Below are 112,629 nucleotides of genomic sequence, written 5' to 3'. Positions count from 1 at the left end.
CTCCATTCTTCCAGCGGGAGGAAGATCTCCTTCCACGTATACCTTTCCTGTCTCATGATCATATACTACAACATTAATTGGCTCGAAGAACTCAGCGTATGGCCATCTCTCACTCTCTGGCAGGTTATCTGCCCTAGTTTTTTCCCAGAACTTAATTGCGTCGTAGCTAACGTAACCTATAAGCCCTCCCTTGAAGAGACCAGGTATATTCTTGAGTTTAGTACTTGGAAGGATATTTGAAATTTCCTTAGCTGGATCATCATACATTGAAAGCTCTCTACCCCCCCACGCAACAACGCTGTATCTTGCCTTATACTGGGGTCCGCTTACGCTCTCAAGGAGAGCGATTACTCTCTCTTCTTTTTCCAGCTTCGAAAAAAGTGATATTGGTGAGGGAAATTCGGATATTCTATACTCCACCTTTAATCACCTCCTTAATTTTCATTACCTTATCGCGTGATTTCTTACCTGGATATTCTTCCACCCCGCTGGATACGTCCAGCCAGCCAGGGTTAAGCGAGACGAAATCCACCACGTTTTCGGGGTTTATCCCTCCAGCTAGACCTGCATCCGGAAAGACATCTAATAGCTCCTTCGCTAGCTGCAAGGAAGTTCTTAGCCCTCTTCTAGGAGAATCAAAAAGAACCTTATCGAAGCCATGAGAAACTACCTTTCTGAGATAAATCCTTCCTTCCTCTGAAACTGGAACGTAAAGTATGAACCTTGACGTAGACATTGTTTCCAGCCTTTCCAATTCGTCGTCGTTAAGAATCCTATGAACTTGAATAAGATCTGCTTTCAAATCTAAGTTGTCATGATTTATTGCTACACTAACGACTGGCCTGGATACCTTAGTTCTAATCATTTTGTTAAATTCTTTCTTAGCAAATCTAGGACTTGAAGGCTCGTTTACTATACCTATCATGTCTATCCCGATTCTATCTAGAAACAAGGCATCATCAAGAGTTGCTACGCCACAGACCTTTAACTTCGTAGTGCTTACCCCCTTGCCTTATCTAAAAGCTCTTGCAATTTCCTCTCATTGCCATGGCTTGATATTATTTGCTTAGCTCTAGAAGGCAGCTCAGACAGCAGGGAATCTGCCATTTCATAACCGTCCCTTAGATTCTTAACTTTCTCTATAAGGAGAAGATCCATGGCAATGTTGGCTCTAATGAAGCTTGATACTTCCCTATCCTTGCCTAAGGAAGACCTTAGAATTCTAATTGCAGATTCTTCAGCTGAGGAAGTTCTAAGCTTATTAAGGTCTATGATCGATGCCCCGAAATCTTCTGGCACGAATTCCTCGCTTAGTACTTTGCCATGATCTAAGATCTTCACAAACGTCTTACCTGAAACGCTAACCTCATCTATGCCAGGTTCACCGTGAACTAAAATTATTTTCTCATAGTTCAAAATTTTTGCAGTCTCAATCAGGACGTTCATGTAATCTTTAGAAAAGACGCCTATAACTTGCCTTTTTACTGAGGCTGGGTTAGTAAAAGGGCCAAGGACATTAAACAAGGTTCTGACCCCCAAAGTCTTCCTTATTGGCGCTACGTTCCTCATTGCGGGATGATATAATTGAGCGAATAGGAAAACGAAGTTGGTCTTCCTTACAAGAGGGCTAACCTCCTCTGGTTTTACATTAATATCGTAGCCAAAAGCCTCAAGAACGTCAGCGCTGCCGCTACTACTGCTCACAGCCCTATTTCCATGTTTAAAAACTGGCACTACTGAGCTTACGGCTATAGCTGAAGCTGTGCTGACATTCACTGTGTTCATTCCATCTCCTCCAGTACCTGCTGTATCTATCGAATTAGGACTTCCTTCAGCCTTTATCATGAACGATCTCATTGACCTAACGAAGCTGGCTATCTCGTCTGGGGTTTCACCTTTCATTCTAAGTGCTATTAGAATTCCGGCCACCAGAGCATCGGGCAACTCTCCCTTCATTATACTACTAGCTATGTAAAATGCCTCGTCCGATGTAAGATCCCTCTTCTCCACGAGCTTCCTTAGCTCAGAACTCATCTAAGATCGACCTTAACTTAATTACTAAATCTACTGCATCCTTTACGCCTCCCTTCTCAATTGCCTGAATGAACGCGGTACCGACTGCTGCACCGTCTGCACCAGCCTTCAAAGCCTTTCTTAGATCGTTTTCGTCCGATAGACCGAAACCTACAACCAACTTGTTATCAACTAAGTTCCTAACCCTTGTAACTAGGGAAGAAACTGTGATTGGTAGGGGGATTCCCGTAGTAGGTCTAACTCCATAATACAGGAATAGATCTGACTGTTTTGAGACCTCCATTATCATTCTATCTGGAACTGAAGGGGCGGTAAAGATTACGTTGTTTAGACTCTTCTCTCTAACTTTTGAGGAGTACATCTGATAATCATCAACGAAATCTATAAGCAAATCAGGGAATAGCACACCGTCTAATCCTGCTACCTTCAACTTGGTCAGGAACGAGTCCAGCTCTGATACCCAATCTTCCAAGTACGTTAATGCTATAGCCTTAGTGTTTCCAATTACCTTTCTAGTTTCTGGAAGAAACGACCATAGATCGAATTTACCCGACACCTTTTCATAACTTTTCCTAATTACTGGTCCATCATACTTAGCGTACTTTGGCGGTATGCCTATCTCAAGAATATCGGCTCCGTTCTTTACTGACTCCCTCATGAATTCTAAATATCTTCCATTATCTGGGTAACCCAATGTCATATAAACTACTAATAATTTATCTCTGCTCATTTTTAACGATCCTCCTCATCATTGAATCGTAATTTGGTAGATCTAATAAACCGTGACCACTTAGGTTAAATACTATGGTCTCCTTTCTGCCGGTCTTCTTTGCCTCCAAAGCCTCCTCTATTACAGCCCTTATTGCATGAGAGGATTCTGGAGCTGGAACTATTCCCTGTGTTCTCATGAATATCTGTGCTGCCTCGAATATCTGGTTTTCATTATATTCCCTCCAGCCTACTATACCCTCCTTCATTAGGAGACTTAAAGAAGGTGCTGCACCATGATATCTAAGCCCTCCAGCATAAATTGGTGGAGGAACGTAATTGTTACCCATTGTTATCATTTTCACCAAAGGAAGAAGTCCAGCACTATCTGGAAAATCATACTTATACTCGCCAGTGCTAAATTTGGGAATCTCCGCTGAGGCAACTGCAACGTATTTCTTACCCCTACCGTTACCTATAAAGGGAAAAGCGAAACCACCAAAGTTGCTACCTCCTCCAACGCATCCTATTAGAACGTCTGGTTCTTCTCCTAGTTCGTCCAGTTGGGCCATAGTTTCCTGTCCTATTACGCTTTGATGTAATATTACGACATCTAGAACGCTGCCGACCAAGTACTTCAGGTGATTATTGAGGGCGTACTCAATAGCCTCACTCATGGCAATTCCCAACGATCCAGGATGGTCTGGTCTTTCATTTCTTATCTTTTTGCCGAACTCCGTTAGATCTGTAGGGCTCGGATATACTTCTCCGCCGTAAAGCTGCATTATGCTCTTTCGCATCGGCTTTTGTTCATAGCTAATCTTAACCATGAAGATAGTGGACTTCATGCCATACATTGTAGCTGCCAATGCGGTTGCCGTTCCCCACTGTCCAGCACCGGTCTCCGTAACTACATGTTCTACTCCTTCCTCCATAGCGAAGTAAGCCTGAGGCAATGCGGTGTTTATCTTGTGCGAGCCAGTTGGAGTAGCACCCTCAAACTTAAAGTATATCTTTGCTGGAGTTCCCAGATATTCCTCAAGCCTCTTTGCCCTAAGTAAAGGTGTAGGTCTACCTATAGCTAGATACCTTTCTCTTACCTCATCAGGTATCTTTATGTAGCGCTCTATTGTTAACTGTTGCCTTAGCACTTCCTTAGGTAAAATTGTTCTCAGGAGATCAATCCTAGAGAACTCCGCACCTAAAGGATCCCTGGGTGGGGGCAAAGGCTTAGGAAGATCTGGTATTATATTATACCAATACTTTGGAAGAATTTCTTCTGCGTTATTTACCATTGGTGTATCATATACACCTACCACTACCATTAAAAACATCTGCTTTTATAAAGTTTAATATACCTTGAAATCCTCAAACTCCCCCTTATATTCTACAAATGAGAAGTCCACTTTTTCAACCTTGGACATTAAAGGACCTATTTTTAAGAATTCTATTAGTTGCAATAGTAACTCTTCATGACCTTCTGCAACTACTTCCACAGAACCATCTGGTAAATTCTTGGCGTACCCTTTAACGCCAAGACGTCTAGCATTAACTTTAACGAAGTTCCTAAAGCCTACTTTTTGAACCTTTCCATAGACTCTGGCTTGAAGCCTCTTCAACATGTGAGTGCACCTCAGAGTCGCTCCACTTCTTCACTTATCCGAACTAAGGTCTCATCACTCAAATATATTTTACCGTGCCCACATTAAAGTGTGATGATAAGAGTAGCTATAGCTGGTTTAGGTAATTGCGCTTCTATGTTAGTACAAGGTATAGAGTTTTACAAGAAAATGGGAAATGAATACACAAAAGGGCTAATCACACCTGTCATAGGTGGATACAAGATAACTGACATCGAAGTAGTTACAGCCTTCGACGTCTCAAAGAATAAGGTAGGAAAGGATATATCGGAAGCGATCTTCGAAAGACCGAACATAACGCCCAGGATAACGGAGGTAGAAAGAAAAGGTGTTAAGGTATCATTAGGACCAGTAGAGGACGGCGTTGCTTCTCATATGAAGGACACATTTAATCCTGCTTCTGGAGGAAAACTGGATGACGTAGTGAAGGAATTGAAGAACAGTAATGCCGATGTTCTAGTTAACATGTTACCAGTAGGCAGTGAGAACGCATCTAAACTCTATGCTAGAGCTTCTTTAGAAGCTAACGTAGCTTTCATAAACGCTATACCAGTTTTCATAGCCAGTGATCCTTCAGGCGAATTCCCTAGACTTTTTGCAGAGAAGAAAATACCTATAGCAGGAGATGATGTAAAAAGTCAAGTAGGAGCTACAATATTCCATAGGGCCATAACTTCTCTCTTTATGATGAGGGGAGTTTCAGTAGATGAAACTTACCAACTCAACGTTGGAGGAAACACAGACTTCCTAAACATGAAGACCGAGGAAAGACTTCACTCAAAGAGAATAAGCAAGACTAAGGCTGTTACAAGTACCCTGCAGAACGAAGACATAGAGAAGGAAGGCAAAATAAGGATTGGGCCTAGCGATTATATACCGTTCCTAGGAAACACTAAGGTGGCCTACATTTACGTTAAAGGACAAGGATTTGCAGGAATGCCGATTAAGGTAGAAGCTTCGCTAGAGGTTGACGATAAATCTAACTGCGCTGCAGTAATAGTAGACGTAATCAGGGCAGTCAAGCTAGCCAAAGATAAGGGAATAGGAGGACCTTTAAATGACGTATCAGCTTTCTACTTTAAGCATCCTCCAGTTCAGGCTAAGAACGATGAAGAGGCATATTATAAGTTCAGAAAATTCATTGAAATGTGAAATTTGCTTAGAAAATAAACCTGAATATGTCTGTAAAATCTGTGATAGAAATGTATGTAAGGACGACTTCAACCAAGAGAAAGGAATATGTAAAGTCTGCGAAATGAGTATGTGCGAAATTTGCGGAAGGAACTTAGCTATTGGATATTGTGAATGCTGCGGTAGGCTTATCTGTATTGATTGTGTAGCATACCATGACAAGTCTAGGCGAATATGCAAGGAGTGTGCGGTGAAGCTTAAGAAGGAAGAAGCTAAGTAAGACTCTACATTATAATTACACATGTATATCACAGTTTTTTATTATATAATAAAGAGAATATATTTGCGTACCCAATTAAAAAAAGGAGTAAGTGATTCTAAATTTTAGATAGTCTCAGCTCATTAATATTTCACTTTTCTTTTAGCTCCAGTAGATTTCTCCAGTATAACCTTGTGCTCTACTGAGGCTACATATCTCCTTGTTCTGATCACAGTATCTGGGTTCACGCTTACGCTATCTATTCCTGCTCTAACAAGTTGTTCTGCTACCTCAGGATAGTTACTTGGTGCTTGACCGCATATGGAAACTGTAGCACCGTTTTTATGAGCTGTCCTTATCAATCTCCTTATTGAGGCCATAACCGCTGGGTCCCTCTCATCGTAGTAACCCATGCCTGCAAGCAAATCTGAATCCCTATCTACTCCTAAAGTTAGCTGAGTAAGATCATTACTCCCCACCGAGAATCCATCGACCATCTTGGAGAATTGATCCGAAAGAACTACAACCGAAGGAACTTCTGCCATTATCCATACCTTAAAGTCACCTCCCCTTCTCAGGCCTTCCTCCTCCATGACGGAGATTGCCCTCTTAAGCTCCCAAGTAGTCCTCACGAATGGGAACATAACCCATACGTTCTTAAGCCCCATTTCTTCCCTTGCTTTTAGAATGGCTCTTACCTCAAGTCTAAACGCCGGCTCGTAGATCTTACTTACGTATCTAGAAACTCCTCTCCAACCTAACATAGGGTTCCTTTCTTCTGGCTCAAACTCCTCTCCTCCTTGAAGTTTCCTGTATTCATTAGTCTTGAAATCGGAGAATCTAACTACAACTGGTCTGGGATATATCGTCTGAGCTACCTTAGCAACACCTTCAGCCAATTTATCTATAAATAAATTAGACTGCCCAGTTTTTATCAGGTAAAGTGGATGATATTTTACCCATTCGCTTACTATGAACTCTATCCTCATTAGTCCTATTCCGTCAAATGGAAGGTCTTGGTACTTATCTATTAATGTAGGTTCTCCTAAGTTCATATAAATCTTAGTCGCGGTAACTGGATAGAGGCTCATTAGCAGCTCTTTGCTTATTCCAGAAGTTACAGAAGATGAGGCTGGCTTACCTTCCTCTTCTTTGGGTAAAAGTCTGCCTTCGTAGACTATCCCGCGTATTGCGTCTACCGTGATCTCTTGTCCATCCTTTATTAATTTTGTAGCCTCTTTACTCCCCACTATTGCAGGAACTCCCAGCTCTCTGGAAACTATAGATGCATGGCTAGTCATTCCACCTTCGTCAGTTACTATAGCCCCTGCTATCTTCATTATTGGAACCCAATCAGGATCGGTCATCTTAGTAACTAGAATCTGCCCTTTCTGGAAATCCTTAGCTTCTGCTAGATCAAAAATGACCCTAGCTACTCCAGCAGCTATTCCTGGACTAGCTGGTAAACCCTTAACTATCACTTTTCCAGTTTGCAGGTTTTGTTCCTCACTCTTCTTTTCAGCCTTTTCTACTTTTCTAAGAGACCAGTAAGTTTCGGGTCTAGCTTGAACTATAAATACGTTATCAGGAAACTTGAAGTCCGCATCTATAGCCCACTCAATATCCATAGGCCTATTGTAATGCTGTTCTATTTTCAGACCTAACTTCGCTAGCTCTATGGCTTCTTCCTCTGAGAACGACATAGTCTCAGCTTCCTCTCCAGAAATCTCGATTTCCTTATTGCTGTTACTCGACTTATCGTAAACTATCTTAAGGGTCTTCCTTGATATCTTCTTTTCCTTCACAGAAAGAGTAGACTTGTCTATTATGTACTCGTCTGGAGTAACTTTACCTCCAACTATAGCTTCCCCTAAACCCCAACTTCCCTCTATTACTATTACGTTATTGTCTCCAGTAGCCGGATGAAGGGTAAACATGACGCCTGAAGTCCTAGAGTTGACCATCTTTTGAACTACTACAGCCATGGAAACGCTGAGGGTGTCAATATTCTTAGATTTCCTGTACTCTATTGCACGAGCTGTATAGAGGCTTGCCCATACCTTTTTTACATTCTCTAGCAAATGTACCCTATCCACGTTAAGATATGTATCTTGCTGTCCAGCAAAGCTGGCTTCGCCTATATCTTCAGCCGTAGCGGAAGATCTAACCGCTACTAGAACGTCTTTCCCTACTTTGTTCCTCAGTTCATCGTAAGAGGAAAGTATAGATTGCTCTAAATCTTCAGGCATCTTAGCATTAATTATCAATGATTTTATCTTTTCACTTCCCTCAAAGGAATCCTTTGATGAGGATAGAATTTCAGCAATTTCCCCTTTCAAATTGTTAGACTGAATGAAATAATCAAATGCCTTTGAAGTTACAACAAAACCTGGAGGAACTCTTATTCCAAAGCTCACAAGTTCTCCTAGATTAGCGCCCTTGCCCCCGACGATCTCAATCATCTCCTTCCTGATGTTAATAAGATCGAGAACAAGAGCCTCTTTAAGAGACTCGACCAATCAATTATCCCCATTATATTATCGGGGAGAACGTTATAAAAAACTTTTTACAGTTATATACTATCGTAAAAAGGATGGGGAAGAAATATTATTAAGTAGGAATTTAGTTAATTACTTTTGCTCCGTTGAGTTAGACGCTTTCTGAGTGGATGTAACGAAACCTGGAAGTTCTGGGAAGTTCTCCTTCATTCTCTGTTCCGCTACTACTGCGGCTTCGTTCAATATCTTCCTTGCCTCTGGAGAAGATGCCGCGAAGTCCACACTGCCTCCCGTGAAGTCTCCTGCTTCCAGTACTGCCTCCTGTAGTCCGTCCTCTAACTCGGAGAGCTCCATACTTATCTCTGGCATTACTCCTCTCATAGCATTCTTCAACTCATTTACCACCCCTATAACTGGAACTAAATTAGTGAAAACGTCTGCTACTTCAGTTATAGTTTCCAGCCTTAGCTGAACTTGTTCTAGAGCTATCTGCGTAGTGAGTAACTGTTTGCTAACCTTCCTTATTTCAGCTATTTCGTTGGCATACATGGCTGCCCTCATGTTATCCTTGCTCATTTGGGCGTCAACTACTTTCTCGAATAGGACTCTATCCCTTTCCTGCATTCTAGATATGTAAACGTCAAGTCTGCTTATCATCGTCTTAAGTCTGTAATTCGCCATCACTAGCCTGTATCTTAGTGGCTCTTTTGGTTTGAAGGCGCTCTTTATCTTTTCTGCTACGCTAGGTTCCTGTCTACTACCCCCACTCCAATTCTTTATGAAATCATTCACCTTTGTGCTTGCCATCTTAATATGTTACTTAAGGGGTTGACCATTAAAGGAGGAACCTTAATAATACATCGATAGCAGTTTTCATAATTATGAGACATTTTAATGTAGCCCATCAAGGAGAAACCCTTTTAATAAAAAACGTCTCCGAAAGAACTCTGAAGCTAATATCGGTAACTGTAAAGTACGGCATTACAGTTGACACTCTAGATGGTCAAGGAATTAGGAACATTGGAGACGAAATGAGATTAGATAAGGATTTAGGTAGCGGGGAGTCAATCGAAATTCCTATAAAGTTACCAGATCCTACCTCGGTGATTCTCGTTTTTAGAGATGGAGAAATTTTTAGACGTGAGGATATCTCGATTTAATTTGAGAAATTATTTCTTCAGCCTTTTTTGCTACGCTAGGATCCGAGGCTACTTCCTCTGGCCATTCTCTTCCTGTCTCCTCCTTAAATTTCCTCGTAGCGTCTATGCCTATTTTGCTTCCTAAAGGAGGAGACGGTGTACTAAAATCCAGTGAGTCCGTAAGCACGCTGTTAACTATCATTACATCTCTCTGCGGGTCCACCCTCGTAGATAATGCAAATACAACTTCGTTTAAATCATGAACGTTAACATCGGCATCTACTATTATAATGAACTTGAGCAAACTTAATTGACCCAAGCCCCAAATTGCCATCATAGCCCTTTTAGCCTGACCTGGATAATATTTCTTTATCGAGAATATTCCTACTCCGGTGAAAACTCCGTACTCTGGTAGGTTCATATCCACCAGCTCTGGAACTATCATTTTGGTAAAGGGAAGGAATATCCTTTCAACTCCCTTACCTATCCATGCGTCCTCCAATGGCGGTCTTCCTACTGAAGTTACGTGAAAGTAAGGGTTATCTCTAGAGAAACTTTTAGTTAAATGAAACGTGGGAAAATAGTCCTTTGGAGTGTAATAACCTAAATGATCTCCAAATGGACCTTCCTCCCTAACTTCGTTAACGTCAACGTAGCCTTCAAATACCGTCTCAGCGTTAGCTGGAACCATAATTCCGTTATCTAATTCAGTGACTTCAACACCTTCACCTCTCATTATGCCTGCGAAGAGGTACTTATCTAAACCCACAGGCACTGGAGATGCTGCAGTAAACGCTATTGCAGGATCTACGCCATTGATTATGACTATTGGTACCTTGGTTATACCCTTTTCTTTGTATCGCATAGCTGCTATGGAACCCCTCTTGAACGCCTGCCAATGAATTATAGCTCTTTCCTCGTCTAACACTTGAATCCTATATACACTTAGGTTATGGACGCCGCTTTCTGGATCCTTAGTGATTGTGATGGAAAATGTAAAGAACCTTCCGGCATCCTTAGGCCATGTCTTAAGTGAAGGAACATCAGTAAGCTTCAAGTTCGATTCCTTGAATGAAGGTTTCTTGGCACGAGGAGTAAACTTTCCCAACTTTAGTACGTCCCTTAACGACCTTACTTTATCGATAATGGTGACTGGCATTTCTGAGAATCCTTCCAAAAAGCGTTTAGAAATTCCTTCGAGATCATTAGTCTGTAACACGTCATAAATTCCTTTAATGGAATAGAATATATTAGAAACCACCTTCCAGTTAGGATACCCCTTGACGTTGGTGAAAAGCAGAGGATACAAACGATTATAAGTTGCCCTTCTTGTAATCTCCGCGATCTCCAAGTCAGTACTAACTTCGGAGTCTATTTCTATTAGTTTGTTGTTTTTGTTCATATAGCTTAAATACTCACGTAAATCTGCGAACGCCATCTTGCAATAAAAGTTTTTTATGCTTAAAAAATAGCTTTAAGAAAGCTGGTGAAACGCGGTTGGAAACAAATTAAGCGGATTAATGAAATGTTTAGAATGTGGTTATGAAAAAGAAATAGATCAAAATGCAATATTATGTCCTAAATGTGGAGGATTAATGGAAATATTGGTGGAACCCCCTAAAGATTTCTCCTTCGACAGTTTAAAGGGACGTGGAGTATGGCGTTATCAAAGGATGATAGCAGGAGAGTACAAGAAGATAGTTTCGATTAATGAAGGAGGAACACCACTGATAAGATCGTGTAATATTAATAAAAATATGTATATGAAATACGAAGGAGTAAATCCCACTGGCAGTTTCAAGGATAGAGGAATGACCGTTGCGGTAAGCTCTGCAGTTTCAAATAATTATAAGACGGTAATAGCTGCGTCCACGGGAAACACTGCAGCTGCAGCTGCTGCTTATGCTTCAAGGGCTGGAATAAAGAGTTTTATAGTGCTTCCTAAAGGTAAGGTAGCATTAGGTAAGTTAGCTCAATCCATACTATACGGTACTACAATAATGGAAGTGGAAGGTAGCTTCGATGTAGCCATGGGTGCAGTAATGAAGCTGTATAAGGACCTTAAGGTAGTTTATCCGTTAAACTCGTTTAATCCATGGAGATTAGAGGGACAAAAGACAATTGCATTTGAAATAACTGAAGAAATAGGAGTTCCAGATGCCGTGATTGTTCCCGTAGGAAACGCAGGGAACATATACGCAATCTGGAAGGGATTTACTGAGCTAGTAAAGGCTGGAGTCACGGAAAAAATTCCCCGAATGATAGGAGTTCAAGCAGAAGGTGCTTCTCCCATAGCTAAGGCTTTCATAGAGGGAAGTCAATCCCCTCTATTCACTGACAATCCTGAGACTGTAGCTACCGCAATAAGAATAGGCAAGCCAGTAAACTGGAGGAAAGCAATGAAAGCTGTAAGGGAATCTAGGGGAACCATGCTTGTAGTGTCAGATAACGAAATACTAAAGGCACAGCGTGACTTAGCTAGAAAGGAAGGGGTAGGAGCAGAGCCTGCCTCTTCTGCTTCATTAGCTGGATATTACAAGGCTCTGGACAGAAAAATAGTCTACCCAGATGAAAAGGTGGTTCTAATACTTACCGGACATTCCCTCAAGGATCCCGAATCAATGGGTAAAGCCGAGACAAAGAGAATATTAATAAATCCTTCATTTATTGAAAAAATAATACTAGAAGAGGTAAATGAAAATGATGGTAGTTAAAATAGGAGGATCAATTCAAAAAGACGAGAACGATTACCAACTTATCATCGAAAAGATAAGAAAATACGCAGAGCGAGACAAGCTAATTTTAGTCACGTCTGCAATAAAGGGAGTCACAAACGATCTGATACAAGTAGCTGCGTCTACTGAGAAGTCCGTTGAGATAGCTAGCAACATATATGATAAGCACATTAAACTACTGGGTAAAATAACGGATGGAATTGAATTCGAAAGGGCTTTTCGAGACATATCTAAGCTCGCCGATGAACTTTTCAGAGTGGCATGGTCCATTAGAGTCTTAGGTGAGGTGACTCCTAGAACTAGGGATTACATATTGTCCTTCGGAGAAAGAATGGCAGTAATCACTTTATCTTCTATATTAAGAAGCAAAGGAATTAAAGCTTGGGGAATCCCAGAGCCACCTTTCATAACGGATTCTAATTTTGGAGATTCAAATATATTAATACAAGAGTCTGAAGAAAGGCTAAAGAAATTGCTTAGCAATGTGGATTATAACGTGATAGTATTTCCAGGATTCATAGGTACCACTTGGGACGGAAAGATTACTACCTTAGGTAGAGGAGGTAGCGATTACTCCGCAACCTCCATAGCAAAGGTACTTGGAATAAACAAGGTTAAACTCATTACTGAAGTTCCAGGAATAATGACCGGAGATCCAAGGAAGTTCCAGAACGCTAAAAGTATTCAACGCCTATCCTTAGAGGAAGCCATAGAATTAGCACAGCTGGGAGCTAAGAGACTCCATCCTAGAACTTTCGACCCAATGTTTAACTCTGACATTACAGTAGAAGTTGAGTCACTGTACGAAGACGGATCTACGGTAATTAACGGGGAATGCACAAATGAGGATTCCGTCAAAGGAGTAGCCACATTAGATCAATTAAAAATGCTTTCTGTTGAAAGCACTAAGATTGTAGGAAAGATAGGATCTGCGTCTTCTATAATGGCTGAGGCAAGGGACGTGGGAGTAAACTTAATTGCTATCTCTCAGCCTGCCTCTGAAACAACGATAAACTTAGTTGTAGATGGTAACTCAATCAAGTTGCTCACAGAAAGGCTAAACGGATTGAAGGAAAGCTTAATTAAGAACATTCACGTGGAAGACGTGTCAGCTATAAGCGTAGTAGGCTGTGGAATGAGGAAGCGTGAAATATCTTCCAAACTAATGGGTATAGCTTCATCATATGACCCAATAATGATATCGAGAGGATTATCTAAAGTAAGTTCCACTTTTATAGTAGATAGTAGAAATGCTGAAGAACTAGGAAGAGAACTTCACAGCGAGGTGTTAAAATGGACAAGATAAGGGTTTCACTCCTTGGCTCTACGGGAATGGTAGGGCAAAAGATGGTTAAGATACTCTCCTCACATCCTTTCATAGAGCTGGTCAAGGTAAGTGCTTCTCCATCGAAGGTAGGGAAAAAGTACCAAGACTCGGTGAAATGGATAGAACAGGGAGAGATTCCAGACAGAGTCAGGGACATGAGAATGATTTCAACTGAACCAGATGATCACAAAGACGTAGACGTAGTACTTTCAGCTCTTCCTAACGAATTAGCTGAAGGAGTGGAGTTGAAGTTGGTGAAGGAAGGAATAACGGTTGTATCTAATGCCTCTCCTTTTAGGATGGATCCTGATGTTCCGCTAATAAATCCAGAGATCAATTGGGAACATTTAGAACTGCTGAAATATCAAAGAGAAAGGAAGGGATGGAAGGGGTTCATGGTAAAGAATCCAAACTGTACAGCCTCAATTATGACCATGCCATTGAAGCCAGTGTTTGGGTTGGTTTCAGCCAGTAGAACGTTTATAACTACGCTTCAGGCTGTAAGCGGGGCTGGATATTCAGGACTTCCCTTTATGGCAATTGAAAACAATGTTATACCTTATATTAAAGGAGAGGAGGATAAAATACCTAAGGAAATAAATAAAATGCTTGGCAAAATAGAGGAGGGAAAGATAAAGAACGCGAATAACGTTATCCACGTTACTTCTACTAGAGTTCCAGTAAAGGTTGGACATATGGGTGTAATAAATATGGAACTGAAAGATGAGATTGACGTAAATTTAGTTAAGAAATCAATTGAAGAATTCAAATCTTTACCACAGTTAAAGAACCTGCCTACTGCACCGCCTCGACCAATTATACTAAGGGACGAGGAGGATAGACCTCAACCGGCCAGGGACTTGAATGAGGGTATGGCTACATCAGTAGGAAGAGTCAAAATTGAGGACGGCATTCTCAGGTTCGTGGTTTTAGGAGATAACTTAGTCAGGGGAGCCGCAGGAATAACCGTACTTACGCTTGAAGTAATGAAAGAATTAGATTATATCTAGTTATAGAAAAAGAAATGAAAATATAAAAACGACAAGTTTTTACTATTTTTGATAGAGGTAAAAAATGAAGGTGAATTTATTCTCATGCTTAAGGTAGACTTTCACGTTCATACATACTTTAGCGACGGAAAGAAATCCCCTAAGGATATGGTAAATTTTGCAAGAAAGAAAGGTATATATATAGCGATAACTGATCATGACACCTCTCAGGGAATTAAGGGAGTATCTAATTTAGGGGTGATTCCAGGGCAGGAAGTTACAACAGAGTACGGCCACGTAGTCATATTATGTCAATTTCCTCCCTCACCTCCTAAAGGAATAGGACAGTTGGTAGATTACTCTAAGGAGAACAACTGCATTGTATTTCCATCTCATCCCTTTGACATATTAAGGGCTGGAATTGGAGATCATGTCTTTAATTATAAGTTCGATGCAATAGAGATATACAATTCCAAAGCCAATAGGATAGCAAACAAGAAAGCAAAGGAGGCTTCGGAGAAGTTATCCCTTCCTGGATTATCGAACAGTGACTCACATGTTCCAGAGGCTTTAGGATCTGCCTACAACAAATTGCCGATTGAGGAGCTTAACGTCGAGGAAATCTTAGAATCCATTAGAAAAGGAAAAGTTGAACCGATAGAGGTTGGCCTTTCAGGAAAGGCTAAATTCAGCATTGGAGTATGGTATATACAGAGGAAACTCAGAAAATGAGAAAGATACCTGCTGAGCTATGCGTTAAGTGTAAGGGTTCTAAGTATCTTTGTGGTCTACAGTACTGTCCGATTATAGAAAGATTCAGATCCTTCGTGGGAGTTCTTCAAAGAATTGATGTAACGGAAAAGAAGGTGGATGGATCTTCTCCTCCAAGCGTATTGGTTGGTGAAAGGGGGTATCCAAAGGTAAGGTTAATGTTTAACGTTCCTCCTAACGTATTTGGAGATGAGGCCAAAAATTATGAGAACCCATCTGGATGGTGGGGTAGACAAACATTATATGACATAATAAGGTATAGATCCGGTTTGCTTTCTGCAGTTAAGACTCACGAGATTACAGACCCGTGGAGCTTATATGAAAAAGAAATCTCAATTTCCGCAATCTCTGAAAAGCCCGTAAGGTATGACGTTTCACTTCTATCAACGCCAGATGTTAGACTGAAGTTTGATGGAATAGTTATGCCGAGAGGTCCTTCTGCACCAGCACAAGAAATTAAAATAAATGATAATTCGTCTCCGAGCAAAAAGTTAGAGAAATTAATATTCGATGATATGAGGGCTTCCGAGGCAACAATAAACGCCTACTTGAACGGAGAAGACGTTTACAAACTTACCTCAGCTATGTCACTCGGCTTGCTAGGATTAAAGAAAAACAGGAAACTTGTCCCAACAAGATGGGCGATAACTTCAGTAGATTCTATTATAGGAAGTTATCTGCTTTCAAAGGTGAAGGAAAACACAAGATGGGTAGACTCTGTGGAAGTTTATCATGCTTCTTATCTGGGGAACTACTTCCACGTATTGTTATATCCTTCAAACTATCATTCTTCATGGATAGAAATTTGGTATCCCTTCAGTCTATGGTCCTATGAGACAACTATTGTAGAATTAAATGAAAATTATTGGGGTAATTATGACTTCATGGACGGGGGGTACATGGCTGCTAGGTTAGCTGTATTAGAAAAAATGAACAGAGATAAAATTCAATCTGGATTCATAATTATAAGGGAAATAACTAAGGAGTACTATGCCCCTGTAGGAAACTGGCACATAAGGGAAACTGTAAGGAAAGCTATGGAGAATAGAATAGCTAAGTTTGACAACCTAAGCGACGCTATACGCTTCGTTCAGGGTAGACTCAAGGACCAAAAGGTTGACCTCTTCTCTACAAACGTGATATCAACTGCAATAAAACAAAGGAAAATAGAGGATTTCTTTAAATAAAAATAGAGAACGTGCTCATGGCGGTATAAAGCCTGTTTTCAGCTTGATCCCAAACTGAGCTCTTCTTGCCATCTATAACCTCGGGATCAACTTCCTCGCCTCTGTTGGCTGGCAAGCAATGCATAAAGATGGAATCTTCCGTAGAGTATCTCATTAGGTCTGTTGTGACCCTAAATTGGGATAGTTCCTTCTTTTTGCTTTCTGCAATGGCTTCTTCTCCCATGCTTATCCACACGTCCGTATATACTACCGATGTACCTCTAACTGCCTCATATGGATCGTTGAAGAAATCTATGATAGTATCATTCTCTTCACACCTTTCTTCCAACCTTTTCATAACCTCCGGGTCTGGTCTCATAGATTGAGGAGAAGCTACATTTAGATCGTAACCTAAGGAACAAGAGATGGAAGCTAAGCTTAACAACACGTTATCCCTTCCGTCGCCTACAAAGGAGATCTTAACCTTTCTATCGCCGAACCTTTCTTTTATTGTCATCATGTCCGTCAAACCTTGAAGTGGGTGTGAGAAGTTACTTAATAGATTTATTACTGGCAATCCCGAGCTCTTCGAAAGCGTCTCCAATGTCTGATGTTTAAGAACCCTAGCCCCAATGCCATTCACCATCCTTCCGAGAACCGTACCAGTATCCTCTAACGGTTCTCCCCTAGAAAGCTGGAGTGAGTTCTTGTCTAATATGAGGGGATATCCTCCGAGTTTGTGTATTGCCACTTCTGAACTTACTCTAGTTCTAGTGCTGGGTTTTTCAAATATCAAAGCTACGACTTTCCCTTCCAATGTCCTTTGAACCGAGTTGGAATATACCCATCTCTTCATCATAAATGAAGTTTCCAAAAGCATTTCTATGTCCTTTCTGTGGAAATCTAGGAGACAGAGGAAGTTTTTACCCTTTAGCATGTCTTATAAACTACACTTGATCTTTTTAAATATGGACATCCCCTCGATTATTTCAGAGATAACGTCAACAAAACAAGGTAATGCTCCTAAGTACGATGAGGGACACGTAATCTTGACCTTACTCGCCATAAAGAAAAGCCAACCTATTGGACGAATATCGTTGATGAGAGACGTGGGATTAAAGGAGGCTAGTATGAAGACTTTAATAAAGAGATTAAAGGAGGCTGGGTTAGTTGAAACCGATAAGATAGGAGGTACAACTTTAACGGAAAAGGGAGATATGATCCTTAGAGAAATGGAAACATTAGTCTCCTATAGACCTTCAATGCTATCAAGCATAAAATGGAACGCATACGGTATCTTAGTGAAGGGGGGAAATTCTCTATTGAACCAAAGAGGAATCCTAGAATTACGAGATCTAATAATAAGGCAAGGAGCTGAAAGGGTGCTAATAGCTACGTTCTTGAACGGGAGAATAGAGTTGCCCCCAAAAACAGATGAAATGGCTATGGGAAATTTAATACAGGAGATCCGAGAAGCATTCCCTGAGGCAAAAGACGGCGACTTAGCTCTTTTTATAACGCCTCCAGATTTAAGGCTTGCGTTAAAAATTTCTCTGAAGGTATTACCAAATGTCCAGCATGCCTCTTAAAGTAGGTTTCCTTATTAATCCTTATGCAGGGTCTGGAGGAAGAACAGGGGAGAAAGGTAGTGATAGAAAGAGAACTATAAACCCTGAGACGGAGGGTAGAATTACCAGATTCTTTAATACAGCACCTAAGTACCCCGTCTATTTTACCCCCCGGTTAAATATGGGTGAGATTTTCCTTAGGAAAAACGGAGTTAATTACAGAATTATAGACGCTGGAGGAAACGACACCACTTCTGAGGACACCAAAAAATCAGTGAGACTAATGATAAAGGAAAACGTATCAATAATAGTCTTCGCTGGAGGAGATGGCACGGCCAAGGATGTATGGAGTACCGTTGAAGAGATAGGTATCGATGTGCCTATTCTAGGGATACCCACTGGCGTTAAAATGCATAGTGGGGTCTTTGCAGAATCACCTGAAGCTGCAGGCTTACTTCTAGCTCACTTCTTAGAGGGAAAAACTTTGGAGGAATCAACCGATATAATGGACGTGGATGAGGTACTCTACAAGGAAGGAATTTACAAGGTGGTTTCCTTCTACAAGGCCTTGACAGTGAGGTTCGGTCAACTTTCAGTTCCACCTAAAAGTGAAGTGCCTTTAGATGACGTAGAAGGAGCAGTGGATTTCGTTGTGGATAACATTAAGGACAGTGCCTTCTATGTGATGGGCACTGGTAGAACGGTAAAGGAGATAGAAAGAAAATTAGGTTATAATGACATAAATTATCTTAGCGTTGACCTTTTTCTAGGAAGGAGATTGCTCAAAAAAGGAGTTTCGTATCTAGATTTGCTAGAAATGACTAAAAGAAGAGAGGTATTTATTGTACTGACTCCCATAGGAGGACAAGGCTTTATTTTCGGCAGAGGAAATCAAGAAATAGGTCCTGAGATAATAAAAAGGGCCTCATGGAGCAATGTTATAGTGTTATCTTCTTACTCCAAGATAAAGGGAATTCCTTGTCTGAGAGTCGATACCGGAGATCCAATGATCGATAGAACGTTAAACATCGTGAAGGTCATTGTAGGTTACAATGAGTATTTCAGCGTTGGTGTTTGTAATAAGTATAACCACCCTTGAATAGCATGGAAATACTAAGATTCTAAAGTGGCTATGTTATATAAAGAAAGAAGACCTATAGAAATGGATGACCGATAACGACAACGACATATCAGAGGTAGCCAAGCAAATACTAAATAACGAGGAATCTCTCAGGGGGGCTCCACGTTCAAAGATAGTGGAGGCAATTTCGGTTCTACTTCTAGCAAGGCCTTTAAGGGCATCCGAGATAGCAGCAAATTTAGGCTTTGAAGCAAAATATATTAGCAGTTACCTAAGTTATTGGCGAAAAAAAGGCTTAGTATATCAAGAAGGAGGAAAATGGCATTTAACTACTTCTGGAGAATTATTCGCCAAAGAAGTAATTACAAATTATAACAACTCTAGGTTCAAAGAAATGGTAGTCTTTGCTAAACAGATACTCTCAAACGATCAGGTTAAGCCATCAATAAACAACAAAGATGTCCAAAAAACAGACAAAAACGAAAAGGAAGTTTTGTCGTTTATTGAAGACAAAACCAATAAGGCAAACAAAAAACAACAAAAGTCGAATTTAGAGGAATGTCTAAGGGATTTGACGGAGAAATTGAATCAGGAAGAGAACGAGCTAATAAAATTCTTACTAGACAAATATAAACAATGGGGATCAACATATTTGTATATGGATCAAATACAGGAGGAATTGAAGGCTGACAACGTATGGCTTTTTAGGATACTTAAGGGGCTACAAACTAAGAGGCTTGTATATCTATATCAAGATCCAAAGTTGGGACTTAGAATAGGTTTTACACAATCTTTCAAGAAGAGAATAGAAGAGTGCTAGGAGACTTTTCGTCTTAATGCCTTTTTCCTTACATTTTCTCCATCTAGCTATTTAGCATCTAGCTATTTAGGATGAGTCCTCTTCCTTATGTCATGTACGTTTTGTTCTATGATATAATCTACTACAACTTTTGGTTTGCTTTATTGTTGATTCCGTGATTAGGCCTTTAATCTTAATAGTGATTGAATGATACATTATACAAATTAAAGTAGGAAAAATTCAGGTTAAACTTTAAGACAAACACAGTAGTAGTAGTAATGTATATAATGTATCCTTACTGATAATGAGTTAAAGGTGAATTATTTGTCTTCTAATAAACCTGTAAAAATGTCAGAAGAGGAAATAAACAATGCCCTAGCAAAGGCCGAGAGGGAAGCGGAAAAAAAGGATCATAAGAAACAATGGGTTGAAAGGATGATAAAGAGCGCTAAGACATATTACAAGTTATGCCCGTATTATGACAGAAAGGCCTCAGAATGTTTCATAAATTTGGGAACCAAATGTACAAGGGATGGAAGATATGAAGCATGCCCTGTTTTTATGGCGTTCCTAGACAACAAATATCAGGAAATAACGTCCAAAAAGAGACTTCTACCTATGGACTTCCTTGATTTAGCACAGAACGTGTGAAGGTAGAGGTTTTGCCGAGGCAAAAGAAGTCAGATAAAGAAAAAGTTAAAGAGGAACCTAAGGAGAAAGTACGAAAGAAGAAAGCATCAAAGAAAAAAGACGTCTATACTGATCCTATCCAACTTTTGGACGAATATCTTGATGAAGTAATTACAGCAATAGGAATATCTTATTTGAACTTTACTAGGGAAGATTTCAAGGAAATTATAAAGGATCCATTTGCAGCTGCCGTAGGCCAAGTGAAAAGCAAGCCGAAGTCTAGAACCATAATAAATAGATTAAATGCTTCTAGAGACTCATTAATGGAAGTTGTATCATATAACATAATAAGAATGAAGGACATCTCGAATCTAACTGACGATCAATTGGAGTTCGTAGTTTCCAATGTTAAAAGAGGAATTATATCCTTAGCTCCAAGGCTATACGAAGAATGTAAGAGGAGGAGAAAAGAAGACCTAATAGACATTCTAAGATCTAACTGGAACATGTATGGCATTCTTTCACCTTTCACTTGTCCTAGGTGTGGTTTTAATGCAGTCATGCCTGACTATTCGTGTAAGGTATGCGGTTCAGATGTGAGCATGAAAGAGGTAAAGAAGCAGTTGAATGTTATGCAACTACTGAAGGACTATGCATCCTTCGACGTGAACATGTTCAAGGATATAGTGAAAAGTGGGTTCTTTTATTATAAGGACGGAGTTATTTATCCTCCGTCGTCAACCTTTCAGCCTAATGATATGGTATTCGAAATAGTGCTCTCTAAGGACGAGAAATCGTCTCTCTTGAACACCTCAGACATAAGTCATCATGGGTGACGTAAGCCCCGCAAGTTTTACACCTTCTATCTCCCTTTAATATGTTTGCTGAGTTCCAATACGCGTGAAACAACTCATAGTTTTCAGATAGAGTTTCCCTTTCCCAGTTTAAGATTAAATCCATGAGATTATCTCCAGAAATTGTTTTGCTATTCATGAAGCCAGAAAGTTCCTTCCATGAGGTAGAAAAGAAGGGAACTATAAACTCTATTCCATTAAAATCATTCTTATAATCTAATAGCCATATATATTCTTTTTCTCCAGTAGAAACCGAATATATTAAATAAGCCATTAAAAAGTCTGCGGTGAAGGGAAGAACTATCTTTCTTATAGACCTTTGCGTTGCATTCATTAGGACTGATCTCATAATTTCCCAAAGTTTATCTGTTATGCTGTTTCCACTAGTTCTAATTTCTAAAGTATAAGGATCCAAATTACAAGAGTAGCACGACTTTAGTAAAATCGCCTTTAATAGTTCTGATTCTCCTTTTAAGAAATCTGGTTCTGCAAAAAGGATTTTATCCTTATAATCGAAGACCTTTCTCGACACAGCATCTCTTCTTATTCTCTTCAAAATTTCGTTTCTAGCACATACATCGCATACTTTCCTGCCTCCTACAGTAGTAATAGCTTCCCTTTTTTTGCAATGTTCACATTCCATGTTAGAGTCTTCTTAACTTACCAGATACAGCTATACATAAAAAGATCTTCTTTACACTTAGAGTAAAAGTTAACTTTATATATAACCGATACTAATGAAGTCAAGGATTAGGTGAGTAAGATGTCCGGTGCACCAGTAGTACTTCTAAAGGAAGGAACTAATAGACAATCTGGTAAAGATGCATTAAAGAGCAATATTTTAGCAGCGAGGACTCTAGCTGAGATGCTTAAGTCAAGCCTCGGTCCTAGAGGATTAGATAAGATGCTAATAGACAGCTTTGGTGACGTTACAATAACCAATGATGGAGCCACAATAGTTAAAGACATGGAGATTCAGCATCCAGCAGCAAAGCTCCTAGTGGAGGCAGCTAAGGCACAAGACTCAGAAGTAGGAGACGGAACTACCAGCGCAGTTGTAGTTTCTGGTCTACTCTTGGAGAAAGCAGAGAACTTATTGGATCAAAACATACATCCTACTATTATTATAGATGGTTACAAGAAAGCTATGGGTAAGGCAATAGAGCTAATGTCACAATTGGGAGTTAAGGTCGATGTAAAGGACTTGTCATCTAAAACCAGTAGGGAGACATTAAGGAAGATCGTTTACACCACAATGTCAAGCAAGTTCGTATCAGCTAGCCAGGCAGAGATGGACAAAGTAATGAACATGGTAATCGATGCAGTAACCACTGTAGCTGAGCCACTTCCAAGTGGAGGATTTAACGTATCTATAGACCTCATAAAGATAGATAAAAAGAAGGGAGGAGATGTCAATGATAGCATGCTAGTTAAAGGCTTAGTACTAGACAAGGAAGTAGTTCATCCAGGCATGCCTAAGAGAGTAGAAAAAGCTAAAATAGCAGTCCTAGACGCATCTTTAGAGGTAGAAAAGCCTGAGATTTCTGCTAAGATAAGCATAACTAGCCCAGATCAAATTAGATCTTTCCTCGACGAGGAAGCTAAATATTTGAAGAGCATGGTAGATAAGCTAGCATCCTTAGGAGCTAACGTAGTAATATGCCAGAAGGGAATAGATGACATAGCTCAGCACTTCCTAGCTAAGAAAGGTATCCTTGCGGTGAGAAGGGTAAAGAGAAGCGACATCGAGAAGCTAGAGAAAGCTTTAGGAGCTAAGATAATAAGCAGCATAAACGACGCGACTCCAGAGGATCTTGGATATGCAGAGCTTGTAGAAGAAAGGAGAGTAGGAAACGATAAGATGGTATTCATTGAAGGAGCAAAGAACCCGAGAGCAGTAAATATAGTTCTCAGAGGATCAAATGACATGGCTCTAGACGAAGCCGAGAGAAGTTTGAATGACGCACTTCACGCTTTAAGGAACATACTCATGGACCCTGTAATTCTTCCAGGAGGAGGAGCAATAGAGTTAGAGCTATCCATGAAGTTAAGAGACTATGCTAGGTCCGTTGGAGGAAAAGAACAGCTGGCAATCGAAGCCTTCGCTGACGCACTCGAAGAGGTTCCAACGATATTGGCTGAGACAGCAGGTATGGAGCCAATAAACACCCTAATGGAGTTAAGAGCTAAGCATGCTAAAGGTCTAGTCAACGCTGGAATAGACGTCATGAACGGTAAGATAGCCGACGATATGATAGCTATAAACGTAATAGAGCCATTCAGAGTAACCTCTCAAGTGATAAAGAGTGCTACCGAAGCAGCTACTGCTGTACTGAAGATAGACGATCTGATAGCCGCGTCTCCAATGAAGGGCGGACAAGGAGGACAAGGTGGACAAGGAGGAATGGGAGGACAAGGCGGAATGGGAGGGATGCCAGGCGGAATGGAATAAAATTAGACCTTTAAGTATACACGGTCTTTTTTAAAATATAATTTCTATTTTCATGTAATCTTTTTGGATGTGTAATTTGATATTTTATATTTCTCCTTTTAATCGTTTATTCTTAATAAAAATATTATTAGAGGAGAGAGAAGTCTTATTATAAGAAGGTCCTATTCTTCATCGCCTTACTTTCTTCGATATCTGAGTACCCATCTAGTTCCTCCATGATCTTGTTTGCTACTTGCTTCATTTCCTCATCCTGATAACTATCTCTTATTAGAGTAACTAACTTCTTCGATAGGTCTACGCCCAATATCATTACCAACTCTATGAACTCTGGGCTTTGTAAGTAATCTATTAACTTCTTGGGATTTCCTCCGTAAGAGGAAAACTTATACTTAGTCTCGGCTTCTGCAAGGAGCTTTCTAGCTTCATCTAGCCGTTTTGCATCTAGATTTGTCGGGGAAATTATCTTATTGGCCACATGCCTCAAGAAGTCAGGGTACTCCAAATTAATTTCGCCTATTAATTTAACATCGAGACGCTATATATAAGGATGTAATATGAAGTTTCACCTTCGGATGTCAATCTACTTTCCTGTTCCAAGTTCCAAACTCATGTTTAGGTAACGTTGAAGGTTAGCTAAACGAACTCTCTAATTTAAAATGAACAAATTTTTATATATATATTAATACTATAAAATTATATTTTAGCTACATTAAGAATCCTTAAGCTAAAACCTATAGTTTGGTTGGGTCTTAAGTTTAATTAAATATATTTGCTCGTAAAAATATGAAGGTTATTCTTTTCCAAAATATTTAAAAGGATGAAGAGAGAAGGTTCTATAACGTAGTGATTCTTATGAGTGAAACCAGAAAGAGAGGTAGAAAGGCTCCTCAGAACAATGACGTGGAGGACAAGCTTAAGGTAGTTTATTCAGACAAGGACGTAGTAGTTATGACTGCTCCTAACGAGGAAGAACTAAAACAAATACTTCTGGACTTGCTTAATGAGAAATCTATGAACCTTAAAGAGCTACATAGTAAGTTATCTGGAATAGCGAGCGAGGATAAGATAAGAAGAGCTTTAAATGATTTAGTGGAGAAAGGGAAATTAACCCTTCTAGATGACGGAAAGTATGCAAAAATGGGAACAGAATAATAATAAAATATAAAGCTTTGCAAATATATTAGGCAAATGGTTTCAATTTTGACCCATTATATGATGGTCCCTTTGCATTATTTTCTGAAGGGACATCTTTCCCAATAACTTCTACATAAAAATGCCTGAGATCTGGTTAGAGTTCTTCCCATATTTTTGCATGAGGCTATGAAACCATCCTCGAGCTTGTTTAAGACGTAATTTTCACATGCACTATCTATAGCTTCACTTAACAAGTTGGCTTCCTTATAGAACGTCACCTCCTGGGCAATTTCCTCCATTTCATATTCTTCTAGTCCTTTTTTCTCCTCGCTTTTCACATAATATCTGCACGACTCATATTTACCTAAACACCTAATAGAGTTGGTGACAGAATCCGTTGGATTTTCTAACATCGGAGAATTGCAGAACCCTGAGGAAAAGAAGGGACATTTACGTTTCTGCAACGTCTCTCACTATTACGTGAAGACCTAGTAGTCCCTCCTCCTTGTTATCCCATAGGGGCAAGTGAATTCTATTAACTATAACTTCAGAACCATCTTTCAGCTTCTCAACTAAGTCTTCTAAATCCTTTTGGCTAACCTTTCCATTTCCGGAGAAGTCCTCCACTATTAGGAGTTCAACTAATTTCTTCATGATTTACACCTTACCTTGATAAATATTAAAAGGCAAATCCCTATAGTTGCTCTATGAATCCAATCGGCGATGCCAAATTTGAACTAGCTAAATCGGTAGGCGTTATTCTCAAGGTGGATGAGGGCACTGTTTTAAAATATATTACCTATCCCCCTAGGAAGGAACAAGGAGATCTCTCAATTCCCTTGCCTCAAATTAGTAAATCGTATAAAGATAAGATAGAAGAGCTTAGGACCATAAAAGGTAACCTTATAGGTAGGGTAGAAATCAGCGGAATTTACCTTAATACCTTCTTAGATGAGAAAAACTTGTTCCATGAGGCTATAATGTCCATTGGTGACGATTATGGCATAGAAAAAGTAGAGACTCCTTTAAACATAGTTGTAGAGCACACTAGCGCTAACCCCATACATCCTCTCCATATAGGTCACTTAAGGAATTCGATTCTAGGAGACGTTGTAGCAAGGATGCTTAGAGCAAGGGGTCATAACGTTAATGTGAGGTTTTACGTTAATGACACGGGGAGACAAGTCGCAATTCTGATCTATGGATTAAAGAAGCTAGGGTATCCTGATCCACCTTCTGGAGTAAAGAAGGATTACTGGCTAGGACAGATTTACGCTATGACCAATGTTATAATGGAAATTTATCGTTTGAAACTGGAAGTAGATAACACCGAAGACGAAAAGGAACGTAGGGAAAAGTTATCTAAACTCGACGACATGGTCGGCTCAGCGAATTCGTTGAGGGAAAGAATGCCTGAAGTTTTTGACAACTTGGCTGAATCAATGAAGGGAGAAGATCACGAAAAGGAAGTTTCAAAGATAATAGAATTATATGAGGGAGGAAACAAGGAAATCAAGGAAGTTGTAAGAAAGTATGTGGGTTACGCATTAGAGGGATTCATAGAGAGTTTAAATAAACTTCATATTTCCTTTGACACCTTTGACTTTGAAAGCGATCTTATATGGTCTGGTGAAGTGAGCAAAGTTATAAAGTCACTTTCATCGTCTCCAGCTAGGATGGAGTATAAAGGAGCTTTGGCTTTAGACTTACAAAACTATGTAGACCAAGAGGTTAGGAAAGATCTATCTATTCCTGAAGGTCTAGAGATTCCTCCGCTAGTCCTAATGCGTTCGGACGGAACCACGCTTTATACTACAAGAGATATAGCATATACTTTGCTAAAGTTCAGGCAATTTAATGCAACAAAGGTAATTAACGTAATAGCAGAACAGCAGATGATACCTCAAATTCAACTTAGGGCTGCTCTATATCTTGCAGGTTTTAAAAAGGAAGCATCTAACCTGATTCATTATTCTTACGGAATGGTAAATCTCCAAGGTATGAGGATGAGCGGTAGATTGGGCAAATACATTTCTTTAGACGAAATCTACACCATGATAACTGAAATAGCTAAGGCTAAAGTTAAGGAAAAGAGGGGAGCTATGGAAAGCGTAGATGAAGTCGTCAACTCAGCAATTCGTTATCCTATACTTTCTGTAGCTCCGAACAAGCCCGTTTCGTTCAACGTAGATAATGTGGTAAGCTTTGAGCAGAATAGTGGTCCATACTTACAATATACGTATGCTAGAGCATTCAACGTTCTAGCCAAGAACCAAGAACAATTAGATGAAAGGTCCGTAAGTTATGAAGACATTGTAGACGAAAAACGTGAAATCCTTATGATGGCGTCTAAGTTCCCAGAGGTTTTCTCTAAGGCATGCGATGAACTTGCCCCAGAGGATCTGGTAGCATTCCTAAGGCATCTAGCAGACACGTTCAATAAGTGGTACGATAAAGAAAGAATACTTCAGGAGCCAGATAAAGGTAAGAGAATGACAAGGCTTTATATTGTAAAAGGGGTAGAGACTATATTGAGGAACGGTCTAGGGGTACTCGGAATTTCGCCCCTTAAGAGGATGTGAGGACCCATAGCTCAGCTTGGATAGAGCGTCGGCCTGCGGAGCCGAAGGTCAGGGGTTCAAATCCCCTTGGGTCCGCTTGATATTTTTGATTATTTCTTATCATATATTAGGGCATAATTAACCTTGAGTTATCCTCGAGTATTTTCGTTTTAGTAAAATCGAAGGTATTACCAATCCCATTAGCTTAATTATACATAAATGGAAAATGAGTAAACTATAAGGACTCGACTATGGAATCTGTGTCAATTTTAGCTTTGAAGAACCTGAAGGTATCAAAAAGGAATAAAAAAATTGAAGATTTTAATTCTGGGAAGGTCCTTTCTCATCTTCCTTCTCTTCCTCAGGACGTAAGTGATTCAATACTTCAAGACATTTCGAAAAACGCCAAAGATGGTCTGATAGACACTAGAACTATTTCTGATATAGTAGAGAGGAATTTAATAGAGAACTCTTTAAAGTTTCCATCCCTTTTAGATACTGCTAAGAAGTACGTGCTATCAAGGATATATAACCACGTGTATGGGAAGGGGAAGTGGAACGGTTTTGACGAGAGGGATATGCTCCTTTCGTATAACGCATTAAAGGTTCTAGAAGCTAGATACCTTTTGAAGAACCCAGACACCTTGAGATACGTTGAGACTCCCCAAATGATGTTCAGGAGGGTCGCTAACTTCCTGGCTAAGGTAGATACTAGTTACGGTAAGAGTGAGGAGGAAGTAAAGAAAATTGCAGATAAGTTCTACGAGATAATGAGCTCTCTAAAGTTCCTCCCCAACACTCCTACTTTGATGAATAGCGGAACTAGATTAGGTGTACTCTCAGCATGTTTCGTTCTCCCTGTCAGGGACTCCATGACAACCCCTGAAGGGGAGGGAATATATGATACGTTAAGGGCTATGGCATTAGTACATCAGCAAGGTGGAGGAACTGGTTTCGATTTCTCGGAGCTTAGACCTAAGGGGGACGTAGTAGCTTCAACTGCAGGTGTCGCGTCTGGTCCCATCTCTTTCATGAAGATTTTTGACGTCTCAACCGATGTTGTGAAACAGGGAGGAAAGAGGAGAGGGGCGAACATGGGCATTATGCATGTCTGGCACCCAGACGTGAATGACTTCATAAAAGCTAAGACTGGACAACTCAAGGATGCACAACTCCAGAACTTCAACATTTCCGTTGGTATATACGACTACTTCATGAAGGCTGTAGAGAGGGATGAGGAAGTACCCCTCGTTAACCCCAGGAAAACCAGAGTTCCTGGCTCTAACTGGGATTCCTATATGGTGAAGGCTAGAGGATATATGGACGAGGAGTACATCCAGGAATTAATACTCAAAGAGCTGGAGGAGAAAGACGCAGTATGGCTTGACGAAAGTTCCGTTATCACTTTGGATGAAGCTATGGTGATAGCCGAGAAGGAAGGTGCAGTGACCTCAAAAGTAAATGCACGCGTTATATTCGACGAGATAGTTAAGGGAGCTTGGGACAGCGGAGACCCAGGGATAGTCTTCATAGACGAGATAAATAGGAGACACCCAATCAACTACATCGGGAAGATACAAGCAACTAACCCATGTGCTGAGGAGCCTCTACTTCCGTGGGAATCATGCAACTTAGGGTCAGTTAACCTGGAGAAATTTGTGATAGAAAAGGAAGGTAAGGCTATAATAGATTGGGACTCCTTAGCGGATACTATTAGGTATGCGGTGAGAATGTTAGATAACGTCATAGATGCAAATAGATATCCTTTGAAACAGATAGAAGAAGCGACGAAAAAGACAAGGAAGGTTGGTCTCGGAGTTATGGGGTTCTCGCGTCTTCTGGTGAGGTTAGGCATACCTTATGACAGCGTAGATGCACTTTATGTCTCGTATAATTTAGCGAAGTTCGTATATTATCAAGCGTTCCACGCTTCAATAGAGTTGGCTAAGGAGAAAGGTTCCTTCCCTGCATACGACCCAGTCCTTTACCGCGATATATTTGATACCGCAAGATCCTTTAACGAACTCTTAGAAGTAGCTAAACTAAAGGGCGAAGTATCTCCTAGTGTTAAAAGGCTTATGGAGAGGGCTGAATCATTAGACTTCTCTCAGCTTAAGGGAGAGAGAATGATTAAAGGTTTGAGGAATTCCACGGTTATGTCAATAGCCCCGACGGGAACGATATCCATTATATCTGGTACATCATCTGGAATTGAGCCTCTCTTCGCTCTTGCTTTCATCAGAAACGTGGCGGTAGGCAAGTTCATGGAGGTGGATCCTCTCTTCCTGGAATACTTGAAGAGATATGAAATGGACGATCCAGAAGTAGTATCGAAGATAGCTGAAACTGGTAGCGTAGCTGAAAATGTATTCATACCTAGGACAATAAGGAACGTGTTTAGGACTGCACATGAGGTAGCTCCAGAATATCATTTATTACATCAAGCCTCTTGGCAACAATGGAATGACTCAGGTGTCTCCAAGACCATAAACCTCAAGTCTGAGGAAACACCAGAAACCGTATCAAAAATATACATGATGGCATGGAGGCTTGGCGTGAAAGGAATTACCGTCTACAGAGACAAGTCTAAGTCACAACAAGTAATATACTTTGGCATAAAAAAGGAAAAGGAAGAGCTAGAGAAGAAGAAATCCAGCGAGTTTAGAATAGACAAGAAATCTATGGTAGAAGCATCAGAAACCTACGCTGGAGGCTGTAAGACTTGTGAGTTATAAGTAGATAAAACACCCGACTATTCTAAAAATCTTTTTATCTGTCTATTCCTATTTATTAATGATTAGCAATGTCATTACGTTTACCATGTGAGTTCTCAGTGAAGGAAATACTTCCAGCCATAAGGTCCCTCATGGCCGAGAAGCTAATAAAGGACTGCAATGTCTCTGAATATAGAACTGCCTCACTTTTGGGCGTAACGCCAGCTGCCGTTTCAAATTACATGAAAAGTAAGAGGGGCAGTTCCATGAAGAAGATATTGCAGTCTGATCCAGAGTTTATGAGCTTAGTCACTAACTTAAGTGAGTCTCTTTCGACTTCTGGAAAAGGCAACCTTTCAGCCATATATTGTATTCTGTGTTCCAACAGCAAGAGGGTGCTTAGTCGTAATGGTTATACCTTAAGTTCATGTGCTTATGAAAACGCTGAAAAGAGTTAACGAGTAGCCTTCTTTTTGAGTAGAATCTCTGGTAATGCCTTAATCTTAATCTTGACTGCGATTATGCCCCACCTTCTGATTGGTATGTTTATTCTATCGTAATCAATGTTAAGTCTCTCAAGAGGGTCACCATTAACATTGGTTATGTAAGCTTCCATAATTCTGCCTGCAATGAAGAAAGTCGCTATAATGGGTTTATTGGAGAAATTTTCTAAAATCATCCATAATGATTCGTTATTGTATTCCATTTTAAGCGGGACAACACATGAAGGCTGTAGTCTATAAATCGATATGGGAAATCTATACTTGCAATCTATCTCCATTGTTTGATTTACTAAATCCCATGTTCTCATTACTGGTTTAGCTTGAAGCCAATCCTTGGTTTCAATTATATTAAGGTTATCACCGGTCACCTTCAGGTGCCCTTCATTAAAGGAAATCTCTGCCGGTTTAGAGCTAACTATAGTTGTGGACATAATCGAAGATAGAGATACGAAATGACTCGTAGCCTTGAAGTTCTGTCCTTGCACTTCCTCAACGAAGAAAGGGTTCATGAAATATATCCTAGGATTGAGCATGTTTACCTCTAGTTCGATTTCCCTTTTCTCCTGTTCCTTTGTCTTACCTTTATCTGATATTTCCCCTGGAGACATCCCTTCTCTCTCCCAAGGCGATGGATTAAATAGGGAGCACCCTTCATCACATTTTATTAAAAACCTTATCATTTCTGCAATTGAATTTAAATCAATTCTTGGTAACTGCCAAGGTATGCTTCTTTTGTGCAACGGGGTCATAACTATCAGTCTTCCGTTGCCAGATTTGACGTAGCTTCCATCAGGACCGTATATTGTGGCATCCTTATCCCACGATATTTCCCTTATTCCATTTAGGTTCAGGAGTTGAGGAAGCTGCTCCATGTCAAGATCTTCATCCCTTACGCTATCAGGGAGACTTTCTACCTTAAAGAAATCCATCATGAAAATCTACCAAAAGTCCGACAAATGCCTTCTCTTCATCACTCTGGACCGGGGGTAATTCTTCATCGAAGTAAATTATCTACTTCCTTTCTTATTAATTCTGCTACAAGCTTTCCTTCTGCCTTACCCCTCACTCTTCCCATCACTCTAGCCATTAAGATATTAAACGCCTTATCCCTCCTTTTAAGTAGCTCCTCTTTGTTCTTCTCTATTTCTTCTCTTATTATTGTAACTAATGTATCTTCGGAGATTGAGTGGAAATTAGAGATTATTTCTTCTAGGCTAATCCTCTTTTTACCGTTTTCCGTACTAAACTCTATCAGTATATCAGCCACAGAGTCTTTGTTAATCTTACCCTCTGATATTTCCTTTACTAAGGTCTCGATTACATTTTCATCTATCAAGTTTAAGTTACCGCCCTTGCTTTTGACGTATTTTAGAGTGTTTTCTAACAACGTAGCGATAAACACTGGACTTACATTTTTATATTTTTCAGTTAGATACTCGAACGTATCTATTCTAGGGCTTCTTAAGATTAAGTTAGCTAGCTCTTCGTTGAGCCCCATCTCTATGAAGTGTTTAAGTTTAACTTCGGGAGACTGCGGAACGTAAGCTTTAGCTTCCTCTATTAGTTCAAAGGAACTTATTGGCGGTATATCAGTTTCTGGATACATCCTGGCTGATCCTGGCTGAGGTCTAAGAAACCTCGTAGTACCATCGTCCTCAGCACCTCTGGTTTCTTTGGGAACTCCCGTAAGAGCTTGTATCAGTCTATCCTTTATGATCTGCGCTGCAATATTTAGCTTCTCTTGATCTCCAACCAAAATTATGAAGCCATCTCCCTGTTTCACTTCCAAGGTTTCCTTTACTTTGTTCACTTCATCTAAAGTTATACCGTAATTTGGCAACTCGTCCGAGTGGAACAGACCTCCCAATCCAGCCAGAACTCTAACGTAATCTGCAACCTCGGTCCCGAACCTTCTGCCCAGCATTACTTCCCTTCCCATTATTCCTGACATTTTAGGTAACTTGATTCCTATTACTTTTCCATTTGAAGATAAGCCAGCCTTAATTATCTTACTGCCCGTTTCAGTGAAGATGGAAGTTAGATCTATTACTTTTAAATTCCTTAAGACCTCCTCTGTTACTCCTCTAGACTTTAGCTCATCCCTTATCTCTAGAAGGGTTTTTTGTCTTCTTATCTCGTTTTCTATTATTGTGGAGATCAACTCAAGTCTTTGTACTCCCTTTATCTCAACTTTAGTTCCGCCACTAATTGATACGTTGAGGTCTTGCCTTATTGTTCCTAGACCTCTCTTTACCCTTCCAGTCATCCTCAAAAGTTGTCCAATTTCTAATGCAACCCTTTCTGCTTGTTCTGGACTCTTTATATCAGGTGCTGTAGATATTTCTATTAAAGGGAAACCTAGTCTATCTAAATTATATATTATTTCCTCTTTTTTGTCTTCAACTTTCCTTGCAGCATCCTCCTCTACAGCAATGGTTTGAATTCCCACTTTTCCTTCCTTATCCTCGATGAATCCTCCTAAGGAAACTATTGCAGTTCTTTGGAAGCCTGAAGTATTGGAACCGTCTATCACTATCTTTCTCATTACATATATTTCGTCTATGGGAGTAGAGTTGAGAGCTAATGCCATTCCTAGGGCTATTTTTATAGCCTCTCTATCCATTTCGTGGGGAGGCTCTTCGTCGCATTCAACCAGACAGGAGGATCTATCGGGAGCTAAGTAAAGGTAACTTTTCCCCTTCTTCCACTCGAAAAGTGCCGCTACGTCTACATCTCCCATTTCGCTAGTTACTGGTCTAAGTTTCCTGGTCAGTGTAACTTTATAGCTATCATCGAGGACAGAAGGACAATCGCAAAATAGTTTCTTGTGAGTTTCCAATTGTTGGTGTATCTCTAATCCTATCTTTACACCTAGATCACTCATGATACCACCTTGGGAATAGCTGTTCTGAATGTCTAAAGTTGAATTCTCCAGCTAGGTTCTTAAGCATCATTTTCCTCACCTCCTCAACGTCATTTGTGTGAGCTAGAATCCACATTAACTTAACTAACGCTGTCTCAGGAAGCAAGTCACCTAGGGGAACTACTCCAGCATTTTGCAACTTTCTGCCGGTTGTATATACGTTCATGTTAACCCTTCCAAAAAGGCACTGAGACGTCATTCCTATGAATATTCCATCTTTAGTCATAGATCTAAAGTAAGGTTCAAACTCCTCCGAAGTGTGCCCAAGACCAGTCCCAGCTATTATTATTCCTTTTACTTTGTCGCGTATTGTCTCCAGAAATGATGGATCCATCCCTGGATAATAATAGAGCAAGAAAACTCTAGTGTCGAATTTAGAGTCTAACGTATTGTGATTTCCTCTCGGTCTGAAGTCGTTTCTCATCATCACTATCTCGTTATTCTTCCATTTTACTTTGGCTAATGGGATGTCGTTTATAGATTGAAAAGCGTCCCTTCTGCTTGTGTGCATTTTTCTTGTTTTAACCGCCCTGTGAGCCAAGGTGTAAGTGTCTGAGCTTTCTCCGTGCATAAGTACTGATACTTCAGCGAAGGGCGATTTCTTAGCCAATAATACAGAAGAATAAAGGTTAATGGGAGAGTCACTGCTTGGTCTGTCGCTGCTTCTTTGTGAGCCTACCATAATCACTGGTCCGGTCATTTGTGAGAACGAGAATGCCAAGGCGCTTGCAGTGTAAGTCATGGTATCAGTTCCATGTGCTATCACAACTCCCTTAGATCCCTCATCTAGGGCTCTCTTAGTTTCCTCTGCAATTTTAGTCCAATATTCAGGTTTCATATTCTCGCTAAGAATGGAGAACAAAACCTCAGCGTCTATGTCCGCTATTTCCCTTATTTGAGGAAGGTATTCCAAAATGTCCTCTGTGGTAAGTGCAGGTTTAACTGCACCAGTCTCATACTCTATCTTGGAAACTATCGTACCTCCAGTGCTTATGATCTTTACTTCTCCTCGGCTTTTTTCTCCACCTTTCGTTTCCTTGTTTTCAGCAACAGATTTTTTACATACCAAATAAATTTCGTCTCCATCAATTTTAAGTCCTATATTGTATCCGTTATCCATTTTTATAACTAAAATATCATCATATTTGGAGAAACTGGGGAAAAGGATACCTTCAACTTCAAGATTTCCTTTCCTCACTCTTATTTTGTCTCCTATATCTATTCCTTTCGAGACTAGCAAAGAGGCTAGTTTCCCTCTGTAACCTTCTAACACGTTGATAAATAAATAAAAAGGGAGTTAAATCTTTGGTCTTTATGTTTCACGTTTTTCGAATGTTATCTTCTCCTCTTATTTGAATTGGAAGGCTGCTGCCCATTAGCCCTTTTGGAGAACTCCATCTTATTCCTCATCCTGGGCGGTTCCTTATGTTTCTCTTTTGCTTCAACCTTAGGAGTTTGGCTCCTTACCTTACCTGCTTTAGTTAGCGAACCATGAGATGGCATTTAACTTAACACCACTTTTATCTAATCAAAAATTTAAACTTAAAAGTTTTCTAGAGCATAGACCTTTATGAAAGTTTACTTAGTCGAACATGCTATAGGGTCCTTTGCCTTTGATGAAAATGGAGAGCTTAAGGATTTCGTCGTCAACGGTAAAGACGTAGGAAAGATAGTTTCTATATTGACGGAAAACGAAAAGGGAGTTCCATTTCCTTCAGCAGTGGAACTTTTAAAGAAACTTAACCCATCAGAAGTTGTAGTTGAAAACGAATCAGAAGTACCTCAACTTCAGGCTATGGGCTATAAAGCTACGTTTAAGCCACACCATTTAGGTGCAAGGACTTTCAGGGAATCCATGGTTAAATATGCTTTAGAATCCAAATTTGCTGAGAAAGAGGAAGAAGTTTACTCATTTCTGTACCAACTTTCAATGGAATATACTAGAAGCAAGCTTAGGGGGGCTTCGCAGAGAAGGGATCTTCTTGCAATACAAGCGATTAGGGCAATAGACGACATAGATAAAACGATCAATTTATTCTCAGAGAGGCTTAGGGAATGGTATAGTCTTCACTTCCCAGAATTAGATAGGCTAATAGAGGATCATTTACAGTATGCTAGAATTATCTCCTACTTTGGTTATAGAGACAATATAGCGTTAGAAGGATTAAAAGAAATAGGATTCACTGATAATAAGGCCTCCAAGATATATGATGCTGCAAAGAAGAGCATTGGTGCTGATATATCTGATGATGATTTGAAAGCAGTAAGGATGCTCTCCGATAATATTCTCGAGAAGTATAAGATAAGGGACAACCTTACCAATTATTTAGAAGAAGTTATGAGGGAAGTTGCACCTAACGTAACAGCGCTGGTGGGCGCTTCTCTAGGTGCACGTCTTCTTAGCATAGCTGGCAGTCTTCAAGATCTAGCAAAGATGCCCGCCAGTACTATACAAGTTTTAGGTGCTGAGAAGGCCCTATTTAGAGCTTTAAGGAGCGGCAGTAGGCCACCTAAACATGGAGTTATATTCCAATATCAAAGTATACATATGTCTCCTAGATGGCAGAGAGGAAAAATTGCGAGAGCCTTGGCTGCTAAATTGGCAATAGCGTCTAGGATAGATGCATTTAGCGGAAGATATGTAGGAGATCAGCTGGTAGAATCCTTGAACAAAAGGATAGAGGAAATAAAGACCAAGTACGCTCAACCTCCTGCTAGACCAGCAAAGGAAGATAGGGGTGAGCCCCGTGAAGAGAGAAGGGAAGAACGAAGAGGAGGTGGATCCAAAGGAAAGTGGAGAAATAAAAAGGGAAAGAACAAAGGAAAAGGTAATAGAGGAAACAGAAGAAATAGGTGAAATGAATGTCTGAAGTAATGGAAGTGAAAGAAACTAAAATGGAAAACGTCTTTGAGTGTCTATTTAGTGATGGAGCTGAAAGGCTATGCACTAAGAACATGGCAGTAGGTTCTAACGTTTACGGAGAAAGGTTAGTCAAGTATCAAGGAGTAGAATACAGAGAATGGAACGCTTATCGTAGTAAGCTAGCCGGAGCAATAATGAAAGGATTAAAGGAAAATCCAGTTAAACGCGGGGTTAAAGTTCTCTATCTGGGGGCAGCTTCAGGAACTACGCCAAGTCACATTTCAGATATTATTGAAGAAAAAGGTAAGGTATACAGTGTTGAATTTTCCGCTAGAGTAGTAAGGGAGTTAATACTTGTAGCTCAAAAAAGACCCAATATGTTCCCTATATTAGCGGATGCTAGATTCCCACAAAACTATAGGAGCCTAGTAGAGGACGCCGATGTATTATATGTAGATATAGCACAGCCTAATCAGACTGACATTGCAATATATAATGCAGAGTTCTTCCTAAAACATGGAGGCTATATGCTTCTTGCTATAAAGGCTAGAAGCATTGACGTTACTAAAGACCCTAAGGAAATTTATAAATCAGAACTGGAGAAGATCGAGAAGGCAGGTTTCGTCGCTGATCAAGTAATTAACCTAGATCCATACGATAAGGATCACTCCATGTTTATAGCAAAATATGAGAGATGAAATTTGATAGATAAGATATTTGATTTAGGTTTTAAAGATGTTTTTAGCTCTCTTCCGAAAGAATTTGTTACGATAAATGATGCATTAAAAGGGAAAAACACCATAAAGCTGGCTAACGGTATAACTCATCAGATGAAATCGGAAGAGATAGAAAAATTATCCTCTAATATACCAATTTACATGTGGTCTATGGTAAAAATACCTTTTATAATAATTAAAACAATGAATGTTGGCGAATATTTAATTTCAGGCTCCGAGTGGGAGAAACGTGGAATATCGACCCTCATTGGAAGGGAAAGCGACTCATTAACCACGGTAGATGTAGAAGAACTTATTAAGAAGTATAGATCTATAATATTTATAAGTTTAACTAGCTCATTTATGCAACTAGACGAGTAAAAGCGTGATAGCCTTGGCGTTTGAGCTGGATGAAATATTAAGACTGTTATCATTAAGGGACTATAAATTCAGCGTTATAACCTATCCCGATACGAACAGAAGGTCAATAGACATTATAGTGGAAGGATATAAACAGAGAAGATTTCTCATAAGGGTTCCCACAGAAAGGGTAGGTAAAGATGAGATAAAAGATCTAAAAAAGATCGCATCCGCGACCGAGTCTGCTGCGTTAGTTGTAACAGAAGACGCCGAGGAGGACATAGTTAACAGGATTGACAAAGTCTACGGGGTATCCCCCTATGCTCTAGAGAGGGCTTTAGATGGAGATAAACTTTATATTTACAAAACAAGGGGAGGTATTTTTATTAAAATAAAACATGAAATATTAAAAGAGAAAAGGGAGGAAATGGGACTTAGTATAGGAGAGTTAGCTAAATCGTTAGGAGTTTCCAGGCAGGCAATTTATGACTATGAGAAAGGTGATTCAGACGTAACTGTAGAGGTTGCAGAGAAGTTACTTGAGATTTTCGGCGAAGATATAATAGGTAATGTATTTGATGACACGTGTAGCCAAGATGTTATCGAAGAAGATATAGGTTCCCATGATAATACTAAGGCTAAAATTTCCGCTTCCCTCAAGAAAAAGGGTTTTAATGTTGTAAATCTAAAGCTAGCTCCTGCAGATATTATTGCTACAACCGAGAAAAGGAGATTAGTGATATCTATTGAGCCTAAGGACAGTAACAAGGCGTTTAAGAAATTTTACGATGCTAAGAAACTTACGTTACATATGAACGGTGATTTAGTGATTGTAGCTAGAACCAACAAGGTATCAAATGAGAGCAAAACAGAAGGATTCAAAACCACGTCTAACCTAGAGTTAGCCGATGTCTTGAATGATGAAGAAGGCTAAGGTAGTTGAGGGTAAAGCTACATTTTACATACCAGATCCTCAAGACTACATCAAAGACGGTAAGTTTGACCCGGCATGGTTACCAGTATTTTATAATCCTAGAATGAAAATTAATAGAGATATAAGCGTAGAGCTGGCCAAAGTTATATCACCTAAAATTGTAATAGATGCCTTCTCAGCCTCTGGAGTTAGGGGGATAAGGTATGCTCTAGAGGCCGGTGTATCCCATGTTATATTTAATGATGTTGATAAAAATGCAATATCATTAATTGAGGAAAACATTAAGCTAAATTCTATTCAGTCTTTCGAAATATATAATATGGACGCCAACGCTCTTTTAAATAGTAAGAGAGGCTTCTTTGTAGATATAGATCCTTTCGGTTCTCCTTCCCCATTTATCCTTTCAGCTGTAAGGTCTGTTGGAAGAAGGGGAGTAATTGGATTTACCGCAACTGACTTGTCCCCGCTGGAGGGAAGCTCACCTAGATCATGCAGAAGAAAGTACGGAGCAATTAATAATAGGAAGCTTTCTTTTTCAAAGGAAGTTGGAGTAAGAATATTATTGGGAAGAATAGCTAGCGAAGCGTCAGTGGAAGAGAAGGGAATATTTCCTATCATGAGTTTCTATTACGGTCATTTTTTCAGAGTCTTTATAAGGGTCGAGGAAGGGGCAACTAAGGCAGACTCCTCACTTGAGAACTTAGGTTTAGTCGCAGAATGCCCAAAATGCGGTTTTCATAAGTTCTCCAATGATTCATGTGATCTACGTAAGTGTGAAATTTGCGGTTCAGAAATGACAGTTGCCGGTCCACTTTGGCTGGGCAGTTTATATGAAAGCGAAGTCTTAACCTCAATGAACTCAGAAGGGGAAGCGGGTAAATTATTGAATAAGATAAAACAAGAAATCTCAGCTCCGGCTTTCTATTACTCATTGGATAAATTCTCCTCTATGCTGAATCTTCCTGCAGTTCCTTCAACCAAGGATATAGTAGAATGCACTTCAGGTTTTTATACGCATTTCGATCCTAAAGGAGTAAAAACAAATATGGACTATTCAGAGGTCATAAAATGTATGAAGAATTCAATAAAAAATTGAGCTAAAAGAAGAGGACCTTTATGAGGCTCCTCCTACTCCGTCTAATATCCAAAAAGATAGCTTGTTACAAGTGGACGGAGAAATATGAGTACCATCTCCACATTTAGAGAGAATATTACACGTCATACACGGTATTTGGTTTACCGCTTTAAGCTCGACGTAAAGAGCCACATCGGAAGACTTCAAGGGAAAGAGCTTTATTACGTTTTTGCCGTTCTCCTTTATTGCCTTCTTTGCTACGATCTTTCTCTCTATTAACTTCTTGACTATTACTGCCACATCCCTTACTGGTATCCCGACAGCTCTAGCAAGCTCTTGCTGAGAAATTCCTTTCTCTCCAGTTTCTCTTATCTTTGTTTTTACAAGCTCTTCATAATCTGAGAAATCTGATCCCATGTTAAACTCACTCATGCCCAAAACTATTATTTGTCAATTCTAGCTTATTTACTTTTGCTCGATATGAGAATCTTTTTAACGGTTTTTTATATCTTGACTTCAATGTCGAAAGCGCCTACGATATCTTTATATCTGTTCCTAATAGTTACTTCAGTTATCTTTAAGGCATCTGCTATTTCTTTTTGAGTCTTTTTCTTGTCCATTAATGTACTTATGAGGTAAACTGCTGCAGCACTTAAAGCTAAATAACCTTTTCCACTACTCATTCCATCCTCGTACATTCTTTCCACCAACTGTGACGCCTTTGTGGCTACGGTTTGTGGAAGGTTAAGAGAAGTGTTTACCATTGGAATATACTCGTTAGGTTTAATCTTAGACTTAAGATCTGGCGAGATTTGTTTTATTGACTGAACTTTTTTAATCGCTTTCCAGAACTCATTTCTTTCAAGTGAAAACTTATCTTTGAACTCTTGATGGTGTCTGGGGATTTGATTTATTTTACATGCTTGATATAACGAAGCTGCAACCAACGTATTCTTGTCTACTCTGTTAGCTGCCTTAGTAGCAACCAATTTTCTCAGTATAGTAGAGGCAGTATTTTTAACGTAGTCAGGAAGTCCCATCTTGGCGCTCTGATCATTTAGTATGGACAGTAGCGTAACTAACTTTTTATCGTTATTAGAGACTCTGGTCTTTTCATGTATTCTTTTAAGTTTCATTGAAATGTATCTATTTTTTGATGATACGTCTAAACGAGTTGTAAGCCCACGGTCATGTATACTGTCGGACAAAGGAGCTCCTATTCTTTCCTTGTTTAAACGGTCTCTTTGCGTGTATGCTCTCCATTCCGGTCCGGTATCAATTAGTTGTTCTTCATCAACATAACCACAGCTAGTACAGACTCGTTGATTAGTTGTAGGATCGTTTATCAAAGTATCTTCTCCGCATTCTGGGCACTTCATTTACCTCTCACCATAAAAGGTAATTCAACGTATATCTTCTTTCCATTCAAGTCTATATTATTGGTAAGCATTACCAAAGCGTAAGGGTCGCTAACGTTTCCTAAGACGTCCAGAACTTTACCTATTCTATCTCCCTTCTCTGTAACAATTACTTTTCCAATCATATTTAGTCTAGTATAATCGTAATTATTTTTGAGCCTTATTAGTATTTTATTTTTGTCCAATGCCTTATGAATTCCGTTAGTTTCTATAAGCTTTTGGCGTGTCATATTATATCTTAAGCCATTATGACGTTTATATATATACAAAATAATACTCCCAATAACCTAGGACGGCATTCAATCGTAAATGAGGAAATAGCTCTAGAAACTTTAGACAAGGAAGAAAAGAATTATTAGCTATTGCCATTTTTAAACGTTCTAACCTCATCACTTTTTTAGTTCAATTAAAGATTAAACCCTCTATATAAGGCAGAAGAATCACATTTTAGAGAAATAGCTATTTATACAAAGAAGTATAATTATGTCGCATAACATGTCTTCACTTCCGAGGGCTGAAGAGGACGAGATTTCCCTCAAAAGGTCGCAGCTTAGAGAGGAAATAGCAAAGCTAAAGGAGGAAAGGATAAAACTGATAAATAAGTTCGATTCGTTAAGGAGCAGAAGAGCAGAATTAATAGAGAAAGTTAAGCAGCTGCGTACCCAGATAGATACAGTAAGGGGGGAATTCAAGGTAAAACTTGATCAGCTAAATAAATTAAAAGAAAGAAAAGATTCTCTTTTTAAGGAAATACAGGAAATGAGAAAGCAATTAGATGAGGCTAGGAAATCAACTGCACAACAGCAGCCTGGTCTAAGGCCAGATGTTCTTAGAAGAAGAATAAAGGAATTGGAATGGAGAGTAGAGACATCTTCTCTACCTTTAGAGGAAGAGAAAAAGATCATTCAAAAGATTGCAGAACTGGAGAAGAAGCTTGCAGAGGTAAAGAAAACGGTGAAAGTTAAGGAGAGAGGAAACGTTAGCAGGGCAGAATATTTGGCTAAGAAGGTTGAGCTATCATCTATAAAGGAAGAAGTATCTAAAGTTGTAGCAGAGCTAGACGAAAAGAAGAAAATTTTAACCTCATTAAAAGAGGAACGTGATAAATTATCAAAGGAAATAGATAACATAAACAAGGAAATGGACGAACTTTCTAAGTCGATAGATCAAATAAAGCAACAATTAAATGAAAAGTATAACGAGCTGAGCTCTTATGATGACAAAACTAGACGTATTGCAGAGCAGTCAAGGCAGGAATCAATGCAGAGAATAGGTGAGAATGAAAAGGAGATCCTAGAGAAGAAGAGAAAGGATGTAGAAGAGAAACTGAAACAAAAGAAGAGGCTTACATTCGAGGAACTTTATATACTTTATGGTGATGTAGATAGGAACAATGGCAAGAACAATAGTAATCTACATTGACATTGACGATGATCTTGGAGAAATAGGTATAGAGACCCCTGTAATAGGGGAAGAGGCTGTCAGAAAAGCTATAGATACAGCCTCTGAATATATGGTTTATGATTCAGATTTCAACTCTATGGTCGCCGCTTTTAACACTTACAAGCGTCTAAAGAGAGAAGGAGAGGATGTCGAGATAGTTTTCATAGCCGGTTCAAATAAGAGCGAATTAGAGGCACAGCTGGCTTTTTCTTCAAAGATAGACGATGTTATAGAGAAGTTGCATCCAGACCAGGCCATTGTTGTATACGACAGTCCAGAAGATGCTAAGGCTATTCCAATTGTTCAATCTAGAATAAAGATCTCTGCAATAGAGCAAGTGATAGTAGAGCAACACAGAGGAGTGGAGGAGACTTACATGCTAATAGGACGTTACCTGAAGAGGGCGTTTTCTGAGGAGAAATTCTCAAGGATATTTTTAGGTGTTCCTGGGCTAATATTCGTTTTAGTAGGAATTTTCTCATTGCTGGACCTTTCTTACTATATTGGTCCAGTTATATTGGCCACAATAGGCGTGGCTATGATAATAAGAGGGCTAAGGATAGATGAGCAATTAGAGAAATGGTGGGAGAACTCAGTTATAATGGTTATTACGTCCGTGATCTCTATTATATCAGTCATAATAGGGATAGTGAGCTTAGATCTAGAGCTCCAATCCATTAGAATAATGACTTTGAGTCAAGGGATTTACATAGTTTTAGGTACATTGCTTCCTTACTTTACGTTTTCTATAGTTGTCTTATTTAGCGGCAAGGCAATATCCAAGGCCGTATACAGAGATATTAGAATATGGCATGACTTAATTAAGGTAGTTTCTACAATATTTTTATATTATGTAATTTTTGATTTTCTTAATGAGATAATAAGAAATCAATTCCTAGGTGGAGAAGCCCTATTTACGTTAGCACTATCGTCAGCAGTAATAATATCCTCTTATATAGCATTAAGTTTCGTAGAGAAATCCAAATTTACTAAAACAGGCTAAATGAAATGAATTATTTGTATTTTATAGATGGCAATTTTTAAATTTTGTTTAAATTATGTGACACATGTTATGTATCTTATGATTTGAAAAGAAATAACAATAAAAAGAACGAAAGGAAGAAATAGTTTTGAGGAAAAATAATAACTAGTTATTTCTTTACATAAGAGATTATTTATTGCCGAGTAATTTCTCCTTTATCTCTAAAGGAACGTCGTCAACTTTTATAACACTAGCTCCTCTAGGCGGCTTCTCCTTCTTTATGCCTGCTATAACATATCTGTCAGGGGAGTTATAATCTTTAGCCTTGAAAGATCTAGCTTTTACGTAGAACTTCTCTTCTTTCTTTTCATTTAGAGATCTTTTAACCTCTATGTAAACGTATTTGTCGTGCTTTAGCATAATGACCAATTTTATCATGGAAAGCCCATTTTAATTTTTATGTATCTCCTAATAGATGCAGGTGGAACGTCAACTAAGGGATTCCTCTATGATGGTAAGAAGGTCGTATCTACTTACAGAGGTCCCCCGGGTAGCGTTGCAACCGTAGGTTTTGAACGTTCTGTGAAGGCAATAGAGCAAGTTGTACATTTTTATAAAGCTAGATTTGACGGTATTTCTATAGCCTTAGCTGGTACCGATGTTCACGATAATTTGGAAACTGCAAGAAATCTTATATATAATAGAATAGGAAAGTTCGCCCCTAAGGTGAAGATAGAGCATGATGCCCACGTTGTCCTCCTTTCGAACGCTGAAGAGGGCTGTTCAATGATAGCCGGTACTGGAAGCATTATTTATTGTTTTGATGGGAAGAGGAGAATAATTAAAGGTGATAGAGGCTGGTTAGTAGGTGATCCCTGCTCTGGCTTTTGGTTCGGCAGGGAATATTTGAAGGCGGTTTTAGAGGAGTTTCAGGGGCTAAAAAGAATCAGTTGCATGTTAAAGTCTTCCGGCTTTAAGGAAGAGGACGAGTTGGTAAAATTTCTTTATCAAAATTCATGTAACCAAGAGAAAATTGCTTCGTTTTCATCTAAACTATTTTCCTGTGTAACTATGGATCCAGACGCTAGATCAATTTTACAGAAAGGTCTTAGAGACATATGGAGGATAATTATATTAGCTACAAGGACTTCAAATCAAAATTCATTATATTATTTTGGAGGCCTATTTAACTCTGATATCTTTGAGAATTCATTCTTAAATTTTGTTTTTCATATGAAAGAAAGATATAAAATAGATTTAAACGTTAAGAAAAGCAATGATATAATTAATGGTCTTATGAGACTTTTAGAGTTCTAGTTCCTCCTCTTCTTCAACTGCGCTTATGCATTCAAGCTCATTTAATTTCTCAAAGATTTTCCTTACTGCCTTGTACACTTCATCTTCCCTTTTTGCCCCAGTAATTACCATCTTTCCACTGCTAAATATTAATAGAACTACCTTAGGTTCATCCATCCTGAATATCAAACCAGGGAACTGCTCTGGTTCGTACATGTTGTTTTCAAGTAAGAACGCAGCCTTGTCCAAGTTGACGTGGACATGTAAGTTAGCTGAAGCCACAATATTCTGAATTTGTATCTTAGGCTTCCCTAATATCCTTATGCTATATCTCCTTAGGGTTTTAATTATCCTTTTAACTGCCTTAATTAGCTCGTCTGTGCTTTTAGCTCCAGTGACGACCATTTTTCCAGATTTGAATATAAGCGATGTTACTTTGGGTTGTTCTAGTCTAAATATTAAACCAGGAAATTGATCAGGGTCATATTCTATGTTGGGTATGCTTCTCTCCATAGCATAAAGATCCAAGTTCTGATCCAAGGTAACGGTAGCAACTATATTTTCTATGTTTATTACAGCTTTGTACTGGATGTTTGAGTCTGCTATTATAACCACCTTTTTATATATTGTGCATAGACCTTTATAAACCCCTATTTAAATAATGATCTTCCTTAAAAGCTTCAATTCAGGGAACTCCATGATCCCTTCACCTTCCACTATTACGTATGGCTTTGCGTTTTCTAGAGATCCATAGTTTCTTATTAGTGGGCTCATATAGTTTGAGTGAAACATCGTAACGTCATTTCCAGCTTGATATGTTCCTACCGGAGGTAAAACTATTATCTTTGATGAGGAATCTCTTACGGGAATACTTAAAAAGACTTGGAATCTCTTTACATATCCTATTCTGTCCCTTATGGAAAGCCTCGGGTGTTCATGACCTAAAATGAAAGTTTTATCATCCTTTTTCTCAATGGTTTTATGACCATGCGTTATCATGAAGTTGTCCACTTCCATAGAATCCATAAGTTCCACGTTATCGAACTTCTCAACGACTAGGGAAATGTAGTTATCATGATTACCCTTTATTACCTTCACCTCTATTCCATCTTCCCTAGTTCGTGAAAGTATTTCCGACAGTTCGTCCTTTTCTTGTTTTGTGAGCTTTTCAAATGTGTGTTTAAAGTCGCCGTTAATTATTAACTTTTTAAAATTGAAGGTAGATAGTGATTTCTCATAGACCGAGAGGAATCGCTTCTTCTGTACATTAGGTATATATATACCCCTCTTAGCCATGTCTTGTTCATAACCTATGTGAATGTCTGACATTACTATTCCATCTAATCTCTTTAGGTAAAGTACAGGAAGATCTCCATCTATGAAAACGGAGTCAGATATGGCTATCATATAAAACAACCTTTAGAGAGGCTGGTTGTATTACACATATGGGAGAACTTTACTTTATAGGTATGGGTCTCTCAAGGTCTCTAATGACTGAGGGAGCAAAGCATATACTAGCGAACAGCGACATAATAATATACGACACTTATACTTCAGTCTCCTGCGATATCACACCTGATTACATAAAATCAATAACCAGGGGAGAAGTCATTGAAGCTGATAGAAATCTATTGGAGAATAGATCTAATGAAATAATAGCAATGGCAAAGGAAAAAATAGTATCGATAGCCACAATAGGCGATCCTATGATTGCAACTACTCATGTTTCCTTGGCAATTGAAGCTAGAAAGTCAGGTATAAAAGTAAACGTAATTCCAGGGATATCGGTTCACTGCTACCTAATTTCTAAGTCCATGTTATCATCATATAAATTCGGCAAGTCAGTAACATTAGTGTATCCAAGCTATGGGATATTGGACACCGCCCCCTATTATGTTCTGAAGAGCAATAAAGCACAAGGTCTACATACTTTAATCTATCTGGATATTAGGGACGGGAAATTCATGTCTCCAAAGGATGCTGTTTCTTTACTTTTAAAGATGGAAGAAATGAAAAACGAAGGTGTTATAAACGAAAACGACCTAATAATAGTTGGTTCTAGGCTTGGATGTCCAGACGAATCAATTATGTGCATCCAAGTAAAAGACGTAGCTGACCACAATTTCGGAAATCCTCCACACATACTCATATTTCCCTCTAATCTCCATTATATGGAGGCTGATGCTTTGAAATGGATGACGCAGAAGTAAAGTTTAGAGCATCAAAATATATTCAAGGAATGGAAGAAAGATTACAGAAGATAGGTGATCTAGGAAATTTCAACAAGTTGGTAGAGTTAGCTAGGCAGTACACAGAGGACGCGGAATACTATCTAGAGAAGGGCGACCTTGTTACCTCTTTAGTTGATGTAGTTTACGCAGAGGGCTTGTTGGATTCTATAAATTTCCTTACTGCGAAGGAAGAGTCTCAAGTATCGAAAAAAGTTTTTGTTGGTGGAACCTTTGATTTGATCCATCCAGGTCATATAGAATTTCTAAAGGAGGCATCTAGGTATGGCAGGGTTTTCGTATCGGTTGCTAGAGACGAAAATTCGGAGAAGGCAAAGGGCAGAAGACCTATAAACGATGAAAATATCAGACTTGAAGTTGTAAAAGGCATAAGATACGTTCACGATGCCTTTTTAGGCGATAGTAAGGATTTCCTCAAGAGCGTTGAGAAAATTAAGCCTGACATAGTTTTCTTGGGTCCAGATCAGAAGGTCAATGAGGAGGACTTGAAGAGAGCCCTAAAGGAAAGGGGACTTGATGTAGAAGTGATCAGAATGAAGGAGAGAATAAATAAATGGAATCATTCTAGCTCCAGTCAGATAATAAGGGAAATAATTTCCCGTTATTGTGATAATCAAGGCAATCAAAAGGAGACTAATAAGGAAGGAAAATCTTGAGAAACTATTCGCTATTTTTATGTCATTACTATTACTTCTACTTCGTCTCCGTCTTTTAGCATCAACTTATCCCTAATGAAGTAAGGAGAAATTACCTCAATCACGCTCTTCGGATGTACCGTTCTAAGCGGTATGACAATTGCGGCAGGGCTTATGCCGTTTACAGTTGCTGGAAACATCTTAACAGCCCCAAGTACACGATCCTCGAATTTGTGTTCCGGTATCAATATCCCAGGTATTGAATCCAGCATTATCCTGTTTTCTATTGAGGTTCTATCGTAGAGCGTCAAGTTTAACGTACCAGGATACGGAAGGAAACCCATTTTTTGTGAGATCTGTTCCTCATAATACTTTATAGAGAGAAATATCTTTCCTTCACCGAGTCCAGACACCACTTTACCTTTAAACTTAAGTTCCCTCCTAGTCTCTATAGACTCCTTTATCATTTCCATGCAATTTAGTAGAAGTTCTTCTCCTTTGTTGGTTAGCCTTACTGTAGTTCCGTTCTTAGTTTCACTCTTAGTTATCAGTCCAATCTCTTCAAGCTCGTTTAGTTTCCTTGACACTGATTGTTGTGAAATTTCTAATAACTTTGATAATTCCAGTTGTGTTATACATCCTTTGTCTTTTGAAAACGAAATTATCTTAGCTAGGATACAAGCAGCTTCTATTTCCTTGGAGTTCATTCCTCAGTACAACCTTTCTCTGCTTCTTTATATTCACCATTAATATCGTCTTCCATGTCCCTTGTGGACCAGTCCCATTTATTGTTCCACGCGTTTCCTATTTGAATAGGTTTGTCCAACTCACTAAGCATTACAATTCTGCTTGGAACGTGCTCAGAAAGTATGTGGTATCCAGTTATTTTCTCTAGCTTCTTTGAAAATTCCCTTACTTCGCTGTGCCTTGGCATGGCATCACGTGAGAGCCTATACGTAGAAGGTCCTACATGCATATAAGCCTTTGCTTCTATGTAGGTAGGTTTAGATATTTTAATTAACTTGGCAAATTCCTCAATGTCCTTGTCTGACATATTCATGCCTCTTATTAAGGTAAGCCTAAGGACCGTAGGACTGCTAAAGCTAGGTAACATCTTGAGTGTTCTCATTACCAAGTTCCACGAGTTAGGCACAACAGCTCTGTTTATTATTTTATGTTTAGTTTCATTCGGAGCTTGCAGTGACATGAAAAGTTGAGTGGGTTCTTCCTCTAAAGAGGCTAGAACATCTGGTCTAACTCCGCTGGTAACTAGAAACGTAGTCATTCCTCTCCTATGGTATTCCTTAATTAGCTCGCCTAATTTCTCGTAGAGTGTAGGTTCTCCAGTTAGGCTTATTGCTACGTGCTTAGGTTGAGATGCCTCTTTCACTCTATCTGGCTTCACACCTTCCCTTCCAAAGTAACCTGAAACTGCCCTCTTATGTTCCTCTATGCTTCCATTAACTATGTATTCTGGATCGTCAAAAGAATCCATTTTAGTGTCATCCCAGTCTATTCCTATGTCTTCTGGCTCTAATCTCCAACAATGGACACATCTAAACCAGCACCAAGCCGCAACGGGAGTCATCTGGACGCATCTATGGCTTTCTATTCCGTAAAATTTGCCCTTGTAGCACGATCTACCTGTTACAAGATACTCATGAGTCCAATGACACTTCTTGTATGCACTATGACCTCCTATGATATGATATCTTTCTTTTTCTAACTCTTTAAAGATCCTACTCATCGTGTCGATTCTTAGCTGACCGTTCTCCAAGTGTATCATTTAAACTTCTTCTTTTGTACTAAAAAACCTGATTATGCTACCAGATCACGAAGTCCGGTTAACTTCTCAATGAAACTTGAAATGCCTATGAGGAACGTGTCGCTCAAATATCTTCCCATGATTTGCATTCCCACTGGCAAGCCATTAGAGAAACCTGCGGGCAATGAAATAGCGGGTATGGCAGATAAGTTAGCTAGAACGGTGTTCAAATCCATGGCGTACATCTTAATTGGGTCATCTATTACTTCGCCTATTTTGGGCGGAAGTACTGGCATAGTCGGAGAGACGAGTATATCATATTTTGAAAATAGAGAGTCCATATTTTTCTTTATAAGGTTCCTCGCTCTCAAAGCCTTTACGTAATATTGATCATAATATCCAGCACTAAGTATGAAGCTACCTAACATTATCCTTCTTTTGACCTCCAATCCGAATCCTTCTCCTCTATTTTTAGAGAACGTCTCTTTCCAATTTCCGTCTCCATGTTCGGAGTAGCCATATCTAACGCCATCGAACCTAGCCAAGTTTGAACTGGCTTCAGACATTGCTATGATATAATAGGCTGGTAGAGCCAACTCTACATCACCTAGATTTGTCTCTTCCACTATTGCGCCTTCGCTAGCTAGCTTATCTACTACTTTCCTCGTAATAGACGACACCTCTGGTTCTGAGGAATCCATTATGTTCTTAAGGAGGCCTATTCTAACCCCTTTAATTGGTATCTCCTTGACTTCGCCAGCGTAATAGTTTATTGTCGTCGAGTCTCTTGAGTCATCTCCAGCTATTATTGAGAACAGAAGCGATAATCTCTCAACGTTGCTAGCTAATGGTCCAATTTGCTCTAAGCTGTTTGCATAAGCTATCAATCCAAATCTGCTGACGGTACCATAAGAAGGCTTTAGACCATACACTCCATTGAACGAAGCTGGAGCCCTAATTGACCCTCCAGTGTCGCTCCCTAACGCTAGACTCACATATCCAGCCGATATTGATGCAGCACTACCTCCTGAAGATCCACCCGGAGTCCTTTCAGTATTCCAAGGGTTTCTGGTTAGCCCAAAGTAGCTCGTTTCCGTTGTAGATCCCATTGCAAATTCGTCCATGTTCGTCTTTCCAATTATCACTGCACCTTCTTTTAGTAATTTTTCTATAACCGTTGCATTATAAGGTGGAATGTAATTCTCAAGCATTCTAGACCCGCATGTGGTTCTTATTCCTGTTGTAGAAATATTATCCTTTATAGCTATTAATATTCCAGCTAGTTTTCCACTCCTTTTAGCTTTGTCCTTAACTTCCTTTGCAACTTTCTCCTGCTCCCTTAATGTGATGAAGGCGTGAACTTGGTCCTCTCTTCTCTTTATTTGTTCAAAGGTTTTAGCAACGTAATCCTCCGCATCCAGTTCTCCACTAATAAACTTCGTCGTTAGACTCAAGTCTAATCACCATAAGTTCTAGGACCGACTATGTAACCGTTCTCCTTTCTCTTGACGTTGCTCAAAGCCTCGTCTCTTGTCAACCCAGGGGAGGGCTTATCTTCCCTTAGTTTTCCTGCTGGTAAAGGATGGAAAAGCGGCTCGATATTATCCAAGTTAGCATCGTTTAACTTGTTGAAGAAATCCAGAATCTGTTTTACATCATTTTTAATCCTTTCCCTTTCCTTGTCTGTTAACGTTATAAGAGAAAGTCTCTCTAACTTGTTAATTAGTTCGTCATTTACCTCGACTTTCATGGATGACACTTCCTTTCATCCAATTAATATATTCTTCTAATCCGTTTTCTATACTAAGCGATAAAATCTCTGGAACTTCGTATGGATGAACTTTCCTTATTTCGTTAATAGCCTGCTCTTCTGCTTCCTTAGTAGTCTTTATAACTAAGATGAGCTCAGAGTCCTTCTGTAGCTCTCCCTTCCAGAAGTAGAAAGACGTTACACCTGGGACAATGTTCACGCAAGCAGCTAATTTCTTTTCTACTAAATGTTTAGCTATACGCTCAGCGTCCTCCAAGCTTGATACCGTTGAAAGGATCATTACTCCTTTCATAAGGTTATATAAAGTGCTAGGGTTAATAGTCTCAGTGCTCCTAAAGGAACTTATAGAAAAGGTTAGTTTACTAGGATTCAGGGAATCGGTCTTCCTTGGTGTGGCAGAAGCTCAAGAGTTGGGTAAGGAATTTTTAGGAATAACCTTGAGTAACGGAGATGGTATAATATTGAAAGTAAATCCATACGAGGATATTTTACTTTCCATGTTTCTAATGACCAAGGAAAAGAGGGAAAACCTGAAGTTCATAGCTCTATTTAAAAATACAGAGGATACTACCTATTTTATTTACGAAATCAATAATTATGAGGAATTCCTTAATTCACTTCTGACTAATATTTCAATAGTTTACGTAGAAGTGATAAGCGGTGATCTTGAAGACTTTCTGTATAGAGCAGAAGATGGATAAGGAGACTTTCAGTCGTTTGGTTAGATTTTCTCGATTTCTAGGTAAAGTGAGCTCTTGCTATCAATTTGCCTTAGATAGTAATAGGGCAGCTCAGAACAGGGTTAAGCCTGAGGAGATAATTTCCACGCTTGATGAGATCGGAGTGAACTTAACCCCTCAAGAGAAGGATAAAATATTGAAAAGTGTTCCATTATATGACGTGGAGTTTGTAATAGAAGGAGGCAAATTGCTGTTGAAACCTCACGTTTACATAGCCGATATATTGAAGGGACGTGTTCCTTCTTCTTTCCTTTCTTATGATAGAGCATCTAAAGTTTTCGTGGTTAAACCCTTTGCGTACTATGCTTTGAAAAAGATATTAGAAGAAAATGGTTTGTCTATTAAGGAGCCCGACTTCAACGAAAGATTTGATATAGAGTTCACAGGTGAACTTAGGCAATATCAGATGGAGGCCGTTAATACGTGGAAAGAGAAAGGTATGAGGGGCGTCATAGCTTTACCTACAGGAAGCGGAAAGACTGTAATTGGAGTAGCTGCGTTAGCAGAGTCGAAAGTCCCAACTTTAATAGTTGCATTCACTAAGGAGCAGCTATTGCAGTGGAAGGAGGCAATACTAAACTTTTCTACAGCTAAGGAAGTAGGCCTATTTTACTCCAAGGAAAAGACAATTCGTGATATTACAGTAACCACATATCAAACTGCATTTCGTCACATAGGCGAGCTTTGGGATAAGTTCAATCTCATAATCATAGATGAAGTACATCATCTTCCTGCTGATAAGTTTAGAACAATAGCTGAGAACTGTATTGCGAGATATAAGCTAGGTCTTTCAGCAACCCCTTACAGGGAAGACGGTAGGCATGAATATTTGTTTTCATTAATGGGAGGAGTGGTTTACTATAAGGATGCATCCGAGTTGATAGCTAAGGGATATTTGGCTCCATACGACATGATTCAGGTAAAGGTAGAACTTACTCCTCTTGAAAAAAAGAAGTATTTTGAACTTATAAAGAAATTTAGATCCCTTTCCAAGGGTAGATCTGTTATGGAATTGGTTAAAGCCATAAAGAGGGGTGACGTAGGTGCTATGAACGCAATGAAAGTTTATGCAGAAATAAAGAGAATAATTAACTTATCTGAAAACAAGATAAGGAAAGTTAAGGAAATAGTAGATAACGAGAAAGGTAACAAGATACTGATTTTCACTCAATACGTGGAGCAAGCCGAGAAAATAGCTGAAGTTTGCGGGGCAATGCTTCTGACAGGGAAGACCCCTCAACGCGAAAGGGAGGAAATAGTTAAGTCTTTCAAGTCATCTCCATCTGGCATTCTAGTTCTAACTACCGTTGGAGATGAAGGTTTAGATATACCTGATGCTAACGTTGGAATAATAGTAGCTGGCACAAGCTCAAGGAGACAGTTCATACAGCGTTTAGGAAGGCTACTTAGGTCTAGTAAAGGGAAGAAAGCCACGCTTTATGAAATAATAGTTAAAGGTACTTCAGAAGAATATCAATCAAAGAAAAGAAGAAGTTTCGATATAATGGAAGCATTAGATGATGACTAAGGGTACGTAATAGAAAAGCGAGTACGCGAACGCTTTAAATAACACGTTGTCTACAAACAATTCAACGCTTTTCCTTTCCTTATCTATTCCAACTAGCATGTTTTCGTCGTTACGTAGAATGCTTACTAATTTTTTATTTTTCGTCTCTTTTCTGCTTACATTTACCATTTTTCCATCGAGTAACCATTTTAATGTATAAGCTGAGTGAATATTTGGAGATTCCACGATTATGTTAGCTAATAATATATTCACCTGATCCTCAGCATGTAAATTTACCTTGTGCTTGTTTGAAACTTCAATTCCGTCTATCCATGACAATGTGTCTATCTTCGTTTCACATTTGTGATTAATAATTGAAAGCGGAGGCATGGTGATGCTAATACCTTTACTTTTAACTATTGAGGGTAGTGTAACTATTATGTCGCCTTCATTTACGGAGTAGTATGTTCCCGGTCTGCACACAGAGTAGGTCTCGTCTACGTAAGGCATTTATATTATAGGTCATTTTATTCATTAAATGTTTGAAGCTTGTAAGGTCTGATAAAGTGATGTGAAACCAGGCTGATGAATCCATGAGATGGTTTAAGAAAAGGGAGATAATAATTTATTCATTACTTTTCTCTAAATTTAAATATAGAGAGTTCACCTTTTTAGACGCAATTTCAGTTTTATTACCATATTTCTCTAAAAAAGTTAGTAAAGGATCTTTCAGGTACTTGATTAAGGCTGGACTCATAGTTAATAGTAAGGGCAATTTGTATAGGCTTGTAGATCTAAATGAATATCTCTTGACGGATTTAGGTTACACTTACCTTAAGAAGAGATCTACTCGTCGTCGTAAAACTCTACAGTGATCTTTACTTTTACGTCTTGTTTACTCATTGGTGGTAAGTTATTGCCGAAGTCCACTGCTAGATTTACAGGATTTCCCATAGAGTCGTTAAATCTTACATCTGCTACATAGTGAGGTTGTGGTTTTTCAGTTAGGCTCTTCATGAGATCGTTGTAAAGCTTTGATAAAGCCATTTGAAGCGCAAGTGGGCTAGCGAAATCCTCTGGTTTTAGGGAAAGTGCCTGAAGGTTACCCATTACTTGCCCTACTTTGGCTTTTCCTTCAAATTCTACCTTAAAAGTAGGCTGACTCATGATTAATCTAAAAATATCATAGTTACAACCATATTAAGTGTAGTGGTCTCTTAAAGAAAACTCCGCTAAAAAACTCAGAACTATTTATGCCTTTTTCCTAATTCCAATTTCTATTGTAGATACTCTAGACTGTCTTCCGTCTTGGCTAGTTACTACTTGGCTGCCTATTTTGATCTCTCTTACCTCTATCTTGTCAGGAAGGAATCTGTTCCTTACTATTTCTACAGTATCTACAGCTTTACTTATAGCCCTGCCTCTAGCTTTTATGACTATCTCGCTGACGCCCTGATTTAAAAGAGTCAGAGCTGCCAAGACGTAGTTCATTACGGGTTTTTTGCCTATTAATACTACATTACTTGGAGTTGGACCTGCACTGCTCATTTGTATTTCACCTATTCGCCTTTAGAAAGAGGTTAGGTCTAATTAAAAAAGTTATCTTGGTTCCCGTAACACTCAGTGTGATGCCTTAAAAGGGTATATATTGACAGCAATAATTTTGAAATGCTGAAAATAGTGTATACTGCCGCTTGTCCAAACTGCAATGGTAACCTTGAGGCCGATAGGGCTCTGGCTTCTATGCCTTGTTCCTATTGTCTGGGCGAGGAAGGAATCAGGATGATGAACCTTCACCATCACGATAAAGTTAAGGCAATCTACAATCTTTTAGTATCTAATAATTCTTTAAAGAATTATTGGAATATATACTATAAACTAGAGAACTTTGAGAATATAATCAGTTACTTTAGAAAGGTAGTAAGATCGGAACCTTGGTCTCTTCAAAAGCTATGGCTTAGACGTTTAGTTGATGGAGAGAACTTCACTATGTCCGCACCTACCGGTCTAGGGAAATCAACTACTATATCACTTTATTCAACTTATTTAGGTGAGAAAGTAGTTTATATAGTTCCCACCAAATCCCTAGTTGAGCAAGTTTGTAAAAAGATAACTGAATTTGGAGGGAAAGTAAAATGCGGTTCAATAGATGAAACCAAAATAAGCGTGGTAACTACTAGTTTCCTATCTAAACATAAAGAAGAGTTATCCAATTACAAAATGGATTTAATTGCAGTTGATGATGCGGATGCTATAATAAAGAGCGGAAAGACGACGGATCTCCTAGTATCCTTATTGGGTATACCAGAAGAGGCTTACGAGAACGCCATGAAGCTAGTTAGGCTGAGAAGGTTTGTCGTAAACGTCATGGGGACTCCAGAGGAAGACGTAATTAAAAAGAAGATAAGGGATCTAGAAACTAACCTAATCTCTTATAAGGGAATTTCCTCTCAGCTGGTGGTTTCTAGTGCTACGCTAAGGCCGAAAGGCTTGAAGCAGCAGGCGATAAAGTTCCTCACGGGTTTCGAACCATCAAGCGTACAAATGTATTCCAGAAATATTATAGATTCCAAATCTAGTTTAAATTTAAGTTTAATTCAGAAATTAGGTCCAGGAGGCCTAATTTTAGTATCAAGGGACTATGGAAGGGATATGATAAAGAGTATTAGGGAAAAAGTAGAGGAGTTTGGGCTTAGAGCTGATCTAGCCATAAGCGGAAGGAAATTCATGGAAAAGCTAAGCAAGGGAGAGACAGACGTTATAATAGGATCAGCCTCATATTACGGAGTAGCAGTAAGGGGAATTGATGAGCCAACTAGGATAAAGTACGTTTTATTTTACGGAGTTCCTAAAATGAAAATATCCTTAGATAATGCTCTGCTAAATCCGTTTACATTACTGAGAATAATGAAATCCTTAGAGATGGAAGATCATGAATTTGAGAAGAAGGTAATGTCTCTGTCACCTTCAGAAGCACAAGCAATAAGGATTTCTCTACTTAAAAAACAGGAAATTCAGGGCGATAAATTAAGGGGTCTAGTTGACCCCTTACTTAAATATAGGGAAAGTGTAATAGAAACTCTAAAGAAGACGAATTCAGCTAGATTTTCGACCTCTGCATTCCTAATAGTAAATGAAGGAAAGAAAGGTTTCTTTATGGAGTTTCCTGACGTGATAACGTATCTCCAAGGCTCTGGTAGGTCTAGCAGGCTATACAACGGAGGATTAACCTTAGGCTTATCAATTATCCTCAGTGATGATGATATGCTTCTAGAAATTCTGGAAAGGAGGCTTAGAAGCATGATGGGCGACTTCAACTTCAAGGACGTTTCGTTGCTAGAATTAGATAAGGTAAAGGATGATTTGGACTCCTGTAGAAGACCGAATGGAGAGACACGAAAGTTGGAGGTAACAACTAGCTTGATGATCGTTGAATCTCCTACCAAAGCTAAAACTATAGCTAGAATGTTCGGTAGACCATCCATGAGGATAATAGGCGGAGTTCCAATTTACGAAACCATAATAGTAGATGGCAATAAAGTAAATCTATTAGATATCATGGCAACAAGAGGTCACATAACTGACTTAACTTTAGACAACATAGGATATTATGGCGTAGAGGTTAAGGATAACGGTGATAGTGAAGCTCATTTCTCCAAGATAAAAAGGTGCTATAATTGTAAACGTACATTCTCAAGCGACTCTGACGCGTGTCCATACTGCGGTTCCTCAGATTTCTATACTACAGAAAATACAATTGACGCTATGAGAAAAATAGCTATGGAGGTTGATCACGTACTGATAGCGACGGATCCAGATATAGAGGGAGAGAAGATTGCCTTTGATGTAGCTTCATTTGTTTCCCCTTATAATTCCTCAATACTGCGAATAAAGTATCATGAAGTTACTAAAAATGGAATAATGAACGCATTGAGAAACCCGGGAACACTAGACGTAAACACCGTGAAGGCTCAAGTTGCCAGAAGGATAGAGGATAGGTGGATAGGTTTTGAGTTGAGCTCGGTTCTGAAGGCAAAATTCAGTGGTTTCAATTACGGTGCTGGGCGAGTTCAAACTCCCGTCCTAGGATGGATCGTGAACTCCACAAAGGACTACAAGGCTAACATGGGATATTTAGTTTATGCTAATTTGGATAATAAATATATGATGAGACGTTTTTACAAAGATAAAAACAAGGCAAGAGACTTCGTGGAGAGGAATCCTAAGGTCAAAGTGACAAAAGAGAAGGAAGAGATGATCGTACTATCCCCTTATCCACCATTTACCACTGAAACACTTCTAGTCGAAGCCAACCAGAGGTTTAAGCTACCTGCATCAGCCTTAATGAAGATAGCTCAGGATCTCTTTGAAGCAGGTCTGATAACTTATCATAGGACTGAAAGCATCCATGTATCTCCCATTGGCATTGACGTAGCTAAGACCTATTTGAAGAAAGTTGGTTTGGAGGAAGAGTTTTCCGGTAGATCTTGGGGAGAGGAAGGCGCTCATGAGGCTATAAGGCCAACCCGTCCTATTTCGATAGAGGAATTGAAGCAGGAAGTAGAGGATAATCCATTTGCCTATTTCATTAGGTTTACGAAATTCCACTATCTAGTCTATGACCTTATATTTAGACGTTTCATGGCAAGCCAAATGAGGAACGCAACAGGGAAAAAGGCAGAATTCAAAATTGCCCATAGTGAAGGCGAAGAGAAAGTGACCTTCACCACATACGTAGACGGTGGGTTCAGCAAGATCTATGATGTAAGAGTAGTGGATTTAAGGGAGGGAGAAATAACTCCTGAATACGAAATAAGGCGTGGATCTTATTCCAGACTTCTATCGCAGGCAGACATTATTTTAATGATGAAAGAGAAGGGTATAGGAAGACCTAGCACCTATTCTAAGACTCTTGAATCCATATTAAGGCATGGTTACGTTATATCAAGCAAGAAGAGATACCTTTTAGTTGCAACGAAGAAGGGTATAAATGTCTTCGACTTCTTAGATTCAAAGTTCAAGGACTTAGTATCAGAGAAGAGAACTTCGGACTTACTTACAAGAATAGATCTAATATCAACCGGACAGCTAGATCCTTCGTCGGTTGTCCTAGACATATTCAAGGAGATTAAAACTTCAGTAAACCTTCTTAACTCTTAGTAAAATGAAAGATAATCTTTTTTTGTCTCTACTTTCACTTCCAATTGAAACTGAGTCCAACTTTATTCCGTTTCCAAGTTTATCTAATATCATGTTATAGACGTCTACTGCTTTGCCTATGTCCCTTCCTACACCCTTTATTTCAACCTCTTCCGCACCTTGATTTAGCATCGTAATTATTTCTAAGACATAATCTTCTACGTTTTTCATACTTACTAAAACTTCGTTTGGCTTCTTGTCCATTATGGTTCTAGAATGACATTCTTACATGATTTAAAAATCTTACTCAGAAACACGAGCCCATTTCATCCATCAACAATAAGCGCATTCATCACTTTACGAGAACTTTACGCTTTGTATATACGTTGTTGCGTTTAAAAGTATATAGGCTATCACTTGTCTACTTACTCCGTAAAACTTTAGGGGAGTTGAGTAAGACATTTCGTTCATATCTATCACCCTTAGTTCTCCTATGTCCTCGAATGGTATTCTACGTTTTATGTCTTCTGGGTTCTGTATTATGTCTTTAGGCTTGAATATTAATTCTATTTGAGACTCTCTATCGGCTGACTTTAATAACGCTATGAACGTCTCTTCGAGGTTAGAGGGAGTAAACGACGTGAAGTAATCGTCAGAATTTACTATGTTTTGGAAGTCATCTACAAGAACCCATCTAACTTCTTTGCTATCAACATCTATGAAGGACGAGATCTTATATTTGTCGCTCATCTTTTTCAATTGTTTCAGCTTGTTCTCCAAACTTTTTAATGGAATTCCTAATACCTCTGCCAGTTCGGAGGAGGTATAAGCTCCTCCCTTTAATGCCTCGTAGATACTTTCAACTATATCTATAAGCCAAGGTCTTATGGGTACATGTGAGACTACAGCATCCCCTATGGGTGTTTCTCCTCCGTAGGTTACAATCGAAATTTTTTCTTCCCTTATAGATTTCAAGAAGGAAATTGTACCCTTTACCGAGAAATATTTCCTTAAGGTTTGTCTAAGTGCCTCATTTACTATGAATTTGTCTCTTTCAGGATCAATCTTCCTGCCCAATCTGCCAAAAGAAGGCTGAATCTCCTTTAGAGTTGCTATGAATAGGGAAGATCTCAGTATAGCTTTTTTAATAACAGCCTTCATTTTCTCTTCATCGTAATCTTTAAGCTCCTGCAAGAGATCTATGGGCGAACCTTTTATGGAGAAGCCATATATTGAAGCCCTTGCGTAAGTGCTTAATGTATATCTCTTGCTCGTTAAATATAGCATTATATGTGCTATTGTATTGGAAATTCTTTCATCTATTATTGCAGAGTACACCCATTCTTCATCTCTCTTTTCCAGAACAATAGTGGAGTTTGAAGGGAACGGAATTTCCTTTTCCTTATAGAAATCAGTAAGTTCCTTGATTGAAGAATACGCTTTATCGTCGAGTATTTTCTTGTCTATTTTCCCCTCCTTTAGTATTATGGATTCTCCCTTAGCTATCATGTAGGACTTAGAAATATTTTCCCCGCGCCATATTGGTATCTCCCCCTTTCTGCTATTCTCGGGCACTACGTCGAGGCTCATCTTATTTACATTTATTCTAGTTACCTTCCAAAGTTTCCCGCTTATTCTAATGACATCGTTTACCCTTATGTGTTTATAAACATAAACTGCATCAATTTCTCCTATCACTTTTCCCTCGAATCTAAGGGAAAACGTGTCGTTGTTATTTATCAAAGAAAAGAACTCTGAAAAGTCTTTGCACCATATCGTCTTATATTCGCGATTGAAACGCCAGACTCTGAAGAAGTTTGGACCTAACTTCAACACGTCACCCTCCTTTTTAAGCAAACCGTTCGCCTCTAGACAGTCTATCATTCTCATGAAAGTTTTTATCCCAAGGTTTGAGAATGCCCTAGCTCCGGTAACTATTTTGTAGAAATCTTCTAGCTTAGTCTCTTGGTTCTGCAGTAAATGTCCAAGTAATTCCCTTGCTACTACATCTAGAGAATTGTCGACTATTGGCTTCTCAACCTTGCCTTTCTTTGCCATCTCGCATAATGCCAGAGATTCTAAAACGTCAAAGTCGAACATGGATATTATTTCGCCATTTGGTGTTCCTGAAACGGAGTGCCCGCTCCTTCCTAACCTCTGCAGAAAAGAGGAAACTGATGGAGGAGGTCTAAACATAATAACCTTCTTTATTTCACCTATGTGGATACCCAACTCTAGTGTCTTTGTACATATTACCGCGTTGCTTTGGTTCTTCCTTAATTTCTCTTCTACCATGTCCTTAAGATCTCTTGAAATCGATGAATGATGTACGAAAACGTCTTTCTGTCCTAACTTTTCTAGCTCTTCGTGTAATCTTTCAGTAGAAAATCTAGAATTTGTAAATATCAATGAAGGAGGTTCAATTGAGCTAATAAGAGATGAGGCAGCGTCCTCCCAGGATCCATTGTCAATTTTTTTCACCTTAATCTGAAAGTCTCTTTTACCTTCTAGCTTGATTATCGATCGTTTTCTATCAGAAGATCCAAAAAGGAAGTCTGCTACTAAATTTTCGTTACTCACCGTCGCTGAAAGTCCTATCCTCTGGAAGTCGCGCCCGGTGAAATATTTTAGCCTTTCGAGTAATATCGCAAGCTGAGATCCTCTCTTAGAATTTATCAGTTCATGAACTTCATCTATAATCACCCATCTAACGTTCTTGTAAAAGTCCCTGAATTTCGATGCCCAATCTAAGTCTATTTCTAACCCCTCCGGGGTAGTAACCAGTATGTGCGGAGCATGTTTTAACCTAAGGTTTTTCTCTTTCTGCGGAACCTCACCATGTTTTCTGTTAACTATGAGCCCTAGCTTTGAAGCCCACCAATCTATCCTCAGCGACAAGTCGTTAATTAACGCTTTAAGCGGAGTTATGTAAAGCACAGCTACCGGTTTAACGTCTTCATTTATCATTTGGTTGAACAGGGGCAGAACAGCTGCCTCGGTTTTTCCGTATCCAGTAGGTGCTATTATTAGAGTATTGTTTCCATTTGAAATGCTAGGAAAAGACATTTCTTGTATCTTAGTCAATGTTGGCCAGTTCTTTTGCTTTAACAGAGTCTGTATCCTGCTGTCTAAATTCTGATGCATCAGTAATCACGTGAAATTAATAGCAACATTTACCGTTATTTTTAAAAATATAAAATCAACGATGCAGGTTATGGGGAATTATTTTGAGTGCAATACTTGCGGAAGACCATTCAAGGAAGGGCAGGGAATCATACTAACTGTAGCAGGGATTAAATTGTTTTTTCACAGCAAGGCTTGTGCTTTCAAGTTCTTCAAGGAGATAATGGAAAACGCGGATTCAGAATACCTTGGTAAAGACGTAAAGGAGGTTTATGATAAGTATCAGAAGATAATCGAGCTAAAAAAGAAGAAAGCCGAAAAAAAGATCTAGAACGGACGGAAACTACGTTATATCTATAACTTTTGTGTCATTACATTTTTAATAAGTGACTTTGTTTTACATGAAATAAAGTGAGAATCTTAAGTTAATGTATCAGTTAGTAGGTCTTTTCAAATCACAGCTCATTGTCCGCCACAGTCCTCATCTACTATACCTTTATTAGTCAAACGACTTTAATAAACTATGGATTCCGATGCAGGTTAACGTATCTAGAGTGAGTGCTTACGAATGGACGATTGATAAATCGTTTCAGAAGTGCATGAACGTTCCGGTCACAGTTTTCGCAGACGACGTTCTAATAGATAAAATGAAGCAAGACTTGACTTTGAAGCAAGCTGCTAACGTGGCCTGCCTTCCAGGAGTTCAGGAATCTGTATTCGTTTTGCCGGATGGTCATCAAGGTTATGGTTTCCCTATAGGTGGAATAGCTGCAACTTCAATAGACGAGGAAGGCGTTATAAGTCCAGGAGGAATAGGTTATGACATAAATTGTGGCGTTAGACTTCTGAGAACAAATCTAGAATATAAGGACGTAAAAGGTAAAATCACTAATTTGGTAGAAGAAATTTACAAGAACGTTCCCAGTGGAGTAGGAAGCGAAGGAAAGGTTAACTTAACTGAACAGAAACTTAACAACGTTCTAGACGAAGGTGTACGTTGGGCAGTTGATAATGGATTTGGTTGGGTCGTTGATATGGATCATATAGAGCAACATGGAAGCTGGGATCTGGCAGACTCGTCTAAGGTGAGCAGTGTAGCAAGGAAGAGAGGTCATTCTCAACTGGGAACTTTAGGTGCAGGAAATCATTTCTTAGAAATACAAGTTGTAGACAAAGTTTACGATGAGAGAATAGCCAAGGCAATAGGACTTCATGAAGGTCAAGTAACAGTAATGATACATACTGGTTCTAGAGGTTTAGGTCACCAAGTAGCCAGTGATTATCTCCAAATAATGGAGAGAGCTGTTAAGAAATACGGTATAAATTTGCCAGATAGAGAACTTGCAGCAGTCCCATTTAACAGTAAGGAAGCCCAAGACTATTTTAAGGCTATGGTAGCAGCGGCGAATTTTGCATGGTCCAATAGACAGCTTATAACCCATTGGGTAAGGGAGAGCTTCGGGAACGTATATGGAATAGACCCAGAAAAGCTAGATCTTAACATAATATATGATGTAGCACATAACATAGCAAAAATAGAAGAATATGACGTTGCAGGCAAAAGGAAGAAAGTGGTAGTTCATAGGAAGGGTGCAACTAGAGCTTTCCCACCTGGTAGCCAGGGGATACCTCAGGATCATAGCTCAATTGGACAAATAGTCCTAATTCCAGGTAGTATGGGAACTGCCAGTTACGTAATGGCAGGAATACCCGAAGGCAGGAGGACCTGGTTTACAGCACCCCATGGTGCAGGTAGATGGATGTCTAGAGAGGCAGCAGTTAGAACATATCCTACAAACTCGGTAACTGGTATGTTGGAGGAGAAAGGCATAGTTATTAGGGCAGCAACTAAGAGAGTCGTCGCCGAAGAAGCTCCTGGTGCATATAAAGACGTGGACAGAGTAGCTAAGGTAGCTAATGAAGCTAAAATAGCAAGGCTAGTAGCTAGGCTAAGACCAATAGGGGTGACGAAGGGATGAACGATAATAGAAACAACTTATTAAGAGAAGCGGTCGAGGATGTCACTTTAGACGAACTGAAAAACCTTAAGGGGGCTCTAGACTTATATAATAAAATATATGGCTTCTCAGCAGAGGCTGTTTATAAAGGTTCTCAAATTTTACAAGAAATGACAAAGGAAGCTGATCTAAGGTTCATTTCATTTACTGCAAATTTAGTATCAACTGGTTTAAGGGGACTCTTCGCAGATATGGTAAAAAAGGGATTCTTTGATGTAGTAATAACTACTGGTGGAACAATAGACCATGATATAGCTAGAGGCATGGGAGGTAAATATTACAAGGGTTCATTCGATTTCAATGATGAGGAACTTAGAGAGATGAGTATACATAGACTAGGAAACATCCTAGTACCTTTCGAGTCCTACGGTAAAGTCGTGGAAGATACAGTGAGGAAATTCACTCCAGAAATACTTAAAGACAAAAAGGAATGGAGTGGATACGAATTACTTTGGGAGTTCGGTAAGAGGATAAACGATGATAATTCGATTCTAAGAGCAGCATATGAAAGGAGAGTCCCAGTTATAGTACCTGGAATATTGGACGGAAGCTTTGGAACTAATATTTTCATTCAGTCTCAGCTACAAGGTCTTAAACTGAATCTATTTGAAGATGAAAGGGAAATTAAGGATAGGATTTTCTCCTGCAGAAAAAGCGGAGCCCTTATGATAGGCGGAGGAATAAGCAAACATCATACTATATGGTGGAATCAATTTAAGGACGGTCTAGATTACGCAATATATCTTACCACAGCACAAGAATATGATGGCAGCTTAAGTGGTGCCAAACCTAGAGAGGCTGTATCTTGGAATAAGATAAAGCCAGAGGCAAGCCAAGTTGTTATTTACGGCGATGCCACCGTGATTCTTCCGTTACTTGCCTCATCCTTAATAAAGTGAAAATATAATAATAAAGGTGAAAATAGTTGTCCGCTAAAGAGAAGTTTACCAGCATTTCGCCTGCAGAATTCTTTAAGAGAAATCCAGAGCTGGCTGGTTTTTCCAACCCTGCAAGGGCAATCTACCAAACTGTAAGGGAATTGGTGGAGAACTCACTAGATGCCACCGACGTACATGAGATTTTACCTTCTATAAAGTTAGCCATCGATACAGTTGACGCAGAGAAGTCAATCTACAAGATAAACATAGAAGACAATGGAATAGGTATACCACCTCACGTTGTTCCAGATGCATTCGGTAGGGTTCTTTATAGCTCAAAGTACGTGATAAGGCAGACTAGAGGTATGTACGGACTTGGCGTAAAGGCAGCTGTTCTTTACAGTCAGATGTATCAGGAGAGGCCAGTTGAGATAACTACTTCACCGGTTAACTCTAAAAGAATTTATTCATTTAAATTAAAAATAGATGTAAATAGAAATGAGCCGATTATATTAGAACGCACTTCATCAGACAACTTGAAAGGATGGCATGGCACCTCAGTTTCAATTTATCTTCTCGGCGATTGGATGAGGTCTAAAACTAGGGTTTATGACTACGTTAAGAAGACCTATATAATTACACCTTACGCGGAGTTCATACTTAAGGATCCAGAGGGTAATGTGTTTTACTATCATAGGTTAACAACTAAGATACCTAAGCCACCTCAAGAAGTAAAGCCTCACCCTTACGGTGTAGATATAGAGCTAATAAAGAACATGATAGCTTCCAAGAAACAAGATCAAGAAATAAGAGATTTCTTAATGAAGAATTTCCAAAGTATAGGAGATACTACAGCTTCAAAGTTACTTGAAATGGCTAAAATAGATCCTAAGACTAAGATATCCAAACTCAAGGACGAGGACATCTCAAGATTAGTAGAATCCATGAAGAAGTTCGACGGGTTTAGGGCTCCATCCTCAGACCCGCTATCAGTTATAGGCGAGGATCTGATACAGTTAGGTCTAAAGCAAATATTCAATCCGGAATTCGTCTCCGCAGTCACAAGAAGACCTAAAGCATATCAAGGACATCCTTTCATAGTAGAGGTCGGCATAGCCTACGGCGGTAGTATACCTGAAGGCGAGGAACCTACTGTTCTTAGATATGCAAATAAAATACCGCTAATTTATGATGAGAAGAGCGACGTAATATGGAAAGTAGTAAGCGAAACTGAATGGAAGAGATATGGACTTGAAGGAGATAAAGTTCAACTAGTTGTAATGGTTCATCTTTGTAGCACTAAAGTTCCTTATAAGAGCGCTGGTAAGGAAAGCATTGCGGAAGTTGAAGAAATTGAACGTGAAATAAAGAACGGTATAATGGAGGTTTCGAGACAGCTAAAAACCTATCTTTCAGAGAAGAAAAAAAGAGGAAGAGGCCAAGAAGAAGTTTTTGATGTATATAAAGTACATACCTGAGGTAGCTAGATCCCTCTCTAAATTTGTGGCTAGCAGCGACGCTAAGGAGTACCAGAGGGAAATAGAGGATCAGCTATTTTCGCTTGTGGCAAAGAAGATAGACTTAAGGGGAATTGAGGAATATAGAAAATTATATAAGGTTGAAGAGTTATGAGCGAAATTTCCTCTAAGGTTGATAAAGAAGCTAGGCAGAGGGCCGCTACAGTATTAAGAAATAGATTCCTGCAGTTAATTGATGAAATAAGGAAAGGAGAGCCTCCAGTTATGGAAATTCCCCAGAGGAACATTAATAATACGCATTATGACGAAGTTAGGAAGCTGTTGTTGTTGGGAGACAAGAAACTAAGGAGAAGCTTTTTGGACCTAAATGAAGCAAAGAGGTTCATGCAGACTTCCCTCATGGGGAGTATAATTTACGAGGCACTGGTTAATGATGAATATCCAACTATACGTGATCTATATTACAGAGGAAAGCACACTCTAGTTCTTAGAGGGCCTGATAATAGAACAGTTGAAGAGAACACTTGGGACGAGCAAAAGGAATCTGATAGTGTTATAGTGGACATCGAAGTTTTCACCTCACTCTTAAGGGAGGAGATGCTCATCCTTAGCAAGGAAAAGGGTAAGGTAGTAGGGGACATGAGGATAAGGAGCGGCAACGATGTTATTGACCTCAGTAAGATGGGACATGGAGCCTATTCGATAGAACCTACGCCAGATCTTATAGACTTCGTTGATATCAACGCAGACTTCGTATTGGTAGTTGAGAAGGACGCAGTATTTCAACAACTCCATAGGGCAGGTTTTTGGAAACAGTATAGATCTATTTTAGTCACAAGCGCAGGACAACCAGACAGAGCCACCAGAAGGTTCGTAAGAAGACTTAATGAGGAATATAAGCTGCCAGTGTATATCCTTACCGATGCGGACCCCTACGGTTGGTATATTTATAGCGTATTTAGAATAGGCTCCATAGCGTTATCCTATGAGAGTGAGAGGCTTGCGACCCCTAACGCTCGTTTCTTAGGGGTTTCCATGGCGGACATATTTGGAACCGACAAAAAGAAGGCTTACTTGTCTGAGAGCGATAGAAGAAGTTTCATAATAAAGGCTAAGGACTATGATAAAAAAAGAGCAGAGGAAATAAAGAACTATCCTTGGTTCCAAACTAAAGGATGGAAAGAGGAGATAGACATATTCATGAAGAGACAAGCTAAGCTAGAAATAGAGGCTATGGCAAGCAAGGGTTTGAAGTTCCTCGCTTTCACCTATTTGCCTGACAAAATACAAAAGCAGGACTACATAGCTTAAAAACTAACTTAATCAGCCGAGACAGGTTATTTCATCGATCAAGCTTCTTTTTTCTCTTCACTTGTATCTAAATAGCCTAAAATATCATTAAAAGTGTTTTTCATACAATATGGGCAGTACTGATATATTACTTTCTGTCCTCCTATATCGAAAGAAATGTTGAGTGTTCTCTCGTTTCCACAGGACTGACATTTCACTTTCCATGGCATACACTAAAAAACCTTAGACTCATATTAAATCTTGCTATGAAGTCATCTTAAAACCTGAAAAAATGATGAGGGGCCAAAGCTCGGAGCGAAAGAATTTAAAATAAACAGATTATTTAACAGATTGGGATTTAGATGAGCATAACTTACACTACTGTAGGAGAATTAAAAGTAGGTAGCTACGTTGTAATAGATAACGAGCCTTGCAGAGTGGTTGATATAACTAAAGCTAAAACTGGAAAGCATGGAAGTGCAAAAGCCAACGTCGTAGCAGTATCAATTTTTTCAGGAGCCAAGAAGACCCTGATGGCTCCTGTAGATCAGCAAGTCGAGGTTCCCATGATAGATAAGAGAGTAGGTCAGGTAATAGCGGATATGGGAGATAAGCTTCAACTTATGGACATGGAGAGCTTTGAGACCTTCGATATAGAGAAACCAACAGAGGAGGAAATAGTTAGTAAAATTAAATCCGGAGTAGAAGTTGAGTATTGGTTAATAATGGGCAGGAGAAAAATAGTTAGGGTAAAGTAATGCTAGATAATATAAAGGACGCAGTAAAGAAGTTTCTAGGAAATTCTTCTTACGATAAAGCAGTTGAAGAATTTATAAAAGATCTTCAAAAAGCCCTTATAACTTCCGACGTTAAAGTTAGCTTAGTCCTGTCTTTATCTAATAACATAAAGCAAAGGTTAGCTAAGGAAAAGTCCCCTTCAGTTATGGAAAGAAAAGAATGGTTTATCTCCATAGTTTACGAAGAACTAAGTAAGTTCTTTGGGGGAGATAGGGCACCCAATGTTTTGCCCTCCAAGTTACCATATGTCATAATGATGGTAGGAGTTCAAGGTAGCGGTAAAACTACTACCACGGCTAAAATGGCTTATTTCTATAAAAAGAAAGGCTATAAGGTAGGTCTTGTCGCAGCTGATACCTATAGGCCTGCTGCGTATGATCAATTAGTTCAATTAGGGAAGCAAATTCAAGTTCCCGTATTCGGAGATCCTTCTTCTAAGGACGCAGTAGGTATATCGTTAAGGGGTAAGGAAGAATTTCTTTCACAAAAATTTGAAGTCATTATTATAGATACAGCCGGTAGACATGGTTATGGAGAGGAAACCAGTCTATTAGAGGAGATGCAGTCTATATACGACGCAGTGAAGCCAGATGATGTTATTCTTGTTATAGACGCTTCCATAGGGCAAAAAGCCTATGACCTAGCGTCGAAATTTCATAAGGTAGCTCCAATAGGCTCAATCGTTATAACGAAAATGGATGGAACTGCAAAGGGAGGAGGAGCACTATCCGCCGTAGCAGCTACTGGGGCCCAAATAAAGTTTATCGGAACAGGAGAAAAGGTAAATGAGCTTGAGGTATTTGATCCTAGAAGGTTTGTTTCGAGACTTTTAGGAATGGGAGACATCAATACTATTATAGAGAAAATGAAGGAAGTGGAAGACTATGAAGATCTACAAAAGAAAATGGAGGACGTAATAGAAGGTAAGGGCAAGTTGACGCTCAGGGACATTTATAGACAATTCGTAGCGTTAAGAAAGATGGGTCCTCTATCTAAAATTTTACAGCATATACCTGGTATGGGAGTTAACCTTCCTTCTCCCAGCGAGGATCAGGTTAAACTTGGCGAAGATAAGATAAAGAAGTTCATGGCAGCCATGAATTCAATGACGTATAAGGAACTGGATAATCCATCGATAATAGACCGCTCTAGAATCAGAAGAATAGCCGAAGGTTCAGGCTTAACGGCTGAGGATGTAAGAGAGCTTATGAGACAATATGAGGCTACTAATAAAATGCTGAAAACACTGAAGAAGAGGAAGAAGGACCTTGAAAAGATGTTCGGAAACATCGAATGAAATAGAAAGTAAGGTTATAGATCTTTTGCGAAAATACCCTCTGTGTGACTCGTGTTTAGGTAGGTGTTTCGGTAAGCTCTCTTATGGTTTGAGGAATGAGGAACGTGGCAAGGGTCTCAAGACATCTATAATGCTTGAATTAGATTTCATGGTGAAAAGTCATAAGCTGGAGGAATTATTATCATTAAAGGAAATAATGTTTAACATGGGACATATAGCTGAGGGCTGGTTTAGGCTATATTTTCCTAAAGAGGAATTTCAATACAGAGCGTGCTATATATGCAATAATGAAATAGACGACATGAAGAAAGACTTTCTTAAGAAGGCTGAAGAAATTCTTAGGTCAGGACAAATAGGTAGCTACGTTTTAGGTGTTAAACTTTCCGATAGCATAAGAATGCTGGAGGACGATCTAGTCGTAAAGGAATCTCTGGAGTATTACGAAAGCATGAAACATGAAATAAAGAGGGAAGTAGGTAAAGTACTGGCTGAGAGAGGTCTCGTACCCAACATGGAGGATCCTGATTGGGAAGTTATTTATGACGTTTCTACTAGGTCGGTCTTTAAAGTTAAGACCACTAAGAAACAATTGAATTTCTTTAATAGGCTTTCTAGAGGAGTTCCGATTTCAAGTTGGAACTCGCCTTATCCGAATTCTCTTTCATCAGAATTTGATAAAATGGGTAAGAAGATCTTTTATTCAGTTTCAGAGCAACCAGATGTAAGAATTCTCACTGATTATCCTTTAGTTACAGACGAAATTGATAACATAAAAATTGATGGATATTACATAAAGAAATCGTCGCAGATTACAAGAAGGGATCTGTCTGTTATTGCTGCAATGAAGCCCAAGAAAAAGTATAAGGTTACTGTGTTCTCTACAGATCCTGAAGAAGGTTGGGAGAAAGTCTATGGAGACATTTACGACGTGTTTATAGATGCTAACTCGCCTTCTGAAGTTATGGAGAAGCTAAAAGTTAGTAAAGCCCAAATTCTCTTCATAGATCTAGTAGCATATCACGGTAGATTGAGTAAAGTAGCTGATTTATACATGAAAGGAGAATAGTTATAGATATGCGAGTAGGTCTCATAGGATTAGGTATAATGGGATATAGAATAGGTGCCAACTTAGCTAAGGAAGGTAAACTTGACGTCGTATATAACAGAAGCCAAGATAAGAGTGAGAAATTTTCAAAAGAATTTGGAGTGAAAAAAGCCAACAAACTTGAGGATATAATTAAGGACAGTGACATAGTATTGACGATGCTCAGCGACGATAATGCTGCCAGAGCAGTCATAAGTGAAATAATACCATATTCAAAGGGGAAAATAATAGTAGACATGTCAACAATATCGCCCAGACTAAGCATATCCTTAGCGAAGTTAATGGAGGAAAATGGGGGCTCTATGCTAGACGCTCCAGTGATTGGAACTTCAATAATGGTAGAACAGAAAAAACTCATAATTATGGTTGGGGGAAAGGAGGAAAGTTTCAACGAAGTAAGGAGCATATTAGAGTCTACCTCGTCTAGCGTGATTTACATGGGAAAGAACGGTGCTGGTCTTTATGCAAAACTAGTGAATAATTTGTTACTTGGGGCTTATGTTGTAGCTATGGGAGAAGCCTTCAATTTCGGCGTAAAGTCAGGATTAGATAAATCACAAGTAGAGCTGGTTCTTACTAAATTGAGTAGCGCAAGATCACCTACTACTGAGTTAAAGGTTCCAAAGCTTGTCTCAGGAGACTATTCTACACAATTTGCAACGAAACACATGAGGAAGGATTTAGAGATAATTCAGGGAGAATCCATTTATAATGGTTCAATAGTCCCTATGTCATCATTAGCATTACAGTTCTATAGGATGGCTGAATCTCTTGGACTTTCAGAGGAAGATTTCTGCTCAGTATATGAAGTCTTTAATAAATTCTCTAAGAAAAAGGAGTAAATTCTTGCATACTTTTTTATCTAGCTAATATCATTTTATTTCAATGAAACTTGATCTGTCAGGTAAAAGGGTTCTAGTAACGGCGTCAAGTAGCGGTATAGGTAAAGGTGTAGCTAGGGCTTTTCTCAAGGAAGGCTGTAAGGTGATAATATCAGCAAGAAACAAGGATAAGGTTAACGAGGTTGTTAAGAAACTAAGGGAGTCAATTTCACCTTCAGTATGGGGCTTAGAAATGGATCTATCAGATCAGGGCTCACTTGCTAAAGCCGTGGACGGAGCTTATGAGTTGATGGGGGGAATTGACATATTAGTGATTAATTCTGGAAATCCACCTACTGAACCTTCTTTTTTCAATGAAACTGAAATGAACGATTGGAGATATTCTGTAGAGATGTTTCTATTTGCTCCCATTTTTTTAGTAAAAAAGTTCATTCCTAAAATGAGAGAAAATCATTATGGTCGAATTTTCTTCCTTTCATCATGGACAGTAAAAAGTCCTCAACCTCATTTCACTTTAGCAGACGTATCAAGATCTCCTTTAATACAACTGACTAAGATTCTTTCGAAAGAAGAAGGAAGGAACGGAATAACCGTCAATACAATTCTTATGGGAAGCTTTCGTACTCCTGGTGCTGAGAGAAGCCTGAAGAAAATTGCAGAAAGGAATGGAGAGCCTTATGAGTCCTTATGGGAGAGGGAAGTTATTTCTCCTATAGCGGTTGGTAGAATAGGCGATCAGGAAAAGGATCTAGGAAGCTTGCTGGTTTTTCTGTCAACCGATTTCGGGGGATATGTCACCGGCTCCTCAATTCTCATAGATGGTGGCTCTTCGCCCTACGTGCTATAGGAGTCCTTCAATATTACCCTTGAAGATCTAAAGGGATCTAGCTTTACGTAAATTATAGAAATGTTTATAAAAGCGTCTGAAGAATCATTATCAGTGATTTATAGATGACATCTAGTAAGAAAGTGAAGGTTAGAACGCCTGCAGGAAAGGAAGCTGAACTTATACCTGAGAAGACATGGACGCTGGCTCCAAGAGGAAGAAAGGGAGTTAAAATGGGGCTATTCAAGGATCCAGAATCTGGCAGATATTTCAGGCGTAAGATACCAGACGACTATCCAGTTTAAACTTTAATATAAGCTATTTTTGATTCTAATGATGCACTTTAATCCTTCTATCGTTATAAAAATAAGTGGAAAATTTTTCGATGAGGACGGCAGTAGAAACATTTCTTCCCTTAGGGATGTAGTGAAGAATCTTTCTAGTTCTTTCAGAGTCGCCATAGTAAGTGGAGGCGGATCTAATGCTAGAAAATATATAAGCATGGGCAGAGATCTTAACCTCAGCGAGTCTTATTTAGATTTATTGGGAATATGGGCATCAAGACTTAACGCTAATCTAATAGCTTTTGCATTAGGAGATATAGCATATCCAGTGGTTCCCGATAGTCTGGAGGACTTTATAGAGAAGTGGAGTTCTGGAAAAGTAGTTGTAACTGGAGGATTTCAGCCTGGTCAATCTACAGCTGCTGTTGCAGCTTTGGTTGCAGAAGCAACTAACTCTAGCACCTTGATAGTTGCTACTAACGTAGATGGAGTTTACGACAAGGATCCTAAGGTATATAAGGACGCAGTAATGCTGAAAGAACTTACAATTAACAAGTTAAAGGAAATTTTGGAAAACAGCCAATCAGTTAAAGCAGGAACTTATGAACTTCTTGATCCTATGGCAATGAAGATAATTCAGAGATCTAGAATCAAGGTAATAGTGATGAACTACAGATATATATCGAGTCTATCTGATTTAATCAAAGATAATAAAAACATAGGCTCAACTGTAATTCCAGAGTGATATGATGTCAGTTCTCGATGAGGAAGAGTTCGTGATGCTAAGAAAGTATAAGGGCAAAGTTAAGGTTGAGAACGTAGAAAGAATAATAGATTTAATAGAAGAAGAAATGAAAAAAACGGATAAACTGAAGACTGCTGCTATATATGTGTTCGCTAACAATGTGGAAGAAATTAAATCAAACAAAGAGCTTTATGAAATTATTCTTAAGACATTAGAGAAATTTAGCCCAAAACTTGGTTTTGATAATGTGGTAGAATTGATAAAAAGTTCCATTTCATAGTTCGATTTTTAAACCAATATTTACGTTATCGTTTAAAATCCCCGTTGTTGACAGATACTCGTCATGAAAGTAGGGATATTGGACTCCACTCTTAGAGAGGGAGAGCAGACACCAGGTGTTGTGTTTACTGTAGATCAAAGAGTAGAGATTGCCAGAACTATGTCTGATTTAGGAGTAGCAATGATAGAGGCGGGACATCCTGCAGTTTCTCCTGATATTTACGAAGGAATAAAGAGAATTATGAGGCTTAAGAGAAACGGCGAAATAAGCTCAGAAATAGTAGGCCATAGTAGGGCAGTAAAAAGGGACGTTGAAGTAGCAGCTGAACTAGAAGTAGATAGAATAGCTATCTTTTACGGAGTGAGCGAGATCCATCTTAAGGCGAAGCATCATGCTACAAAGGAGGAAGCTCTTTCCACAATAGCTGATGTAATTAGCTACGCAAAAGGTCACGGAGTTAAGGTGAGGTTCACAGCTGAAGATGCTACAAGGACTGACTTCGACTATTTAGTTCAAGTAGCAAGAACTGCTAGAGACGCTGGAGCTGACAGAATAGGTATAGCAGACACTGTAGGTATCTTGTATCCATCAAAGACTAGGGAACTCTTCAGCAATTTGGTGTCTCAAGTTCCTAATGTAGAGTTTGATATACATGCACATAATGACGTCGGTCTAGCAGTTGCCAACTCCCTAGCCGCAGTTGAAGGTGGTGCCACAATAATTCACGCTACCGTTAATGGCTTAGGTGAAAGAGTAGGTATAACTCCATTGCAACAAGTTGCTGCTGCGATAAAGTATCACTTTGGAATTGATGTAATTAAATTAGATAAATTACAACAAGTTTCAACTATTATAGAGAAATACAGTGGAATACCAATGTCTCCTAACTATCCAGTTACTGGAGATTACGCTTTCATGCATAAGGCAGGAATACATGTAGCAGGAATCCTAAATGACCCTAGAACTTACGAGTTCATGCCGCCTGAAACCTTCGGTAGATCAAGAGACTATGTGATTGATAAATATACAGGAAAGCATGCTTTAAGAGACAGATTTGAGAAGCTTGGAGTTAACTTATCTGACGAAGAAATAGATCAAGTTCTAGCCAAAATAAAGGCTAATCAAAGTGCCAAGTTCTTCAGGGACGTAGATTTGTTAGAAATAGCTGAGGAGGTAACGGGAAGAGTTTTGAAGCCCAGACCCCCAGAGAAGATAGAATCATTGGTGTGGGTTTTATGTGAATCTAATGTGTATACTACGGCAGTAACCAGAAGACTTTCGGTGCTCCAAGGTGTGAAGGAAGTAATGGAAATTTCAGGCGATTATGACATCCTTCTCAAGGTAGAGGCAAATGATACTGTCGAACTAAATCAAATAATTGAAAATATAAGATCTGTAAAAGGAGTTAAATCCACATTGACCTCTCTAGTTCTTAAGAGAATGTGAAAATTATAACTAAAATCTAAGATGCGGGAGCGGGGATTCGGACCCCGGATGGCCTTCGCCAGCGGATCTCTCAATGGGTCTTGAGTCCGCCCCCTTAACCGCTCGGGCACTCCCGCTATCCTAAAAAGAATTAGATTTCTACTATATAAAAAGGCTTCTCTCCTTTTTATTGTTAAACCTCTTTCTACAAAGAAAACGTTTTAAACGTTAAAAAATTTCTTAATCTATGACAAAACTCTTCGTTATCCTAACTGCAGGAAAAGACGACATGAATAGAGTAAACATGGGAATTAATTTCGCCATAGGTGCTAGAAAAAATGCTGGTGCAGACGTTTCTTTAATGTTCCTCGGACGTGGAGTAGAAATACTAATGAAGGACGCTATGTATTTCCAGCAAATGTCAAAGCAGATAGAAGGACTAAAGACAGCAGGGGTTGAGCTATCTTATTGTACTGTCTCTGTTAAGAACCTAGGTCTCACTGATCAGATGCTGTACATAGATGGCATAAAGGGAGTAATGGGAGGAGTTGAGACTGTAAAGAAAGTTGCAGAGGGTTATACTCCAATAACCTTCTAAACACTAAAATTTAAGTTCACTTTTTTAAGTAATCTAACTTCATGGATCCCTTGATAAAGAAAGGAGTTGACTATCTTAAGTCTGCTAAAATATTGTTTGATAATGAATACTATGAGCAAGCTATGGCAATGATATTTTATGGACTACCCTATCTTATTAAGGGCATAGTAAAGGAAAAAACAGATTCTTACATTTATACTAAAGATATATCATCAATGTTAAACTTTATGAGCAGAAAGCCTGAGTACAAGGACAGCATAGATAAATTTCTATCTAGTAATGGGGAGAAAATTAAGCAAATAAATTTCATGAAGGTATATCTTAAGTATGATATTGTAGATCCTATAGATAAAGAGCTAGTTGAAGGCTTCTTAAAAGTGGTAGATGATGCCTTGAACCTATGCGAAAGGCTGGGACCATGTAAAGATGAGTAAAATAATTTCATAATTTAGCTAAGAGGTGCCTTTCCTAGGGGCGGATTAATTCCTAAAGATGATGCGACTACTTGAACCAGTCCAGTGTACCATGCTACAAGAGCTGTCAATATTCCTACTATTCCACCTGCATGTGTTAGTGTTATAGAATTTTCAATGGCTCCAGCACCAAGGAGGAAGAACGTTATCCATAAAAGGAGGAATGTCATAAAGAGAGACAAATTAGCCCTGAATGTGCCAATCCACATTACTAACGTAAATATTCCGAATCCTATTAGTACTGCACCTATTCCACTAGCTGGAACTGCACCTGCAAGTCCTGATGCCGTAAAGAAGAACCACTCCCAGAAGGCTCCGTATGTGAAGAAAGCTATGTAACCGAACGTATTTCCTTCCTTATACTCAAGTATGCCTGCTACTATCTGCGCTAGACCACCGTAAAATATAGCTAAACCGAAGACACTTGACACACTTCCGCTTAATATTCCTGCGTTATAAAAACTTAAAATTAGGGTAGTTAAGGCAAATCCAGACAAACCTAAAGGTCCAGGATTAGCTTTGTTTTGACTCATGGTAAATTCTATCTTTCTATTTTTTTTTAAAAAGTTTGTATTGGTATGTAATTGAAGTAATTTTTTAAATAAATAATACTTTAGGAGTTCAATCCACAATGATATATGTAGATGCTTGGGACGAAAGAAATAAAAGTTAAGCAAGTAGAATCTTACAGTGTCCTAGCATGGACCCGTAGCTCAGCTAGGACAGAGCGCCGGCCTCCTAGGCCGTGTGGCTAGCGGAGCAAGTCGGTGGTCGGGGGTTCAAATCCCCCCGGGTCCGCCACCTTAAGCTCACCCTTGTTCTAAGGTTCATATACTTCTTTGTCTAATATCCCTTCCTTATGTTAAAAGGAATAAAAACATAGAGAAATTACGTGCATATCTTTAGCAACTAAAGAATGGAGAATTAACTTTGATTCTATTCTGTAGAATATTGACTATTCTTTTAGCTTTCATTAGGATCACGAAGTCATTAGAGGCTACCGCTGATTCTGCATTTATTAAGAAGGAATCAACGGTCTTTGATAATATTGTGCTACCGCCAAACAACTTTACAGTTTTCGCCATGTCTCCACTTTTGCTTATTTGAGCGTCTAAAACGAATGTACATAGCTTCCCCATTGAAATACATATTTCATTAATCAGTTTTAATGATGCCACAATCATTTCTTTTTCCTTTTTGAATCTGCCCATACCTAAATCCCTTATGTATCCGTCATCACACATGTATGCCTCTCCTAGGGAGGCTGAAATTATTGAGATAGCTAAGTTAAATCCATCAATTAAGATCTCTCTATAATCTTGTGATTCTTTTTTCTTTATAGTCTCTATTTCAATGTCACTATGTATGCATCTGTAAAGAAGTAATCTCTCTTTTTCCGAGAGAAGATATCTTGAAGTTACAGCTTGAAGTGCTAGATCTCGGCTATAACCACGATTCAGCAGGAATTTGTAATCGTATGCCGCGTCACTTAAGCGATTTTCTAATGACGTCAATTGCGTTTCCGCTCTCTTTAAAGGAGAAGCTAGCGAACGTTCCTTTTCCCCCGCCTTTTCCCCCAGCCTTTCTTAAAGCGTCTATGACATTCTGAAGGTTTACGTCTGAAGAGCTTGCTATCTCTATTTTATCTCCACTTACAGAAACTGCTATCCTTTTGTTGCCTGTAGTGAAGTATTTCATGAGATCTTTATTTATTTCTTGATCTATTGTAGAGAACACGTAAAGGAGTATGTCATTTCCAACCTTTTCTGGCTCAGTTTTCTTCATTATTTCCTTCATGTACATTTTCCTGTAATCTTGCAACGTTCTTTCAAGTTTAGCCTTTTCCTCTATTAGACGCGACATTCTTCCCTCTAATTGTTCAGGGCTAGCTCCTATCATGTTAGCCACCTTACCTATTGAGTCTTCAAGCTGAGTGGCGTACTCCGATACTCTATCTCCTGCTACGTATTCAAGCCTTATGACGCCATCTTGAATCTTTTCAGCCTTCAATATTTTTACTCCTCCTATTTCGGACGTATTACTAACGTGTGTTCCTCCACATCCCTCCACGTCCCATCCTTTAATCTCTAGTAGCCTCACTGTCGACGTATTTGGAACTCCACCCTCGTATATTGAATCTCCATATTTAGTCTCAGCCTCTATCCTGCTAAGATGAATTGCCTTAACTTCTCTGTGGTCGTTTATTACATGATTGGACATTCTTTCGATTTCCCTGACTTGTTCTTCAGTGAGCATTTTATGATGGGTGATGTCTAGCCTTCCTTTTTCAGGCGTCTTTTCAGCGCCAGCTTGCCATACATGATCTCCTAACAATTTCTTTGCGGAAGCCAAGATCACGTGGGTTACCGTATGATGTCTCATAGTTCTGAATCTAGATTCCCAGTCTATCGAACCCTTTACTGCGGTTCCTTCAGGCACATTAATTTCCTTTTCCAAAACATGAACGATTACATTTTCGACCTTCTGTGTATCAATTACCCTGATGTCTCCCTCTGGGAGATGAAGGAGTCCTCTATCTCCTATCTGTCCTCCGCCTTCAGGGTAGAAGGTCGTCCTATCAAGTATCATGTATTTACCATTTATGTTTTTGACTATCCTTGCCTCGAATTCTCTTTGGTACTGGTCTTCATAGTACAGTTTCTCTGTAGCAGGGAGGTTTCTAACTTGCTTAATTACATCCAAAGGTAGCTTGGCTTTTTCCTTTCCTTTTATGGATACTGATTGATGCCTTTTAGCCACAAGTGCGTAGAAGTTATCTGGAACGGAGATTTCAATTCCTCTCTTTTTTAACTCTTCGTACAGCATGTCTGGCGGGATTCCGTTGGAATCATAGACCTGGATTAAATCTTCAGTCGAAACTCCCTTCTTAGAAAGGGAGGAAGCTATTGAGGGTACCTTAGAATACAAATCCTCAAACTTGTTTTGTTCGTTTTCAACTACGTCTAATATATACTCCTTGTTCTTCGATAACTGTGGAAAATCCTCTCCCCAGAAATTAATTTGTTCCAGTACTAATTCATAAAGTCTTACATCGGAGCCTAAAAGCTTGGCCACCCTCATGGCTCTTCTCATAACTAACCTTCCTAGGTATCCTTCTCCTGAATTGGAGGGCACCAAACCATCTGCTAACATGAGAGCTACAGTCTTGGAATGATCCAATAACTGAAACACCCTAGCTGCACGGGTTAATTCAGAGTCAACTATTTTCACATCTTCTCCAATCTCTTTTGCTACAGCCTCCCTGTGTTTTTTTACAGTCTCAGGGTTATCTGGGTCTATTCTGCCAGCTAAACGAGACGCATGTTTAAGCATAGTTTCATCTACGTAGTCAACTCCGACTTTCTTGAAGAACTTATAGACCAGTTCTCCGTAGATGGCGTGAAACGCGGTTGGGGTTTTCTGGGTAACCCAAGCTAATCTTTCAACTCCATATCCTGTATCCACTATCCTAAGCGGTAATGGCGAATATTCTCCGTTGTCTTCCTTCTTGTATTGCATGAATACTAACGTAGCTAGCTCCAGCCCTCCTACTGTAACTTCTAAACACGGTCCTGCGTTTCCCCCTCCTTCCCACCAAGACTCCTTAAAGTTTAGCTGTTCTTCTGGTATTCCTAATTCTTCAGTGAAGAACCTTGTAGCTAATTCAACGGTCTTTTCTTTCCAATACACTTCTTTATCTGGATAGTTGAATGCATGGTGGGCTGCCATTTCAAACGTAGTTAAATGTCTTCCAAACGTTATACCAACGTTATCTATATCCTCAAGTCTAATGGCCGGCTGACTTATTACTAAAGGATTTGCTGGGGGTGGAACTAGTCCACTCGTCACATGAGGCTGGAAGTCAACTATACTAGCTATTGTTAAATATAGGTCCTCTCTCCATCTTGCAAGAACTGGCTTTGGCTTTATTGGTGTATGTCCGTTTCTTTTAAAAAATGAGATGAATTTTTCTCTTGCTTCCTTCACTGATAGGGGTTTGCTCTTAATTGATATATCAAAGAAATAATAATCTGTACATGGTATATCAGAGCATACTTGCCTTGTTTTGTCTTTACTCCAAAATGGAGTTTTGCATGAAGTGCAAGTTCTTCTTAGATAATCTCTTTCTTTGAAAAAATTGAGAGAATATTCACGTTCATTGATTTGCATTAGTAAAAGAAAAGAACAAGATGTTTAAAGAATTTTTGGCTTTTATCCGAAGAGGGAGGCTAGACCGCCTGCTATTTCCTCTTCGCTTGGTCCCTTATTCTCTTCCTCCTTCTTCTCTTCCTTCTTCTCTTCTGCTGCAGCTGGTGCTTGTGCTGGTGCAGCTACTGCAGCTACTTGCATAGCAGAAGCGTTCTTCAATACTTCCTCTATGTTTATCTCCTTTAAGGCTGCAGCTACTGCTTTTACTCTTACGTCATCTACTTGTATTCCTGCAGCGTTTAGCACTGCCTTTAGGTTATCTTCTGAGATCTCCTTTTTAGCCGAATGTAAAAGGAGACTAGCGTATATGTACTCCATTCTATATCACTCTTATCAGATTATTCCGTGTTATATTTAAACTTACCCGAAGAGAGAGGAGATACCTCCTCCTATTTCCTCTTCGCTTGGTCCCTTATTCTCTTCCTCCTTCTTCTCTTCCTTCTTCTCTTCTGCTGCAGCTGGTGCTTGTGCTTTCGGTATATTTATGCCTAAGTCAACCTTGCCCTCTAAAGCAGAAGCCAATGCATAGGCTTTAGCCATAGCTCTAGATAATACATTCTCTGCAGTTTCTGGTGTTAAGTATCCTGATTCTCCAGCTAAAGCCATTGCATTTCTATAAGCCTTTCCTATTGTGACCTTAAGCACTTCTGGTACAGGATATGCAATCTCCACTGCAACTGCCATCGATTCCTGGTACGCCTTTGCTATGTTTGAAGCGTACTGACCTAAATCTATCTTTAGTTCATTAGAAGGTATTAGTAGCCCCTCGTAATAAGCGCCCTTTAAGCCTAGCTTTATATAAACTGGCATTATTCCTAATTTTTGCAAAATTGGTATAGCATCATCTGGTATCTTAGATCCAGGCTTAGCTATTACTGTATCCTCTGCTACGAAGATCTTTCCTTCTTGGACTCTTGTCTTTATCTTTAGTTTCCCGAAGGTGCTTAGTACTGGACCTGCTGAAAACCCTGTATCTCCTGCTGGGATTACTACCTCTTCCTCTGCGATATCTCCAGCTTTGGCATATCTCTTTAACTTGAACTTTTCGAAGAATATTGAGAAAGTAAACGGATTATCATTAGTTAAGATGAAAATATTGGGTCCTATAAGGTATTTTTCTAATTTCGAAACATCTATTCCAGCATTTTTAGCAGCTATTTGAAATAGTGAGTTTTTAGTAACTCTAACTATTGCTTTTCCTCTGAGTTGCTTTCTAATCTCGTGTAGCTTATCTGCGGGAAATCCCTCCAAGCTTCCTATTATTACAGTCTTATTTTTCTTCAGCTCTTCCGTGAGTTCCTCTACTTCATCTATTTTCCATTTTGCAATTTTCTTTTGCTGTATTTCTACTGCCATCTTTATCACCTCGTACTTACTTTAACTGGTTTACCCATAGTAGTCTTTATATATATGTTACCTATTTTTGATAGTGCATTCGTTACCTTTCCTTCTATTACATTTAGAACTGCTAGAGCGTTCTCAGCCAAATCTTCTGCAGATTGATCCTCTGTTCCAATAAAAGCTTGAGTATGAGGTTGATCCTTAGTTTTGACCAGTGTAGATCTCTTGTATCTATTTATGTACTCTGTTACGTCCGCTGCTCCAGGGAGTGGAGTGGGGAATTTACCTCTAGGGCCTAGAGCCGGACCCAAAATACGACCAGCTAGGGCCATTGAGTCAGGAGCTATTAGGAACCAGTCGTTTTGCGTAGCAAGTTTCTTTACTGTTCTTTTGTTTCCCTGTAGCTTCTGTAGTTCCTCTTTGCTAAGTAGAACATTAGGTTCAGCCTTCTTCGCATATTCAGTTTGCTCAAAAGTTGGCACCACTAGTACTTTCTTTTCTTTGGGTGGGGTTTTTGGCAGATTTACTATTTCCCTAAGCTTTATATCTCCCCTCTTCATGTCGACGTCTCTAAAGGTTACTATTATATCGACACTTTGTTTGAATTCCCTTTTAGTTTTATTTTCTTCCTGTAAAGCCTTAGCTACAGCTTCAGCTAGCTTGTCCTTTCCTACTATCATTCTAAACCACCATTCCACTTTTCTTCATACTTATTTAACACTTCGTCGAACTTACCTTCATCCACTTCTTTCACTAGCTCTTTCGGATCTCTTCCATCTACAGTTATTCCTATGGCGTGGGCTGAACCAAGCAAGCTTTTAACGGCACCTTTAAGGGATTTTGACGTCATGGACGGCTTCTTCATTATCGCGACTTTAATTATTCCTTCAAAGTGTATATTTCCAATCTTCTTATGGGCTGTATCTCCAGAAGGTTCGCTTGCTCCCGCTTCTTTTAATAGAAGAGCAGTAGTGGTTGGAATACCTACGGAGATATTGTACTTCTTCGTGTTCGTATCAATTTCAATGCTAACTGGGACACTCATACCCTTGAATTGAGAAGTAGCGTCATTTATTTTCTTTACAACTTCACCTACGTTAAGCTTGAGTTGAGAGAGAGTTGGAGCCAACGGAGGAGCTGGCTTCGCATTACCTCCCTCTATTACGATCTTTATTGTTTTAGTGGGCACATTTTTCACCTCTTTAAAACTTTAACTTGATCTATGGGCACAGTTACTGTCAAAGGAAAAGCTGATTCTAGAATATTTAACACTACCTCTCCTCTCTCCTCCTCTACTCTAACAACCTGAGCTTGCATTCCTCTGAATGGCCCAGAGTTTATCTCTACCATCTGATCTTTCTCTAGTTTAACCCTCACTAGGTTGGACGATACCATCTTTGCAACGTCGTTCTTGTCCAATAATCCTTGGGCTACACCCTTTACGTTTCTTATGCCTGAGATTAAGAGCTTCACTATGTGGGGCCCACCGGCCTCAATGATTACGTAACCTTTCAGACTTTGCGGGACTAAAATAGAGTATACTTCCTGAATGTTGTTTGTCTTTATTCGCTCTTCTAGCATTAGAGCAACATTTATTTCTTGGCCCCCAGTAACCTTGACGGCGTAATAATTCCTTATCTTGGGCCTTTCCATTAACTCACCCAACTACAAACGCCATTATTGCCTGGATGGCAAATGCGAGAACTCCTACAACCAATATAATTAGCCCAGTAATTCTAAGGTTAAACTTGTAAGTCTCCTTATCGGGCTTTTTTGCTACAGTTATTATTCTGTTCCAATCTTCTTTTCTGTGCTGAAACCATGAAATTATAAAGTTGCCATTACCCCTGCTTTTAGTTGTGCTGCTCTGTTTGCTCTTCGGTGTAGATTTACTTGACATATAAGTATGGTTATGGCTTATAGAATATTAGCTTAACTATTAAATAGCCTTTCCACGAACCAGTCTGCAGAAAAAGGCTGAAGCTTTTCGTATTCCTGCCCTACGCCTAAAAAGATAACTGGTTTGCTTAATTCATATGCTAGAGATAATACTACGCCTCCTTTAGCATCAGCATCAACCTTAGTTAATATCACAGCATCGAAACCTATGGCATTTTCAAAATATTTTGCTTGTTCTAATGTATCATTTCCCCCCAATGAGTCTAATACTAGTATTCTGAAATTAGGTTTAGCTATTTTCATTAATCTTCTAAGTTCATTAGTCAGATCTGTATCCGTGTTCATTCTTCCTGCAGTATCTATTAGAACTACATCTATTCCTCTACTCTTTGCTGATTGTATTGCATCGAAAGCAACTGCAGCAGGATCTCCACCGTATTTTCCCTTCACTATTGGCACCTCAAGCTTCTGCGCATGTATAGAAAGTTGTTCTTGCGCAGCAGCCCTAAATGTATCGGATGCTGAAACTATGCATGTTAAGCCGTTTTTCTTTAACATATAAATCACTTTAGCTATTGTCGTGGTTTTACCTACTCCGTTAACTCCAAAGAATACAATAACAAATGGTTTTTGAGACTTCCTTATCAGGTCAATTAAGTTTATGTTCTCGTTCTTAGTTAGTATCTCTGTTATTGATTTTTTTAGCGTGTCTCTTAATATTTCTTCTACATCTTCTGATCTTTTTATTCTTTTACCTAATAACGCATTTTTTATATCAGCCAAAAATTTTTCAGTTACATCGAAAGATACATCGCTTTCAAGCAATTGGTATCTAAGTTCTTCAACTAGATCTTCTATATCCTTTTCTTTAATCTCCCTATATCTGAATACATCTAAGAAACTTCCCTTCTTTTTGCCCTCAGCTTTCTCAGACTCACCCTTTATGTCTTTTTTCTGAGCTGACAAACTTTGATTTGAACTAATCCCTTTCCCTTGTTGTATCGGTTTTTGTTCATCTCTAACTTCTACGGGTTTCTCTACTTGTCTATTTTCACTAGATGTAGCTTCTGGGACTTCGTTTCTGATTTCCCCAGATGTGGGGTTTAGGTCTCTTTGGGTGCTTTCTTGTTTGATTTCGCTAGGTTCTTTCTTGATCTCGCTTTGATTTAACTCTAGCTCTTCACAACGTTGATTAGTCTGTTCATTTAATTCCTCCTTCTTCTCTTTTTCCTCTTCCTTGAATTTTCCTACAAAATTAGAAAATGCTTTTTTTAATTTATCGAAACAGAAAGATCACCTTGGTTGTTCTGCCTGAGCCCTTTCCAAGATCTCCGCAATCTGATAATAAGCAGTTGCAGCTTTTTCCCTCTCAGACAGAACTCCCTGTAGAGCCTTATTTAATTCATCTTTTCTAGAGTCAAGCATCTTCTTAGCTTGCTCTGGCGTTACTTCGGCGTAGTAGCCTAGCCCTATGTTCATTGTGACCTTTGAAGTGTCCTTAATTTCGCTCTTAACTAGGACAAATCCTTTTCTATCAACTGATACTAATTGTTCCTGTTTCTCATTAATCATTTCAAGAAATTGCTTTGCGGATTCTATAGAGTTGAGGGAATCAGTTAGGTCGGCTATAGACTTTTGTAATACATCGATGTATCTCTTTAGATAGTCAGCTTGTGCCAGTAGATCCTCGAGGGAAACTTGTACGTCTCTACCTTGATCTGACATTTCATTCACCACCTTTTTCATTATTTTTATATTGTTATCCTATCTAATGACATCAGATCCTGCATTCTCTTATCTTGGATAGTAGTGGGATCTACTTCTTTCACTTCTTCAATTTTTATGTTCTTTCTTTTTATTTTATTCTTGCTCCCAAATGAGGAATATATTAGCTCCTTAGCCTGAGTTTCATTTAGAGCTCTTACGTATCTAGTAAACTTTTGTCTTACTGGGTAATGCGACTCTCCAAAGAGAGCCGTTCCTCTGACCATAAATGTCTTTACTTCTGACATTTCATTCACCAAATGCTTTTTGTATTCTTAAAATCTCTGGTCCCGTTGTACGGGAGCCTATAAGTATTCCCTTGTTATTTACTATTATCCCACTCTTTATGAATGTATTTCCAAAGTTTATTGTTCCAATATCAAAATTAACTTTAAAAATTTTCTCCATTCTCTTAATTTCCTCTTCACTAGTTTCAATGTGAGTTAAACCGCCCTTGTCATTAACTGCGCCTACAGCACCTACTGTTACTATGTTTGCTATTGACCCTTTTTCTATATCATCTAATCCTGTTATGTTCTTTAGAAATTTAACTTCTGCTTCAGTAAAATCTGGGTATATCAAAGCCCCTTTATTGTTCATAAGTATAGTGTTTCCAAATGCTGTAACTCTGGAGTCAAAAATTTCTACTCTACAGTCCTTTAATTCCCTTTTTAGAAAAGAAAACTCCTCTTCAGTAGTTGTTTTTGGAAGTAAAATCACATTGTCATTTCCGCTAACAAAAATACCCAAGAGAAAAGTTCCAGAAATTTGTGCTTCTATAACTTGCGTTCCCAGATTTTCCTCTATGCTCTCTATTAACTTTTTATCAACTCCTCTGGGAACTAACGAGTATTTATTATTAGTAAAAACATATATTCCTATATTATCTGACCCAAAGATGCTAGTTCTCTGCAGGTTCATTCACTCTTGATTACAAGTCTGACTAGAAATGTTTTTTCTTCGAGCTTTGTTACTACTATCGTTATTTTCTCTTGAATTTTCTCCCTTCCATTAGTTGAGATGAATTGGTTCAATAGAGGATCGAGAACGACTCTTTCTGCATTGAAATGTCTTTTTACCGTTTCTCTGACAATGTTTATCGCCCTTCTAGCTCTGACGTTCCTCTTTCCCATTATAGCTCGTCTTAAGTTTATGGTGATTTCAAAATTATCTTTCTCCTTCATTTTCACACCTTTAAGTCGTTTCTTCTCCAATCCCTTCTCATTAAATTATACTTATATTTACCGTTAGTTCTTAATATAACCCATACTGGAACGCTCTCGTTGTTTTTCATTGCCTTTCCTAGCCTGAGTTTTTTGCCCAAATTTTTATGGGTGCTCATTCCATCCCCTCTCTCTAATTTGTATCTTAAAATCTCTTCTGTTCTGTCCAGTAAGCTGACTTAATATGGCTTTTAACTCTTCGTCTGTTATAGGTACCTTGATTCTGCCGCTCTGTGCTAGCATTATTAATTGGTCGCTTAATGAGTTAGCGAAATCTGGCTTTATCAGCTTTATATTTGCTAGTCTCTGTCTAGCCTCTGGGGCAAGTATAGCCCTTAACGCCGCTTCCCTTTGGGCTTCGAGCTCACTTTGTTTCCTCTTTTCAATTTCTGCTTTACGCTGTTCTTCTGAGGCCCTCTTGTTTATTATCTCGTTAAGCTCGTCATCGTCATAATCTGACATTTATATCACCCCTCTAAATATATTTTAAGAGAGGGATTAGTCTCAACTAATTCCTTGAATGCTTCAAGGGATATTTTATCAACTAGAGATCTTCCCTTAGAGGATAACATCCTTCCCCTTTTAGTTTTAATTACAAGACCTGCCTTTTCTAGCTGCTGCATAATCATTCTTGTCGAATGAGCTGGAGCTCTTCTAAAATGAGGCGGTCTATTTCCCTTAGAGCTGGAACCACCATAGACTACCTTGCTTTTACCTACACCTAGGAAGGTATCTATGTACATTTTTCTCATTATGGAGGCAGTTCTTACATACCACCATTCCTCTGGATTATCTGGAATTCTCTCTTTGAAACTTGCAGTTTTAGTTAGGAAACTCCACTCTGGAGGCATTACTATGTTTTTTTCCTTAAGGTAGGCTGCAAGCCTTTCTATCAATTTTTCAGGTGGTACCATACTTGCAGTAATCATTCTAATCGAAGATAGTTACCATGTAAGGTTTAAAAATTATCCTATTAGTTAGTTTCAGGTATAAATGCGACTTTACACGGTTGGAGAGGAGGAAATACGCAGCGGTAATGTTACGGATGTATATTTTAAAAGAACTGCAGATACACTTTTCCACTTAGGAATAAAGAACCTTAAAGTAAGAATGGAGTTCCACTGTTATGGTCTTCCCAAGGGATATTCTTGGGGTGTTTTCGCCGGATTAGAGGAAGCATTGAGACTATTGGAAGGGAGAAATGTTACAGTCTACGCTATGGACGAAGGTACGATATTTAGGGAAATCGAGCCAGTCATGATAATTGAAGGAGATTATCTAGAATTTGGAGAGCTAGAGACCGCACTACTGGGCGTACTAAGGCATGAGAGTAGCATTGCTACTAAGGCGGCCAGAATTAAAATGCTAGCATTGAATAAACAAATGATATTCTTTGGTTTGAGGGCACTCCATCCAGCTATTTCTCCCATGGTAGACAGAGCGGCGTATATAGGAGGCATGGATGGCGTTTCTGGCACTATGAGCGAAAAGTTCCTTGGAGTTAAACCTTCTGGGACGATGCCTCATGCACTCATGCTTGCAGTAGGTGATAACGTCAAGGCATGGCAGGCGTTTGATGAGGCTGTAGAGAAGGACGTGCCAAGGATAGTATTAGTTGATACTTTCGACGATGAAAGGAATGAGGCGTTAAAGGCTGCCTCATTGTTGAAGGATAGGCTCTACGGTATAAGGCTAGATACGCCTTCAAGCAGAAGAGGGAATTTCAAGAAAATAGTCAAGGAAATAAGATGGACTCTAGATATAAATGGATTTTCTAATGTTAGAATTATAGTAAGTGGAGGTCTAGACGAGAAAGACGTTATAGAGTTAAGAGATGTAGTAGACAGTTTCGGTATTGGTACTTCTGTGGCATTTCCTCCCAGCGTTGATTTCAGTGCGGATATAGTAGAGAAATTTGACGGTAAATGGATTCCTTTTACTAAGAGAGGAAAATGGCCTGGCGCGAAGCAAGTTTATAGATGTAGCATAAATGACGATAAGATTACTTTATTTGATCAAAGATCTGAGCTTAAATGTGAACCACTTTTAAAGGAGTACATGAAGGATGGTAAGCTAGTCCGTGAATTACCTTCTCCATCACAAATCAGAGACAGGGTAATTTCACAATTGAAAGATATTTCGAAAATTGAGCAAGATAGTGAAAATAACTAGGCTAACCCTTTAATTGAACTTCTTTTAGATTTTCTATACTTCTATTGAACGCTATTTCAACTATAGGTTCCATTCTCCTTATGGAGTTATATAGCCTTAGATTAAGTGACCTTACAGTTGATATAAGTATAGGAGACTTTATCTCTATTAGCTTATCTTCTAGCTCAGAAGCTTCAGCTATTAACACCCTTCTAAGTGTTCTCAGCTCTTCCATTACCTCGTTTATCAGCATCACATCTTCCTTTGACAATACCTTAACTGTGTGGTCTATTACTACTGCGGTCTGCTCGATGAAAATGTTTAATTTATTCCAAAAGTTCTTCAGAATTTCCATATCCTCTGGGTGCAACGCAAGCAGGTCGCTGGCTGCTTCGCTTATTTCATCCGCAGCTTCTTCGATTGACTTTATTAATATTCTATTTCCTACAATTTGTATTCTCTTAACTCCTATCATATAAGCTAAGCTTCTATTCACTTGTGCTAGTAGAAGTTGCCTTAAGGCTAAATAATACAATCTATCTATTTCTTTTTCAAGCTCAACTACTTCCTGTAGGAAAGTTCTGCTAGATTCTTTTATTCCAAGATCTAGATAATGTAACATTTGTTTTATAGAATTTGACAATCTAGCTATCAAACTACTTATGCTATACTTAGTTGGATCTAAAAAGGACTGTATTTGCACACTATCAACTGTCTGTGTGATTATTTCAAGCCCAATTAGGTTTCTGGATGCCTCCTTTATTTTCCTCATGGTTTCTTCATTTATTATGCCATCTTTTGAAGAAATATCTATCTTATCAATACCTAAAATATATAAAGAATATATTGCTCTACTTACGACCTCGGGCTGTACTTGACCCGAGAGAGACAATTTAACTTCCCTGCTGTTGGACTCCGATTTCAAATTAGGTGGATAAACCTTCAGGCTCCCGTCTTCATCGACTTCTAAGTAAACGCTCTCTCCAGCGGATAAGCTAACTTCCTTTACCCAGTCAGCAGGTAAAGATACCATGAGCGTTGACTTACCAAACTTCTGAACTCTTCTGACTTCCATATAAGTCCACTCTACTATGTATAGTAAAATTCAAGGTATATAAAAGTAGTTTAAACTTAGCCTATATTACTTTAACTTCAGGTATATCGCCGAATTCTTTAGACCTAACTTTTCCTCCGCTCGTGGTTACTATTCTCATACCTATAGGTCTCATCTTAACTCGTCTTATTGAATATAATGCTTTCAAAAGATTCAATATTGTAACTTTGTCTCTAGTTATAGCTATCATATCTATGCCTGCAGCACAAACGTAAGTTAAGGCGATTAAATTGGTTAAGGTTAAACTACCGTCCTCAGCCCTTCTTCTAAGCACGTTATCTTCAGAAACTGGTAACATTACTTCAGAAAAGCCTATGGGTTTAACCTTGGAAATAAGGCTAGCCTTCAATATCTCCTGGTTTAGTTCATGCACGGCCCAAATGTTGGAAATATTGAAGATTTTTTCGCTCCTTCGTTCTATTATCTCTCCTACACTTTTTTCCATCCACGGTGATAATGAAACGTCCACGCCCAAGTACTTTACTTTTAGTTCAGCTTCTAGTTTTCTACCGATCTCGTCAGCATAAGAGATTGCCCTTACAGTATTTCCCTTCATTACTTCGTCTGTATATAAGAGTGCCAATCCAAATGAACTGGTTATCACGTCTGCAGTAGATATTGGAAAATATGGAGATACTAGAAACCAATCACCGAACAGAACTCCAAATCTGGTAGCATCCTCTGGTTCTAGACTTAAAATCAGTTTCGTTATCTCTTCTAGATTTTTCACGTCCCTGACTAATACGTTAGCGTAGAATCTATTAGAGATAGAAAGTAAGTCCTTGATTTGGCTTAATCTTCTATCATCAGCCGTTAAACTGGCAACGCTATATATTACATCATTGCTATTCCTAACAGATGGTATTTCAACTAGCTTATCTAAGCTTAAGTCCTTGGGCGTAGGAGGTAGGGATATTCTCTTGGTCCATACATTATATTCCTTGTTTAAATTATCCAGTAGTTTTTCAGCTTTTTCTACTTCTTGATAGGTCTTTGAAAAGAAAGTGAACGCTCTTATCTGCATATCTGAAATCTACCTTTTAATATGGACGGGGCTTTTAATTGATTATGGAAAAGCGAAAGCTTACTATTCTTCAGGCAGATAATACAATGGATAAGTTCTATCACGCTCTGGTCATGGCAACAGAAGCTAGAACCTTAGGATGGGACGTTAATGTCTTTGTAACCTCTCAAGCTGTAGTCCTCTTAGCAAAGGGAGAAAAAGGGTCTAAGGCCAGATCAAAACTGAGCATTGGGGGACTAGCAAGATTTTTCGTACAAAGGCAAATGAAAAAGCTAGGAATAACTAACATTGATACTCTCTTGAAGAGAGCAATGGACGCGGGCGTTCAGTTCTTCGTAGACGAGGCTGGTTTGAGAATAGCTAAAGTTTCTAAAGAGGATTTGATGGAGAACGTAAAATTGTCAGGTGGTATATCCTTTTTACTTTCCGCAAAAGAATCAGATGTGGTGGTTACTCTTTGAGAATCATAAAGGCAGACGGAGTATGTCCAATGGTAGTTTTAGACGTTTTTAAGGTTTGGAATTCCCTTCAAGTAGGGCAACAAGAAGAAATACTTGTGTCTACTGATTGGGAGGCTGCCGCCTTGGAATTAGAGAAATGGTGTAAGGAAACTGGTAATGAATATCATGGGTATCAAAAAGAAGGGAACAGATTTAACGTGAGAATTAAGCTCATAAGAAAAGAATGAACATCCTCATGGCAAATAAAAAACTATAAATATTAAGTGTAATTTACTTAAGTAGATTGAGGTAGGTCCGTATTGTGTCAAAAGATCTTCACGTATTTGAAGACTCGATTGATCTCCTAGAGGGGATGTGGCCTACTCCCCTTCTAAAGTTAAACATAGGAAAAGATGTATGGGGAAAGTTAGAGTTCTACAATCCGTTTAGCAGAAGTATAAAGGATAGGACGGCGTACTATCTTTTTAAGGAGGCGATTAAGAGGGAAGCTAAAGCCATGGTCGAAGCTACTTCTGGTAATACTGGCATAGCGTTAGCTTCTATGGCTTCATCTCACGGCATCAATTTTACCATGTTCGTCCCTGCGACAGCCTCAAAGGTATATCGATTATTTGCATCAATTCTAGGTGCAGAAGTTTTTACAGCTGGGGAGAAGACAGCAGACCTTATACCCTTAGTTAAGCAATATTCCTCTGTCAGTAACGCAGTAAATTTAGATCAGTTTAATAATCCAGTAAATTTGCTAGCTCATTATAATACTACTGCTAAGGAGATAGATGAGCAATTGACTTCTCAAGGTTTGACTCCACAACGTATAATTGCAACAATGGGGACTGGGGGTCATATAGCAGGAATCTCTAAGTACTTTAAGGAAAAATATGGGGACGAAGTAGAGATAATAGGAGTCCAACCAGCAGAGGGCTCTAGAATACCTGGATTAAAAAGACAGGACTTTTCAAATAATTCATTGTTAGCCTTGGGTAAGGTAGATAGGGTTATGGATATAAGTCTTGAGGAAGCCGTGGACGGAGTCAAGCTCATAGGACGTACTTCTGGTATTCTTATAGGAATTAGTGCAGGAGCAACAGTTTCTGCATTTAACAAAGTAAAAGACGATAGAACTACAGTTCTCATATTCCCTGATGATGCATTTAAATACGTGGATGTGCTGGAGCAAATTTTAAAAACACATTGAAACAACTTATAGTTCGTGTCTGAGCTAATAGTAATTTTAAATAAGAAAGGTGATATTCTAGATTTTTATCCAAAAGTTTCAAATATTTCTGAAGTTTTGAATGTTAAGCCTGAAGAGGTTTATGATGATGGTGAATTAATAAGGCTAAGAATCGTAACACATACGGATGAAGATAAAGATAACTCCCTCATTTTACACTCAGTCTAAAGTAGAGTGTAATGAAGGGAAGAAGTTTGTAACTAAATGTTATTCTTCTATTTTCGGAATAAAATGGTTTCTAATTTCTGGAATTTTTAATAACTATCCTTATGCATCTCAACCAATTGAGAGAATGGGAAGAGAAATTGAGTTTTTTACAGAGAAATGGAGTAAAGTTAGAGTTCCAAGAATTATAGATATGGATATGGAGAAGATGTGTCTTTTCAGGGAATTTGTTGAAGGTAGAGAGGTGACCAACGACAAGAAGGATTTTAGGCTTCTAGGCTATGTGATGAAAGAAATCCATGAAAAGGGATTTGTCATGGGGGATACAAAGCCTTCTAATTTCATGATAAGTGGAGAGACTGTCTTCGTCATAGACGCCGAGCAATCCACAAGGAATAGCTCCAGCGAATATAAAGCGTGGGACATTCTAGTTCTCACGTTGTTTTCGAGTTTTCTCTTCATCAATGAGGTTGTCGATTTTAGGGAAGCCGTAAGGGAATTTTTATCGTCTTACGAGTTGAATAGGGAAATAGCACTTAAACTAACTGGAGTTAAAAATGCTCCCTTACTTGCTCTTTTTCCTCCTCCACATCTATTGGAGCTTAAGAAGATCAGCGCAGAATATCTATGACTACTTTATCGTTGTCTCTTCTAGTCCTAACCTCTTGGTCAAGGATTCTGGTACCACATGCTGGGCATTTGTAGAAATATTTTATTATTTTACTTGCTTGTCCTAACTCTGCCTCTACTAGGAATTCCATTTTTATCCTGCATCTAGGGCAATCTACTTCGTTCATACAACATTTTTAATTCGAGGAAATAATAAGAGTATATTATGATTGATCGTTTTGGTAGACCTATTGAAGACCTAAGGATTACATTGACTCATGTCTGCAATTTCAAATGCTTCTTCTGCCATATGGAAGGTGAAGGGGACTCTTTCTATGGAGTTTCCAGACAAGGGATAGTTAATGTGGCTAAGGTTTCAAGGGAGTTTGGAGTTAGGACAATAAAACTCACGGGAGGAGAACCAACGTTAAGGAGAGATTTGTTTGAAATAATTGGAGATCTTTCCTCCCTAGGATTCGAAGTTTCAATGACTACTAACGGCTTTCTCCTAAGTGATTTAGCTGGCAAATTAAAAGAAGCTGGACTTTCCAGGGTAAATGTAAGTCTTCACGGTTCAGATCGTAATTCCTTCAAATCTATTACTGGCGTAGACGGATTTAGCAAAGTATTAGATGGAATAAGAAATGCAATTTCCGTCGGACTTAAGCCAGTGAAGGTAAACATTGTAGTTACGAAAAGGAATCTAGCTAACGTTGAAGCTACTATCTCTTTAGTTGACTCCTTAGGCGTTGATGAAATTCATCTAATTGAAATGCACCCAGTTGGACTGGGGAAGAACGCTTTTGATAGTCACGTTTTCCTTTACGATTTAGAATCTAAGTTGCAGAAAATTTCTATCAAAAAAGAAATAAGGTCTAAGCACATGAGACCTAGATATGTTATGCCGTCAGGCATGGTAATAGAGGTAGTTAAACCCTATGCTAATCCATTGTTCTGTGCAGGCTGTAACAGGATAAGGCTCACATCTGATGGTAAATTGAAGACATGCCTTTATAGAGAAGATCGCACAATAGATATTTCAAATATACTAGATAAAGGCGATATTGCAGAACCGATGATAAGGTCAGCATTTGAAATTGCGATAGCTATTAGAGAGCCTAACTTTAAGTATAAACTATGAAAAGACTTCAGAAACTTGAGGAAATAAGAGAAAGAAGCGGTTCAGAATGCGTAATTATAACTGCTGAACCTAATCTCTATTATTACGTTAACTTTGAGGGTGCAGGTTCTCTGGTTTTATGTGACGGCAGATCTACGTTAGTTGTTCCAGAACTTGAGAGGAACAGAGCTATGGAAGTTGGGTTGGAGGTCGTAAGTTACTTTCCTTTCAAAATAACTGAAAATACATTTGAAGGTTCAATGCTTTCCGTTTTTCAGAAACTTCTAGACGGTCACAAGAAAATTGGTATTGATATGAACTGGCTTAACTCTACAACGTTTCTTCAGTTCAAGAATCTATTATCAGATTTAATTGATGTGTCGGATCTAGTTTTAGAGCAAAGGTCCGTAAAGGATGATATGGAGATTTCAATGATAAAGGAAGCTGGCAAAATCACTTCCTCTGCAATGAAGGTAGGAATGGAAAAAGTTCTCTCAGGTAATGTGTCCGAAAAACAAGTTGCAGGTTATATAGATATGACAATGAAAGAAGAAGGTGCAGAAGACTACGCGTTTCCTTCCATAGTGGCATTTGCTGAAAACTCATCCAAGCCTCATCACATACCTTCTAATAAGGTATTTGAGAAGGGAATGCCAGCTGTAGTGGATATAGGGGCTAAATATAATGGATATTGCTTTGACAGTACTAGGACATTTATACCTTCCCCAAAGGAAGAAGTCAGGAAAATCTATGAGATTGTATTACAATCTCAACTTGAAGCAATAGACCAAGTTAGGGACGGTGCAAAAGCCTCAGAGGTAGACATGACAGCTAGAAAAGTTATAGAGAGATCAGGATACGGAAAGTATTTCATTCACTCCACTGGACATGGAGTTGGCATTGAAGTCCACGAGAAACCTTACGTGTCTTTCACATCGAGGGATATTCTCAAAGAGAATATGATAGTGACAGTTGAACCTGGAATATATATACCTAATAAGTTCGGGATTAGAATCGAGGATACTATCGTAGTAACTAAGGGCAAACCCGAGGTGCTAGAAACTTCCTACAAGCTTCTATAATCTATAGAGGCATTAAAAATGCTAGTTAGACCCTTTGTAAAAAAGTATTAATTTTAAGGAAGCAGATGGTAGGTTACAATGGAGAAAATAGGCTATAAAGAGAAAGTTATAGAGGAAATATCTAGGCACGTTAAGGAAATCTTAGAGCTTCTAGGAGAAGATACGAACAGGGAGGGTTTAAGGGAAACTCCAGCTAGAGTTGCCAAAGCTCTGTACGAGATGACGTCAGGTTTAAGGACAGATCCTCCCGAGATAAAGGTTTTCAAGCTTTCAGAGGGAGAGGAAGAAGGCGAATATGAAGAGGACCAACTTATAGTTGCAAAGGATATAGGTTTCTCCTCTCTATGTGAACATCACCTTCTTCCCTTTATAGGTAAAATACACGTAGCATATGTAGTAGGAAAGGGTGGAAGAGTAGCAGGTTTCAGCAAAATAATAAGAATAACCAATTATTACGCTTCTAGACCTCAAATACAAGAGAGGCTTGTATCGCAAATAGCAGATGCATTGATGAATAGCGAAGTTGAACCTAAGGGAGTCCTTGTTGTAGGAAGCGGAATACATATGTGCTCTTTCGTGAGAGGTGTTAAGGACAGGGAAGCTAATTTGGTTTCAATAGCTACAAGGGGAGTCTTGAAAACAAACCGCTCGTTGAGGAATCAAGCCATGAGGCTTATAGAATCGTCTACGAAGCAAAACTTATTATAGGCATTTTTGAAGATTTTCTATAATATATGTCAAGTAAGCATCTAATCCTTTCTTTGTTAAAGGAGAACGGAGGTAGCTTACCTCAATCTGAACTTAGAGAACTTACTAAGCTATCTAAAAGTAGATTATCAGAGATTCTCTCAGAGCTTGAAAAGGAAGGGTTAATAACAAGACAACGAATAATGGGTAAGAATCTAAACGTTTCCTTAAATAATTCCCTAAGAATAGGGATAATCGAGGCTGCAGAATATCCTTTTATCATTCCCTTTTACAAGATGGTCAAAAATGCAGGCTTTAACACTGAGTTGAGAGTTTATAGCGATGGAGTTAGCTTAACTAGAGATTTGGTCTTGGGCAAGTTAGATGTAGGTATGTCACCTGTAGTGACTCAATTATTTTTTAAAAATATTTTCAATAATATAGAAATAATAGCTGGAGGAGCTAAAGGAGGAGGGGGAATAGTGGGAGAACAATGCGGTAAGGTCGGATCAACCTTTATGTCTAGCATGGAAGCATGGGCTTTGGACTACTGTGAAGAAGCAGATATAGTACACGTTAAAGGTCCTAAGGATCTCATGAGGAAATTAGAAAGAAAGGAAGTAAATTCCATAGCAATTTGGGAACCTTATCTCACCAGTTTAAGGAACATTGGGTTTAAAGTAGAATACTTTGACCATGAGCATTGTTGTACATTGGCTGTCAGGAAAGGCATAAATGAGGAAAAAATTAAAATGATTTATGAGGAATCATTTTCATCGTTTTTATCATCGAAGGAGAGATGGTTGAGGGACTACGCTTACTTCCTAAATTTTGATTATTCAATTTTAAGTCAAGCTGTCGTAAACTATGAATTTGAAAGTTACCTTGACAATAAGGACATGGAAAAGATGAGGAAGGTTTCGATTTCGTTTAAAGATAGCTGAAAAATATAATCTCATTTTTTAATTAAAGGAAAGGTAGGAAAAAAGCTTCTATGAATCTAGATAGTAATACAGTTCCATAGGATGAGGATACATTTGTAGTGTTTTAGCTTCCTGTCTCTTTAGGTCGATGTAAGTGTCGATAATTGAATTACTGAACACGGGCTTGAGAAACTCCTTGTCACTTTCTAACTCGTCTAAGGCTTCATCTAGGCTTCTTGGCAGTTCCCTTATTCCTTTCTCTCTTCTTTTCTCAGGGGTTAGGTGATATATGTTCTCGTCTACAGGATCTCCTGGGTCCATCTTTTTGTTTACTCCATCTAATGCTGCCATTAGGACTGCTGAGAATAACAAGTAAGGATTAGTTGATGGATCTGGGGCTCTATACTCTATCCTTTTAGCATTCTCGATACCCCTGAAGTAAGATGGTACTCTTATTATTGCACTTCTGTTACCCCTGCTCCACGCTGTGTAGACAGGAGCCTCAAAGCCAGGGACTAATCTCCTGTAGCTGTTAACTGAGGGGGATGCTATAGCAGAAAGTGCCCTAGCATGATGCAATATTCCTCCAATTACATATCTTCCAGTCTGGCTTATTTCAGCATAATCGTCATTTGGATCGAACATTAAGTTCTTACCATCTTTGCTCCATAAGCTAAAGTGTGTGTGCATTCCAGTTCCGTTGTCTCCGTAGATTGGTTTTGGCATGAATGTTGCGGTAAGCCCATGCTTTGCAGCTACATTCTTAGTGACGTACTTTAGAGTCTGAACTTTATCTGCAGTATCAGTGAGGGTAGAGAATCTGAAGTCTATCTCTCCTTGTCCTGCTGTAGCAACCTCATGATGAGTAGCCTCGATTATAAACCCAAAATATTTAACTAGTGTATCTACTATTTCTACTCTAACGTCCATTAACTTGTCAACTGGAGGAGCTGGATAATAGCCCTCTTTATATCTAATTACGAAGGAACCGCTCCCTTCCCATGGAGATTCCCTTGCATGGATCTTATATCCAGTGCCTGATTGCGGGGTAGCAACATCTAGGTCCACTTTGTCAAACAGGAAAAACTCTAGCTCAGGACCAAAGAAAGATTTGTATCCACGCTCTTCTTGGAACTTCTCTGCCGTATTAGCTACACCTCTAGGATCCCTTTCAAATCTTCCCTTTCCTCCTCCCCAATATACATCAGTCAGTATCCTCATGACCCCAGCGGACCACGGAACCAACGACGCAGTATCAGCTATCGGCATTAGAACCATATCGCTTTCAAATATCTCTGTGAAACCCCTTATGCTGCTTCCGTCCAGTTTACCGAAACCGTTCTTAAAGCTCTCTAGCTCTACGTCAGTAGAAGGTATTGTTATGTGATGTAACCTACCTGGTAAATCGGTGAATTGTAGATCTACCCAGCCAAGGTTATTTTCCTTTATTAACTTTAGGACATCTTCTGGTGACTTTGGCATGATCGCCATTATTGATAAAGAGTATAAAAATCTTCATTATTATTTGACTTAACAATTTACAGTTTCTTATGCATAGATTCAGGTCAATGTTTGAAAATTTTTGAAAATGATCTTAAAACTAATATTCTCTTTTCAGTTTGCCGTTCATCATTATGTAATGATGATCAGTCATTTTTACGTCAGAAAGATCCTGTGTTATAAATATTAACTGGATAGAGTTAGCTTTACACAGTTTTAGATAAGTTTCCATGAAAGATGACTTGTCATTAATGTTAGAGAACCCTTCATCGACTATTAAGATGTCAGGTTTTCCCAGCAACGCAGTTGCAAGAGATATCCTTTCCTTGTTTCCTAGGCTTAAGTCTTCCACTTTCTTGTTAGTTTGTACCTTAAGTTCATTTATTACAGTCTCGATATCTAACTTGTTTCCTCTCTTAATTCCCTTCCTATAGCCCCACCTTAGGTGGTCTTCTGCCTTTAAGTTCCCTATATATGTCGAAGGAGTAACTAGTATAACTCCCCTTTCGCCTACCTTTTTACTTGTAACATCTATACCGTTTATTATAATGTAGCCTTCGTCTTCCTTCAAGGAGCCGTTTATTATTTTTGCAAGGCTGGACTTTCCACTTCCGTTTTCTCCAGTAATAGCTATAGTCCCCTCATCATCTATCGAAGAGTCCAAGAAGAATTCTCTTAACCTTTTCTTTACGTTTGCCCTTATCATTGTAGATATTTAGAAACAGCTTTCTCTAAAGTTTCTTCATCAATTGCACCTACAAGGGTATCCTCCAAATTTCCGTTAACGAAGATTAATGTAGTAGGAATGTTCATTATATTATATTTATCTGCTGTTTTGTTGTTCTCATCCACGTTCACCCTTCCGAAAAATGCCTTATCCTTATACTTTGAAGCTACCTTGTTGAAGACAGGTTCATACAAGTGGCAAGGGGCACACCAAGTGGCCCAAAAGTCTAGTACTACTACCTTATTTTTGGCCAAGATCTCGTCTATATTTTCATCCTCTACTGCCTGAATTTGGGAATGGTCGTCCTTTATTAACTTAGCCATCTCGGACAACCTCTCTGATATTTGCTTAACTAAATCATCGATCTCTGCCATGATTTTAACCTTCTATGTATACTCTCTTTAACCTCTTATAAAACGCTACCTTGCTGTTAACGTAATCAAGTAATTCCTTCTCTGTTATGCTTCCATTTACCTTAACTAAAGCGACCGGCTGCTGACCGAGATTTCCAGCATCTTCACCTTTGACTACAGCACTAGTCACCTTATGGTGCGAAAGAAGAATTTCCTCTAAGTCGCGAGGAAATATGGGATATCCCTTATATTTCAACATTCTCTTCCTCATTCCCTTAAAGTACAGAAGTCCCTTCTCGTCAAATGAAACTAAATCGCCTGTTTTAAGCCACTCTCCATGAAAAACCTTTTCCGTTTCCTTTTCGTCGCTATAGCCTAACATTAGCCAAGGAGACTTAACCCATAATTCCCCAGTCTCATTTGCCTTGGCATCTGTGCCGTCGTCCTTGACTACCCTTATATCCACGTTAGGTAAGGGCTTTCCTATGGAAATGACGTCAGAGAACTCCTTTGGTTGAAAGGTAAGAACCAAGCCTTCCGTGAAGCCGTACTGCTGTACTATGTCTTTTCCGTATTTTTCCTTAAATCCCTTTACAGTATTAGGGAAGAGAGGCGCCGCTGTACTGACGCACAGTTCCAGACTCTTGAGCTCCACGTTAGAAGAGTTAAATGCGTCATAAACCATAGGAACTGTAGCCAAGTAATTTAGATTGTATTTGGATATAGCACTTGAAGCTTCCTCTACAGAGAACTTCTTCATTACGTACATTTTACCCCCAGCTTCGAGGGTAACTCCGAGAACACTGTTTCCAAGAACGTGCGCTATGGGTACAGTAAGTATGGAGTTAACCTCTTTCAGGCCTATTGCCGAGAGCAGGGACTTAGCATTAAGACTGAGTCTTTGCGCACTATGTTTGACCTGCATTGTCTTCCCAGCTATTCCTGCATAATAATATACTATTCCGGTTTCGTCATCTGTATACGAATAAGGTTTGGAGAAAGCTCCAGATGGATTAACGTCAGTAATCACTTTATATCCTTTCATGAATTCTTTCTCCCTTTGAAGTATCTCCTCATCCGTGAATACTATATCTGGTGCTGAATCCTCCAGTATAAACCTCAAATCCTCAGCCGATGTAAGAGGGTCTATGGCTACTATCTTAGCACCAGCCCAGAACGATGCCAGATAATATAACACAGACTTAATTGAATTTCCCATAATATGTGCAACTGTGTCACCTGGCGATAACACTGATGCTATTTTTGAGACCTCTTCTCTTGTTTTCTCAAATGTTAGTGAGGCTTCCGAACTTACAAGAAAAATTGAGGATGGTTTCTGCCTATACCATTTTTCTAAAGTATCTCCGTAACTCAAATCTATCACGATACCCTTTAATCTTAGCCTATTATTTTTTGGTAATGATTGAAGTTCAGGGGATCTCAAGGATTCATATTACGCTTATAAATATGGATGGAATCTTAGGTAGGATAGATGGAGGTATAGGCATTGCCTTAAAAAACCCTAAGATCGTTGTTAGAGTTGGGGGATGCCAGCCATTTCCTTTAGATCTTCCCTTTAAAGTTCCAGGCATATGCATAGATGAAGATTATCCAGAGCATGTAGGCTTAGGTCATACCACTCAATTTAAGCTCTCTCTGGCTAAACTGGCATCTGAATATAATCACATGAACTATTCAATAAAAGAGTTGGCAAGGTTAGTCAAGAGAGGTTCTACTTCAGGCGTTGGCATTTATACCTTTGAATACGGGGGATTAGTTCTAGATGGAGGTCATTCGTTAAAAGTGAAAAAAGAGATGTTGCCTTCGGATTTCGCTGAATCCCCGCCGCCTTCCTTGTTGTTGCGAAGGAATTTTCCTTGGTTAGTTTATTTTAATATTCCGAAAGGTAAGAGGGTCTTCGGCAAGGAAGAACTGGAATTCTTCAGAAACGCAAAGGTGGAGGGCGTAGACATGCTTGCAAGGGTAATTTTAATGGAACTTCTGCCTTCGGTTGAGGAAAGGGATTTAGAGGGAGCGTTAGACTCTATACAGAGAATTCAGAACCTCGGTTTCAAAAAGCTTGAAGTGAATTTTCAAACCGATGAGGTTAAATCGTTGATGCGAGAAATGAAAAATCTAGGATTTCCAGCTGGACTATCTTCGTTCGGGCCTTTAGTTTATACCTTTGTCTCGTCGAGGAAAGAAGGAGAGGAACTAGTTGCACGTTTCGGAGGAAAGCTGACCGAACCTAATAATGAAGGGGCGAAGGTTAAATGGAGTACGACGACTTCGTAATGGAAGAATTGAGAAAGGTTTATGGTAATCAGGTTAACGAATTTCTTTCAGACATAACTAAACCTAACCCAAGGCTTTACGTGAGGGTGAACACAATTTTGGCAGATCCAGCAGACGTAGCAGAAGAACTTGGTTTCATGAAAGATGAGGACTTTAAAGAGGCAATTTATACGCCAATTAAAGGTCCATTCAAGGTTGAAATCAACGATGGAATAGTCATAGTGGATAAGAAAACCGCTGAAAGCGTCATGGTTGGGGCCGATGTGTTTAGACCAGGGGTCAAGAAAATCAAAGGTAAAACTGGGCAGAGAGTTACGGTTGTCAGTGAGCGTGGCGATCCCGTTGGAGAAGGAGAGTTGGTAAACTCGTATAACGTTGTAGTGAGAGTAGACAACTCATTATATTCTTCAGTCAAGATAGCTGAACTCTTACCTCTGAAGGAAGGTAAAATTTACGTTCAAGGTAAATCATCAATGTACGTAGCTAAGATTCTTGATCCTAGACCAGGTGAGTTAATAGTGGATATGAATGCAGCACCAGGGGGAAAGCTGACCCATATAGCCCAGCTTCAACCTAAAGCTAGGATTCTAGGATTTGATCATACCTCAAAGAAGGTAGATAAAATCAGGGAATTGTTATCCCGTATGAAATTGCCAGCTCAGGTTTTCGAGGCAGACTCGAGGTATCTTTACGAGGACTTTAACCTTAAAGACGTTGACAAGGTTATAATAGATCCGCCCTGTTCCGCTATGGGTTTAAGACCTAAGCTTTATGATAAGAAAACTGGAGAAGACCTAATAACTTTTTCAAGGTATCAAAAGCAATTCCTTAACTCAGCCTTCAAAGTATTAAAGAAAGGAGGTACTGTGGTATATTCTACATGTACAGTTACGGAGCTAGAAAATGAAAAAGTAATAGACGATCCAAGATTTGAGGTAGAATACCAAATAAGGTTCCACCCAATGCAAGGGATGACAGGCTTTTTTATAGCAAAGCTAGTAAAAAAATAACGATATGCCTTTAGAAGACTTCATGGGGAAATACCCTAGAATAAACGGAAAGGCTTACTTGCACCCAACCAGTTACGTAATAGGCGATGTCGAAATAGGTGAGATGAGCAGCGTTTGGCATTACGTCATAATAAGGGGCGATAACGATTCAATTTCAATAGGATCTGGTTCTAACGTACAGGAGAATTCGTCAATTCATACAGACCCTGGGTTTAAAGTTACAATAGGCGACAAAGTTACAATAGGTCACAACGCGGTGGTTCATGGTGCGTCGATAAGCTCTAACGTAATTGTTGGCATGGGATCGATTCTGCTTAACGGCTCCAAGGTAGGGGAATTCTCAATAGTTGGTGCTGGCTCTGTGGTTACAGAAGGTAAAGAGATTCCCCCTTACAGTTTGGCTTTAGGGGTTCCAGCTAGAGTCGTTAGGAAACTAAAGGAGGAGGAAATAAAAGTTATAGAGGAGAACGCTGAAGAATATATAAATCATGTGAAGAGGTTCTTGTCAAATGGGTAGAGACCTTAAAGCAATAAAGTGGTTTGTGGATACTCAGTTACTCAAGGATCAGTTTAATCCAGCTTACGCCACATTTAAGGTGACTTCCAAATGTAACCTTAGGTGTACATTCTGTAACCCTTCCTACTACAGTGGAGAACTCGGGGAAGCACCAACTGAGAGAGTCAAAAAGATAATAGATAATATGAGAGATTCATCCGTTATCGTTTTATCCTTTGAAGGAGGAGAGCCTACATCTAGACCAGACATTCTAGATTTATTGCAATATGCTCACGACGGATCATTTTATATTATGCTAACTTCCAATGGGTATAGACTTATGGATGAGGATTTCCTTACTAAACTTGCAGACAAGATAGATTTCCTCCATTATTCTATTGACGAATATCATTGGAACGTCAAAAGTCTAGATTATCTATGCAGGTTTAGGAAGTATGGGCTTAAGGTAAATGTGCAAACCGTTGTAACAAGGTTCAATATTGACAAGTTAGAGGAGAAGGTAAGGAAAGTTAGGGAATGCGGATATAAGATATTGGCAATGCCAGCCGTGGACTACCCAGATTCTAAGGTAAAATTAGCCCCAGACCCTGAGAAGTTTTACAGAGTTATGTCAGATTTAAAGGCGAAATACGGTTCGACCTTAAATAACTCGTGGGGTTTCATAAATGCCCTCATAGGCAAGGTACCTTCTAGGGTTACAAGCTACGCCGTAACTGTTTATCCCAACGGTGACCTCCCATATCCTGACGACATAAACGGCGAAGTAGTAGGAAATCTAGCTGAGCAGAAGCTGAAGGAAATAATGAATTCAGACAAAGTAAAATTCCTTCAGAAGAAAATGCTAGAGGATCAGGCAAGGTTTGAATATTTACACTTACAAACGGCTTCATTCAATAGCGTACGCGATTTACTTTCCTACGCCGTAGAAATGGCTAAATGGCGTTTTACTGGAAAGGCTTAACCGAACGCCCTTCTATACATTTCCTTTATGTCGTCACTAATCAAATGCGTGTATATCTGAGTCGTCTTTATATCATGATGTCCAAGTAACCTTTGAACTACTGGCAGTGGAACTCCTCTTTTGATTGCAAGAGTTGCAAACGTATGCCTCATTATGTGAGGTCTTAAATTTTCTATTCCGCACCTTTTTCCCGCTCTCCTAATCATTTTATAAAGGGCTTGATAACTCATGTCGAAAATTCTAGTATCATTATCAATTCCTTTAATATATGCTCTTAGAAGCCTTCCAGTTTCTTCTGTGAAGAATACTATCCTTTCCTCTCCGTTTTTAGTATTCCTTAACCTAATTCTTCGTTCTTCTAGATTTATGTCAGACGGTCTAATTGAAAGTAGCTCGTTAGCACGCATTCCAGTTTCTGCCAAAAGTCTCAATATAAGTTTTGTTTTCTTTCCCCTTGCATGTAATATGAGATCGTTCAGCTGGCCTTCGCTTAAAGATGAGAATTCCCTTCTTCTAATCCTAGGCAAGGGTACCTTCAATTCCCTTCCAATCCACTTTAAATATCTCCGCACGGCTATGGCGTAATATCTCAAAGTGACCGACCTAGCCCTTTTCCTTTCTATTTCGTCACCTTTCGCTTTTCCTTCCCTTTTCATTAGGTCAATCAACCAATTATTGAAATCCGCTTGTGTAATCTCACGAGGATCTTTATCTACGAAGTTTAAGAAGTCTTTTACGGCAGAGGAATACAGCTTTACTGTTCCGTTTCCTGCGCCTGCTACAATCAACGCATTAATGAAAGATTCTACGGAATGATCTTCTGAGGAATTGCCTATTTCAAGCTTCATGTTTAAGAGGTTGTTTCAAAAAATTAATAATAGGAAAGGCACCTTACTTTTGCCCCTCAAGTCTTTTCTTATTTACTGCAGTAAGGTATACGTAGACGTTAACCTTGAATTGTCCTTTTACGTTATTAAGTGCAGTTTCATCCCTTATCTCAGCATTTCCGTCATTAATATAAACGCCCTTAAATTCTCCATTTAACATTAAAACCCTAAAAGAAATACCCTCACCTAGACCAGATATATAAACTACTGGATATTTAGCTAGATCTGTGAATTGATTTTCTAAGTAGACTGCCAAGTTAGGAGATACGTTCACACTTTCGCTTCTTTCCAATTTTGACTTTAGGAGTATTTTAGATACATCAGAAATTTTTCCTAAATCTAAATTACCAAAGTCAATTCCAGTGAAAGGCGAATTCTGCTCCTCCTTTATTTGATCCTTTATTGTCTTCGCTATCCCATCACCTATTATGGGCAATGCCTTGCCTGCTATCCATTCTTTCTCTCCAACGTATTTCAACATAACCTTAATTGAGCAATCTTTCGCACCCTGACTTAGGGAGAACATTATTTCCAGTAACGAAGCCTTAGCCTTCAGCTTATATTCTATAAAGTCTCTTCCTATTAATCCTAGCTCTACTGTAAACACATCCTTGTATGAAAATAATCCCATTCTATTAAACTTAAGGGTTATTTCGTCCCCTTTTATGCCGACTACAAACGGCAGGTTGGTTATTATATTGTTCCTATCCATTAGCCATTTTTCCGCAGTTTTACACGGAGCATTGACTATGACCTCCTGCGAGTGTAATTTAGTCATATCATATTCTATAAAAAGGATGTTTTTAAGTATGGCTACCATGTCTGACAGTTTCATTATGCTATTTTGGTTAACATTGTTAATGTATCATATCAGTTTTTCACTAATTTTTTTTAAAATTAAACTAAGTTTAAAAATTCATTTTAGTATCTAGAATTAACTGTAAAAAAGTTTTAGCTAAGCTCTAATACATTGATTTATGGAGTTATTAGTCCTATCTAAAGAAGACCTACTAAAAATTTCTGATGCGGAAACACTGGTAGATTCTGTAAAGATAGCTTTCTCATCTTTCTCCAGCGGTAAGATGAAACAGCCAGAAAGACATGTGGACTTTGTTAAGGGAAATTGGTGGGGAACTATGATAGGTTTTAACGATCAGATGTTTGGAATAAAGATAGTAAATGTAATAAATGAGAACAGATTGAAGGGGCTTCCGGCAGTTAATGGTGTTGCTATACTTTTCTCTGCTGATACCGGGGAACCTCAATGCTTAACTGAGGGCTCGACACTTACGGCATTGAGGACAGCCTCAGCTAGTGTTCTGTCAACATGGTTAGCGTTGCGGAAAAAGTCCATAGGAACGTTGGGGATAGTCGGGGCAGGAGATGAAGCATTTTATCATGCGAAGTTAGCACAAGAGTTTTTCTCTATAGAGAAGATAATGATAACGGCCAGGAAGTCGCATATAGATTTAGCGATGAAATTAGGCTTGCTCGCAGTTGACAAGGTCAAATTACTTAACTCCGCAGATGTGATATTTTCTACCACCTCCTCACAAGATCCAGTAATTTTAGGGAAGATGCTGAAAGATAACTTCCACGTTTCCAGCATAGGTGCACATACTCCTAGTTCTAGAGAATTAGACGACGATGTAATTCTGAAGGCAAGGACAATCATGGTAGACTCGAAGGAGGCAGTGTTCAGAGAAAGCGGAGATTTGATCATACCTCAGAATGAGGGATTACTTAATGATAAAAACGTTGTGGAAATAGGCGACATAATTAACAATGGTTATACAATAGATACGCCTTCAATTTTCAAGACTGTCGGAATAGCGTCTCAGGACGTTTTTACTTTAAGTTCAGTTTGCAAGAAAGCTAAGGAAGAAGGGGTAGGAAAGCTTATAAAATTATAGAAAAATTTTTTAGATATAAAATTAACCTGAAATAATTATAATTTCTAATAAGCTATATCGTTGGTTAACCTTTCCATATTACATCCGGGTTGTTTGTTTTTCTGTTAACCCATAAAGCCATTACAAATAGCAGTGACGACAACCTATTAAGGTAGACTAAATGTGAATCCTTAACTTTTTGCCTTCTTGCCAGCGTAACAACACTTCTTTCACTCCTCCTACATACGCTCCTAGCTAAATGAAGAAATGCAGAAGCTTTGTGTCCACCAGGTAAGACGAAGTTCTTTAAGGGAGGTAATTCCGATGAAAATCTCTCAATTGATGTCTCTAAGTACTTTACTTTGTCATTTCCAAATCCCATGTCAAATCCAGCAACTTCAGAAGATAATGCGAAAATATCGGACTGTATAGTAGATATACATTCGGCCAATGGAGGATACAAAGAAGATATGACACCTAAAATAGAGTTCAGTTCATCTAAATTACCTAAAGCATCAACTATGTCATCATCCTTCCAGACTTCACCTACGGATGGAACCTTCGTCTTTCCCTTATCCCCTGTGCCAGTATACCACATTTCGTAAATACTTTCATTCTCCTATTAAAAGTCTCATTATTTCTCTTTCATAAAGCACATTAACGAGTTTACCCTTATCATCAATTACAGATATTATTGGCTTTTCTGTCTCTCTAAAGATCTTCATTGCATCGATTACCTTAGATTTTTCATCTATAGTCTCAATTTCATCAAGTTCTACGTCGCACACCCTGAGTTTATCATAGAGGGAGGGATCTACTGCTATGGCTGTATTCATTGAGACGTAACCAATTGGTCTCATATCTCTATCCACTACTGCAACACCTCTTACTTTTCTGTCCATTAATACTTTTATAGCGTCGCTAAGTCTATCCTCACAAGCTACATAGACTAATTCTCTATTTAACGAAGATATCTGTTGGGAAAGTTTTATTTTTCTATCTCCAAAGCTAGCTTCGCTTTTAACTCCATAAATTCTCTTAAAAACAACTGGAATTATTAGAGTGGACACAGTTATTGCTAAAACTGATTCAGAATATTCAATTCCATTTATGTAGCTCAAAGATAATGCAGTTATCAATAATGAAGTATCCACGCCCCCCTTCACTGACGTGCCCATAGCGTTGAAAAACAACGGTAGCCTTATAATTTTTGACGTCGCTGCACCTACAAGTATCTTGGATAATATAGTAACTACAGATAAGATAATTCCTATTTCAAATATAAGAGCTGTAACCCTTACAAAGTAAAGTCCAATGCTCACAAAGAAAAGCGGTTCGAAGAAACCGTAAGTGAATGCATGCAATTTCTCCCTCAGTTCTGGCCTATCCCTTAAGTAGTCCTTCAAGAGAAAACCTAGGAAAAGTGCTGCTATAGCTGAATTGAATTTATATGTCTCTGCTATGAAACCAATTACTAATATAGCGGAAATAATTCCTGCAAATTCAATTTCTCTAACCTTAAAGATTAATTCTAAACGTTCTAAGCCTAGAGAAATATATCTTCCGGTCAAAACTATGCCAGTCATGATTGCTATTACTTCAACTAAGGAGATCAGGAGTTCTTTAGTATTTTCTAATATCGCAAAAAGAATTACTGCTATTATTTCATTAATTATCACTTGATAAAAAAGGAAGTTACCCTGCTGTTTTTTGCTGTATCCCACGTCTATCAACAATCTAGTCAAAGGACCTGCACTGCTCATGGCCAAAGGGACTGAAAGCAGGAGAAAATTTTCTGGTCTTCCTATGTAGTATAAGGTTAAAACTAACGCAAGAAATGGAATAGTTAATTGAACTACTGATGAGATAAAGAATTTAATTTCAATTTCTCCTCTTATATCAAATTCTTCTGCTCCAGCCAGAAATAAAAGGAATATTATTCCTAGAGATGTAATAAACGATATAATCTCGTTTATATGTATGATACCAAAGCCTCCATCTCCTACAACTATGCCAACCATTATTGAACCTACAAATGGTACTAATCCTATCCTTCTGAACCCCTCCTCCATTAACTTGGCTAGGATAAGAAGTATTCCCAAATAGAGAAGGGAAATCACCTCTATAGACATCACGAAAATTTATTTTGTTACTAAATAATGGTATCGTCCATTTATGGAAGACTAAGTGGAGAATAGTAGTGCTTATATTTTTTAGACAATATAAACAAGTCATGAAAGCTGTAGTAGTAACTGGGCACAAACAAGGATATAAAGTTCAAGACATACCAGATCCTAAACCTGATAAAGGAGAAGTGGTAATCAGAGTAGATAAGGCTGCCCTTTGCTATAGGGATACTCTTCAGCTTAAAGGGTTTTATCCTAGGATGAGATATCCTGTAGTTCTTGGACATGAAGTAGTTGGTACGATAGAGCAGGTAGGCGATGGTGTTACCGGTTTTAAGGAAGGGGATAAGGTGATATCCCTCCTTTATGCTCCAGACGGTGAATGTGAATACTGTAAGGCCGGAGAGGAAGCCTATTGCCATCATAGATTAGGCTACTCTGAAGAGTTGGATGGATTCTTTGCAGAGAAAGCTAAACTAAAAGTTACGAGCGTAATAAAGGTTCCTCAAGGCACTTCAGACGATGGTGCTGTCCTAGTACCATGCGTAACTGGAATGATATACAGAGGTCTAACAAGAGCTAAAATAAAGAAAGGTGAAACTGTTTTAGTTACTGGAGCAAGCGGTGGTGTCGGAATTCATGCAATACAAGTAGCCAAAGGCTTGGGAGCTAAGGTGATAGGAGTGACCACTTCTCCAGACAAGGCTGACATAGTGGGCAAGTATGCAGATCATGTAATTGTAGGAAAGGAGTTCTCTTCTGAAGCTAAGAAAATCTCAGACGTTCATATCGTCATAGATACAGTGGGAACTCCAACCCTAGAGGAATCCCTGAAAAGTCTTTGGATGGGAGGAAGGATAGTACAGATAGGTAATGTAGATCCTGCAGCTCCTTTTAATCTAAAGTTAGGATATGTAATTCTAAAGGACATTGAACTTATAGGCCATGCATCGGCTACAAAAAAGGATGCAGAGGGAGCATTGAAACTAACTGCAGAAGGTAAAATAAATCCAGTAATAGCTGGTACTGTAAATTTAGAGGACATTGATAAAGGATATGAGTTATTAAAAGATAAATCCAAGATAGGAAAGGTATTGTTAAAACCATAAAATACAATATATGTTTATATTTGAAAAATTAATAGCATTTTACTTGTATTACTAAAAAGCTTAATAGGTATAACCAGGATAAATGAAAACATGAGTAATGAGAGCAAATATCAAGTTGATCCCTTATCTATAAAAATGCCTCCTCCACTTTTCTGCATGAGTGAAAATGACGTTAGAAGAATTAAACTCGAAATACAACGCCTTTATAACATTTCATGAAATAAACCCGATAAGAGAAGGTCAGCTAACTGGTCTCACATTTGGCATTAAGGATATCTTCTTAACTAAAGGAGTCAGGACAACTGCTGGATCGAGAATTCTAAAGGACTATGTTCCGTCTGAAAACGCGTATGTTGTAGATCAAATTTTGAGGAATGGGGGTAAAATATTAGGGAAGACCAATACACATGAGTTCGCCTTAGGCGCAACAAATACATCATCGATTGCTGGACCAGCCAAGAACCCTTACGATCCATCAAGGATAAGTGGTGGTTCAAGTGGGGGTTCTGCTGTAGCTGTAGCTTTAGACATGGTAGATGTGGGCATAGGCTCAGACACTGGTGGTTCAATTAGAATACCTGCGTCTCTTTGCGGGGTTATAGGATTCAAACCTACAACAGGATTGATACCTACAGACGGAGTCATTCCATTCAGCTGGTCTATGGATACTGTTGGAATAATATCAAAGTCTCTCGATAAACTGGCTAAAGTCTTCACTTCATTACTTCCACAAGAAAAGAAAAGAATAATAGTATCTCAAGTTCCCTCTAAATTGAAAATAGGGACCTTCTTGTTCGGAGAAGACGATGGTTCACTATTGCTTAAAACTGCTTTAGTTAAACTATCCTCAGAGTTCGATGTAAAGTCAGTTAACTTGAATATGTTAACTTATTTTGGTGGACATATAAGACAAACTATAGCGGTTGCTGAAGCATCATCCTACCACAGGGAGTGGATTACATCACAGCCAGGGTTATATTTTGAGGATACAAAGAAAATTCTCATGTCAGGGCTTAACATTTCTGCAGTAGATTATATTGATGCTATGAGGGCAAGAAGATCTTTATTGGAAGAATACGTTAAAGCATTCAAAGAAGTAGATGTCATAATTTCTCCTACAACTAAAATAGTGGCTCCTAAAATTGACGAAGTAAAGGGAAGAGAGGTAGACTTTAGGTTTCAATTAATATCAAATACTGAGCTATTTAGTGTAGTAGGTGCACCTTCAATATCTATACCCGTAGCTAAGGATGAAAATGGCTTACCAATAGGTCTAATGATCAGTGGTGAACCCTTCAGTGACGGCAAACTATTGAAAATAGCCTCTCTTCTATTTGATATGCTAGTTTCTAAGCAAGTTTCTTAAGCTTTCAAGCCTATCATGATTTGGTGTGTTTATAACTTGGTAGAAACTAACCTGAGAGAAGTGAACCTTAAGAACAAAATATTAAAGGGAACTACAACTGTAGGGCTGAAGGTAAAAGATGGTGTAGTGTTAGCTGCTGACAGGAGGGCTAGTGCAGGAGTTTATGTAGCTCATAAATACGTTAGGAAAGTTCTTTACGTTACTGACACTATAGGAGTAACAACTGCTGGGAGCGTAGCAGATATTCAGTTCGTTTATGAAATATTAAAGAATATATACAATTATAACAAGATAAGCGGAAGTGGTCCTATAACTGTGAAGGGCCTAGCGATGTATTTAGGTACAATGTTATCTAGAAACAAGTATTTTCCCTACTTAGTTCAAATATTATTAGGTGGATATGACGAAAGTGGAGCATCTCTTTATAACCTAGATTACATAGGAGACGTTACTGAGGAGAGATACACGGCCACAGGATCAGGTTCTCCGGTAGCTGTAGGTGTGCTAGAGGACGGTTATAGGGAAGATCTTACATTAGACGAAGCTGCGGATTTAGCTAAAAGAGCTGTCTTTTCAGCAATAAAGAGGGACTCATTTACTGGTACTGGTGTAATAGTTACTAAATTAAGCAAGAACGGCCATGAAGAAAAGGAGTATTATATAAAGAAAAATACATCTATAGAGCAATAATTTTTACCCGCCTCCTTAAAGTTTCTATATATGATAGTCAAAGCACCTTTTAAAGAAGGAGAAGAGATTCCTCAGAAGTTTACATGTGAGGGGGATGACGTTTCTCCCCATATCTCATGGGACAAAGTAGACGGTGCAAAAAGTTACGCCCTCATAATGGAGGATCCAGATGCACCTTCTGGATTATTTGTGCACTGGATAATTTACAATATTAAAACTAA

Annotated in this window: 127 protein-coding genes, 3 tRNA genes and 2 pseudogenes (2 of these 132 cut by a window edge); 68 read left to right on the top strand and 64 right to left on the bottom strand. The window is 38.9% G+C overall.

The window, feature by feature from the left end; all coding sequences use genetic code 11:
- From RQ359_RS04000 to RQ359_RS03975, 6 genes and pseudogenes are all read right to left on the bottom strand, one after another.
- Positions 1–420 carry the 5' portion of an anthranilate synthase component I gene (locus RQ359_RS04000; RefSeq protein WP_338116922.1) on the bottom strand. The gene continues 840 nt to the left of window position 1, outside the view, so the window shows 420 of its 1,260 coding nt (coding positions 1–420); it begins with the start codon at positions 418–420; its stop codon lies off the left edge, out of view.
- Positions 410–973: pseudogene (locus RQ359_RS03995) on the bottom strand (phosphoribosylanthranilate isomerase); the annotation flags it as partial. The pseudogene RQ359_RS03995 and the gene RQ359_RS04000, both read right to left, overlap by 11 nt.
- A gap of 26 nt (positions 974–999) precedes the next feature.
- Complete coding sequence (gene trpD, locus RQ359_RS03990) at positions 1,000–2,034, bottom strand: anthranilate phosphoribosyltransferase (protein ID WP_156016041.1); 1,035 nt, start codon at positions 2,032–2,034, stop codon at positions 1,000–1,002.
- A complete protein-coding gene (gene trpA / locus RQ359_RS03985; protein WP_054837823.1) occupies positions 2,024–2,764 on the bottom strand; it encodes a tryptophan synthase subunit alpha in 741 nt (246 codons plus the stop codon). The genes trpD and trpA overlap by 11 nt, the downstream gene beginning before the upstream one ends.
- The gene (locus tag RQ359_RS03980; RefSeq protein ID WP_054837854.1) at positions 2,751–4,037 is read right to left on the bottom strand and encodes a TrpB-like pyridoxal phosphate-dependent enzyme; all 1,287 of its coding nucleotides are present in this window, start codon (positions 4,035–4,037) and stop codon (positions 2,751–2,753) included. Before RQ359_RS03980 ends, trpA begins: the two co-directional genes overlap by 14 nt.
- 54 nt (positions 4,038–4,091) lie before the next feature.
- Positions 4,092–4,364 carry an acylphosphatase gene (locus RQ359_RS03975; protein WP_054837822.1) on the bottom strand — a complete coding sequence of 91 codons (273 nt, stop codon included), beginning with the start codon at positions 4,362–4,364 and terminating at the stop codon, positions 4,092–4,094.
- A gap of 93 nt (positions 4,365–4,457) precedes the next feature.
- On the opposite strand from RQ359_RS03975, the gene RQ359_RS03970 reads away from it, so the two are divergent.
- Positions 4,458–5,534, top strand: a complete 1,077-nt coding sequence (locus tag RQ359_RS03970) for an inositol-3-phosphate synthase (protein WP_054837821.1) — start codon at positions 4,458–4,460, stop codon at positions 5,532–5,534.
- Between the two features lie 381 nt (positions 5,535–5,915).
- Here RQ359_RS03970 and ppsA read toward each other — a convergent pair whose 3' ends face one another.
- Both ppsA and cdvB1/B2 read right to left on the bottom strand, forming a co-directional pair.
- Positions 5,916–8,234: a pyruvate, water dikinase gene (gene ppsA, locus RQ359_RS03965; RefSeq protein WP_240900227.1), complete on the bottom strand. Its 2,319-nt coding sequence runs from the start codon at positions 8,232–8,234 to the stop codon at positions 5,916–5,918.
- Positions 8,235–8,402: 168 nt separating this feature from the next.
- On the bottom strand, positions 8,403–9,077 hold the full coding sequence (gene cdvB1/B2 / locus RQ359_RS03960) for a cell division protein CdvB1/B2 (protein ID WP_054837820.1): 675 nt from the start codon (positions 9,075–9,077) through the stop codon (positions 8,403–8,405).
- 74 nt (positions 9,078–9,151) lie between these two features.
- Between cdvB1/B2 and RQ359_RS03955 the strand changes: the two genes are divergently transcribed.
- A complete protein-coding gene (locus RQ359_RS03955; RefSeq protein WP_156016043.1) occupies positions 9,152–9,430 on the top strand; it encodes a hypothetical protein in 279 nt (92 codons plus the stop codon).
- Here the strand turns inward: RQ359_RS03955 and RQ359_RS03950 are convergent.
- Positions 9,405–10,847: a UbiD family decarboxylase gene (locus tag RQ359_RS03950; RefSeq protein WP_054837819.1), complete on the bottom strand. Its 1,443-nt coding sequence runs from the start codon at positions 10,845–10,847 to the stop codon at positions 9,405–9,407. The two genes, RQ359_RS03955 and RQ359_RS03950, sit on opposite strands and share 26 nt — an antisense overlap.
- Positions 10,848–10,929: 82 nt before the next feature.
- Here RQ359_RS03950 and thrC point away from each other — a divergent pair, with 82 nt between their 5' ends.
- From thrC to RQ359_RS03925, 5 genes are all read left to right on the top strand, one after another.
- A complete protein-coding gene (gene thrC / locus RQ359_RS03945) occupies positions 10,930–12,123 on the top strand; it encodes a threonine synthase (protein ID WP_054837818.1) in 1,194 nt (397 codons plus the stop codon).
- Positions 12,110–13,450, top strand: a complete 1,341-nt coding sequence (locus RQ359_RS03940) for an aspartate kinase (RefSeq protein WP_054837853.1) — start codon at positions 12,110–12,112, stop codon at positions 13,448–13,450. The genes thrC and RQ359_RS03940 overlap by 14 nt, the downstream gene beginning before the upstream one ends.
- Complete coding sequence (gene asd / locus RQ359_RS03935; RefSeq protein ID WP_156016044.1) at positions 13,438–14,481, top strand: aspartate-semialdehyde dehydrogenase; 1,044 nt, start codon at positions 13,438–13,440, stop codon at positions 14,479–14,481. Before RQ359_RS03940 ends, asd begins: the two co-directional genes overlap by 13 nt.
- An 84-nt stretch (positions 14,482–14,565) precedes the next feature.
- Positions 14,566–15,192 carry a PHP-associated domain-containing protein gene (locus RQ359_RS03930; protein WP_054837852.1) on the top strand — a complete coding sequence of 209 codons (627 nt, stop codon included), beginning with the start codon at positions 14,566–14,568 and terminating at the stop codon, positions 15,190–15,192.
- On the top strand, positions 15,189–16,418 hold the full coding sequence (locus RQ359_RS03925) for an Nre family DNA repair protein (protein WP_156017809.1): 1,230 nt from the start codon (positions 15,189–15,191) through the stop codon (positions 16,416–16,418). The genes RQ359_RS03930 and RQ359_RS03925 overlap by 4 nt, the downstream gene beginning before the upstream one ends.
- Here the strand turns inward: RQ359_RS03925 and argF are convergent.
- Complete coding sequence (gene argF / locus RQ359_RS03920; RefSeq protein WP_054837817.1) at positions 16,411–17,334, bottom strand: ornithine carbamoyltransferase; 924 nt, start codon at positions 17,332–17,334, stop codon at positions 16,411–16,413. The genes RQ359_RS03925 and argF overlap by 8 nt on opposite strands.
- Before the next feature lie 31 nt (positions 17,335–17,365).
- Here argF and RQ359_RS03915 point away from each other — a divergent pair, with 31 nt between their 5' ends.
- From RQ359_RS03915 to RQ359_RS03895, 5 genes are all read left to right on the top strand, one after another.
- Positions 17,366–17,986, top strand: coding sequence for a DUF4443 domain-containing protein (locus RQ359_RS03915; RefSeq protein WP_156016045.1), 621 nt, complete (start codon positions 17,366–17,368; stop codon positions 17,984–17,986).
- Positions 17,967–19,064 (top strand): ATP-NAD kinase family protein, encoded by a 1,098-nt coding sequence (locus tag RQ359_RS03910; RefSeq protein ID WP_240899927.1) that lies wholly within the window; start codon positions 17,967–17,969, stop codon positions 19,062–19,064. Before RQ359_RS03915 ends, RQ359_RS03910 begins: the two co-directional genes overlap by 20 nt.
- Before the next feature lie 67 nt (positions 19,065–19,131).
- Positions 19,132–19,866 carry a replication initiator protein WhiP gene (locus RQ359_RS03905; protein WP_156016046.1) on the top strand — a complete coding sequence of 245 codons (735 nt, stop codon included), beginning with the start codon at positions 19,132–19,134 and terminating at the stop codon, positions 19,864–19,866.
- 303 nt (positions 19,867–20,169) lie between these two features.
- Positions 20,170–20,496, top strand: a complete 327-nt coding sequence (locus tag RQ359_RS03900) for a hypothetical protein (RefSeq protein WP_156016047.1) — start codon at positions 20,170–20,172, stop codon at positions 20,494–20,496.
- 11 nt (positions 20,497–20,507) lie between these two features.
- Positions 20,508–21,311 carry a hypothetical protein gene (locus tag RQ359_RS03895; protein ID WP_054837851.1) on the top strand — a complete coding sequence of 268 codons (804 nt, stop codon included), beginning with the start codon at positions 20,508–20,510 and terminating at the stop codon, positions 21,309–21,311.
- Here the strand turns inward: RQ359_RS03895 and RQ359_RS03890 are convergent.
- On the bottom strand, positions 21,256–21,972 hold the full coding sequence (locus RQ359_RS03890; protein WP_156016048.1) for a hypothetical protein: 717 nt from the start codon (positions 21,970–21,972) through the stop codon (positions 21,256–21,258). The genes RQ359_RS03895 and RQ359_RS03890 overlap by 56 nt on opposite strands.
- A 120-nt stretch (positions 21,973–22,092) precedes the next feature.
- Between RQ359_RS03890 and thsA the strand changes: the two genes are divergently transcribed.
- The gene (thsA, locus tag RQ359_RS03885; protein ID WP_156016049.1) at positions 22,093–23,781 is read left to right on the top strand and encodes a thermosome subunit alpha; all 1,689 of its coding nucleotides are present in this window, start codon (positions 22,093–22,095) and stop codon (positions 23,779–23,781) included.
- A 148-nt stretch (positions 23,782–23,929) separates the two neighbouring features.
- On the opposite strand, the gene RQ359_RS03880 is transcribed toward thsA, so the two are convergent.
- The gene (locus RQ359_RS03880; protein WP_054837812.1) at positions 23,930–24,283 is read right to left on the bottom strand and encodes a hypothetical protein; all 354 of its coding nucleotides are present in this window, start codon (positions 24,281–24,283) and stop codon (positions 23,930–23,932) included.
- A 350-nt stretch (positions 24,284–24,633) separates the two neighbouring features.
- Here RQ359_RS03880 and RQ359_RS03875 point away from each other — a divergent pair, with 350 nt between their 5' ends.
- Positions 24,634–24,933, top strand: a complete 300-nt coding sequence (locus tag RQ359_RS03875; protein WP_156016050.1) for a regulatory protein RecX — start codon at positions 24,634–24,636, stop codon at positions 24,931–24,933.
- A gap of 77 nt (positions 24,934–25,010) precedes the next feature.
- On the opposite strand, the gene RQ359_RS03870 is transcribed toward RQ359_RS03875, so the two are convergent.
- Positions 25,011–25,379 carry a hypothetical protein gene (locus RQ359_RS03870; protein WP_054837810.1) on the bottom strand — a complete coding sequence of 123 codons (369 nt, stop codon included), beginning with the start codon at positions 25,377–25,379 and terminating at the stop codon, positions 25,011–25,013.
- On the bottom strand, positions 25,366–25,569 hold the full coding sequence (locus RQ359_RS03865; RefSeq protein ID WP_054837809.1) for a hypothetical protein: 204 nt from the start codon (positions 25,567–25,569) through the stop codon (positions 25,366–25,368). Before RQ359_RS03865 ends, RQ359_RS03870 begins: the two co-directional genes overlap by 14 nt.
- A 53-nt stretch (positions 25,570–25,622) precedes the next feature.
- Between RQ359_RS03865 and RQ359_RS03860 the strand changes: the two genes are divergently transcribed.
- The 4 genes from RQ359_RS03860 (at position 25,623) to RQ359_RS03845 (ending at position 30,648) form a co-directional block, all read left to right on the top strand.
- The gene (locus RQ359_RS03860; RefSeq protein ID WP_156016051.1) at positions 25,623–27,497 is read left to right on the top strand and encodes an arginine--tRNA ligase; all 1,875 of its coding nucleotides are present in this window, start codon (positions 25,623–25,625) and stop codon (positions 27,495–27,497) included.
- Positions 27,498–27,572: transfer RNA gene (locus tag RQ359_RS03855), tRNA-Arg, on the top strand.
- Positions 27,573–27,727: 155 nt separating this feature from the next.
- Positions 27,728–30,211, top strand: a complete 2,484-nt coding sequence (locus tag RQ359_RS03850; protein ID WP_156016052.1) for an adenosylcobalamin-dependent ribonucleoside-diphosphate reductase — start codon at positions 27,728–27,730, stop codon at positions 30,209–30,211.
- Positions 30,212–30,279: 68 nt separating this feature from the next.
- Positions 30,280–30,648, top strand: coding sequence for a transcriptional regulator (locus RQ359_RS03845; RefSeq protein WP_054837808.1), 369 nt, complete (start codon positions 30,280–30,282; stop codon positions 30,646–30,648).
- Here RQ359_RS03845 and RQ359_RS03840 read toward each other — a convergent pair.
- The 4 genes from RQ359_RS03840 to RQ359_RS03825 all read right to left on the bottom strand — a co-directional run bounded on the left by RQ359_RS03840 (position 30,645) and on the right by RQ359_RS03825 (position 35,119).
- Complete coding sequence (locus RQ359_RS03840; protein ID WP_054837807.1) at positions 30,645–31,625, bottom strand: hypothetical protein; 981 nt, start codon at positions 31,623–31,625, stop codon at positions 30,645–30,647. The genes RQ359_RS03845 and RQ359_RS03840 overlap by 4 nt on opposite strands.
- A gap of 62 nt (positions 31,626–31,687) precedes the next feature.
- Positions 31,688–33,577, bottom strand: coding sequence for a Glu-tRNA(Gln) amidotransferase subunit GatE (gene gatE, locus RQ359_RS03835; protein ID WP_156016053.1), 1,890 nt, complete (start codon positions 33,575–33,577; stop codon positions 31,688–31,690).
- Complete coding sequence (gene gatD, locus RQ359_RS03830; RefSeq protein WP_338116923.1) at positions 33,570–34,889, bottom strand: Glu-tRNA(Gln) amidotransferase subunit GatD; 1,320 nt, start codon at positions 34,887–34,889, stop codon at positions 33,570–33,572. Before gatD ends, gatE begins: the two co-directional genes overlap by 8 nt.
- 62 nt (positions 34,890–34,951) lie before the next feature.
- Positions 34,952–35,119, bottom strand: a complete 168-nt coding sequence (locus tag RQ359_RS03825) for a 30S ribosomal protein S30e (RefSeq protein ID WP_054837806.1) — start codon at positions 35,117–35,119, stop codon at positions 34,952–34,954.
- Between the two features lie 67 nt (positions 35,120–35,186).
- Here RQ359_RS03825 and RQ359_RS03820 point away from each other — a divergent pair, with 67 nt between their 5' ends.
- The 5 genes from RQ359_RS03820 to RQ359_RS03800 are packed head-to-tail and all read left to right on the top strand — an operon-like array spanning position 35,187 to position 39,585.
- The gene (locus RQ359_RS03820) at positions 35,187–36,473 is read left to right on the top strand and encodes a C/D box methylation guide ribonucleoprotein complex aNOP56 subunit (RefSeq protein ID WP_156016054.1); all 1,287 of its coding nucleotides are present in this window, start codon (positions 35,187–35,189) and stop codon (positions 36,471–36,473) included.
- A gap of 5 nt (positions 36,474–36,478) precedes the next feature.
- Positions 36,479–37,177: a fibrillarin-like rRNA/tRNA 2'-O-methyltransferase gene (locus RQ359_RS03815; protein WP_054837805.1), complete on the top strand. Its 699-nt coding sequence runs from the start codon at positions 36,479–36,481 to the stop codon at positions 37,175–37,177.
- Between the two features lie 3 nt (positions 37,178–37,180).
- Positions 37,181–37,576 (top strand): DUF61 family protein, encoded by a 396-nt coding sequence (locus tag RQ359_RS03810; protein WP_054837804.1) that lies wholly within the window; start codon positions 37,181–37,183, stop codon positions 37,574–37,576.
- A gap of 13 nt (positions 37,577–37,589) precedes the next feature.
- Positions 37,590–38,489 carry a helix-turn-helix domain-containing protein gene (locus RQ359_RS03805; protein ID WP_156016055.1) on the top strand — a complete coding sequence of 300 codons (900 nt, stop codon included), beginning with the start codon at positions 37,590–37,592 and terminating at the stop codon, positions 38,487–38,489.
- Entirely contained in the window at positions 38,473–39,585 is a 1,113-nt protein-coding gene (locus RQ359_RS03800; RefSeq protein ID WP_240899928.1) for a tRNA (guanine(10)-N(2))-dimethyltransferase, read from the top strand. Before RQ359_RS03805 ends, RQ359_RS03800 begins: the two co-directional genes overlap by 17 nt.
- An 18-nt stretch (positions 39,586–39,603) precedes the next feature.
- Here RQ359_RS03800 and RQ359_RS03795 read toward each other — a convergent pair whose 3' ends face one another.
- The 3 genes from RQ359_RS03795 to RQ359_RS03785 form a co-directional block, all read right to left on the bottom strand.
- Positions 39,604–39,981, bottom strand: a complete 378-nt coding sequence (locus RQ359_RS03795) for a winged helix-turn-helix transcriptional regulator (RefSeq protein ID WP_054837850.1) — start codon at positions 39,979–39,981, stop codon at positions 39,604–39,606.
- Between the two features lie 86 nt (positions 39,982–40,067).
- Positions 40,068–40,943, bottom strand: coding sequence for a transcription initiation factor IIB (locus RQ359_RS03790; RefSeq protein ID WP_156016056.1), 876 nt, complete (start codon positions 40,941–40,943; stop codon positions 40,068–40,070).
- Entirely contained in the window at positions 40,940–41,212 is a 273-nt protein-coding gene (locus RQ359_RS03785; RefSeq protein ID WP_054837800.1) for an H/ACA ribonucleoprotein complex subunit GAR1, read from the bottom strand. Before RQ359_RS03785 ends, RQ359_RS03790 begins: the two co-directional genes overlap by 4 nt.
- Before the next feature lie 265 nt (positions 41,213–41,477).
- Here RQ359_RS03785 and RQ359_RS03780 point away from each other — a divergent pair, with 265 nt between their 5' ends.
- Both RQ359_RS03780 and RQ359_RS03775 read left to right on the top strand, forming a co-directional pair.
- Entirely contained in the window at positions 41,478–42,404 is a 927-nt protein-coding gene (locus RQ359_RS03780; protein ID WP_156016057.1) for a coiled-coil protein, read from the top strand.
- Positions 42,376–43,428 (top strand): DUF373 family protein, encoded by a 1,053-nt coding sequence (locus RQ359_RS03775; protein WP_054837798.1) that lies wholly within the window; start codon positions 42,376–42,378, stop codon positions 43,426–43,428. Before RQ359_RS03780 ends, RQ359_RS03775 begins: the two co-directional genes overlap by 29 nt.
- Before the next feature lie 168 nt (positions 43,429–43,596).
- On the opposite strand, the gene RQ359_RS03770 is transcribed toward RQ359_RS03775, so the two are convergent.
- Positions 43,597–43,845, bottom strand: a complete 249-nt coding sequence (locus RQ359_RS03770; RefSeq protein WP_240899931.1) for a DUF5622 domain-containing protein — start codon at positions 43,843–43,845, stop codon at positions 43,597–43,599.
- Between the two features lie 21 nt (positions 43,846–43,866).
- On the opposite strand from RQ359_RS03770, the gene RQ359_RS03765 reads away from it, so the two are divergent.
- Positions 43,867–44,724, top strand: coding sequence for an N-acetylglucosamine kinase (locus RQ359_RS03765; RefSeq protein WP_156016058.1), 858 nt, complete (start codon positions 43,867–43,869; stop codon positions 44,722–44,724).
- Here RQ359_RS03765 and RQ359_RS03760 read toward each other — a convergent pair.
- The gene (locus RQ359_RS03760; RefSeq protein ID WP_277019555.1) at positions 44,713–45,270 is read right to left on the bottom strand and encodes a TATA-box-binding protein; all 558 of its coding nucleotides are present in this window, start codon (positions 45,268–45,270) and stop codon (positions 44,713–44,715) included. The two genes, RQ359_RS03765 and RQ359_RS03760, sit on opposite strands and share 12 nt — an antisense overlap.
- An 87-nt stretch (positions 45,271–45,357) precedes the next feature.
- Positions 45,358–46,110, bottom strand: a complete 753-nt coding sequence (locus RQ359_RS03755) for a metallophosphoesterase (RefSeq protein ID WP_054837796.1) — start codon at positions 46,108–46,110, stop codon at positions 45,358–45,360.
- Positions 46,111–46,148: 38 nt separating this feature from the next.
- Here RQ359_RS03755 and dph5 point away from each other — a divergent pair, with 38 nt between their 5' ends.
- Both dph5 and RQ359_RS03745 read left to right on the top strand, forming a co-directional pair.
- Positions 46,149–46,913 carry a diphthine synthase gene (gene dph5, locus RQ359_RS03750; RefSeq protein ID WP_054837795.1) on the top strand — a complete coding sequence of 255 codons (765 nt, stop codon included), beginning with the start codon at positions 46,149–46,151 and terminating at the stop codon, positions 46,911–46,913.
- Positions 46,895–47,608, top strand: a complete 714-nt coding sequence (locus tag RQ359_RS03745; RefSeq protein ID WP_156016059.1) for a DUF357 domain-containing protein — start codon at positions 46,895–46,897, stop codon at positions 47,606–47,608. The genes dph5 and RQ359_RS03745 overlap by 19 nt, the downstream gene beginning before the upstream one ends.
- Positions 47,609–47,625: 17 nt before the next feature.
- Here RQ359_RS03745 and RQ359_RS03740 read toward each other — a convergent pair whose 3' ends face one another.
- Genes RQ359_RS03740 through cutA form a run of 5 tightly spaced genes read right to left on the bottom strand, consistent with a single transcriptional unit; the run spans position 47,626 to position 51,415 of the window.
- The gene (locus tag RQ359_RS03740) at positions 47,626–48,294 is read right to left on the bottom strand and encodes a DUF120 domain-containing protein (protein ID WP_156016060.1); all 669 of its coding nucleotides are present in this window, start codon (positions 48,292–48,294) and stop codon (positions 47,626–47,628) included.
- Positions 48,291–49,373 (bottom strand): 4-demethylwyosine synthase TYW1, encoded by a 1,083-nt coding sequence (gene twy1 / locus RQ359_RS03735; RefSeq protein WP_054837794.1) that lies wholly within the window; start codon positions 49,371–49,373, stop codon positions 48,291–48,293. The genes RQ359_RS03740 and twy1 overlap by 4 nt, the downstream gene beginning before the upstream one ends.
- Before the next feature lie 32 nt (positions 49,374–49,405).
- Positions 49,406–50,806: an Asp-tRNA(Asn)/Glu-tRNA(Gln) amidotransferase subunit GatA gene (gene gatA, locus RQ359_RS03730; RefSeq protein WP_054837793.1), complete on the bottom strand. Its 1,401-nt coding sequence runs from the start codon at positions 50,804–50,806 to the stop codon at positions 49,406–49,408.
- Positions 50,807–50,808: 2 nt separating this feature from the next.
- Positions 50,809–51,102, bottom strand: a complete 294-nt coding sequence (gatC, locus tag RQ359_RS03725; protein ID WP_054837792.1) for an Asp-tRNA(Asn) amidotransferase subunit GatC — start codon at positions 51,100–51,102, stop codon at positions 50,809–50,811.
- The gene (gene cutA / locus RQ359_RS03720; RefSeq protein ID WP_054837791.1) at positions 51,083–51,415 is read right to left on the bottom strand and encodes a divalent-cation tolerance protein CutA; all 333 of its coding nucleotides are present in this window, start codon (positions 51,413–51,415) and stop codon (positions 51,083–51,085) included. The genes gatC and cutA overlap by 20 nt, the downstream gene beginning before the upstream one ends.
- Before the next feature lie 13 nt (positions 51,416–51,428).
- On the opposite strand from cutA, the gene RQ359_RS03715 reads away from it, so the two are divergent.
- On the top strand, positions 51,429–51,824 hold the full coding sequence (locus RQ359_RS03715) for a hypothetical protein (protein WP_206338972.1): 396 nt from the start codon (positions 51,429–51,431) through the stop codon (positions 51,822–51,824).
- Positions 51,784–53,391, top strand: coding sequence for a DEAD/DEAH box helicase (locus RQ359_RS03710; protein WP_338116924.1), 1,608 nt, complete (start codon positions 51,784–51,786; stop codon positions 53,389–53,391). Before RQ359_RS03715 ends, RQ359_RS03710 begins: the two co-directional genes overlap by 41 nt.
- Here RQ359_RS03710 and RQ359_RS03705 read toward each other — a convergent pair.
- Complete coding sequence (locus RQ359_RS03705) at positions 53,377–53,880, bottom strand: hypothetical protein (protein ID WP_054837790.1); 504 nt, start codon at positions 53,878–53,880, stop codon at positions 53,377–53,379. The two genes, RQ359_RS03710 and RQ359_RS03705, sit on opposite strands and share 15 nt — an antisense overlap.
- 83 nt (positions 53,881–53,963) lie before the next feature.
- Here RQ359_RS03705 and RQ359_RS03700 point away from each other — a divergent pair, with 83 nt between their 5' ends.
- Entirely contained in the window at positions 53,964–54,245 is a 282-nt protein-coding gene (locus RQ359_RS03700) for a hypothetical protein (RefSeq protein WP_054837789.1), read from the top strand.
- Here RQ359_RS03700 and RQ359_RS03695 read toward each other — a convergent pair.
- Both RQ359_RS03695 and albA read right to left on the bottom strand, forming a co-directional pair.
- Positions 54,217–54,537, bottom strand: coding sequence for a hypothetical protein (locus RQ359_RS03695; protein WP_054837788.1), 321 nt, complete (start codon positions 54,535–54,537; stop codon positions 54,217–54,219). The two genes, RQ359_RS03700 and RQ359_RS03695, sit on opposite strands and share 29 nt — an antisense overlap.
- Positions 54,538–54,621: 84 nt before the next feature.
- Positions 54,622–54,918: a DNA-binding protein Alba gene (albA, locus tag RQ359_RS03690; protein ID WP_156016061.1), complete on the bottom strand. Its 297-nt coding sequence runs from the start codon at positions 54,916–54,918 to the stop codon at positions 54,622–54,624.
- A 120-nt stretch (positions 54,919–55,038) separates the two neighbouring features.
- On the opposite strand from albA, the gene rgy reads away from it, so the two are divergent.
- Positions 55,039–58,530 (top strand): reverse gyrase, encoded by a 3,492-nt coding sequence (gene rgy / locus RQ359_RS03685; RefSeq protein ID WP_156016062.1) that lies wholly within the window; start codon positions 55,039–55,041, stop codon positions 58,528–58,530.
- Here rgy and RQ359_RS03680 read toward each other — a convergent pair.
- Both RQ359_RS03680 and RQ359_RS03675 read right to left on the bottom strand, forming a co-directional pair.
- Positions 58,507–58,773: a DNA-binding protein gene (locus RQ359_RS03680; RefSeq protein ID WP_156016063.1), complete on the bottom strand. Its 267-nt coding sequence runs from the start codon at positions 58,771–58,773 to the stop codon at positions 58,507–58,509. The two genes, rgy and RQ359_RS03680, sit on opposite strands and share 24 nt — an antisense overlap.
- 93 nt (positions 58,774–58,866) lie before the next feature.
- Positions 58,867–61,653 (bottom strand): DEAD/DEAH box helicase, encoded by a 2,787-nt coding sequence (locus RQ359_RS03675; protein WP_156016064.1) that lies wholly within the window; start codon positions 61,651–61,653, stop codon positions 58,867–58,869.
- 10 nt (positions 61,654–61,663) lie between these two features.
- Between RQ359_RS03675 and RQ359_RS03670 the strand changes: the two genes are divergently transcribed.
- The 5 genes and pseudogenes from RQ359_RS03670 (at position 61,664) to RQ359_RS03650 (ending at position 67,317) form a co-directional block, all read left to right on the top strand.
- Positions 61,664–61,963, top strand: coding sequence for a hypothetical protein (locus RQ359_RS03670; RefSeq protein WP_457921236.1), 300 nt, complete (start codon positions 61,664–61,666; stop codon positions 61,961–61,963).
- Positions 61,964–62,165: 202 nt separating this feature from the next.
- Positions 62,166–63,611 carry an RtcB family protein gene (locus RQ359_RS03665; protein ID WP_156016066.1) on the top strand — a complete coding sequence of 482 codons (1,446 nt, stop codon included), beginning with the start codon at positions 62,166–62,168 and terminating at the stop codon, positions 63,609–63,611.
- Positions 63,608–64,549, top strand: a complete 942-nt coding sequence (locus RQ359_RS03660; RefSeq protein ID WP_156016067.1) for a deoxyhypusine synthase — start codon at positions 63,608–63,610, stop codon at positions 64,547–64,549. The genes RQ359_RS03665 and RQ359_RS03660 overlap by 4 nt, the downstream gene beginning before the upstream one ends.
- A 26-nt stretch (positions 64,550–64,575) precedes the next feature.
- Positions 64,576–66,160, top strand: a pseudogene (locus tag RQ359_RS03655) (DNA topoisomerase VI subunit B).
- Complete coding sequence (locus tag RQ359_RS03650) at positions 66,157–67,317, top strand: DNA topoisomerase IV subunit A (RefSeq protein ID WP_156016069.1); 1,161 nt, start codon at positions 66,157–66,159, stop codon at positions 67,315–67,317. The pseudogene RQ359_RS03655 and the gene RQ359_RS03650 overlap by 4 nt, the downstream one beginning before the upstream one ends.
- Positions 67,318–67,355: 38 nt before the next feature.
- Here the strand turns inward: RQ359_RS03650 and RQ359_RS03645 are convergent, their stop codons facing one another.
- Entirely contained in the window at positions 67,356–67,526 is a 171-nt protein-coding gene (locus RQ359_RS03645; RefSeq protein ID WP_170267521.1) for a hypothetical protein, read from the bottom strand.
- A 132-nt stretch (positions 67,527–67,658) separates the two neighbouring features.
- Between RQ359_RS03645 and RQ359_RS03640 the strand changes: the two genes are divergently transcribed.
- The 9 genes from RQ359_RS03640 to lysS all read left to right on the top strand — a co-directional run bounded on the left by RQ359_RS03640 (position 67,659) and on the right by lysS (position 74,919).
- Positions 67,659–68,054, top strand: coding sequence for a translation initiation factor IF-5A (locus RQ359_RS03640; RefSeq protein WP_156016070.1), 396 nt, complete (start codon positions 67,659–67,661; stop codon positions 68,052–68,054).
- Positions 68,054–69,391 carry a signal recognition particle protein Srp54 gene (locus RQ359_RS03635; protein ID WP_054837786.1) on the top strand — a complete coding sequence of 446 codons (1,338 nt, stop codon included), beginning with the start codon at positions 68,054–68,056 and terminating at the stop codon, positions 69,389–69,391. Before RQ359_RS03640 ends, RQ359_RS03635 begins: the two co-directional genes overlap by 1 nt.
- Positions 69,363–70,457, top strand: a complete 1,095-nt coding sequence (locus RQ359_RS03630) for a tRNA pseudouridine(55) synthase (protein ID WP_156016071.1) — start codon at positions 69,363–69,365, stop codon at positions 70,455–70,457. Before RQ359_RS03635 ends, RQ359_RS03630 begins: the two co-directional genes overlap by 29 nt.
- Positions 70,458–70,465: 8 nt before the next feature.
- A complete protein-coding gene (locus tag RQ359_RS03625) occupies positions 70,466–71,338 on the top strand; it encodes an NAD(P)-dependent oxidoreductase (RefSeq protein WP_156016072.1) in 873 nt (290 codons plus the stop codon).
- A 43-nt stretch (positions 71,339–71,381) separates the two neighbouring features.
- Complete coding sequence (locus RQ359_RS03620) at positions 71,382–72,185, top strand: SDR family oxidoreductase (RefSeq protein WP_156016073.1); 804 nt, start codon at positions 71,382–71,384, stop codon at positions 72,183–72,185.
- Positions 72,186–72,289: 104 nt separating this feature from the next.
- Complete coding sequence (locus RQ359_RS03615) at positions 72,290–72,469, top strand: chromatin protein Cren7 (protein ID WP_054837783.1); 180 nt, start codon at positions 72,290–72,292, stop codon at positions 72,467–72,469.
- Positions 72,470–72,500: 31 nt separating this feature from the next.
- The gene (gene pyrH, locus RQ359_RS03610) at positions 72,501–73,193 is read left to right on the top strand and encodes a UMP kinase (RefSeq protein WP_054837782.1); all 693 of its coding nucleotides are present in this window, start codon (positions 72,501–72,503) and stop codon (positions 73,191–73,193) included.
- 4 nt (positions 73,194–73,197) lie between these two features.
- Positions 73,198–73,473, top strand: a complete 276-nt coding sequence (locus RQ359_RS03605; protein WP_156016074.1) for a hypothetical protein — start codon at positions 73,198–73,200, stop codon at positions 73,471–73,473.
- A gap of 63 nt (positions 73,474–73,536) precedes the next feature.
- The gene (gene lysS, locus RQ359_RS03600) at positions 73,537–74,919 is read left to right on the top strand and encodes a homocitrate synthase (RefSeq protein ID WP_054837781.1); all 1,383 of its coding nucleotides are present in this window, start codon (positions 73,537–73,539) and stop codon (positions 74,917–74,919) included.
- A gap of 22 nt (positions 74,920–74,941) precedes the next feature.
- On the opposite strand, the gene RQ359_RS03595 is transcribed toward lysS, so the two are convergent.
- Positions 74,942–75,035, bottom strand: a tRNA-Leu gene (locus RQ359_RS03595).
- A gap of 110 nt (positions 75,036–75,145) precedes the next feature.
- Between RQ359_RS03595 and RQ359_RS03590 the strand changes: the two genes are divergently transcribed.
- Both RQ359_RS03590 and RQ359_RS03585 read left to right on the top strand, forming a co-directional pair.
- On the top strand, positions 75,146–75,496 hold the full coding sequence (locus RQ359_RS03590; protein ID WP_054837780.1) for a DsrE family protein: 351 nt from the start codon (positions 75,146–75,148) through the stop codon (positions 75,494–75,496).
- Between the two features lie 41 nt (positions 75,497–75,537).
- Complete coding sequence (locus RQ359_RS03585; RefSeq protein WP_156016075.1) at positions 75,538–75,930, top strand: HEPN domain-containing protein; 393 nt, start codon at positions 75,538–75,540, stop codon at positions 75,928–75,930.
- A 14-nt stretch (positions 75,931–75,944) separates the two neighbouring features.
- Here RQ359_RS03585 and RQ359_RS03580 read toward each other — a convergent pair whose 3' ends face one another.
- Complete coding sequence (locus tag RQ359_RS03580) at positions 75,945–76,502, bottom strand: acetate uptake transporter (protein WP_054837777.1); 558 nt, start codon at positions 76,500–76,502, stop codon at positions 75,945–75,947.
- A gap of 169 nt (positions 76,503–76,671) precedes the next feature.
- Between RQ359_RS03580 and RQ359_RS03575 the strand changes: the two genes are divergently transcribed.
- A tRNA-Arg gene (locus RQ359_RS03575) sits at positions 76,672–76,770 on the top strand.
- Between the two features lie 101 nt (positions 76,771–76,871).
- On the opposite strand, the gene RQ359_RS03570 is transcribed toward RQ359_RS03575, so the two are convergent.
- The 16 genes from RQ359_RS03570 to RQ359_RS03495 all read right to left on the bottom strand — a co-directional run bounded on the left by RQ359_RS03570 (position 76,872) and on the right by RQ359_RS03495 (position 87,334).
- Positions 76,872–77,483 (bottom strand): DUF434 domain-containing protein, encoded by a 612-nt coding sequence (locus RQ359_RS03570; protein ID WP_054837776.1) that lies wholly within the window; start codon positions 77,481–77,483, stop codon positions 76,872–76,874.
- Complete coding sequence (gene alaS, locus RQ359_RS03565; RefSeq protein WP_156016076.1) at positions 77,455–80,139, bottom strand: alanine--tRNA ligase; 2,685 nt, start codon at positions 80,137–80,139, stop codon at positions 77,455–77,457. The genes RQ359_RS03570 and alaS overlap by 29 nt, the downstream gene beginning before the upstream one ends.
- Before the next feature lie 42 nt (positions 80,140–80,181).
- Positions 80,182–80,496, bottom strand: a complete 315-nt coding sequence (gene rpl12p, locus RQ359_RS03560) for a 50S ribosomal protein P1 (RefSeq protein ID WP_156016077.1) — start codon at positions 80,494–80,496, stop codon at positions 80,182–80,184.
- A 42-nt stretch (positions 80,497–80,538) separates the two neighbouring features.
- A complete protein-coding gene (locus RQ359_RS03555; RefSeq protein WP_338116925.1) occupies positions 80,539–81,543 on the bottom strand; it encodes a 50S ribosomal protein L10 in 1,005 nt (334 codons plus the stop codon).
- Positions 81,540–82,199 (bottom strand): 50S ribosomal protein L1, encoded by a 660-nt coding sequence (locus RQ359_RS03550; protein WP_156016079.1) that lies wholly within the window; start codon positions 82,197–82,199, stop codon positions 81,540–81,542. The genes RQ359_RS03555 and RQ359_RS03550 overlap by 4 nt, the downstream gene beginning before the upstream one ends.
- Positions 82,196–82,708: a 50S ribosomal protein L11 gene (locus tag RQ359_RS03545; RefSeq protein WP_054837846.1), complete on the bottom strand. Its 513-nt coding sequence runs from the start codon at positions 82,706–82,708 to the stop codon at positions 82,196–82,198. Before RQ359_RS03545 ends, RQ359_RS03550 begins: the two co-directional genes overlap by 4 nt.
- Before the next feature lie 5 nt (positions 82,709–82,713).
- A complete protein-coding gene (locus RQ359_RS03540; protein WP_054837845.1) occupies positions 82,714–83,172 on the bottom strand; it encodes a transcription elongation factor Spt5 in 459 nt (152 codons plus the stop codon).
- 4 nt (positions 83,173–83,176) lie between these two features.
- Entirely contained in the window at positions 83,177–83,350 is a 174-nt protein-coding gene (locus RQ359_RS03535) for a preprotein translocase subunit SecE (RefSeq protein WP_054837844.1), read from the bottom strand.
- A 101-nt stretch (positions 83,351–83,451) separates the two neighbouring features.
- Positions 83,452–84,384: a signal recognition particle-docking protein FtsY gene (gene ftsY / locus RQ359_RS03530; RefSeq protein WP_240899933.1), complete on the bottom strand. Its 933-nt coding sequence runs from the start codon at positions 84,382–84,384 to the stop codon at positions 83,452–83,454.
- 327 nt (positions 84,385–84,711) lie between these two features.
- On the bottom strand, positions 84,712–85,143 hold the full coding sequence (gene pfdA, locus RQ359_RS03525) for a prefoldin subunit alpha (RefSeq protein ID WP_156016080.1): 432 nt from the start codon (positions 85,141–85,143) through the stop codon (positions 84,712–84,714).
- Positions 85,144–85,169: 26 nt separating this feature from the next.
- Complete coding sequence (gene rpl18a, locus RQ359_RS03520) at positions 85,170–85,430, bottom strand: 50S ribosomal protein L18Ae (RefSeq protein WP_054837774.1); 261 nt, start codon at positions 85,428–85,430, stop codon at positions 85,170–85,172.
- A 1-nt stretch (position 85,431) separates the two neighbouring features.
- Complete coding sequence (locus tag RQ359_RS03515; protein ID WP_156016081.1) at positions 85,432–86,103, bottom strand: translation initiation factor IF-6; 672 nt, start codon at positions 86,101–86,103, stop codon at positions 85,432–85,434.
- A complete protein-coding gene (locus RQ359_RS03510; protein ID WP_054837843.1) occupies positions 86,100–86,366 on the bottom strand; it encodes a 50S ribosomal protein L31e in 267 nt (88 codons plus the stop codon). Before RQ359_RS03510 ends, RQ359_RS03515 begins: the two co-directional genes overlap by 4 nt.
- Before the next feature lie 2 nt (positions 86,367–86,368).
- Positions 86,369–86,524, bottom strand: a complete 156-nt coding sequence (locus RQ359_RS03505; RefSeq protein ID WP_054845584.1) for a 50S ribosomal protein L39e — start codon at positions 86,522–86,524, stop codon at positions 86,369–86,371.
- Positions 86,511–86,867, bottom strand: coding sequence for a DNA-binding protein (locus RQ359_RS03500; protein WP_054837773.1), 357 nt, complete (start codon positions 86,865–86,867; stop codon positions 86,511–86,513). Before RQ359_RS03500 ends, RQ359_RS03505 begins: the two co-directional genes overlap by 14 nt.
- Positions 86,868–86,872: 5 nt before the next feature.
- A complete protein-coding gene (locus RQ359_RS03495) occupies positions 86,873–87,334 on the bottom strand; it encodes a 30S ribosomal protein S19e (protein WP_156016082.1) in 462 nt (153 codons plus the stop codon).
- A 64-nt stretch (positions 87,335–87,398) separates the two neighbouring features.
- On the opposite strand from RQ359_RS03495, the gene RQ359_RS03490 reads away from it, so the two are divergent.
- Positions 87,399–88,577: a nicotinate phosphoribosyltransferase gene (locus RQ359_RS03490; protein WP_156016083.1), complete on the top strand. Its 1,179-nt coding sequence runs from the start codon at positions 87,399–87,401 to the stop codon at positions 88,575–88,577.
- Between the two features lies 1 nt (position 88,578).
- On the opposite strand, the gene RQ359_RS03485 is transcribed toward RQ359_RS03490, so the two are convergent.
- Positions 88,579–89,631: an AbrB/MazE/SpoVT family DNA-binding domain-containing protein gene (locus tag RQ359_RS03485; RefSeq protein WP_156016084.1), complete on the bottom strand. Its 1,053-nt coding sequence runs from the start codon at positions 89,629–89,631 to the stop codon at positions 88,579–88,581.
- A 61-nt stretch (positions 89,632–89,692) separates the two neighbouring features.
- The gene (locus RQ359_RS03480; RefSeq protein WP_054837772.1) at positions 89,693–90,694 is read right to left on the bottom strand and encodes a DUF711 family protein; all 1,002 of its coding nucleotides are present in this window, start codon (positions 90,692–90,694) and stop codon (positions 89,693–89,695) included.
- A gap of 44 nt (positions 90,695–90,738) precedes the next feature.
- Here RQ359_RS03480 and RQ359_RS03475 point away from each other — a divergent pair, with 44 nt between their 5' ends.
- The 5 genes from RQ359_RS03475 (at position 90,739) to RQ359_RS03455 (ending at position 93,185) form a co-directional block, all read left to right on the top strand.
- Positions 90,739–91,155: a DsrE/DsrF/DrsH-like family protein gene (locus RQ359_RS03475; protein WP_156016085.1), complete on the top strand. Its 417-nt coding sequence runs from the start codon at positions 90,739–90,741 to the stop codon at positions 91,153–91,155.
- Entirely contained in the window at positions 91,152–91,382 is a 231-nt protein-coding gene (locus RQ359_RS03470) for a sulfurtransferase TusA family protein (RefSeq protein WP_054837771.1), read from the top strand. Before RQ359_RS03475 ends, RQ359_RS03470 begins: the two co-directional genes overlap by 4 nt.
- A 74-nt stretch (positions 91,383–91,456) precedes the next feature.
- On the top strand, positions 91,457–92,350 hold the full coding sequence (locus RQ359_RS03465) for a cysteine synthase family protein (protein WP_054837770.1): 894 nt from the start codon (positions 91,457–91,459) through the stop codon (positions 92,348–92,350).
- A gap of 15 nt (positions 92,351–92,365) precedes the next feature.
- Positions 92,366–92,557: a hypothetical protein gene (locus RQ359_RS03460; protein WP_054837769.1), complete on the top strand. Its 192-nt coding sequence runs from the start codon at positions 92,366–92,368 to the stop codon at positions 92,555–92,557.
- A complete protein-coding gene (locus tag RQ359_RS03455) occupies positions 92,517–93,185 on the top strand; it encodes a BUD32 family EKC/KEOPS complex subunit (RefSeq protein WP_156016086.1) in 669 nt (222 codons plus the stop codon). The genes RQ359_RS03460 and RQ359_RS03455 overlap by 41 nt, the downstream gene beginning before the upstream one ends.
- Here the strand turns inward: RQ359_RS03455 and RQ359_RS03450 are convergent.
- Positions 93,166–93,351 carry a hypothetical protein gene (locus RQ359_RS03450; protein ID WP_054837767.1) on the bottom strand — a complete coding sequence of 62 codons (186 nt, stop codon included), beginning with the start codon at positions 93,349–93,351 and terminating at the stop codon, positions 93,166–93,168. The two genes, RQ359_RS03455 and RQ359_RS03450, sit on opposite strands and share 20 nt — an antisense overlap.
- Before the next feature lie 38 nt (positions 93,352–93,389).
- On the opposite strand from RQ359_RS03450, the gene moaA reads away from it, so the two are divergent.
- The 4 genes from moaA (at position 93,390) to RQ359_RS03430 (ending at position 96,996) form a co-directional block, all read left to right on the top strand.
- The gene (gene moaA, locus RQ359_RS03445; protein ID WP_156016087.1) at positions 93,390–94,304 is read left to right on the top strand and encodes a GTP 3',8-cyclase MoaA; all 915 of its coding nucleotides are present in this window, start codon (positions 93,390–93,392) and stop codon (positions 94,302–94,304) included.
- The gene (locus tag RQ359_RS03440; RefSeq protein ID WP_054837766.1) at positions 94,301–95,365 is read left to right on the top strand and encodes a M24 family metallopeptidase; all 1,065 of its coding nucleotides are present in this window, start codon (positions 94,301–94,303) and stop codon (positions 95,363–95,365) included. Before moaA ends, RQ359_RS03440 begins: the two co-directional genes overlap by 4 nt.
- 78 nt (positions 95,366–95,443) lie before the next feature.
- Positions 95,444–96,073, top strand: coding sequence for a GTP cyclohydrolase I (folE, locus tag RQ359_RS03435; RefSeq protein WP_054837765.1), 630 nt, complete (start codon positions 95,444–95,446; stop codon positions 96,071–96,073).
- Between the two features lie 26 nt (positions 96,074–96,099).
- The gene (locus RQ359_RS03430; RefSeq protein ID WP_156016088.1) at positions 96,100–96,996 is read left to right on the top strand and encodes a DUF7343 domain-containing protein; all 897 of its coding nucleotides are present in this window, start codon (positions 96,100–96,102) and stop codon (positions 96,994–96,996) included.
- A gap of 48 nt (positions 96,997–97,044) precedes the next feature.
- Here the strand turns inward: RQ359_RS03430 and glnA are convergent, their stop codons facing one another.
- The 4 genes from glnA to RQ359_RS03410 form a co-directional block, all read right to left on the bottom strand.
- On the bottom strand, positions 97,045–98,457 hold the full coding sequence (glnA, locus tag RQ359_RS03425) for a type I glutamate--ammonia ligase (RefSeq protein ID WP_156016089.1): 1,413 nt from the start codon (positions 98,455–98,457) through the stop codon (positions 97,045–97,047).
- Between the two features lie 118 nt (positions 98,458–98,575).
- Complete coding sequence (locus RQ359_RS03420; protein ID WP_054837764.1) at positions 98,576–99,181, bottom strand: ATP-binding cassette domain-containing protein; 606 nt, start codon at positions 99,179–99,181, stop codon at positions 98,576–98,578.
- A complete protein-coding gene (gene trxA, locus RQ359_RS03415) occupies positions 99,178–99,576 on the bottom strand; it encodes a thioredoxin (RefSeq protein WP_054837763.1) in 399 nt (132 codons plus the stop codon). The genes RQ359_RS03420 and trxA overlap by 4 nt, the downstream gene beginning before the upstream one ends.
- Before the next feature lie 4 nt (positions 99,577–99,580).
- Positions 99,581–100,930, bottom strand: a complete 1,350-nt coding sequence (locus tag RQ359_RS03410) for a class I adenylate-forming enzyme family protein (protein ID WP_156016090.1) — start codon at positions 100,928–100,930, stop codon at positions 99,581–99,583.
- Between the two features lie 44 nt (positions 100,931–100,974).
- Here RQ359_RS03410 and RQ359_RS03405 point away from each other — a divergent pair, with 44 nt between their 5' ends.
- The 4 genes from RQ359_RS03405 to RQ359_RS03390 are packed head-to-tail and all read left to right on the top strand — an operon-like array spanning position 100,975 to position 104,338.
- Positions 100,975–101,850: a beta-ribofuranosylaminobenzene 5'-phosphate synthase family protein gene (locus RQ359_RS03405; protein ID WP_054837762.1), complete on the top strand. Its 876-nt coding sequence runs from the start codon at positions 100,975–100,977 to the stop codon at positions 101,848–101,850.
- 8 nt (positions 101,851–101,858) lie between these two features.
- Positions 101,859–102,860 (top strand): PUA domain-containing protein, encoded by a 1,002-nt coding sequence (locus tag RQ359_RS03400; RefSeq protein WP_206338998.1) that lies wholly within the window; start codon positions 101,859–101,861, stop codon positions 102,858–102,860.
- A 4-nt stretch (positions 102,861–102,864) separates the two neighbouring features.
- Positions 102,865–103,377: a gamma carbonic anhydrase family protein gene (locus RQ359_RS03395; protein WP_083476894.1), complete on the top strand. Its 513-nt coding sequence runs from the start codon at positions 102,865–102,867 to the stop codon at positions 103,375–103,377.
- Positions 103,370–104,338 carry a radical SAM/SPASM domain-containing protein gene (locus tag RQ359_RS03390; RefSeq protein WP_054837761.1) on the top strand — a complete coding sequence of 323 codons (969 nt, stop codon included), beginning with the start codon at positions 103,370–103,372 and terminating at the stop codon, positions 104,336–104,338. The genes RQ359_RS03395 and RQ359_RS03390 overlap by 8 nt, the downstream gene beginning before the upstream one ends.
- Here the strand turns inward: RQ359_RS03390 and xerA are convergent.
- Both xerA and RQ359_RS03380 read right to left on the bottom strand, forming a co-directional pair.
- Positions 104,335–105,186, bottom strand: a complete 852-nt coding sequence (gene xerA, locus RQ359_RS03385; RefSeq protein ID WP_054837760.1) for a site-specific tyrosine recombinase/integron integrase — start codon at positions 105,184–105,186, stop codon at positions 104,335–104,337. The genes RQ359_RS03390 and xerA overlap by 4 nt on opposite strands.
- A 43-nt stretch (positions 105,187–105,229) precedes the next feature.
- Positions 105,230–106,003, bottom strand: a complete 774-nt coding sequence (locus RQ359_RS03380) for a hypothetical protein (RefSeq protein WP_156016092.1) — start codon at positions 106,001–106,003, stop codon at positions 105,230–105,232.
- Positions 106,004–106,202: 199 nt separating this feature from the next.
- Between RQ359_RS03380 and RQ359_RS03375 the strand changes: the two genes are divergently transcribed.
- Positions 106,203–107,138, top strand: a complete 936-nt coding sequence (locus RQ359_RS03375) for an ornithine cyclodeaminase family protein (RefSeq protein ID WP_054837758.1) — start codon at positions 106,203–106,205, stop codon at positions 107,136–107,138.
- Positions 107,139–107,202: 64 nt separating this feature from the next.
- On the opposite strand, the gene RQ359_RS03370 is transcribed toward RQ359_RS03375, so the two are convergent.
- The gene (locus RQ359_RS03370; RefSeq protein ID WP_054837757.1) at positions 107,203–107,715 is read right to left on the bottom strand and encodes a cob(I)yrinic acid a,c-diamide adenosyltransferase; all 513 of its coding nucleotides are present in this window, start codon (positions 107,713–107,715) and stop codon (positions 107,203–107,205) included.
- A 13-nt stretch (positions 107,716–107,728) separates the two neighbouring features.
- Positions 107,729–109,249: a cation:proton antiporter domain-containing protein gene (locus RQ359_RS03365; protein ID WP_156016093.1), complete on the bottom strand. Its 1,521-nt coding sequence runs from the start codon at positions 109,247–109,249 to the stop codon at positions 107,729–107,731.
- 101 nt (positions 109,250–109,350) lie between these two features.
- Here RQ359_RS03365 and RQ359_RS03360 point away from each other — a divergent pair, with 101 nt between their 5' ends.
- From RQ359_RS03360 to RQ359_RS03345, 4 genes are all read left to right on the top strand, one after another.
- Positions 109,351–110,352, top strand: a complete 1,002-nt coding sequence (locus RQ359_RS03360) for an acryloyl-coenzyme A reductase (RefSeq protein WP_156016094.1) — start codon at positions 109,351–109,353, stop codon at positions 110,350–110,352.
- A gap of 166 nt (positions 110,353–110,518) precedes the next feature.
- Positions 110,519–111,718: an amidase gene (locus RQ359_RS03355; protein ID WP_156016095.1), complete on the top strand. Its 1,200-nt coding sequence runs from the start codon at positions 110,519–110,521 to the stop codon at positions 111,716–111,718.
- Between the two features lie 60 nt (positions 111,719–111,778).
- Positions 111,779–112,408, top strand: coding sequence for an archaeal proteasome endopeptidase complex subunit beta (gene psmB, locus RQ359_RS03350; RefSeq protein ID WP_173571495.1), 630 nt, complete (start codon positions 111,779–111,781; stop codon positions 112,406–112,408).
- 30 nt (positions 112,409–112,438) lie between these two features.
- Positions 112,439–112,629 carry the 5' end (the start) of a YbhB/YbcL family Raf kinase inhibitor-like protein gene (locus RQ359_RS03345; RefSeq protein ID WP_156016096.1) on the top strand. Its footprint extends 253 nt past the window's final position, so the window shows 191 of its 444 coding nt (coding positions 1–191); it begins with the start codon at positions 112,439–112,441; its stop codon lies beyond the right edge, outside the window.

The organism is Sulfuracidifex metallicus DSM 6482 = JCM 9184 (genome assembly GCA_032834875.1).
Lineage (GTDB): Archaea > Thermoproteota > Thermoprotei_A > Sulfolobales > Sulfolobaceae > Sulfuracidifex > Sulfuracidifex metallicus.
This window is presented reverse-complemented; position numbering and strand designations above follow the sequence as displayed.

Bases quoted from the DNA above. Each gene is read 5' to 3' on its own strand.
- trpD (WP_156016041.1), bottom strand. From the start codon at position 2,034: ATGAGTTCTGAGCTAAGGAAGCTCGTGGAGAAGAGGGATCTTACATCG.
- trpA (WP_054837823.1), bottom strand. From the start codon at position 2,764: ATGAGCAGAGATAAATTATTAGTAGTTTATATGACATTGGGTTACCCA.
- RQ359_RS03980 (WP_054837854.1), bottom strand. From the start codon at position 4,037: ATGGTAAATAACGCAGAAGAAATTCTTCCAAAGTATTGGTATAATATA.
- RQ359_RS03975 (WP_054837822.1), bottom strand. From the start codon at position 4,364: ATGTTGAAGAGGCTTCAAGCCAGAGTCTATGGAAAGGTTCAAAAAGTA.
- RQ359_RS03970 (WP_054837821.1), top strand. From the start codon at position 4,458: ATGATAAGAGTAGCTATAGCTGGTTTAGGTAATTGCGCTTCTATGTTA.
- ppsA (WP_240900227.1), bottom strand. From the start codon at position 8,234: ATGATTGAGATCGTCGGGGGCAAGGGCGCTAATCTAGGAGAACTTGTG.
- cdvB1/B2 (WP_054837820.1), bottom strand. From the start codon at position 9,077: ATGGCAAGCACAAAGGTGAATGATTTCATAAAGAATTGGAGTGGGGGT.
- RQ359_RS03955 (WP_156016043.1), top strand. From the start codon at position 9,152: ATGAGACATTTTAATGTAGCCCATCAAGGAGAAACCCTTTTAATAAAA.
- RQ359_RS03950 (WP_054837819.1), bottom strand. From the start codon at position 10,847: ATGGCGTTCGCAGATTTACGTGAGTATTTAAGCTATATGAACAAAAAC.
- thrC (WP_054837818.1), top strand. From the start codon at position 10,930: ATGAAATGTTTAGAATGTGGTTATGAAAAAGAAATAGATCAAAATGCA.
- RQ359_RS03940 (WP_054837853.1), top strand. From the start codon at position 12,110: ATGATGGTAGTTAAAATAGGAGGATCAATTCAAAAAGACGAGAACGAT.
- asd (WP_156016044.1), top strand. From the start codon at position 13,438: ATGGACAAGATAAGGGTTTCACTCCTTGGCTCTACGGGAATGGTAGGG.
- RQ359_RS03930 (WP_054837852.1), top strand. From the start codon at position 14,566: ATGCTTAAGGTAGACTTTCACGTTCATACATACTTTAGCGACGGAAAG.
- RQ359_RS03925 (WP_156017809.1), top strand. From the start codon at position 15,189: ATGAGAAAGATACCTGCTGAGCTATGCGTTAAGTGTAAGGGTTCTAAG.
- argF (WP_054837817.1), bottom strand. From the start codon at position 17,334: ATGCTAAAGGGTAAAAACTTCCTCTGTCTCCTAGATTTCCACAGAAAG.
- RQ359_RS03915 (WP_156016045.1), top strand. From the start codon at position 17,366: ATGGACATCCCCTCGATTATTTCAGAGATAACGTCAACAAAACAAGGT.
- RQ359_RS03910 (WP_240899927.1), top strand. From the start codon at position 17,967: ATGTCCAGCATGCCTCTTAAAGTAGGTTTCCTTATTAATCCTTATGCA.
- RQ359_RS03905 (WP_156016046.1), top strand. From the start codon at position 19,132: ATGACCGATAACGACAACGACATATCAGAGGTAGCCAAGCAAATACTA.
- RQ359_RS03890 (WP_156016048.1), bottom strand. From the start codon at position 21,972: ATGGAATGTGAACATTGCAAAAAAAGGGAAGCTATTACTACTGTAGGA.
- thsA (WP_156016049.1), top strand. From the start codon at position 22,093: ATGTCCGGTGCACCAGTAGTACTTCTAAAGGAAGGAACTAATAGACAA.
- RQ359_RS03875 (WP_156016050.1), top strand. From the start codon at position 24,634: ATGAGTGAAACCAGAAAGAGAGGTAGAAAGGCTCCTCAGAACAATGAC.
- RQ359_RS03865 (WP_054837809.1), bottom strand. From the start codon at position 25,569: ATGAAGAAATTAGTTGAACTCCTAATAGTGGAGGACTTCTCCGGAAAT.
- RQ359_RS03860 (WP_156016051.1), top strand. From the start codon at position 25,623: ATGAATCCAATCGGCGATGCCAAATTTGAACTAGCTAAATCGGTAGGC.
- RQ359_RS03850 (WP_156016052.1), top strand. From the start codon at position 27,728: ATGGAATCTGTGTCAATTTTAGCTTTGAAGAACCTGAAGGTATCAAAA.
- RQ359_RS03845 (WP_054837808.1), top strand. From the start codon at position 30,280: ATGTCATTACGTTTACCATGTGAGTTCTCAGTGAAGGAAATACTTCCA.
- RQ359_RS03840 (WP_054837807.1), bottom strand. From the start codon at position 31,625: ATGATGGATTTCTTTAAGGTAGAAAGTCTCCCTGATAGCGTAAGGGAT.
- gatE (WP_156016053.1), bottom strand. From the start codon at position 33,577: ATGAGTGATCTAGGTGTAAAGATAGGATTAGAGATACACCAACAATTG.
- RQ359_RS03825 (WP_054837806.1), bottom strand. From the start codon at position 35,119: ATGCCATCTCATGGTTCGCTAACTAAAGCAGGTAAGGTAAGGAGCCAA.
- RQ359_RS03820 (WP_156016054.1), top strand. From the start codon at position 35,187: ATGAAAGTTTACTTAGTCGAACATGCTATAGGGTCCTTTGCCTTTGAT.
- RQ359_RS03815 (WP_054837805.1), top strand. From the start codon at position 36,479: ATGTCTGAAGTAATGGAAGTGAAAGAAACTAAAATGGAAAACGTCTTT.
- RQ359_RS03800 (WP_240899928.1), top strand. From the start codon at position 38,473: ATGATGAAGAAGGCTAAGGTAGTTGAGGGTAAAGCTACATTTTACATA.
- RQ359_RS03795 (WP_054837850.1), bottom strand. From the start codon at position 39,981: ATGGGATCAGATTTCTCAGATTATGAAGAGCTTGTAAAAACAAAGATA.
- RQ359_RS03790 (WP_156016056.1), bottom strand. From the start codon at position 40,943: ATGAAGTGCCCAGAATGCGGAGAAGATACTTTGATAAACGATCCTACA.
- RQ359_RS03785 (WP_054837800.1), bottom strand. From the start codon at position 41,212: ATGACACGCCAAAAGCTTATAGAAACTAACGGAATTCATAAGGCATTG.
- RQ359_RS03780 (WP_156016057.1), top strand. From the start codon at position 41,478: ATGTCTTCACTTCCGAGGGCTGAAGAGGACGAGATTTCCCTCAAAAGG.
- RQ359_RS03775 (WP_054837798.1), top strand. From the start codon at position 42,376: ATGGCAAGAACAATAGTAATCTACATTGACATTGACGATGATCTTGGA.
- RQ359_RS03770 (WP_240899931.1), bottom strand. From the start codon at position 43,845: ATGATAAAATTGGTCATTATGCTAAAGCACGACAAATACGTTTACATA.
- RQ359_RS03765 (WP_156016058.1), top strand. From the start codon at position 43,867: ATGTATCTCCTAATAGATGCAGGTGGAACGTCAACTAAGGGATTCCTC.
- RQ359_RS03755 (WP_054837796.1), bottom strand. From the start codon at position 46,110: ATGATAGCCATATCTGACTCCGTTTTCATAGATGGAGATCTTCCTGTA.
- dph5 (WP_054837795.1), top strand. From the start codon at position 46,149: ATGGGAGAACTTTACTTTATAGGTATGGGTCTCTCAAGGTCTCTAATG.
- RQ359_RS03745 (WP_156016059.1), top strand. From the start codon at position 46,895: ATGGATGACGCAGAAGTAAAGTTTAGAGCATCAAAATATATTCAAGGA.
- RQ359_RS03740 (WP_156016060.1), bottom strand. From the start codon at position 48,294: ATGAACTCCAAGGAAATAGAAGCTGCTTGTATCCTAGCTAAGATAATT.
- twy1 (WP_054837794.1), bottom strand. From the start codon at position 49,373: ATGATACACTTGGAGAACGGTCAGCTAAGAATCGACACGATGAGTAGG.
- gatC (WP_054837792.1), bottom strand. From the start codon at position 51,102: ATGAAAGTCGAGGTAAATGACGAACTAATTAACAAGTTAGAGAGACTT.
- cutA (WP_054837791.1), bottom strand. From the start codon at position 51,415: ATGAAAGGAGTAATGATCCTTTCAACGGTATCAAGCTTGGAGGACGCT.
- RQ359_RS03705 (WP_054837790.1), bottom strand. From the start codon at position 53,880: ATGCCTTACGTAGACGAGACCTACTCTGTGTGCAGACCGGGAACATAC.
- RQ359_RS03700 (WP_054837789.1), top strand. From the start codon at position 53,964: ATGAGATGGTTTAAGAAAAGGGAGATAATAATTTATTCATTACTTTTC.
- RQ359_RS03695 (WP_054837788.1), bottom strand. From the start codon at position 54,537: ATGAGTCAGCCTACTTTTAAGGTAGAATTTGAAGGAAAAGCCAAAGTA.
- albA (WP_156016061.1), bottom strand. From the start codon at position 54,918: ATGAGCAGTGCAGGTCCAACTCCAAGTAATGTAGTATTAATAGGCAAA.
- rgy (WP_156016062.1), top strand. From the start codon at position 55,039: ATGCTGAAAATAGTGTATACTGCCGCTTGTCCAAACTGCAATGGTAAC.
- RQ359_RS03680 (WP_156016063.1), bottom strand. From the start codon at position 58,773: ATGGACAAGAAGCCAAACGAAGTTTTAGTAAGTATGAAAAACGTAGAA.
- RQ359_RS03675 (WP_156016064.1), bottom strand. From the start codon at position 61,653: ATGCATCAGAATTTAGACAGCAGGATACAGACTCTGTTAAAGCAAAAG.
- RQ359_RS03665 (WP_156016066.1), top strand. From the start codon at position 62,166: ATGCAGGTTAACGTATCTAGAGTGAGTGCTTACGAATGGACGATTGAT.
- RQ359_RS03660 (WP_156016067.1), top strand. From the start codon at position 63,608: ATGAACGATAATAGAAACAACTTATTAAGAGAAGCGGTCGAGGATGTC.
- RQ359_RS03650 (WP_156016069.1), top strand. From the start codon at position 66,157: ATGAGCGAAATTTCCTCTAAGGTTGATAAAGAAGCTAGGCAGAGGGCC.
- RQ359_RS03645 (WP_170267521.1), bottom strand. From the start codon at position 67,526: ATGCCATGGAAAGTGAAATGTCAGTCCTGTGGAAACGAGAGAACACTC.
- RQ359_RS03640 (WP_156016070.1), top strand. From the start codon at position 67,659: ATGAGCATAACTTACACTACTGTAGGAGAATTAAAAGTAGGTAGCTAC.
- RQ359_RS03635 (WP_054837786.1), top strand. From the start codon at position 68,054: ATGCTAGATAATATAAAGGACGCAGTAAAGAAGTTTCTAGGAAATTCT.
- RQ359_RS03625 (WP_156016072.1), top strand. From the start codon at position 70,466: ATGCGAGTAGGTCTCATAGGATTAGGTATAATGGGATATAGAATAGGT.
- RQ359_RS03620 (WP_156016073.1), top strand. From the start codon at position 71,382: ATGAAACTTGATCTGTCAGGTAAAAGGGTTCTAGTAACGGCGTCAAGT.
- RQ359_RS03615 (WP_054837783.1), top strand. From the start codon at position 72,290: ATGACATCTAGTAAGAAAGTGAAGGTTAGAACGCCTGCAGGAAAGGAA.
- pyrH (WP_054837782.1), top strand. From the start codon at position 72,501: ATGCACTTTAATCCTTCTATCGTTATAAAAATAAGTGGAAAATTTTTC.
- RQ359_RS03605 (WP_156016074.1), top strand. From the start codon at position 73,198: ATGTCAGTTCTCGATGAGGAAGAGTTCGTGATGCTAAGAAAGTATAAG.
- lysS (WP_054837781.1), top strand. From the start codon at position 73,537: ATGAAAGTAGGGATATTGGACTCCACTCTTAGAGAGGGAGAGCAGACA.
- RQ359_RS03590 (WP_054837780.1), top strand. From the start codon at position 75,146: ATGACAAAACTCTTCGTTATCCTAACTGCAGGAAAAGACGACATGAAT.
- RQ359_RS03585 (WP_156016075.1), top strand. From the start codon at position 75,538: ATGGATCCCTTGATAAAGAAAGGAGTTGACTATCTTAAGTCTGCTAAA.
- RQ359_RS03580 (WP_054837777.1), bottom strand. From the start codon at position 76,502: ATGAGTCAAAACAAAGCTAATCCTGGACCTTTAGGTTTGTCTGGATTT.
- alaS (WP_156016076.1), bottom strand. From the start codon at position 80,139: ATGCAAATCAATGAACGTGAATATTCTCTCAATTTTTTCAAAGAAAGA.
- rpl12p (WP_156016077.1), bottom strand. From the start codon at position 80,496: ATGGAGTACATATACGCTAGTCTCCTTTTACATTCGGCTAAAAAGGAG.
- RQ359_RS03550 (WP_156016079.1), bottom strand. From the start codon at position 82,199: ATGATAGTAGGAAAGGACAAGCTAGCTGAAGCTGTAGCTAAGGCTTTA.
- RQ359_RS03540 (WP_054837845.1), bottom strand. From the start codon at position 83,172: ATGGAAAGGCCCAAGATAAGGAATTATTACGCCGTCAAGGTTACTGGG.
- pfdA (WP_156016080.1), bottom strand. From the start codon at position 85,143: ATGTCAGATCAAGGTAGAGACGTACAAGTTTCCCTCGAGGATCTACTG.
- rpl18a (WP_054837774.1), bottom strand. From the start codon at position 85,430: ATGTCAGAAGTAAAGACATTTATGGTCAGAGGAACGGCTCTCTTTGGA.
- RQ359_RS03515 (WP_156016081.1), bottom strand. From the start codon at position 86,103: ATGAACCTGCAGAGAACTAGCATCTTTGGGTCAGATAATATAGGAATA.
- RQ359_RS03510 (WP_054837843.1), bottom strand. From the start codon at position 86,366: ATGAAGGAGAAAGATAATTTTGAAATCACCATAAACTTAAGACGAGCT.
- RQ359_RS03505 (WP_054845584.1), bottom strand. From the start codon at position 86,524: ATGAGCACCCATAAAAATTTGGGCAAAAAACTCAGGCTAGGAAAGGCA.
- RQ359_RS03500 (WP_054837773.1), bottom strand. From the start codon at position 86,867: ATGTCAGATTATGACGATGACGAGCTTAACGAGATAATAAACAAGAGG.
- RQ359_RS03495 (WP_156016082.1), bottom strand. From the start codon at position 87,334: ATGATTACTGCAAGTATGGTACCACCTGAAAAATTGATAGAAAGGCTT.
- RQ359_RS03490 (WP_156016083.1), top strand. From the start codon at position 87,399: ATGCGACTTTACACGGTTGGAGAGGAGGAAATACGCAGCGGTAATGTT.
- RQ359_RS03485 (WP_156016084.1), bottom strand. From the start codon at position 89,631: ATGGAAGTCAGAAGAGTTCAGAAGTTTGGTAAGTCAACGCTCATGGTA.
- RQ359_RS03480 (WP_054837772.1), bottom strand. From the start codon at position 90,694: ATGCAGATAAGAGCGTTCACTTTCTTTTCAAAGACCTATCAAGAAGTA.
- RQ359_RS03475 (WP_156016085.1), top strand. From the start codon at position 90,739: ATGGAAAAGCGAAAGCTTACTATTCTTCAGGCAGATAATACAATGGAT.
- RQ359_RS03455 (WP_156016086.1), top strand. From the start codon at position 92,517: ATGAAGATAAAGATAACTCCCTCATTTTACACTCAGTCTAAAGTAGAG.
- RQ359_RS03450 (WP_054837767.1), bottom strand. From the start codon at position 93,351: ATGAACGAAGTAGATTGCCCTAGATGCAGGATAAAAATGGAATTCCTA.
- moaA (WP_156016087.1), top strand. From the start codon at position 93,390: ATGATTGATCGTTTTGGTAGACCTATTGAAGACCTAAGGATTACATTG.
- RQ359_RS03440 (WP_054837766.1), top strand. From the start codon at position 94,301: ATGAAAAGACTTCAGAAACTTGAGGAAATAAGAGAAAGAAGCGGTTCA.
- folE (WP_054837765.1), top strand. From the start codon at position 95,444: ATGGAGAAAATAGGCTATAAAGAGAAAGTTATAGAGGAAATATCTAGG.
- RQ359_RS03430 (WP_156016088.1), top strand. From the start codon at position 96,100: ATGTCAAGTAAGCATCTAATCCTTTCTTTGTTAAAGGAGAACGGAGGT.
- glnA (WP_156016089.1), bottom strand. From the start codon at position 98,457: ATGCCAAAGTCACCAGAAGATGTCCTAAAGTTAATAAAGGAAAATAAC.
- RQ359_RS03420 (WP_054837764.1), bottom strand. From the start codon at position 99,181: ATGATAAGGGCAAACGTAAAGAAAAGGTTAAGAGAATTCTTCTTGGAC.
- trxA (WP_054837763.1), bottom strand. From the start codon at position 99,576: ATGGCAGAGATCGATGATTTAGTTAAGCAAATATCAGAGAGGTTGTCC.
- RQ359_RS03405 (WP_054837762.1), top strand. From the start codon at position 100,975: ATGATTGAAGTTCAGGGGATCTCAAGGATTCATATTACGCTTATAAAT.
- RQ359_RS03395 (WP_083476894.1), top strand. From the start codon at position 102,865: ATGCCTTTAGAAGACTTCATGGGGAAATACCCTAGAATAAACGGAAAG.
- RQ359_RS03390 (WP_054837761.1), top strand. From the start codon at position 103,370: ATGGGTAGAGACCTTAAAGCAATAAAGTGGTTTGTGGATACTCAGTTA.
- xerA (WP_054837760.1), bottom strand. From the start codon at position 105,186: ATGAAGCTTGAAATAGGCAATTCCTCAGAAGATCATTCCGTAGAATCT.
- RQ359_RS03380 (WP_156016092.1), bottom strand. From the start codon at position 106,003: ATGACTAAATTACACTCGCAGGAGGTCATAGTCAATGCTCCGTGTAAA.
- RQ359_RS03375 (WP_054837758.1), top strand. From the start codon at position 106,203: ATGGAGTTATTAGTCCTATCTAAAGAAGACCTACTAAAAATTTCTGAT.
- RQ359_RS03370 (WP_054837757.1), bottom strand. From the start codon at position 107,715: ATGTGGTATACTGGCACAGGGGATAAGGGAAAGACGAAGGTTCCATCC.
- RQ359_RS03365 (WP_156016093.1), bottom strand. From the start codon at position 109,249: ATGTCTATAGAGGTGATTTCCCTTCTCTATTTGGGAATACTTCTTATC.
- RQ359_RS03360 (WP_156016094.1), top strand. From the start codon at position 109,351: ATGAAAGCTGTAGTAGTAACTGGGCACAAACAAGGATATAAAGTTCAA.
- RQ359_RS03355 (WP_156016095.1), top strand. From the start codon at position 110,519: ATGACGTTAGAAGAATTAAACTCGAAATACAACGCCTTTATAACATTT.